Below are 115,343 nucleotides of genomic sequence, written 5' to 3'. Positions count from 1 at the left end.
TATACCATTGGGTCAACGCATTTCGCCGTGGCGATGGGCTTCCGTTGCGGCTGTGATCATCCTGCTTGGTTTTGGTCTCTGGCGTTATGGGAATGTCAATCGACGGGTGGCCGCTGAATCGTATACTCATCTAACGAAGACGGCCCAGGTTTCGCTTCAGGAAACGGTCAATACCAGCGATCATGTTGTCAATATCTTACTATCCGATGGGAGCGCCGTAACCCTGCGACCCAAAAGCCGATTGAGCTACCCGGCTCAGTTCAAGGCCACTACCCGGGTCGTATACCTGGATGGGGAAGCCTTCTTCGACGTAGTGAAAAATCCGGCGAAGCCTTTCCTGATCTATGCCAACCAAACCGTCACGAAAGTATTGGGGACCACTTTTCTGGTGCGTGCTTTTGAAAGCGAAAAGAATGTAATCGTAACCGTACGTACTGGACGGGTCTCGGTGTATACCCAACAGGATTTTGAAAAAGCCCAACAGTCGGGTTTGCGCCGGATTCAGGGCGTCATTTTGACCCCGAATCAGCAAATGATCTACAATCTGGGGGATCATCAACTGATGAAGGCACTGGTCGAGAAACCAGCAGCCATCATGCCCGAAACGGTCAGCCGGGAGCAGGTATTTGAGGACGCTCCTGTTGGCAAAGTCTTCGCGACCATCGAACAAACGTATGGCGTAAAACTTCTTTACAATGACGATGATTTGTCGGCTTGCCTGGTGAACCTCACATTTACCAACGAAAGTCTGCTTGAGCGGCTGGATGTCGTTTGTCAAACCATTGGTGCGTCCTACGAAGTGCTGGATGGCCAGATTGTCATCAACAGTAAAGGTTGTAAGTAATTGCTGTAAATAGTCTGAAATCTTTACCCTATTACGTATTGCCTATGAAGCATTAGTCCATTTTTTACAAAAAAAGCCAGTGATGATTCCGGCATCACTGACTCCAAGTACACCCTTCTTGCGACCCTCATCATGGATGAGGTTGGGGGTTCTTTGCCCATTCCTAATCGTAAATAGCCAAAAAACAAGCAAAAGTATGAAAGAACTTCGACAACCGCTTAGTCTGTTGTGTAGCCTTATGAAATTTACTGTCTATCAGTTACTACTAGCGGCTATTATCGCCGGTCTGGCTACGGCCCGCCCGGTTGAAGCACAGCAAGTTATGGATCAGCGCGTTACCCTGCGGGCCGATAATTTGACCATAAAATCGCTGCTTAACCAACTGGGAAAACAAGCCGACGTCCGGTTTGCCTACCGGTCGGCGCTTGTGCAGTTGAAAAACCATGTATCGTTAAACGCCACGAACCAGCGGCTGGGTGAGATTCTGGACAACCTGCTGCAACCGCTTAATGTAGCGTACTACGTGAAAGGTCGGCAGATCATCCTGAATCAGGAGGCCACTCCGAAGGGGATTGACGTGCTTCCGCCCACCAATGAGGAGGCCGTCAACGACCGCGCCGTATCAGGAAGTGTGTCTGATGAAGCAGGCGCCAGGCTGCCTGGCGTGAGTATTATTGTAAAAGGAACGACGCGTGGCACCACCACCGATGCCAACGGCCAATACAAAATGACCTTGCTCACCGGCGATGCCACCTTGGTATTCAGCTTTGTCGGTTACATGAGTCAGGAAGTTACGGTGGGTGACCGTAGTGAACTGGACGTACGATTAGCGACCGATACCAAAAACCTCAATGAAGTGATCGTGGTAGGTTATGGTACGCAAAAACGGTCGGATCTGACGGGGTCAATTTCGTCCGTAAAGGCGGAAGAAGTAAAGAGCTTGCCGGTACGTAGTATTAACGAAGCCTTGCAGGGGCGGGCTGCCGGGGTTCAGGTAACCCGCAATGATGGTTCGCCGGGGGCCAGTTCGGATATTGTGATCCGGGGCGTCGGCTCCATTGGGGGTATGTCTCCGCTGTACATTGTTGACGGCATCCGGATGTCGTCGGGCAACAACTTCAACCTGCAGGATGTAGAATCCATCGAGATTTTGAAAGATGCCAGTGCTGCCGCTATTTATGGCGCTCAGGCCGCCGGTGGGGTTGTCCTGGTGACAACGAAACGCGGTACTACGATGGACAAGATGAGCATTAATTTCAATGCGTATTACGGCGTTCGGAAACCCCTTAATCAATACAAACTTCTGAATACCGACGACTATTATACCGCGAAAACGGCTTTCGGGGTGGCAACCAACAGTTGGGGTGATCCCGCAAAATTGCCCGATAACGATTGGGTAAAAGATTTGTATGGAAATGGTATAGAACAGAGTTATTCGCTCTCATTATCAGGGACTTCGGCAAAAAGCAATTACTACCTGTCGGCCAACTATCAGAAAGAAGGCGGTACGTTCATCGATAACTATTTTGAACGCTACGGGCTTCGATCCAATGCTGATTTCAAACTGAACAAAAAGATCCGGGTAGGGGAAACCCTTTATGCCTGGATGACCGGCACCAATCCGGTGGTCTCTACTACGTTGCCCTTTCGGTCAGCGCCGGTCGTGCCTATCTACGACCCGACAAATATCTATGGTGGCTGGGCCAAAACAGGCAACTACTTTGGTGGACCCAACCTGGTTGCCCAGGAATATCAGAATCACCAGTTGAATCAGACCTATGCGCTGGAAGGCAACGTATACGCCGATTGGGAAATCATTCCCGGTCTGAATTTCCGGACTACGTTCGGTGCTTCGATCTACAATGTCAAGAACTACAAATTTAACGAAGCCTATGATTACGGCATCGTTGCCAACCGGGTGGCAGCCCTGAGCCGGGATATTAATAACCAGCGTAACCTGACGGCCAACTTCGTGTTAACGTATGCCAAAACCATTGGGCAGCACGAATTTAAAGCCCTGGCTGGTTACGAATCCTATAAATCAGACCTGAGTTCGTTGAGTGCCTCGGCGCAGGGTTTTCCTTACGTTACCTATAACTTAGGTTTAGCCACCAACCCCAGCAGCTACGTAGCGAGCGGGGGGGAACTGCCGCAAACGCGAATTCTTTCCCAGTTCGGGCGGATCAACTATACCTACGCGAGCAAGTATCTGCTGACGGCGACCATCCGCCGGGACGGCTCGGATCGCTTTGGCCCGACGAACAAATTTGGGGTTTTTCCCTCGGCTTCCATTGGCTGGAAACTGAACGAGGAGGCCTTCGTTCGGGATAATGTTACTTTCCTGTCAAACCTCAAACTAAGGGCCAGTTACGGGAAACTGGGTAGTACCAGTAACATTCCTCAGTACACGTATCTGCCTTCCTACGGCGGAACGAACGGGACAAACAGCCAGGGATTAGCCGACGGCAGTCGTGCCAAAGGCTACGCGCTGACGGCTCAGTTAGCCAATCAGAACATCAAATGGGAGTCGGTTCTTCAAACGGATATCGGGCTGGATATCGGGCTGTTGAAAAATGCATTGAATATCACGGTCGACTGGTATAGCCGCCAGACCCAGGGCATGATTTATCAGGTTCCGGTGGCGTTGTCGGCGGGTTTTGGGGCTTCAGCGGTGTATACCAACATTGGTCAAATGAGCAACAAAGGACTTGAACTGGCGGTAGATTATCGGGGTAAAACGGGCGCCTTCACCTACGGCATTACGGCAAACGCGTCCTTCAACCGCAACCTGGTGAAACAGTTGGATGGGGTGAACAACAACCCGATCACCGATGGCGCGGCCGGACAGGACCTCGACGGAAACGCAGCCCGTACCGAAGTCGGCCACCCGTTGAGTCAGTTTTATGGCTATCAGGTGGAGGATATTTTTCAGTCGAATGCCGACGTCACTACGTTAAACGAGCAGGCACAGAAAGCCGCCGGATCAACCAGCGTTTATTACCAGAATGCCGGTACCGCAGCGGGTGATCTGAAATTCAGAGATGTGAATGGAGACGGACGTATTACCATTGCTGACAAAACATTTATTGGCAACCCCTGGCCCAAAATGACCTATGGGTTTACGTTAAATCTGGGTTGGAAAGGACTGGACTTAACGGCGCTGTTTCAGGGTGTTCAGGGAGTAGATGTGTACAACGGCAACAAATACTTCACCCAGTTCATGTATGGAGATTACACCACCACGAGGGATATATTTAATTCTTCCTTCTTTAACGGAAATGGCTTGACGGATCAGCCTCGAGTGGGTTCGACAAGTGCAGCGGGTGTGTTTTCGCGGGACCCGAATGCCAACTACGGCCGTGTTTCCGACTACTTCGTGGAAGATGGTTCATTCCTGAAACTGAGGAATTTGCAGATCGGCTATACCATTCCCAATTCGCTCATGAAGTCCCTGAAAATCTCGGATTTGAAAATCTACGTGCAGGGACAGAACCTACTCACCTTTACCAAATACAAAGGGCTTGATCCGGAGGTGCTGGGACGAAACGGGACGACGGCCCGGGGAATTGACACTATCTATTCCTATCCACGCACAATGCTACTTTCAGCGGGCATCAACCTGAGTTTCTAACCTCCAACGCTATTCCGATCATGAACATATTCTTAAAATTATCGCTATTTGCTTTGTTGGTGAGCTTTGCCTCCTGTAAAGATAGTTTCGTTGATGTCGATAACCCGACGGCTATTTCGACGAGTAGCTATCCCGCTACCGTATCCGATCTCGAACAGCTCCTCACAGGTGTTTACGGAACGCAGCATGCTACGGGCATATTTGGGCGGGCGATTGGCCCCTACAGTACGTATCTGTGGGATCATACGACCGATTTGAGCTGGCAGGGGTCGCCGAACTGGATTCAGATGGGCCAGAATAACGCTCTGCCCAGCGACGCTTTTTTACTCCAGATCTGGCCCGATTTATGGCGAGGTGTGCAACGGTGCAATACGTTACTGGCTGGCGTTGAACGGGTTAGTAAAACAGCCTCGGCTACAGACCTCGTCTCTGTAAACCTGATTAAAGGACAGGCCCTTTACCTACGCGCCTGGTATTATTACTACCTGACTACGTTCTGGGGCGAGACATTTATTGTAGATGGTGCGGGTGGCGATAAAATGGGTGTGCCCATTGTCACAGCCGTGGCCGACAACCTGGCTGCAACCCAGGTGCCCCGCGCGACGGTAAAACAAAACTGGGATTTTATCATTGCTGATCTGAAAGCCGCCGAAACCCTGCTGGGTACCCAAACCTGGACAGCGGCTACCGATAAGCATAAAGTGACGGGCTGGGGTGTGAAAGGCTTCCTGGGCAAAGTCTACGTGTTTACCCAGGATTGGGCGAATGCCAAAACGTACCTGAGCAACGTGATTGCCAGCAGCGGAAAATCGCTGGTTTCGTTCGACGTGTACAAAAACATGTTCAACGGTCAGAACGAGTTCAATTCAGAGTCGGTTGTCGAGCTCAATCTGAACGTCGATTTAACGTACGGTGGCGTCGATTTGTCGATGGGGTCTATGATCGGGACCTTGATTGCCCCATCCTACGTCGGCCCCACGGGCACACCCATCGCGTCGGCCTGGTCGAACGTGTTTCCGCACGCTAAGAACATTGCCCGGTTTGGCTTCAATCAGGGCCATTATTTTCCGCAGGGCACAACATCCGCCAACATTGCCAATGTTGACCAGTCATACATTGCTAAATCCGTGGCGGCCCGGGCAAACAAAACCGTTGACCCCCGGCTGTGGGTGGCCTGTCTACAGCCTTATGTCGACTCAATGGTGGTGGCTGGCGCGAAAAAGCCCATATCGCATTATCTGGACGTAACGGAGATCGATATGGAGGCCTGGAGTTTCCGGAAATATATCAATCTGGCGGGCACGGAACTGGAAGTAAACCGGTCCAACGGGGCTAACATACTCTGGCTGCGAATGGCCGATATTTACCTGCTTTACGCCGAAACCCTGACGCATACCGGCGATAACGCAATGGCACTGGAGTACATCAACAAAGTGCACCGGCGCGCCTATAGCCTTCCCGCTGATACGCCCTCGGCCGTTGATTACAAAAGTTTGACCGACGTGACCAAAGCACCGGATGATGGGCTGAAAAATAACCCGCTCCGCTACGAACGATGGGCAGAATTTTTTGGTGAATTCAACTGGTGGTTCGATGTTTGCCGATGGAAAATCGGCCCTCAGGAAGCCGCTTATTACCAGAAGATCCGGGGCGGTACCATTCAGTTTGATCCAGCAACGGACTATGCCCAGCCCATTCCGATCAACGAGATTACGGCTAACGCCAGCATGAAGCAGAATCCGGGGTATTGATTTGATCTTGTCAACTTCCCGAAAGTCCAACCTTTCGGGAAGTTCTCTTTATCCTAAAAGTAGCTAAGGAATATGTGATACTTTGGTTATTGCCTATGAAGCAGACAGCACCAGATTCTCCGGAAATTACCAACCGCATTCCCCCGAATAGAAAGCGGTTGTGGCTATTTAAGGGAATAGCGGTGCTGTTGCCGTTCCTCGTGCTGGTGCTGGTGGAAGGTTTGCTCAGGCTGTTCGGATACGGCCACGACCTGAGTCTGTTCGTGGAAGACCCTCAGCACAAGGGGTATTGGGTGATGAATCAGCACGCATCGGAGCGGTATTTTACGGAAACCGAAAATGCGACGATCGGTAATTTTGAGCCGTTTTTGAAGCAAAAAGCGGCAGGTACCCTCCGGATTTTTGTGCTCGGTGAGTCAACCACAATTGGCTATCCGTATATGCACAATGGTTCGTTTCATCGATGGTTGCAATACCGGTTGTTGCATGAATTTCCTGACAAAGATACTGAGATCATAAACCTGGCCCTGACAGCCGTTAATACGTATACGGTCTATGGATTTGCTAAAGAATTGGTTGATTATCAGGCCGATGCTGTGTTGATCTACACGGGACACAATGAGTATTATGGTGCCCTGGGCGTAGGGTCCACCAGTTCGTTCGCGCACAATCCGTCGTTGATGCGGCTGGTGATCAGGCTCCGCGAATTCCGCCTGATCCAGTTGATCAATGCTGCTGTATCCGGCATTCGGAAAACCCTCTCCGGCGACAACAATGATTTGCGTGAGAACCTGATGAAACGGATGGCCGCTGACCAGCAGATAGCCTATGAATCGGACGTGTACCAGGCCGGAATTGACCAGTTCAAAACCAACCTGAACGATATTTGCCAGGTACTGAGCCAAAAAAAGATTCCTGTACTGATCAGTAATCTGGTTAGTAACGAAAAGGACCTGAAGCCATTTATCAGTGCTCCGGGGAATGGCGCAACATCGGCTCAGGCCAGGTACGAGTTGGCCAATCGGGCGTATGCAGCGGGTAATTTTGCCGAAGCAAAAAAAGCCTATACACAGGCTAAAGAACTGGATATGTTGCGGTTTCGGGCACCGGAAGCCGTGAATCAACTCATTCAGGACGTAGCGACCAAATACCCTGGCGTTACGTTAGTGGATACGAAACACACGTTTGATGAACATTCGCCACACGGCATTTTAGGTCAGGAAACGCTCCTGGAACACGTCCATCCAAATTTGTACGGCTATGCTTTGCTGTCTGATGCGTTTTATAACGCCTTGAAAAAAAGGCAACTCCTTCCGGCTGGCCGTGAACACGAACTTTCGTTCGCTGAATTACAGCAGCACATGCCGATTACCGCCGTAGACTCGCTGAAAGGGGCTTACGAAGTGATGATCCTGAAGGAAGGCTGGCCGTTCAACGTACCCATGCCAACCGAGGAGAAGAGAACCAAGACCGTAGAAGAAGAATTAGCGGGTGCCCTGGTTGTCAAGCAGATAACGTGGCCAGATGCCATGAATCAGTTAAGAGATCATTACCTGAAACAAAACGACACGCTCAACGCCCTGAAGGTGACCGAAGCGTTTCTGCTGGAATTTCCGAATGATCCGGCTTTTTATACTCAGGCGGCTAAATTATGCCTGAGCCGGAATGACAATGAGGCCGCCGTTACGTACCTGAAGAAAGCATTCCGGCTGGCGAATTCGTTCGAAACGGCTCAGCCGTTGTTCATTACGTTACTCAAGCTGGATCGGCCGGAAGAAGCCATGCCGTATCTGCACTACGCGGCTGCCCACAACCAAACTCAGTTCAGTTTGAACGAGTTGCAAGCGTTTGTCCAGCAGTTGATTGCGGTGAAAGGTCAGTTTGAAAAAGATAGCACAAACGTCAAGCTGAGCAATCAACTGGCGGCTGGTTACCTCAAATTCGCCAATACGACCGCAGCGAATAAATACATCGAAAAATCGTTGCAAATCGACCGGAAAAATCCCGTTGCCTTAGGCCTGAAAGAGCAAATTCGGGCAATTAAGAAGTAATGCGGACCGTTCGCGTTACGTCACGCATTACATTCGTCTTCCAACTCAGTAGGCAAATCCAGCAGTTGACGAGATGCAATAGACACTTCGGTGTATAATCGATTTCCGAATCAACCAGGTCACCACAACTTTGTCGTGTCAATATTAACTATGACAACAGCACAAGCACATACGGCTGGATCGACAAGCGACTGTTTGCTCAGGAAATTAATTTTCAAATAGGGGGAAATCGTAGCGCAGTAGTCATAGCCGTAATGAAGTTCAGTAAACAACATCATGAAGGCTACAATTTTACTTACGCCACAACCGTATCCTCACCAGATCAGCCGATTAAGGATAATCTTAATCCAATCGCTTAGTCTCGTCCTTTCAACCATTCTGTTCGTCACTACGTCCGTTTTTGGGCAAACGTCGGCTACGTCAACCCTTATTTCGGGAAAAATTACCGACCAGAGTTCGGGGCAGGCGGTTCCGTTTGCTTCCGTTGCTGTGAACGGAAAGCCCACCGGTACGCAGGCGGATGTCGATGGTCATTACGAATTACAGCTTCGTCAACCCGCTGATTCACTGCTGGTATCGGCGCTTGGGTATCAGACGGCGAAGGTTGCGGTGACGTCATCAACCGTTGATGTAGCGTTAACGCCAGCTGCGGCCATGCTGAATGAAGTTGTGGTTCACGCGGGTGAAAATCCGGCGTTTCGTATCCTTCGAGAAATACACGCACATCGAAAACAGAATGATTTCCGGCAGTTGAGCGGCTACGAATACGAAGCCTATAGTCAGCTTGCCATCAACATCAACCAGCTATCCGACCGTTTTCGGCAACGGAAGCCCGTGCAGGCCATTTTAAAAGCACTGGAGCAGAAACAAGGCAAAAAAGCCGCTGTATTGCCCGTTTTTATGTCCGAAACGGTTTCACGTATCTATGCCCGACGCAACCCGCAGCATACCAAAGAGCACATTTTAAAGACGAACATCAGCAGTGTCGGTATTACCGATGATAGTTTCGTGGCGCTGTTCACCGGAGCGGGTTTTAATACGTTAAATTTCTATCAGAATCAGGTGAGCCTGTTCAAGAAAGAGTTTATCTCGCCATTGGCCGAGGGCGGACGGATGGCGTATACGTACTTCCTGGCCGATACGTCCCAGGTTGGTGATCACACGTGTTACGGCATTGACTTCGATCCGAAGAACGAGCGCGATCTGGTGTTTCGGGGGCGGATGTGGATTGACAAAGACAGTTACGCGCTGGTACGTATGGACGCCCACGTTGGCGCTGCGGCCAATATCAATTTTATTAACAAGATCGACATTGACCAGACGTACGAACGCGCTGGCGAATCCGGCAGTGCCTGGCTGCCCGAAACAACGCATCTGACGGTTGGGGTAGGTGAGGTCGTCAAAAATACGTTTGGCGCTACGGTCGATTACACGACGTCGGTGCGGGAGCCGCTGGTGAACCAGCCTAAATCGGTTGACTTTTTCAATGTGGACATTGATCTGGCGGAAGATCGGGATCAATCGCCCGCTGATTACTGGCAGAACCAGCGTCAGCAATCACTTCAGGCACAAAACTACGAGCAGACGCGCGCTTTGCTGGATACAGTTCGAAACCTGCCGGTTGTGAAGAGTTACACCAAACTTGCCCAGTTTGTCCTGAATGGTGGGTATCTGCCCGTTATGCGGGGTGTTGATGCCGGTTCCGCCTTCTCCATGTGGGCATATAATCCCATCGAAGGCCACCGGTTGCGCATGGGCTTACAGACGAACAACGCCTTTAGCCGCACCTGGCAGCTGTCGGCCTATGGTGCCTATGGTACGCGCGATCGGGTGTGGAAAACCGGCTGGGAGGTCAACTTCATTCCTACGCGTCGGCCGTTAACGCTGATCTCGTTAAGGCATAGCTACGATCTGGAACAATTGGGAAATCGTACGGAAGATCTGGCCGACAACTCCTTTTTTCGACTAAACAGCCGGTTTGGCCGTTTTCCGCAGGCTTATTATCAACGCGAAACATCGTTGACCGCCCAACGTGACCTAGGGCCGGATTTTACGCAAACGGTAGGGATTCGCAAGCGTTCGATGGACCTGTTGTTTCCGTTCGCGATCAATGAACGTAATGAGCCGCAGCATCCAACCGTTGCGGGTACGACGCTACGGAGCATGGAATACTTTCTGGAAACGCGCTATGCGCCGGGTCGGTTGCCCGCTCGCCGGGTTACGGGTCGCCGGATTCGACGTCGACCTACCGAAACCGCGCCGATTGTTACGTTGCGTTACACCTATGGCACCGCTTCATTTCAAGGCACTACGTTTAGCGGCTACCACAAGGTACAGATGCAGTTGGATCACGCGCTACGTTGGGGCTTGCTGGGCCGTACGCAGTACACGGTGAAAGCGGGTTACATCCCATCGGCCATTCCGTATCCGCTGCTTCAGGTGCATCTGGGAAACCAGACGCCGTTTTACAACCGAAATGCGTTCAACCTGATGAACTACGCTGAATTTGTAAGCGATCGCTACGTATCCCTTTCCGTTGAGCACAAGTTTGAAGGCTTATTTACTAACCGAATCCCCCTGATCCGGCGGTTGGGCTGGCGCAATTTCGTGACCGGTAACGTATTGTTCGGGCATTTGAGCGATGGCAACCGCAACTTAATTGCCACGCACGATACCAACGGAAAGCCGCTGCCAAGGGTCCATTCGTTACAGCAAACGCCTTATGTCGAGATCGGGTACGGTATCGAGAATGTCCTGAAAACAGTACGTATTGAGGCTATGCACCGGCTAACGTACCGGCAGAATCCGAATGTAACGCCCTTTGCGATTAAAATGTCGTTTCAATTGAGCCTGTAAGCGATTTGGCTTACATATGATTAGACGTTAATTTCGTTAACAGCACGAACAATCAGTACTATGAACACAGTCCGATATTTTGCCCTGCTGATTACTTTATTGCTGACGGATCATTTGCCCGCCCAGGCGGTGCGGAAGTCCTTTCCAGAGCCCGCGCCGTCGCCCAATCAACTCTTTTACCTGCAGCGCAGCAAAGACATCAATACCGTTGTCTACGAAGCGAACCTATCGGCTGGGAAGAAACTGAACCCCGATAAACCCGTGCAGGTGTACTGGATTCGCTATGCCGAGCAGGGGCAGCGGGAAGATTTAACCAGTGTTCAATGGCAGATGGCCTACGGCTACACGCACAGACCGCTGGCATCCGACGCTTATGAAATCAGTTTAAATTCATTTAAGCAACGGCCCATGCAGATTATCACCCTTCGGGGCAAACCAATGGCAATGATGACCATCAATGGCCAGCGGGCATATCTGCAAAAAGTGTTCGTGCAACTGGACCCCAAGTCGCGGCTTATGCCACGTGTTCAATACATTGAAATGTTTGGGACTGACACCGACAAGGGTAAGCCGGTTTACGAACGTATCATTCCGTAGAAATCATGTACTCGTTTTTAGAGCTTGGCCCCCGACGGGGCTTTTCTATTTCTGGTAGTTGATTTGATTTTCTGCAAATGGACATATCGTGAATGTTCTCTCGTTAATTTGTACAGAATTATCCCGCTAATTTTTCGATACGCTATTGAGGATTTTACTGACTATTGTTTCAATTCTGATTGGCTGTACCTACCTGCAAGCCCAACAGAATCAGTTGGTTGCTGATCACACGGATATACAAAAGGCTTTTGCGTTGGCAAAGCAGGACTTTGCCAGCTTTGAAAAAGCGCATGGTCATTTCAGTACGACAAAAAATGGTCGCATGCATTACCTGACCTGGGGAAAACCTTCTGACGTTCCGCTTGTCTGGTCACATGGCAGCTTAACCAACGCACTTGAGTTGTTGACGCTAGCGGATAGCCTGGTTAATGCTGGTTACTACGTACTGGCGATTGATTATTATGGCCACGGCCAGACCCCAATTCCGGCGCATGAGGTTTCGCTCTATCATGTAGCCGATGACATCAAATGGATTCTGGATGAGCTGAACATTAAAAAAGCCGTGATTGGCGGCTGGTCGAGAGGGGGGATGATAAGTACCGCTTTTTACGACGCGTATCCAGACCGGGTTTTAGGATTAATCCTGGAAGATGGCGGATCGGTATCTACCAATACGTTCTATCACAAAATGGAGTCGGCTCAACTTACCCGGCGCATTGATGAACTCTTCAAAGACCGATACCCGGACACGACGTATGCGAGTGAGTTTGCCGCTTACCGTGCTATTTATGACACAACGCAACAAGGAAGTCAATTCGACCTGTTAGCCTGGATTCGATCAGTCAACGGTGGAAGGTGGGCAATCAGTCCGGGCGTGCTGGACCTGTTCAATATGAAAACGCCGGACCAATTCCGGGCCAATATTCTTCATCCGACGCAAGTGCCACTTTTCGCAGAATCCATGTCGGTACTGGAGCCGAAAATCATCTTTCGAAACCTGTCGGTGCCAGTCTTAATCCTGGACCCCACCAGCCCGAATGATTTGTTTCCTTTCGAAACGGAGAACGCAGCGCTTCAAAAACAACATCCGCACCTGATCGATCACAAGATCTACCCAAACTGTGGTCATAATATCCATTATGAGCGGCCGAATCAATTCTTAACCGATATAGCTAATTTTCTGGCAACGGTAAAAACGCATAATAGAGTAAGGTAGGGAAACTGAAATACCCGTAGTGCCGACAGTCCCGGTCGGCACTACAGAAAAGCTACAGCCAGCGGCTGATGAAGTGGCTAAACGCATCTTTGTACTGATCGCTGACCGAAATTGTGGCTGAGCCAATTTGTACGGAGTTGCGGGTGATGGCACTAATCCGATCCAGGGCGACGATGAATGACCGATGCACCCGCATGAAGCGTTTGGGCGGGAGTTTTTCTTCGAGCGTTTTCAGGCTGGTCAAGGATAGCAAAGCCCTGTCGGGGTCGCTTTGGCGGTACACTTTCACATAGTCCTTTAAGCCTTCGATGTACAGAATGTCGCTGTAGGCGATACGTACCAACTGGTATTCCACTTTCAAAAACAGGTAATCTTCGGCTACGTCGGAGGGTGGGATGGTCAGCGGAGTTGCCACGGCAGGAGCGGGTTCAACACGTTGCACCAACTCGAAATACTGACGGGCCTTGCTGGCTGCCCGCAAAAACTCCTCGTAGTTGAAAGGCTTCAATAAATAATCCAGCGCATCGACGCGAAAGCCTTCAATGGCAAATTGATCGAACGCTGTTGTGAAAATTATACGCGTGGTCAGTGCTCCCCGATTGCTACGTTCCAGCACCCGCGCTAGCTCCAGCCCCGTCAGGTCGGGCATTTGAATGTCCAGGAAAATAACATCGACCGGCGCTGACAGCAACCCCTGCAACGCTTCGACCGCACTGCTATAGCGGCCAACGAGGGTCAGGAAAGGCGTTTTTTCGATAAACGCACAGACAAGTCCCAGCGCCAAGGGTTCGTCGTCTACCGCGATGCAGGTCAGCGTTGTCATGCCAGATTGAGGGTTAAATGCACATGGTATTCGTCAGCGGGCGTATGCTCGTTGATATCCAGTGAGTACTGCCCCGGATACAGCAGATCGAGCCGTCGGCGGGTGTTGGTCAGTCCGATGCCATTGCCCACTTCGAGTGAGGGGGCTTTTTCGGGAAACAACGTATTGCTGACATCGAGCAAAAGGGTATGCTGCTGTTGCTGGACGGAAATGGTAATCGAGCTTGGATGCACCGAACTGACGCCGTGTTTAAAGGCATTTTCCACGAATGGTAGCAGCAGCATAGGCGCAATGGGCTGATCGTGCAGCGGCTCCGGTTTGTTGAGCGTAACGGTGACTTTATCGGTGAGCCGGAGTTGCATGAGCTGGATATAATCGCTCACGAACGACAGTTCTTTGCTCAGCAACGTAGTGCCCGACTGGGTGTCGTACAGGACGTAGCGCATCATCCGGGAAAGTCGGTGCAGGGCTTCGCGAGCGGTCTCAACGTCGAGTAAAGTGAGCGCGTAGATGTTGTTGAGGGTATTGAAAAAGAAGTGGGGATTAATCTGTGCTTTCAAAAATGAAAGCTCTGAGGTCGTTTTAGCCTGTTCCAGCGCCGTGCGAAAGTTCGCATCGTCCTGCCATTTTTGAAGTAAAGCGATACTGGTACTGATCCCCAGAACCAGCAGAATCGTAAACAGACTTGGTTGAATCCAGCCGTAAAGTTTAGGCTGCCCTTTTCCGTCGGGATGAAAAGCCCGATGCATCTGCCTGGCTAAATCAAACCCTAGTTCAACGCTCCCCAAAACAAGTAGTACAAAACAGATGATGCCCACTAGTGATAGTACGTACCGGCCTGTCTGCTCATGGAGTAGCAACCGGGGAACCAGCCACTGAGAGTTCAGATAAAAAACACCGACCATGAGGCTCAAAAAGATGAGCTGACGTACCCAGAATAAGCGGGGAAACTGGATCTCGGACGTAAGCGACTGATTGAAAAAAAGTAAGTAGCTCATCAGAAACCAGCCCAGTACGTGAATCAGCACGGGAACGTAGCGACGGGATAAAAGAGTGGCAGCCATAATCGTCGGGAAAGCTGCAAGTTTAGGGTAAAAAGTAACGCGCGGTTTAATTAATCGGCACATACACAGAGTTTCCCGATGGTCTGGGCCTTTTAGCCGACGAATGGCTCCATTGCGTACTGGCTGAACTTTGGTACTATTCGGCAACTCATTCGTCGGCTGAAACAGCCCATCTGCCGACGTTTTCTACCCCCCGGTCTATTGCATTTTTTGGATTAATTAAAGAAATGTTGCTTTGTTCACTAATTTCTCAATCTGAATACCGATGAACAAGCATTTTCTACATCTACTACTAACGCTGGGACTTTGGAGCGGTCTGGCCCAAATCCAGACAAGTAACGCTCAATTTGGCCCTCCGGGTGGCGGTCCGGGTGGCCCTCCCGGAATGAACAATCAGGATGGTCAGCGGAAAAAAACGGAGTTTACCGGTGTTGCCGATGATACGCCGAAAGGGAATGGGAAAATAACGGGTCTGCTCGTTGATTCGACATCGGGAAAGCCGGTTGAATTTGCGACCATCGCCCTGATGAACGTGAAAACCAATAAGCCCATCGACGGTACTACGTCGGATGCCAAAGGGAACTTCACGCTGAGCAAACTGGCACCGGGCGATTACCGGCTTCAGTACTCGTTTATTGGCTACAAAAACCTGGACTCAAAGCCGTTCACCATCGAAAAAGGTACAGTGCTGAACATGGGGTCGGTAAAACTTCCCGCCGATGTACGCACGCTGGGGGAAGTGAACGTAGTAGGCCAGGTTGCGCTGATCGAAGAAAAAGTGGACCGGCTCGTTTTCAACGCCGATAAAGACATGACCTCCAAAGGGGGCGACGCGTCGGATGTACTGAAACGCGTGCCGATGCTGTCGGTTGATCTGGACGGAAATGTGAGCCTGCGCGGCAGTCAAAATATTCGGGTGTTGATCAACAACAAACCCTCGACCATTGTTGCGAGTAGTGTTGCCGACGCCCTCAAACAAATTCCCGCCGATATGATCAAAACGGTGGAGGTGATCACCAGTCCGTCGGCCAAGTACGATGCCGAAGGAGCTGCCGGAATTATCAACATCGTTACGAAAAAAATTACACTGCATGGTTTAACCCTGAATGTCGATGCCGGGGCGGGTCTTCGTGCCTCTAACCTGGGGCTGAACGGTTCATTCCGGCAGGGCAAATTGGGGATTAGTCTGGGCGGTTTCGGACGGGCCATGTATAACCGGGCTTCCTCGACGCTGGACCAGACGACGCTGGTGGGTGCCCAATCGCTACGTACCAGTCAACAGGCAACGGCCTTCGATAAGCCAATTTTTGGTCAGTACACGCTCGGATTCGATTATGATCTGGCCAAGAATCAGTCGTTAACGGCCAACATCCGGTACGGCACCCGCAATTTTATTCAGCAACAGACGCAGTTGACCAGTACGTTCGCTATGGACTCGTTGCTGAGCATGACCAACCGCGATGTGAACCGGAAAGACCTGTCGAACTCGGTGGACATGAATCTGGATTACGTCCGCACGTTTAAGCCGCAACAGGAGTGGAGCATTTCCACGCAGTACAGCCGCACCGGTCTGGTCAACAATTTCTATGCGGATATTCTGGGTCAAGCGGGGGAATTAACCGCTCGTCAGCGCAACCTGAACAACAACACGAATCAGGAAATGACGATCCAGACTGATTATCAGACACCGATCAGGAAAAACCAACTGCTGGAATTTGGCGGAAAAGCCATCATGCGGAAGGTTGATAGCCGCTATGAATATCAAATTGGCGGCAGCACGGGCGACCTGATCTACGATCCAACCAACCCGGCGGGAGCGCTGATCTACAACCAGAACATCGGGGCGGGCTACATTTCATACACCTACGTAACGCCCAGCAAGTACACGTTCAAGGTGGGAACGCGCTACGAACACACCGGCATATCGGCCAAAGCCTCCACAACAAACGAAACGAACGAATACGTAAACCTGAACATCCCCAGCTACAGTAATCTGGTGCCGAGCGTTAACGTATCGAAAAGTTTGAAAGGCGGCACCACCCTCAAGGCGGCCTACAACCGACGGATTCAACGGCCGGGTCTGCAACAACTGAACCCGAACGTAAACAAGGCGAACCCGCAGAATATCAGCGTTGGTAATCCGAATCTAAGCCCCGAACTCACCGACAACATGGAGCTGAGTGTTAGTTCGACGATCAAGAAAACGTACCTGAATGCCGCCGTTTTTGGCCGGATAACCAACAACGCCATTTCGCAGATTCGGATACCATCGGATACAATGGCGGGAAGCATAATCACTACGTTTCAAAACATTGGGGTGCAACGTACCGTAGGCGCCAACGTCTTCTTCAATACCAGCATCACGGCGAAATGGAGCATCAATGGTGGCCTGGACGGGTACTATATGTACATGCAGGGAACCACCGCCGGGGCCGACGGCAAGTCGGTGACCATCAACAACTCGGGCATCAGCATTGGCGGTCGACTAATGAGTCAGTTACAGCTCGACAAAGGCTGGAGTGCGCAGGTGTTCAGCTTCTTTCGGGGACCAAATCCGCAATTGCAGGGCACAATGGGTAGTTTCTACATGTACTCGGTGGGCGTCAGAAAAGACGTTGCCAACAAGCGGGGCAGCATCGGGCTGGCCGCTGAGAACTTCGTTGGAAATGGGGTGACCATGCGGACTACGCTGAATTCGCCACTACTGTCGCAGGTGAACGTTAATCACCTGTACAACTCGAACCTGAAAGTGACATTTACCTACCGCATTGGCAAGATGACATTTGAAGAAAATCGTCGCAAAGGCCGCTCGGTAAGCAATGATGATGTGAAAGATGGTGGGGGTGATGGCGGTGGTCAGCAGCCACAGGCGGCACCAGCGGGTGGCGGACGACCTAAGTAGGAGAATAAATGATGGATGGTTAAGAATGGATAATGATAATGGGGAATGGCTGGCAATCACCTTACTATCACTATCCATTTTGTATTAATTATGATTGTATTTGATTATAAGATTCTTACTTTAGTAATCGACAATCATTGTCAGGTCAAACCATTTTCACTCATTTAACTTCCAAACCCATGAAAGCATTCGTTTTATCTGTTGCCGCACTACTCACTCTCTCAACGTCCTACGCCCAAACGTGGGCGCTCGACAAAGCCCACGCTAAAGTGGGCTTCACCGTTACGCACATGATGCTGTCGGAAGTAGATGGACTTTTCAAAACATTCGACGCTAAAGTCACGGCGGCCAAACCCGATCTGTCAGACGCGGTATTTGAATTTTCGGGGGATGTTAACAGCATTGATACCGGCAACGAAAAACGTGACGGCGATCTGAAAGGGGAGAAGTATTTTGATGCTGCCAAGTTCCCGACGCTGAGCTTCAAGAGCAAGTCGTTCCAGAAAGCCGGTGATAAAAAATACAAAGTAACCGGCAACCTGACCATACACGGCGTTACCAAACCCATCACGCTGGATGTGGTAATGAATGGCCCAATAACCAATGAAGGTCCGCGTGGAAAGTCAGAGAAGGTGGGCTTCAATATGAAAGGTACGCTGAAACGCTCGGACTTTGGGATTGGTGCAGGAACGCCCGGAGCGATCATTAGTGATGAAATAGAGGTGAAAGCCAATGGTGAATTTACCAAACAGGCCGACGCGACAGCTGAAAAGAAATAACGTAGCAAAACCCCATTAAAACCCCGGCTTGACAGAACACAAGCCGGGGTTTTTTTGTAGGCTGACTGACCAGAAAATGCGCCTTAACCCTGTTGGACGTAGCCTATTCTCCAGCAATCGATCATAAATCTTAGTGGGCTATCTTTTTAGCCACTAGTCAGTATAATCTACCAAACTTCATACTACTAGGGAAATAACATAAATATATTAGGTAGAAATACTTGCTTTTGGCCCTTCTTGGTTAATCTGAAAAAAAGCGTCCTCATCCCTTTTAGTCGGCTAAAGCCAATTAATGAACTATCGAGTCTGTTCGCATGAATCAAGGTTGAATCAACCCTTATGGCCCCGTTTCTTTCGGGTAACACTAGCTATATTGATCCTGATTCAGGGGTTGATGATCGCTAACGCTCAGGTGCCAACAGCCGACGTATCACTGACTCAGGTACCGGATGATGGTTATCTGCTAAAAGATGGATGGCGATTTCAGGCCGGAGATGTTCCAAACGGGGCTAGTGTGCAACTGGATGATCGCTATTGGAGCCACATCGACCCAACCAAAGACATTCGGGAGTTACCACAACTCCAGCAGGCAGGGATCAGCTGGCTTCGGCTGCACATTCATACTGGACCCGACTTGCCGCCCCTGATGATCAAAATGTTTCAATCCGTTGCGTCAGAGATCTATCTGGATGGGCGGTTATTGTATACGTTTGGTACCATCAGTACCAACCCCGACCGTGTGCAGGCCTACAATCCAAGTTCAGCCTATAGTTTACCCTTGAAAGCCTCCTCTAAACACGTGCTGGCTCTACGGATTGGCTGTCAGTCCGGGTTGATCTATACGGCAAAATACTTGCACTGGGATGCGGGCGCTGTTCAGTTTTGGCTGTTCCCAACAACGGCCTTACCCGCGCTCAAACCCGTTGCTGTACAGGCCACCTATCTGGCTACCTTCAAACTGGGTATCTCGTTTATTCTCTTTATCCTGCATTTGAGTCTTTATCTTGCTCACCGCACCAAACGTACCAATCTCTATGCTGCGGGTATGTATCTGATGCTGACCCTTGCCTTGTTGGCCATGGCGGCAAACGATTTTACGCACATGCTGAGCCTGCGGATTTTGGTGTATTACGGTTCGTACCTGGCTGTCTGGATGCCCGGTATGGCGATTCTTACGTTTTACACGATGTTCAATTTTCGCAAAGGGTGGCTGTGTTGGCTGGCCATCGGCAGTATTGGACTCGTTTTTATTCCGCTACCAGCTGATTTTCTGTGGCTGTTCTGGCCAATAAATTACTACCTGCCTCTGGAACTGATACGACTTTCACTGGTGGCTACCCGACGCGAATTACCCGGTGCCCGAATTGTAACCAGCGGTGCATTTGCTAATCTGGGGCTTATGATGCTATCCTCAGTCCTGTTTGCACTGCATATTTCTGATTATGGGCATGAATGGCTTTTTCACCTGTTTTATCTGGCTGCGTTTCTGTGTTTCCCACTCACGCTGTCACTTCTGCTAGCCCTGGAACACGGTTGGATCAATCAGCAACTCATGGCTCGGCTACAGGAGGTTGAAAATCTCTCAGCCCGAAATCTGGCCCATCAGCAGGAACGGCAACAGCTATTGTCCCGGCAGAACGAACAACTGGAACTTCAGGTAGCTGAACGTACCTATGAACTCCATCAACAGGCCGACCAGCTTCGCGAACTTGATCTGGTTAAATCACGCTTCGTTACCAATATTACCCACGAGTTTCGAACACCCCTGGCGCTCATTATTTCACCGATAGAGAAACTGCTGCAGGAAAGTCGGTTTGACCGGCCGATATTAACAATGGTTCAACGCAATGCCGATCAGTTACTACGGCTCATTAACCAATTGCTGGATTTGTCGAAGCTGGAAGCCAATCAGATGAGTGTCTCGCTGAATCAGGGGAACGTATCGGACTTCATAAGCCAGCTGGTGGCGCTGTTTCAACGGACGGCCAGCCACAAGGGTATAACGCTAACGATTCGTGCTGACAATCTACCGGAACAGGACCATTTATTCGATGCCGATAAGTGGGAAAAGATCCTCATGAATCTACTCTCAAATGCGTTAAAATTCAGCGACATGGGAGATCAGGTAACCCTAACCGTATCGCCAGTTTGGGCAGGCAAGGAAATGGTAGGCGTGCAACTTCAACTGACTGATACCGGGATTGGCATTGCACCAGCTACATTACCTCATATTTTCGACCGGTTCTATCAAGCCGACACATCAGAAACCCGCGTCTATCAAGGCACCGGAATTGGATTGGCGCTTGTGAAAGAATTGACCGACGTAGTGGGAGGAACCATTACGGTGGAGAGCCAACTGGCTGTGGGCACTACGTTCCAGCTGATACTGCCGGTTCGTTCGCTGTCGGCTAACGTCAGTACCCGCGTCCTGATTCCTCCCGGACGTATAACAACAGTCAGCCAGACCGGGGCTCCTTCCATTACGCATTCAGTGATACCACTGCCGTTAGCTGAAAAGCTGAATCCCCGAATTTTGATTGTGGAAGACAATGACGAGCTACAGGAGTTTCTGACGGGTGAGTTAAGTCCTTCTTACCACGTCATGAAGGCCGCCGATGGGCAGGCAGGTTGGGAATGCACCCTGGCTGAACTGCCCGATATAGTCATCACGGACGTAATGATGCCCCGCATGAATGGCTATGAATTAACCCGTCGCATTAAAAACCATCCCGATACAGATCATATCGCGGTGGTGATGCTAACGGCCAAAGCCGCTCTGCCCAGCCGGATCGAAGGCCTCCGGCAAGGAGCTGATGATTACCTGGCCAAGCCTTTCAGCATCGACGAGTTGCAGTTGCGGCTCAGCAATCTGATTACCCGCCAGCAGCGATTAGGTAACCATTACCGGCATCAATTTGCCTTGCCCGGTGGGGTCGGCGCTCCGATGGATTCGCCCGGCGTGGATTCGCCCGGTAGCCCCCCGGCTTCTATCCCCGCCTTAAGCACCGATCCCTTTCTGGTTCGGATTTATGGGTTGCTGGATCAGCATCTGGATGATTCCTCGATTAGTGTGGACTGGCTGGCCGATCAACTGGCCATGAACCGCAAGACGCTTTACCGAAAAGTGCAGAGCGTAATTCAATTAGCACCGGCTGATCTGATCCGCCAGTATCGGCTTCGCAAAGCGGCTGAGTTGTTAAAGGCGGGTCATAACGTAGCAGAGACGGCTGACCTGGTGGGGTTCAATACGCCCTCTCATTTCACTCTTGTTTTCAGAGAGACGTATCATCAAACGCCCACCGAATTTATCAACAATCGCATGAAAAACGCCTGATTGTTGCTTTCTTCTTCTTTCTATGGGCAAAATGCCCCGAATCTGACGACATCTGCCCCGAATCCGACAGGCCATCAGAGGACAGTGAGAGACCTTTGAAGTGGCAAAACTTGCTGACTCCATCTCCCAATTCCTCAATGAATAGACAACTCACGTTCCTTTCAGCGGTCACGCGTACTTGCCTGCTCCTGTTATCGTTCACCTGCTCTCAACTGGCCTTCGGTCAAACACCCGCCCCTGCGTCGGTCGGCTTTCAGTCCCTGCTGACGGCCTATTACGAGGATTATTTGAAGCTGAATCCAACGAGGGCGTCGTACCTAGGCGATTACCGCTACAACGATCAACTCGAAAACACGTTCAGTCAACCCTACCGCGATCAAATGAAGCGTTTATACACGCGGTATCTGGATGGACTGAAAGCTTATGACGAGAAGCAACTCGGTGAGCGGGATCAGCTCAACTACCAGATTCGGCGCTACGACCTTACAACTAATCTGGCAGCCATGGAATTTACAGGCTATCTGACACCAATGAGCCAGATGTTTGGTTTCCATATACTTTTTTCGCTGTTAGGATCAGGCTCCAGTGCTCACCCGTTTAAGTCGGCGAAAGACTACGATGATTTTCTAAAGCGAATTAATGGCTTTGTCGCTCAGACCGATACCGCCATTGCCAACATGCGGACCGGTATGGCGCAGAATTATGTGCAGCCGAAGGTGGTCATCGGGAAGGTATTACCCCAGATAAAAGCGATGCTCGTTGACGATGTCACGAAAAGTCTCTTTTATAAGCCGGTACAAAACATGCCCGCCACCTTCTCGGCCGAGGATAAACAACGCCTGACGACGGCATATACCACCGCTATTACGCAGCAGATTATGCCCGCTTACAGTCGGCTCTATACGTTCCTCCAGAACGAGTATCTGCCCCGGTGCCGCGAAACGGTTGGCATCGAAGCCGATTCTAACGGCAAGGCCCAGTACGCGTACTTAGTTAAATCGTCGACAACCACAGACATGACGCCCGACGAGGTGCATGCCCTGGGGTTGAGCGAGGTAAAACGGATTCGGCAGGCGATAGAAGGCATTAGGCAGCAGGTGGGTTTTGCCGGCGACCTGAAAGCATTCTATGCCTACATCGATACGGACCCTAAATTCTTTCCGTATAAAACGGACGAAGACGTATTAAATGAGTTTCAAACGATCTACCAGACCATGAAGCCCCAGTTATCGAGTCTGTTCAACATGGTTCCGAAAACAGCCTTCGAGATTCGCCCGATCGAGAAGTACCGGGCTGCTTCGTCACCCGCTCATTATTGGCCTGGCACACCCGACGGGTCGCGCCCCGGCGTTTTTTATTTCCCCGTGCTCGATGCGGCCAAATTCAGTTACTGGGGTATGGAAGACCTGTTTCTGCACGAGGCCATTCCGGGGCACCACTACCAAATTTCACTCCAAATCGAAAATTCAGCCCTCCCTGCCTTTCAGAAAATTGGTAATTACGGCGCTTACACGGAAGGCTGGGGTTTATATGCCGAGAGTCTGGGCAAAGCGCTTGGTCTTTACACCGATCCGTTCCAGGCGTTGGGCCGCTACCAGGGCGAAATTCACCGGGCCATCCGGCTGGTGGTCGATACGGGGATTCACCAGAAAGGCTGGACGCGTGAGCAAGCCATTCAGTACAGCTTAGCCAACGAGCCCATCGGAGAGGCTGAGGCTATTCAGGAGGTAGAGCGCTACATTGCCTGGCCGGGACAGGCGGTTTCCTATAAGATTGGTGAGTTGAAAATCATGGCCATTCGCCAGAAGGCGGAGAAAGCCCTGGGCAATCGGTTCGACATCCGGGCCTTCCACGATCAGGTGCTGAAAGACGGGCCGATGCCACTGGCGATTTTTGAGGCTAAGATGGATAGCTGGATTAAGAGTCAGCAGGCAATCGCCAGGAAGAACTAACAAACTAACAAAACGTCCCAAATCAATCCCCATTTTCCAATGAACAAACAACTTACATTTCTTTCGGCAGTGATGCTGATGGCTGGCCTGATGGCCGCTACTCCTCCAGGCAAATCCGGCAAGAGGCTACTCCAGCCGAACGCCCCAAAAATACCCTTCATTGACCGGCAGAACATGAACCTCGCCGTGAAACCCGGCGATGATTTTTATCAGTATGCCAACGGTGAATGGTTAAAGAAAAACCCGGTACCGGCGTCAAAAACCCGGTGGGGCAGTTTCAATATCCTGAACGAGAAAAGCCTCGATGCTATGAAATCGTTGCTCGAAGATGCCGCCAAAAACACCAAAAAAGGACGGTTGTACCAGATGGTGGGTGATTTCTACGCCAGCGGAATGGATAGTACGGGGATTGAGCAAAAAGGCTTCGACCCGATCAAGGCAGACCTTGCCCGTGTGGAGCAGGTAAAAAGCAGAGCCGACCTGATGAACGAAATTGCTTATCAGCGTGCCCAGGGAAGCACAATGTTTTTTTCTCTTTTTGTGGCGCAGGATAGAAGAAACGTAAACAAGAACGTACTTCAGTTTGTGCAGGGTGGCACTACGTTGCCCGATCGTGATTATTACCTCAAAAACGATGCACGCAGCCAGAAAATCCGGGAAGCCTATCGTGATAACCTATCCAAAATGTTTGCCCTGATTGGCGAAGAACCCAGTCGGGCCGCTACCAGCGTCGACGCGATTTTGACCCTGGAAACAGCCCTGGCCAACGCACAAATGACCCGCGTAGAGTCCCGCGACCCAATCAAAACGTACAATAAACTGACTGTGGCTGATTTTACGAAGCAAACTCCCGGTATCAACTGGGCAAATTGGATGCCTAAACTGGGCATTCGCGGACAAGATACCGTGCTGGTTCAAAGTCCGTCGTTCTACCATTCCATGGATAGTTTGCTAACGGCTACTCCGGTTGAAGATCTCAAAACGTATATGCGCTGGAACCTGCTCAAAAACGCGGCTCCGTATTTGAGTAACGCGTTTGTGAACCAAAACTTTGCGTTCAACAAGGTGCTGTCGGGTCAGAAAGAACTAACACCTCGCTGGCAGCGCAGTAGTAATCTGATCAACGGATCGCTGGGCGAATTGTTAGGGCAACTCTATGTCCAGCAGTATTTTAAGCCAGAAGCTAAGCAACGGATTCTGGTGCTGATTGATAATCTAGAAGCATCGTTCAACGAGCATATTAACGCCGTCGACTGGATGAGTGTCGACACAAAAAAACGCGCCCTGACCAAGCTTACTTCATTTAAGCGTAAGATTGGTTACCCCGACAAGTGGAAAAACTACGAGGGCGTGACCATCCGGCGCGACGATTTCTACGGTAACGTGGTAGCTACTAATAAGTGGTGGTACACCGACAATGTTAGCCGACTGGGCAAACCCGTGGATAAAACGGAATGGTTAATGACACCTCAAACGGTAAATGCTTATTATATGCCCGTGAACAACGAAATCGCGTTCCCGGCGGCTATCCTACAGTTTCCCTTCTTTGATGCTGAGGCCGATGATGCTGTTAATTACGCGGCAATTGGCGCCGTGATTGGCCATGAAATGACGCATGGCTTCGATGATCAGGGGCGCCAATACGATGCCGACGGCACCCTGCGTGACTGGTGGACCAAAGATGATGCGACCAATTTCAAGCAACGCGCCGATAAAGTAAAAGAGCAGTACTTTGGCTTCAAGGTGCTTGATTCGCTCAAAGTGAACGGTCAGTTGACGCTGGGTGAAAACCTAGCTGACCTCGGCGGGCTGGCCATTGCCTACGATGCGTTCAAAAAAACCAGTCAGGGTCAGGGCAACGCCGATATTGACGGATTTACACCCGACCAGCGGTTCTTCCTGTCGTGGGCACAGGTTTGGCGGGCTAACACACTGCCCGAATCGCAGGCTCAGAACATACTGACCGATCCGCACGCACCTGAACAATACCGCTGCAATGGACCATTAACCAATATTGATGCCTGGTACAAAGCGTTCAATGTGCAACCGGGTGAGAAAATGTACAAAACCCCTGACCAGCGGTTCAAGGTCTGGTAAGTAAAATTCATAAAATGCCCCAAATCTGACAGGGCAACGATCCGTAGAAGTCAATCTTTGTCCTACCCAAACGGGCAGTCTATCCACACCATTTTATAAACCTTCCGGGGTACAATCAGTAATCAAAACCTCTCTTTTACCCCTTTAACCATGAAAACACCCTTCCTTTTAAGTTTACTAGTTTGGTCTTTACTGCTGGCTTCATTCGGCGGTTTACTGGCCTGTTCATCGGTTTTGCAGGCCACCCGCATCAACAGACCACTCGCTGAATTACCCATCGACATGGTGGCTGATGCACCACCAGACTCTCGTAACGAAAAAATATTGTTTATGAACAACGTCCAGCTACTGTATACTGAAGCAGTTCCTCTTTCACCCATCTCAATAGCACCAGGCTACCAATGGGTTTTTGTCGTAACACAGCGATCTCAAAACAGTCCAAACACCGGATATTGGCAAATTAAGCCTATTAATTAGCGTTGAAGGCTTCTGATACGCAATCCGTTACGTGTCTTCAAACCATTGCTTCAGATTCTTTCATAGACACCTTTCTAACACGATTTTACAAGCGAATGGCTCGAAAAACGAACGCAGGTAATTTCCATAGACAGCCATTGATTCTGCCTCCTGAAGATGTAGCCTCTCCGGGCAAACAGCCTAACTTTATCGTTCGGATTTATTCGCTATTGGATCAGCATTTGCCAGACCCCTCCATCAGTGTCAATTGGCTAGCGAATCAACTGGCCATAAACCGAAAAACGTTATACCGAAAGGTGCAATGCCTTAGCCAACTAACCCCTACCGATTTAATACGTCAGTACCGTCTCCATAAAGCCGTCGAACTATTGCGTATAGGGTATTCCGTAACCAAAACGGCTGGCTCAATTGGATTCAAAACATCGTCTCATTTCGCAGCTGTCTTCAAAGAAGTTTACCGGCAAACACCAACCGATTTCATCGCCAGCCAGAAGAAAAACACCTGATTCCTACTATACCGTCTTCCTATGGACGCAATGTCCCGAATTTGACGATATCTGCCCCCAATCAGATAGTGTCTGCCTGGAAAAGAGCCGAGATTTGAGTCATCAAAAGTGGCTATGTGTATTTTACCCGCCTTTCAATTGTTTCGTATAATTATCCTCTCATCCCCAGATCAAAATGTTTATCAATCGATTACTCAGGCAGACCCGTTTCGTACTGACCCTTGTCGCTACTACGTCCGTTGCGCAGCAACAGCCCCAAGTTGTCCAGAATCCATTTTTGTTACCTTACCTGACGCCCCACCAAACGGTGCCGTACGACAAAATAACTAATGCCGATTACCTGCCCGCTATTCAGGAAGCACTGGCTCAGGGTCGAAAAGAGGTCGACGCTATTGTTGCGAATCCCGACAAGCCCACATTCGAGAATACGGTCGTTGCCCTCGAACGCTCCGGTAGTTTGCTGAGACGAGTTACCCGTGTCATGTTCAGCCTGAATAGCTCCGAAACTACACCTGAACTTCAGAAAATTGTAAAGCAGGCATCGCCAGTGATGAGTGACTATACCAATGATATTACGCTGAATGCAACACTCTACGCTCGGGTTAAATCGGTTTATGAGCAGCGTGCCCGGCTGAAACTGGATCCGGAAAGTAGTATGTTGCTAGAAAAGAGCTACAAACTGTTTGCCCGTAATGGGGCGAATCTGGACGTAGCAGGTAAAGAGCGTCTTCGGGCTATCGACAAGGAAATAGCGCAGTTGTCGCTTCAGTTTGGCGAGAATGTGTTGAACGAAACCAACGAGTATAAGATGACCATAACCGACGAGAAAGACCTGGCCGGTTTACCTGATTACGTCCGCGAAGCAGCAAAATCCACCGCTAAAAAGAATGGGCAAGAGGGCTATGTATTCACTTTGCAGTCACCCAGTTACGTGCCGTTCATGCAAAATGCCGACAGCCGGGCACTCCGTCAGAAGCTATATATAGCCAATAACGGACGAGGTTACCACGGCGACAAAAACGATAACTCGGCAATCATCGGCAAGATGGTCAATCTGCGCTACGAACGGGCCAACCTGCTGGGCTACAAAACCCACGCTGATTTTGTGCTGGAAGAACGAATGGCTGGTTCGCGCGAAAAAGTGCAGAGCTTTCTGGATGAGTTGGTTACGTATGCCCGCCCGGCCGCCGAACGCCAACTACTCGAACTAACGACCTATGCCAAAGCCCACGGATTTACGGACGATAAACTACAAAGCTGGGACTATAGCTACTATTCGGAGAAACTGAAAAAAGAAAAATATGCCCTCGACAATGAATTATTGAAGCCTTATTTCAAGCTTGATAATGTCCTGAATGGTGCCTTCACGGTAGCTACTAAACTCTACGGCATTACATTTAAAGAACGTACCGATATTCCGGTCTATAATCCGGAAGTGAAAACCTTCGACGTATTTGACAAGGACGGTAAATTTCTAGCGGTATTTTACGGTGATTACTTCCCGCGTCCGGGCAAACGTAGTGGTGCCTGGATGACCTATGTCCAAGGACAGAAAATTGAGAAAGGGCAGGACACCCGGCCGCAGGTCATTAACGTCTGTAACTTTACCCGTGCTACGGATACCAAACCATCATTGCTGACATTCGACGAAGTTACTACGTTGTTTCATGAGTTTGGCCACGGGTTGCATGGTATGTTAGCCAATGGTACGTATGAGAGTTTGTCGGGCACGAACGTCCCCTGGGATTTTGTGGAGTTACCCTCGCAGGTAATGGAAAACTGGTGCTATGACCCCGAAGCACTCAAATTATTTGCCAAACACTACCAGACAGGTGAGGTGATTCCGAGTGACCTGATTGAAAAAATTCGCGCCAGTCAGAACTTTATGGCGGGTATGAGTGACCTCCGGCAACTTCGTATGGGGCTGATTGACATGTATTATCACGGCCGGAAGCCAGCCGGTGAGACCATTGGAGCGGTCGAAAATCGGGTTGATTCAGTTACCAACCTGTTTCCCCATGTTGACGGGATTGCCAGCAGTACTGCTTTCGCGCATATTTTCGCCGGTGGCTATTCGGCTGGCTATTACAGCTACAAATGGAGCGAAGTGCTGGATGCCGATGCCTTTGAGTTTTTCAAAGAAAAAGGGGGGCTGGAAAACAAGGCGGCCGCCGATAGTTTCCGCAAGAATATTCTGGAGAAAGGTGGCAGCGAAAAGCCAATGGAACTCTACAAGAAATTCCGGGGCCGCGAACCATCGCCCAAAGCCATGCTGCGACGAAGTGGTCTGATCCTGTAAAGAGGGCAATCGAAATTATCTATCCACACCATACATAACTTCCCTTTAACAAATATGACCACTTCCAAAACATCCTGGGCATCACGAGGATTATTGCTCGTTTTATTAATCGGTGCGGTATGGCTCATAAATAATCTTTCTTTAACTACCCATCCATTCAAACATGACCATTACCAAAAGATCCTGGAAATTCTGGGTATCACGGACATTATTGCTCATTTTACTGATTGGTTCAGTATGGCTCACTAACCTGATCTGGTTTACCCCTTTTAGTATCCGGCAATTCTATGATCGCGAATTTATAAAACTGGCCTTGAGTAGTCCGGAGACCGTTACGTATCTGGGCATTCCGATCCTGTATGATCTGACCAAAGACGAGTGGGATGATGTATCAGACGCCCACCAGTGGAGCGACTTCCAAAGACTTAAGAAAAGCTACGCAACGCTTCAGGATTACGACTTCGGGAGCCAGTCCGATGCGAACAAACTGAATACAAAAATACTCGCCTGGTACCTGAAAAGCGGACTGGATAGAGAAGCGTTCTTCTATCATGATTATCCCCTTAATCAGATGAGTGGAGTCCAGAGCGCTATGCCAACCTTACTTGTTTCCAATCATAAGCTAAAGAGTAAAGGCGACATTACGGCCTATATAGCCCGCTTATCTGGATTCGAAACCAAGTTTAACCAGGTACTGGAAGGCCTCAAAATCAGGGAGCAAAAAGGCATCAGGCCGCCGAAGTTCGTGATCAAACGGGTGCTGGATGAAATGAAAGGCTTTATCAGCGGAGGGGTTACCAAGAATACACTCTACACCAATTTCACCGAAAAAATAGCCAAAATTGACGGCTTGTCTACCGAAGAGAAAGCGTCCTATTCGAAACAGGTGGCCGATAAAATCCAGACGTCGGTATTCGGAGCCTATCAAAAACTGATTGCGTTTAATGAAGGGCTGTATGCCAAAGCGACAACCGATGACGGGGTCTGGAAACTACCCAACGGCGATGCCTATTACCGGTATCAACTGCGAACCAACACAACGACAGACCTACGTCCGGAGGAGGTTCATCAGATTGGTTTGCGGGAAGTAAATCGGATCAAAAAAGAGATGTGGGCCATCCTGACAAGCGAAGGTTATACCGATACGACAAAATCGATCGGGCCTATCATGCAGGGATTGAGCAAAGAAGAACGCTTTCTTTTTCCCGAAACGCCCGAAGGAAAAAATAGGGTTCTGGCCGAATATGCACGCATTATCAACGTAGCGAGTAACGAACTGGACGCAGCTTTTGACATCCGCCCAAAGGCAACAATCTCCGTTGAGCGAACTCCTGCGTTTAAAGAAGCTGGTGAGGCAAGAGGGCGATATAACCTTCCCGCCATGGATGGGTCTAAGGGAGGTGTTTTTGTCGCCAACCTCAGGAAGGTTTCTGAACATCCGAAATATGGTATGAAGACGCTGGCTTATCACGAGGGCATTCCTGGCCATCATTTTCAGTTGGGTATTCAGACGGAGTTAAAAGGGCTGCCCATTTTTCGGACCATTATTCCATTTACGGCCTACACCGAAGGCTGGGCTTTGTATAGCGAACAGCTTGCCTACGAACTGGGCTTTTATAAAAATGACCCATTCGGTAATCTGGGCCGCTTACAGGCCGAAATGTTTCGGGCGGTTCGACTGGTGGTCGATACGGGCATTCACTACAAACGATGGACGCGCGAACAAGCTATCGACTACATGATCGCCAACACGGGCATATCTGATGGTGAGGTGACTACAGAAGTAGAACGGTACATCGTTTGGCCGGGCCAAGCCTGTGCCTACAAGATTGGGATGATGAAGATTTTAGCGTTGCGCGAAAAAGCAAAACAGGAACTCGGCCCCAAATTCGATTTGAAGCAATTTCACCGGGTCGTCTTAGCGAATGGAGCAGTACCAATGTCTATTCTGGAAGAAAACATTAACACCTATATCCAGCAGAAAAAGTGAGTAAGCCTGGCACGTAGCGGAAAGGGAAATTTATGAAATAACAAAAATGAAATACCTTGATAACTAGGATACTATGCCTATATTCGGCCTGGATATCAACGTGTTCTTAAAACAAACCTTTACCTACATGAAAAAGACGTACTCCGTACTGGCGGTTGCCTTTGCCGGACTTGTTTTGCTGGCTACGACGACTCGTTCGCCCAAAAATGAGTATGGATTTGTAACCGGAACACCCGGTATCAAATCAATCAATGCCATGACGTTTGGCCCGGCTGGGGTTCTGTTCATTGGTGATGGAAAAAGTGCAACGGTTTTTGCCGTCGACACCAAAGATGCCGGACTGGTCGAAAAGCCAAATCCGGTGGAAATTAAAAACATCGATCAGAAAATTGCGGCTCTTTTAGGCACCGAAGTGAGTAACATCACCATTCAGGACATGGCCGTTAATCCAGTTTCGAAGAATGTGTATTGTGCCGTGCAGCATAGCGATGGTACGCCGGTTTTACTTAAGATTGAAGGCGATAAAATTACCAATGTATCGCTGAAAGAAATCCCGTTTTCGACCATCGCGTTATCGAACGCGCCTGCCGAAGACGCCAAAGGCCAGCGCGGTGAATCACTACGTATTGCGTCTATTTCGGATATGGGTTTTGCCGATGGAAAAGTGATGGTCAGCGGCTTATCAAATCAGGAATTCGGCTCTACATTCCGCAGCATTCCGTTTCCGTTTACGAACGTTCAGGATCAGGCATCACTTGAAATTTACCACGCGGCCCACGGCAAATACGAAACAATGGCGCCCATCAAGACCTTTACGACAACCGACATAAAAGGTAAGAAATACCTGGTGGCCAGCTATACCTGTACCCCGCTGGTTCTGTTCCCGCTTGATGAGTTGAAGGCCGGAAGCCACGTAAAAGGACGTACCGTTGCCGAAATGGGTAGTGGAAATCAGCCGATTGACATGGTTACGATGAAAAAAGGCGATGAATCATATTTGATGATGGCCAATTCGAGCCGTCCGGTCTTCAAGGTGAAGTACAAAAACATAGAGGCCTATCAGGGTTCGCTGACAACGCCCGTGGTCGAAAACTATGCCACCGCCGGGGTAGATTTTGTATCGCTGCCCGTGACAAACGTGATCCAGCTCGACAAACTGGACGACTCTCGCATGGTGTTATTGCAACGTCGATCAAACGGAAATCTTGATCTGTGGACTTCCAATGATCGTATGTTATAAACATTTCGAAAAAGGCCTGATCAGGTTATACGTTACGTATAGCCTGATTTTTTTTGTTTCCGGGCTGCTGCTATCCTGCCAGTCTGCGGAAGATACTGGCATTACCATCCGATGGGATAACAAGCGGGCTGTTGGTATCGCTATTCCCAAATCGTTCACGCCAGCCATCCCGACTGATTCGCTGGAGCAACTGTTGTCGGTACGGCTGGCCGATCAGAACGTGGCTATTTTAGGCAATTACAAACGGATTGATGACAATATTGTCTTTGAGCCGCTCATTCCATTTACGCGGGGCCTGCGCTACGTTCTGTGGCTGAAAAATAAACGCCTGAGCGAAATTACCATTCCTGGCCTGGCCACGGGCGACAAGCCGGCGTTGCTGGCGATCTACCCGTCCGGCGATTCCCTGCCGGACAACTTGTTGAAAATCTACCTGCATTTTTCGCGACCCATGCGCGAAGGGCAATCGCAGAAATACGTAGCGCTGGTAAAGAACAGGACCGATACGTTGCCCGGTGTGTTTCTCGATCTTCAACCCGAGCTTTGGAACGCAGACCGGACCGTTCTAACCCTTTGGCTCGATCCCGGACGTATCAAGCGCGATCTGCAACCCAACAAACGATTGGGGGTACCTTTACAAGCCGGTAGTCGTTATCAGCTCATTGTTTTGGCGGACTGGCCCGATCAGCAGGGAGCTACATTAGCAAAGACGACAACGAAACCGTTTTCTACGGTTCAACGGGATAGCCTGTCGCCCATGCCCGCACGATGGCAGATACACCAGCCGCAAGCGGGCAGTGTACAACCGCTGGACGTAGCGTTCGGCGAAGCACTCGATTACAGTTTACTGACCGAAACTCTGCACGTCATGAACGAAGCTGGGGAAACCGTTTCAGGAAAATGGCACCTGGCCGATAGAGAAAAACGAGCCTTGTTTATACCCGGCGAAGCCTGGAAAGCTGGTCTGTACAGGTTGCGTATTGAGAGTCGGCTGGAAGATCTGGCGGGAAATAACCTCAGCCGCCCGTTCGACCGAAACCTAACCCGCAAGGACCGCCCGGTAACGGCTCAACCATTTACTGAAGTCCCTTTCAGCATGCGCTAGTAATAAAAGTTTGGCTACAGTAGTGACTTCTTAGAGATGTAGACAACCCCTCGGCCATTCTTGCTATTACAGAAGGCAAAGTCCTTTCCCCGACCATACACGGCATCTGTGCCCGCAAGGTAAAGTCGTTCCTTACTGTCCAGGTATAGACTGCTCAACTGATGAAGTTGGGGAAGATCAATCCGGCGACCATCCGACGTAAGAATACCGGGCGTTTCAAAAGCACCGGTAGTAGCCGTGGGACTGTCCAGAAAGACGCGGTTGATTGTGTAGGAAACGCCGTTGGAAGCCGTAACCGGATTAAAAGGGAAACCCTTATAGCCTAACGAGGGCGCGTATTCAAACACTATATTATGGCCTCGATACACTTGCCAGTTCCGGCCGTCATCAATGCTATAATTGCTCGGATTCAGTAAGGCTTTGTTGTCCAGCATGCCGCTCATGGTGAACAATGTATCTTTATACTGAACGATACCGAACATGCCCAGAGACTGCTGGAGAACCTGCTGCCAATTCTGACCCTGATCGGTGGAACGGAAAATCGCGTATCCGACCGAAATCAAAAGAGTTTTGTCCCGATCACCCAGACGCCTTCAATGGAATGGTCAACGGGCGATTTAAGTGTATACCATGCTGGATATTCGGGGGCTACGGAATCGGATTCGGTCTTTTTACAGGACAAAACCAGCACAAGAAGTGTGCAGCAGATTAACGTTTTCATGACTGTTGAGTGCTTGGTTTACGGATACCAAAAGTCAGTTACACTTGTTTTTTACCCCTCAGTTCGTAATTAGAAGTTAGTGTTAGTTTCAGCCACCGAACCTGAATACGGTGAATTGAAAACCGATTGCGCCCGGCTTGTTTGTTTATAACAAGCCGGGCGCTTTTCTGCATAATATTCAAGAAAACGAAGGTGGTGCTATTATTCACTTCGCAAACTCTTCACCGGATTCATTAACGCGGCTTTGATGCTTTGGAAACAGATCGTTAAGAGCGCGATTCCGTTTATTGAACCGTTCCGTTCATAGTAGTCTTATACCAGTCATTCGACTTCGCCATTCGACCATTTGTGTACTCGCACAGAAGTGTAAAGCGGTTTGATCAATTGTTAAGCCTAACTGTGCCGCCCATTGCATACCACGTCGAGGAATTTGCAGACAGCTTCCTAAGTAATCAGCTTCATGTTCGTGCTGACTATTTTTACTAATCTTACCTGTTGCTGGATCATACCGTCCGTATGGATGTTTGAGCAATATATGGGCTAGCTCATGCATGAGGTCAGACTCTAGCCTAGCTAAACTGTGATCTGGACGATAGATAATCATTGGTGGATTTGCGCCGAAAAGCATCGCAGACCAATTCTGGGCGCCCATCAATTCATTGAGCGCATCCACATCAATTCCTATTTGTTCGGTCGATTGAAGATGGGCCCCCAAAATATTCGCTAAATCGATGGCGGGTAGTGGATCAAAGGCCAATTTCTTTAGTAAGTAACGCTGCTCGGTGGCAATAGACTCGCATCGTTGCCGGAAAGCAAAGCTCAAACTGTTGGTGGACATCAGTTAGACTCTGGCGTATTAGGATTGCCCGTTAAACTTTGATAGGCCGCTTTTATTACGGTAGCCAAGGTTTTAGCTGTTGCAGCGTCTAAATTCTTATTAGAACGTAGCAATAAAGCAACTTCTTCTAAAGGGTTTATTTCTTTACCTGTAGTGTCCTCTTCTTTTCGCAATAACTCATCTGGTGCTACCTGTAACCAGTCACAGATTAATAAAAAAGTAGTAAGGTCGGGTGCCTTACCATTTTCGACCCGTGACAGTGTCGACGGACTTACTTCCCCTATTTCATCGGCGATATCGCGTAAACCTCTCCCTGCCCGTTTTGCACGGAGTAGTGTCGCCAACCTATCAGCATCTAATTGATATGCCATAAGATTTTACTGTTTCACACAAAAAAAACTCATTTCACTCTTGACACAAAGAAAATAATGTGTTTTATTTGTAATACCAATGATTCAATGAAGAAACAAATACTGTCCTATGCCGCAAACTATCTTATTCGATAAGCTTCTACTGGGCTTGTATGAGTTAACCAACAAGCAACGGCAATCACCTTACCCTTACCCAGTTTTATTTCAACAGGTCTGCCAACATCTTGCTTTACAACTATCAACTAGCGCTCCTCGAACACTTCAAGGTTGGCTCAATTTGTTTCATCAACCTATACAGTCATGGTGGCCTGCTAGCTACGCATTACCAAAAGAATTTGCATCCACAGATTCTTTGCTAATACATAATCGACCGTCGGATGAAGCAGTCGCTTACTACTATTCTGTATTAAGCGAAATAGACGCTACTGCTTCACCTATGTACACAACGGTAGCTGTAGAAAATCGCCTATTTAGATCGCTCTATCTTAATTTAAAGGATGCCTATCGAGACGAATCGAATGCCGAACAGCGAGAGCAGATTCAGCAGGAATATGTCCAACTACGCCGTTTTTTGATCGAATCACCAATTACCACGACCAATGCTATTCGTAGGAAATTCTGGTCTGGCAAGTACGTGACGTTCCCCAATGTTTGCGATTTCTATGAGCCATGTAATGACGGGCAAACTCAATGGTCTTGTCATCATTGTGGGCCGTTGCACTGGGAAGGAAATGCCTTGGTGGGTATTAGGCAAAGTATCTGTAATTATCACCCGGTCGAAGCTGAACACATTTGGCAAGAGTCTAGTGAACGGGAGCCTATACTTCGCATACGAACAGGAATCCATGTTCGCACTTGCTTTCCAGGCTTACCTGAGCTTTTTCTTTTCAACCAATTAGGTAAGCGCCAACAAGAGCAGCCTAGTCTGCTGAAGGCAGTTGAACTCTGGCCAGGAGTTGATCAATACGACATACGAATCGAATTTGCGAATGGAATGGCTTGGGCAATTGATGTAAAAGATTACCAGAACCCACAGCGATTACTACCAGAACTTAAGACAATTGACGATCGCAATGGCTTAGACTATCGTTCTGCATTTTATGTAATCCCTAACCGATGGATTGAAAATAATCCACATTACCTGCCTTTGTTGAAAAGCAACACGGATTTGCCAGCCAGCCATAATATTGTCAGCAGTAGCCAACTGCTTGATCGCGTTGATCTTCACTTAAAATCTATTCGTAAACCACGCCGAAAGCCATGAACTTTTTACCATTGTTTGATCCGCCCGCATGCCTCACTGCCCGGATTGACGAACTTGTAAACGACGAGGTTTTGTCCAAAACGGAGGCTTACTCATTATTACGGACTGAATTAACCTTTGCATTGGCCGAGCGACTAGGTTTTGCGGATGAACCTGTAATAATATTCTGGGCGCTCCTTGGAGCGTCGCCTTTATTTGAACACCGACTACAACAGCTCGCCGACGAGGATCGTACCGCTTTAGATAATGTTCGTCAGATTGTTCCCTTTTCAGCTAAATCGGCATGGTTAAATGAATTACGGAGGTATCAGGAATTACCTGACGAATGGCGAGGCTATGAATTCGAAGTTGACCCGCCTGGCCCTACACTTCTTACTCACGCCCGACGTCCAGAGAGCTATCAACACCAAATCCATTTGACCATCTACGAGCAATGTATGGTCTCTCGGCTTGATTATCACCGCCAAACTCCTCCTAATCTGGCTGTGGCTAACCTTTCTTACTATTTCAAAACCCATGTTCAAGCGACCTCGTCCGAAGGAGTCCTTAGGCATCAAATTGTCGAAGCCAATGTAATCTTTCCCGCAGACTTGTTGGATCAACAACCGCCACTACCAACAAGCTGGTTGACTATCCCTGATGAACGAGATTCATTTCGAGTGTCCATTACATCTTTACGAGCCGTAGCACAACGAATTGATCAACGTGAACGATCATTAGCAATACGTTACGGATATTCACCACCTTCTACTTCCTGGTCTGAACGTCTGGATCGATTGACGTTGTAAATAGTTGGGGAAACAACTCTTGAGGAAGCTGAATGGTTGACCCTAGATGGCTTTACGCATATAGCGGGCATGGTTGCTTCGGGTAAATCAACACTAGCTATGCTTTTGGCTGCTTATATGGTTGAGCAAGCATCAAATCAGCGGCTAACATTAGTGGTAGGCGATGTTCAGTCAGCTCTTCGACTAGCGAATCAATTGAATTACTGGTTCCTGGATATACCTGAAACGGACACACCAATAGCAGTGCCGTTACTGGGACGTAGCAACCGCCAAGCTCATTGTAAAGGATTTTACTCATCAGAAGAGTATCAACGTCACAAGGCTCGCCATCAACCACATTGGGCTGAGCGTTGGATTAGCCCGCTTTGCCCATTACAAAGTTGCCTACCTGACAATGTGATCGCTGAACGTTTCAATGGCGGTGTCTTCGTTCCTGGCACAGAACCTTGTCGGCAGTTACACAAAATGGTTAAGCCGAAACCTAAAAAAAGTGGGTCAAATAATAAGCCAGAAGAAGTACCTGAGAAAAAAGCAAGTGCCTGCCCATTTATAGCAACCTGCCCGCAATATCAACTTTATCGCGATATGCCAACGGCCGCTATCTGGATTACTACGCCTGGTGCAATGGGTATCAGCCCGCTACCAGTTCACTGGGATAACCGACGCCTTAGACTAGGCGAGTTGATTCATGAACAATCCGATGTGGTGATCTTTGATGAAGCCGACACCATCATTAAATGGTTTGACGATCAGTACGCTCAAGAAGTGAAGCTTACGGGTGGTGGAAAGGGCCTACTCGATAAAATCACAGTGCCAACAGAGGAATATGCTATCCAATACCGTACCATGGCCCGTGCGTCACGCACACAGCGTTGGAGTGGAGCCGAACGTTCAGGACAACAGCTAGTTACATCAGTATTAACCTTGCTCGACTCGGTCAATGACAAAGCCAATGATGATATTTTAACAAAATGGATTGCTAAGCGACAATTTACGCCACAAACACTTTTCTACCGTTTAGCAAGGCGTATAGCCGGATTAAGAGAAGTGGACGGACCAGACGTTCCGCAGGCTATCCGGCAGGAACACGAACAACGTACATTGGAAGTCATGAGCGTTTTCAGCGTACTTCTGGAAGCGGAAGAATTAACGCGCGTATCAGGTAACCAGGCTGCGGCTGCTTTGTCAATCATTTTACTTCGCATTGATGCGACTGGTAATAACGCTTTGAACCCAGTCATGATGCAAGATTGCCGCTTGTGGATTCTTGAGCATTTTCCGCAAACTTCAACTCAATTGGACAAGTTGCGTGAACAGATACGTAGTGAATCTCAAGAAAATTCATCGAATGTGTTTACGGAGAAGGACGTTGATACGATTGACAGTCTAGCTTATCGACTTCAGTTTGTTCTGACTGTTACGTTGCTTGACAACCGTGCCAGAATTATTTTTTATGAGTGGGACAGTCGTCCCGACAATGCTGCCCTTCAAGGCACATCACCCAATTATCGCACTAACACATCTATGCAGACAATCCTTCCTGTGCCGTTAACCGGACGACAGTTTGGAACATACTATGCACGTGGCGAGGGAAATCAGAGCTTAAGTTTGTTTGCCTATACCAATATTGGCCGGTGTTACGTCCTGAACTTTCATAATCTACTCACGTCTTTGACGGGACGACGCGGTTCTAACGTACTGGCTTTATCAGGTACGTCTTACCTACCCGATTCAACAGCTTTTCATGTTGGTCGTCCTCATTACGTACTTCTCCCTCATCAAGAAGACAGTGATGCTATTGCCGAGAGCCTTTTCGCATTTCTGCCACAGTATGACTCAAATAATAAACCGATTCGCATTTCTGGGACTGGGCAGTCAAAAGTACTGAGTCGACTAGAACAAATGATTGGACAACTGGCTGGTGCGAATGGTCGAGGTCATCTTGGCCAGACACTTGAAAGCCTAAAACAGGCAGGAAAGCTACCTGATAATCAGAAAAATTACACTTGGGATGACCGAGACCGCTTACTTTTATTCGTCAACTCCTATGAACAGGCTAAATGGGTCGCCGATAAATTACGACTTCAATGGCCCGACCAACAGAGTATGATCAAATATCTCGTAGCAGACAACGACGAGCAGACCTCGGAGAATCAAGTTTCGCTAACAAAGGCGGACAAAGTTTTCACCGTTCTGCGAGCCGATATCGAACAATTTGCTCGAACGGGTGGACGGGTACTAGTGGCTCCGCTGAGTGCCATTGGGCGTGGATTCAATATCCTGAATGCGAACGGCAAAGCAGCTTTTGGCGCCGTTTATTTTCTGACACGCCCCTATCCACATCCGCATGACACGCAGGCCATCGCTCAGGAAGTTAACCGACGTACCCTTGATTGGCAACAGAAGACTGATTTTGCGGCCTGGCAAACTGACGGATTGGCCGGGCGCGCCGAAGCCGCACGCCGATTGGCGACACGATACTGGCAATTGGTTGAAAGCCGGCAATACTACAGTATGCTGTTTGATAATGAAGAACTGCTATGTTACCCTCGCAAAGATTTAGCAGCCACTACACTAGGTTATATTATCCAAGCCGTTGGCCGGTTACTACGGGGAGGGGTTCCGTTTCGGGCGTACTTCGTTGATGCGGCCTGGGGGCCTGTCAATGCTAAGACGCCAGGTGTGGCAGATACACCCAAAACCAGCTTACTAACGGCCATGATTCAACTACTGGCAGAATATGTAGCCGGAGATGCTAAAAACGCAGAAGAGATGATTTGCCAACCGCTATACGGTCCGTTGGCTACTGCAATAGTAGATAATATTGTTAATTTTCAATGGGCACCCGATAAACCAACCCCCACACCATGATTAATCCTGACATTACCTTAGCTCGGTATACCGTATCCCCCGAAGTGATTCGAGACTTGCACGTTGAAACACTTTTATTCGCTCCTAGCTATCAACTGGCAATTGCTGCGTTTAGGAAGGCAATTAGCACATCCCAGCGAAAGCAAGCTCCTCCGTTACGTCGTTTAAACAATGCTTTATTAGCCTGTGCACCTACCTTAACGCATGGTTTTGAATGGTTTAATGCGGATAATCATCGGGCTCTTGTAGTCGGTACGAATGGTGTATTGCACCGGCCAGAACTAGATGATCTACACCCGCTTATTAATATCTGGGGACAACACTGGGTTGACACCTTGCCGCAACGGGTGAAGAAAAAAGCTGATGATAGTAAACGATTCCTTGACTCACTAAGAGAGCTACCAAATCAGGATACTTGGCGAACAATTAAGCCAGAGTTGATGATATTGAATCCTGGTCATGAAAATGGTTTGGTTTATCAAGCAGTCCCCGCTTTACTGGCTTCGTTACTTCATGAGAAAACCATTAACATTGGCGACGGACAAGAAATCAAGTGGCGTCGAGTTCAGGGTAATAGTGGTGATCGCACTGGTCTGTTTGTGGTTAGTCAGCCTTTTCAAGCTACATATGTTGATGAAAATAAAAAGACTGGTAAAAGCACTCCCCGTGAAGGCTATTTTGCGTATCGACTTGATTTTATTGTGCAGACACAAGCGGGACGTACTTATGCAGACGGTAATTTGAAACCTTGGGTTTTCTTAAAATTAAGTTGCCAACGATATGCACATGAACGACTGGATAATGGAAATTTTAACCGAAATACATCCATATTAGTTGGAATCGGCACCGGACGTATAACAACTTATCCCTTCGACGGAACACTTGTACGTTTACCGGTAACCCACCATCGTGATACAGGCCATCTTTGTTGGGATGAGTATTTGCCTGAGTTATTGGAGGGAGTAGGTGGTCGTAAACTAGCAGGACCAGAACTCGTTTATAATAATCCTGACCGATTTGGAGTTAAAGGCAACACTACGGACCGTTTTGGTGATGAATATCTCCTTGTACATGCTGAGGGCTATAAGTATCATAATCGACAGCATGGTATTAAGACTGGTTTTCATCTTGATGAGCGGCATGCGATTATACAAGCAGTTATTAAACAGTTAGATGGGTTGCTACAACCAGATGATCAATTGCCTGCCGATATGTCTGCACCTATTGGGTTCTCCGCATCAGCGGCTATGTTGCCGTTTAAGAAGTATAGGAAAGAACTTGAAATTCGGCGGGATAGAAAGTCGCCAGCTAGGAAGGCTGGTGATGGGCCTTTACAGACGTTGCAAGAACGATTATCAGTAAACCTACCTCATTCCCCAATTTCAATATTGGTTGTCTGTCAGGAAAACAGTACCCGTTCTTTATTGCATCAACAACTAAAACGGATGCTACTTATTGATGAGGGTGATACGTACCCTGCATGGCTAAATGTGGTTGACATATATATCACGAACAGCCAACTACTTGCTCTTTATAACAAAGACACTACTGACCCACTCTATAAAGACACAGCTCTTTATTTTCTAAAACAGCAACACGAGAAAAAGGCATTATGGGTCGAATTCCTCAAACCCTATGTACCAACAAACGGAGCAATAAATCTTGCACTTATTGAGATTAATTATCAAATCGGAAAAGGCATTGATCCACGTCAGCAGCCGAAGGGCGCTATTCGCGATGCTTATGCTCAACTAAATATAGCGTCGCAGTGTATCAAAAAAGTGAAGGAATTTAAGAATAATAAGGCAGAAACTGGTGATTTAGTACGTGCTCAATTGAGTCTTTTTGATCTTGTACTGCGTCAGACCGGTACTCTTCTGGGAGCGCCATCCGATATTTATAAGCAAGCTGGCTTACCTGATGAAGCAGCTAATAAACTTGATTTAATCGCATTGTACCGGCGCCAAACCAATGCTAAATCAGACATACCCAAAACGCATCTTGCTATAGCCGTTCGACTTCGGGCGACGGGAGAAGTGGACGTATGTCTACCAAGCCAACCTAATCAATGGATACCTTATGTCGAAGCTGGCCCAACCATTGGGCGGATGCTGGCAGAGAAACGGGCAGAGTGGCATAATGCGCCCGACAAGAATGCCTTGAATCTTACTAACAGTCAATTAGCTGAATTTGCTGCTCAGGTAGTAACTGCTCAACATGAACGTCCAACTGTCGTAATGATAGAAGCTGATGTTTGGCGAAATGGCAGCGGCTCAGATTCTCGTTATCATATTTGGCCGCAGCTTAAAAATGAGGAATTAACATCAAAACGTGATGTTTTGGACTTCTCTCATATATCCAATACGAGCATTAAGGGTAAATATTCGCGGCACGACAGCAAGCTAACTAATTTGCTGGGTGTCATCCGGCTACGCATGGGTAACGAAACCCCGCAATATGTACCAATAGTTGATGATGATTCTCCCGCTCGAAACTTCACTGAGCTAAGTGGATTTCTGGATCAAACTAATTCTGATTTGTGGCATTATTTTTCTGTGGGTAAACTACCAACACCACAAAAGGCACAGAACACTGAAGTTAGTGCAGGATTGTACAAGTTAGAAACTCGTCATGATGATAAAGGTCGAGCTGTTGCCGGGGCAGATATGGCTATTAAACATCCACAGGTGGTTGAATTGGTGCCTTTCTTTGTTCGGCATGATTTTCAGACCAACGAATTATTTTTAGCCTTATGCCGATCTGTGCACTACCTACGCTCGTCTCCCAACTGGGCAATGGGGAACACAGTGCTACCATTTCCATTACATCTGGCGCAATGCTTGTTAGACGACCAGCTATGTATATTGGGTATCATTGATTGAACCAACGAAAGCAGGCAATTCAATTTACATATTCACCAGCGCTGCTTTACTACGTTATACTCTGGAAGCTATTTCGATGCTAATACGTTCTAACAAGCGATTACACTCTACTAAGATAAACATACCAACAGGGTAGAAAAATAATTGTAGTTTTGGCTATGGATGGGCAACATACCTTACAATCAATTTTTGTTAGTGGCTTCCGGACAATCAAGAGCGTAGATCTGCCAATTCAAAATCTTAATATCCTGATTGGACAGAACGGCGCGGGTAAGTCAAATTTTATTGAACTGTTTCGATTTCTTCATGAAATAATCGACCAGCGTTTACAAGTTTATACAGCTGTGAAAGGCGGTGCTGACAAACTCCTGCATTACGGAAGTCGGGAGACACACGTGATTAGCATTGAATTATTTGTTGGTGATAACATGTACCGTATAGAACTGCTTCCAGCAGAAGGAGATCGGCTCATTATTGAAAACGAGGAGATAGTAGCGTCTGTGCAGAACCCTGCTATTGGCTATGAGGGAGATACAATTGCTACTGGATCTACAGAATCGCAGCTATCAAAAAATGATTTATGGTTTAGCCGATTGATCCGGGAAGTATTGGCTGACTGGCGTGTCTATCACTTTCATGATACAAGTACTGAAGCTCCCGTTAAGAAATTGAGCGATATAACTGACACCTCTTTTTTACGCGCTGACGCTGGTAATCTGGCCGCTTTTCTGTGGTACATGCAGCAAAAGTCGCCAAAGCATTACGAGCGTATTATTAGTACAATACAATTGATGTTGCCTTTTTTCAAGGATTTCGTATTCCGTCCCAATCCTTATAATGAGCAAAAGATTCTCTTAGAATGGCAGGATAATCAATCAGATATGCGCTTCAATGCGGGTGATTTGTCCGATGGGTCGCTGCGCTTTATTTGCCTGGCAACATTACTTTTACAGCCTAAGCTCCCCAACTTGATTCTTCTAGATGAACCCGAGCTGGGGCTGCATCCCACAGCACTGGCTTTATTGGCCGGTTTGCTAAAAAAAGCTGCGTCGCGCGCACAGGTTATCGTGTCAACCCAGAGCGTTAATCTGGTCAATGCGTTCACACCCGATGATATTATTGTTGTTGATCGTGAAGATGGTCATTCCACATTTCGACGGTTAAAGTCCGAAGTACTCGCTACCTGGCTCACCGAGTATAGCTTGGGCGATTTGTGGGAGAAAAATGTAATCGGTGGTACTCCATGATTCGACTAAATGTTACGGCCGAAGGGCATGCTGAAGAGCAATTCGTTAACCAGATTCTGCGTCCACATCTACTTCCATTAGGCATCTATGCCGATGTGCGCCGACTACGTACCAGTAAAGGACATCGAGGAGGTTATACCAGTTTTGGAAAGGCAGAGTTCGACATAAGACAGTGGCTTAGCGAAGATCCTACTGCCTGGCACACGACATTAATTGATCTGTATGGCTTGGATAACCAGTTCCCGGCTTTCGATGAAACTCGATTACTACGTCCATACGACCGTGTTGCCCAACTCGAACAGGCACTTGAAGAACGTATTAACCACTATCGATTCATTCCGTATTTACAACTTCATGAGTTTGAAGCGTTACTTTTTGCTGATCCAGCGCACACCGAGAGCTGGCTTCAACTCGATCATCCTGAATTGCCTACAGGTAGCTTAGCTGCGATAAGACAGACATACCAGACACCTGAAGAGATTAATGATAGTCCACATACGGCCCCGTCGAAGCGTATTTTATCACTTTGTTCAGGATACAACAAAATCGCAGATGGAATCTTAATATTGAAAGATGTAACGCTGGCTGTGCTCCGAAACGAATGTCCACACTTTGATGAATGGATAACGAGGCTGGAAGACTTAGCGAAACTATAAGTATTAGTGTTCACTCCTTATTCACTTCGCAAACTCTTCACCGGATTCATTAACGCGGCTTTGATGCTTTGGAAACTGATCGTTAAGAGCGCAATACCGATGGCCAGTAGGCCCGCCAAGGCAAAAACCCACCAATCCATATTGATTCTGTAAGCATAGCCCTGTAACCATTGGCTCATGGCGTACCAGGCAATGGGCGACGAAATAACGATGGCGACCAGCACCAGTTTAAGGAAGTCCTGAGAAAGTAAAGCAACAACGCTGGTGACGGAATCCCCCAGTACTTTGCGCATCCCGATTTCCTTGGTACGTTGCTCCTCCATAAAAGCCGCCAGCCCGAATAGCCCCAGACAAGAAATGAAGATGGCCAGAAATGCGAAGTAATTGGCCAGCGCCCCGACGAGGGTTTCGCTGCGGTACATTTGCTGAAAAGCTTCGTCGGCGAATCGGTATCTGAACGGAAATTTTGGATTTAATTGCCGAGCCAGCGTTTCCTGACTCGCCAGGGCCTGTTTCGTCTGGCCCGGCTGAATGCGGACAATACTAATTGGCCTGTCGCCTAATTTGGCAATGAACGGTTCAATAGCTGTGTGCATCGAACGTTGGTGATAGTTAGCAATAACGCCTTACCAATTGATTCTTAGTAGCCAATGAGCCAGGTAGTGGTTTCATGGATGAGTAAATTTTAAAAACCTCCTTAAAGCGCTTTCGGAGTCCATGAGATTTCGATCAGATCACCAATTTTTAGTTGGCCCCAGGCCGGATTCGTTGAGCGCAATTCCGTCGTTTCCGTTTCGATAACCCACTGGTGATGCGTTTCTTCAAAGTCAATACGTCGAATACGCTCCCTTGGGAACGTAGCAGAACTACCGACTTCGGTCCTATAATCAGCTTGAATCTGACCCTGCACCAGCCGGATAACGCGATCGGCCAACGCCTGAACGTCGATGTCGTGGTGGCTGACCAATAAGGTCGTTGTGCCCCAGGTGCGGTGCAAATCCAGGAGTACCTGACGTAGCGTTTGAGCCGCTGCCGGGTCCAGCGCGGCAAATGGTTCGTCCAACAATAAGAGTTGCGGACGCCGAACTAAGGCACGCGCCAGGGCCACCCGCTGCCGCTGACCTCCCGAAAGAACCGTTGGTTTTTTGTTGATAAACGAATTAAGGCCCGTTGCATCAATAAGTTCGTCGGCGAGTTGACGTTGCCCCGAAGGCGCGGCATATTGAATATTTTCGCGAACGCTCATGTTCGGGAATAAAGCCGTATCCTGGAATACGTATCCGATCGAACGTTGTTGAGGTGACAGATTAATTCGTTGGCTGGTATCGAACCAACTGGTTCCGTTACTGTCAATACGTCCTGTAGGGGGCGTTTCCAATCCCGCCAGTACACGTAGTAAAGTCGTCTTGCCTGAACCCGATGGACCAACCACGGCGGTTAGGCTACCGGGCGCCAACGCTACCTGTAGCTGGAGCGCACCGGTTCCTTCAGCAAACAAACGAGGCATGGTAATGTCTATGTGAATCATACCGTCACCCGTTTGTTGATGCCATAAACCAGCAATAATATAGCGAACGAAAGTCCCAGAAGCAGCGCTGCGTAGGTGTGGGCTGTTTCAAAATGCAGGAGTTCGACTTCATCATAAATAGCGATGGAGGCAACTCGCGTCTGGCCCGGCAGATTACCGCCAATCATCATAACCAGGCCGAACTCGCCAATCGTATGGGCAAACGACAAGACGATTCCCGTTAGTAGGGCTGGTTTGCAATTTGGCAGTAGTACGCGCCACAGCGTTCGTGTAGGCGATTGACCTAGCGTGTAGGAAGCTTCTCGCCAGGAAGCGGGCAAATTTTCCAGTCCTGCCTGAATGGGATGTATCATGAACGGCAGACTATACAGCAGTGATGCCACTACCAAGCCCTCGAACGAAAAGACCAGTTGCACATTCACCGTACGTAACAACCAGCCCCCTAAACCACCCGTCGGGCTGAAAGCCAGAAGCAGGTAAAACCCAACGACCGAAGGCGGCAATACCAGCGGGAGGCTAATAATGGCCTCGACTACGGGCTTGAGCCGGAATCGACTGAGCGCCAGCCAACCAGCCAGTGGCAAGCCAATGATTAATAGGAGCAGGGTAGTAATGCTGGCTAAGCGCAGGGTTAACCAAATGGGTTCCCAGTCGATGGGCATGGGCTGAAAAGTATAAATCAGGACTTGGTGGTACGATAGCCAAACTGCTGCAAAATACGGCGAGCCGCCGGACTACCCAAAAACGCGGTAAACTGTTCGGCCGCTTTCAACTGGCTGGTACGTTTGAGAATCACGACACCCTGCGCAATTGGCGAATAGCCTTTGGCGGGTAAATCGATCCAGTGGCCTTTTCCTTTCAGACTGGGATCAATCACGACCGACTTGGCGGTAAAACCAACCTCCGCTGAGCCCGTTAATACGTACTGATTCACCTGCGCAATGCTTTCGCCGTACACGATTTTCGGCTGGACTTTCTCCAGTAACTTCGTGTATTTCAATAACGAAACAGCCGCTTCGCCATACGGAGCAGTGGCCGGATTGGCAATAGCGACATGGCGAATGTTCCCGTTAAGTAAGCCTTTTAAATCAGTTGACAAAGGAAACTCGCCCAGCGTCCACAAAACCAGCGACCCATAGGCGTACACAACCGGTGCGGCCGTCGTCAGTCCCTGCTCATGCAACGTTGTGGGGTAGGCCATATCAGCCGACAAAAAAACATCGTAGGGCGCTCCCTGCTGAATTTGCGTAGTGAGCTTGCCGGACGAGTTGACAATGGATTCGACAGTGATGCCGGTTTTTTTCTGGAAAGCGTTCCTGAGTTCTTCCATCACGAATTGAGCGTTGGCCGCTACAGCAATACGTAGTGCTTGCGCTTTTAAACCGATGGGTAAAAACAGGCCTAAAAGAAGGAGGAGTTTTTTCATAAAGAAGCACTTAACGGAGACCGACCCTGTCACTATCCGCTTTTTGCTGACAGATCGACCATGTAGCGGTTTTTATACTAACAGCAGAACACGGCCTAGTCGCTATATTTTGACAAATATAGCGACTAGGCTGTATAGTTTGCGCATATGAGTCGGGGAGTTTAGGCCGTATCAGTAGTTGACAGGGTTGATTTACTTTTTAACCCGTAATCCCTTCTCGTTCAGTACGTCTTCTTTTCACCTAACTATATGGACCTTTTTCAGATTAAAAAAGCCCCAACGGTTTACGACGCTGTCATCGTCGGGTCGGGGGCGGGGGGCGGTATGGCTGCCTACATGCTGACCAAAGCTGGCGCTAAAGTACTATTGCTGGAAGCCGGTGGCTATTTCGATCCCGCCGACCCCAAATACATTACACAGCTCAAATGGCCGTACGAATCCCCCCGTCGCGGTGCCAGTACAACCCGGCCGGGTGGTGATTTTGATGCGGCATGGGGTGGCTGGGACATTGAAGGCGAACCCTATTCGTCGAAACCGGGCGCTGAGTTTCACTGGTTTCGATCCAGAATGCTGGGCGGACGTACTAACCACTGGGGCCGGATTTCGATGCGCTTTGGCCCCGACGATTTCAGGCGTGGTTCTATCTCAGGAGTTGGCGATGACTGGCCGATTGGCTATGACGATCTCAAGCCATTTTATGATCGGGTTGATAAATTGATTGGTGTATTCGGTTCGGTTGAAAACTTCCCAAACGAACCGGATGGCATTTTTTTACCCCCGCCAAAGCCTCGATTGCACGAATTGATGCTCAAAAAAGCGGCCAAAGGAATAGGTGTTCCTGTCATTCCGTCGCGGCTGTCTATTCTGACCCAGCCGATCAACAAGGAGCGCGGACAATGTTTTTACTGCCATCAATGCAATCGGGGTTGTCAGGCGTACGCAGACTTCTCCTCCTCTTCGGTATTGTGCATCCCGGCGCTTAAAACCGGCAACCTGACGCTACAAAACAACGCGATGGTGCGCGAAGTGCTGACCGACCAGAAAACGGGGCTGGCTACCGGCGTTTCCTACGTCGATACCATTACCATGCAGGAAGTGTCGGTACAAGCCAAAACGGTCATTCTCGGCGCCAGCACCTGCGAATCCGCTCGACTGCTATTAAACTCCAAATCAGCGCGTTTTCCGAATGGACTGGCAAACTCCAGCGGTGTCGTGGGTAAGTATTTGAATGATTCAACGGGGGCGTCGCGGTCGGGGTTTGTGCCTGCACTGATGGACCGCAAACGCTACAACGAAGATGGTGTGGGCGGCATGCACGTATTTACCCCCTGGTGGCTCGATAACAAAAAACTGGATTTTCCACGCGGCTATCATATCGAATACGGTGGCGGTATGGGGATGCCGGGCTACGGTTTCGGAGGAGGCATCGAAGCCCTGAACGGTAAAATACCCGGTCGGGATGGCAAGATGAAACCCGCTGGCGGCTACGGCGCAGGCCTGAAAGACGACGTTCGCCGATTCTACGGGGCATATATCGGGATGTCGGGTAGGGGAGAGCCGGTACCATTAGAAAGCAACTACTGCGAAATTGACCCGAATTCGGTTGATAAATACGGGATTCCGACACTACGCTTCCACTATAAGTGGGCTGACGCCGAAATTAAACAGGCCAAGCACATGCAGGATACGTTTGAGGAGATCATTCATGCGATGGGTGGCATTCCGATGGGCAATAAACCCGGGCCCGAACAGAACTATGGGTTAGCCCCTCCAGGACGTATCATTCACGAAGTGGGTGCGGTTCGTATGGGCAACGACCCAAATAAATCGGCCCTGAACAAATTTCAGCAGGCCCACGACGTAAAAAACCTATTTGTGGTCGATGCCGCGCCCTTCGTTTCGCAGGGAGACAAAAACGTTACATGGACCATCCTTGCATCCTCTATGCGCACATCTGAGTACATCATTGACCAGGTCAAAGCAAAAAGTATATAAAGTTTATGGGTTTCCCTTTACAACAGTCCGTCGTTAAAGTAACCATGCGCCAGCCTACCGTAAACCGAAGACCATAAACCGTAAACCTAAAACTTATGAAACGAAGAGATACCCTTAAAGCCCTATCGTTCAGTTCATTCGGATTAGCCGTTGGGCCAGTTGAGGAAGCCGTTCCAGAACCAAAGCCCAAAGTCGTCCCGCCCAAACTCTTGGCCGGACGCCAGAAATTTGAGGCTGAGCGCGACACCAAATTGCATGGCGAGAAATTCTTTACACCCGCTGAGTTGCAAACGGTCACGATCCTGAGCGATATCATTATTCCGGCTGATGCCAAATCGGGCAGTGCGTCGCAGGCGGGCGTACCGGCCTTCATTGACTTTATGATGGTCGATCAACCAGCCAATCAGACCCCTATGCGCGGAGGACTTCGCTGGCTCAATACCAAGTGTGTCAATCGTTACGGTGCCCCCTTTGCAAAATGTACGAAAGCACAGCAGATCGACATGGTTGAGCAGATCGCTTATCCCGGGAAAGCTACTCCCGATATGACGCAGGGCGTAGCGTTTTTTACCCGGATGCGCAATTTCGTTTTAGGTGGATTTTACACCAGCAAAATGGGAATTGACGATCTGGGCTACGTGGGTAATGTCCCGAACAACTGGGAAGGTGTACCCGCCGATGTGTTGAAACAGTATAACTTAAGTTACGACGAGGAGAAAAAATAGCGCTCAATTTCTAACCGGATAAGAAGACAAATAGCCTAAAAGGCGCCGATTAACAATAATTTAATCGGCGCCTTTTAGGCTATTTGTATCTTGATGAACCTCCCGTTAATTCGGCCAAACACAGTGTATTTGTAAGGTAAAGAGAATAGGCTGGTGATGAAAGGGAGGTAAAGAAACATTTTCAGGGAATAATTCGTTATTCGATTCCCCCTAAGGAAAATCCCGGTTGGCATGGCTGGCAACTCATTTTTGATTAGGATGGACGTTTTATTCGAATAAGTGAGTACGTTAGCACCCACAGCCTTTTTAATTACATACATGGACGAAACAAAAGAAAATGTTCATCGCTCTGAAACGCAGAGCACCGAACGGATTGCCCACGATTTACCAAAGCGTGATGAATTACTGCTGACACCCGACGAACAACGTATTAAAGAAGCTTTTCAGGATCATGACTGGAATGAAATAAAAACGGCCGATTCGTGGGTCATTTTTAAGGTCATGGCTGAGTTTGTTGAAGGCTTTGATAAATTAGCTAAAATAGGTCCCTGTGTCTCGATTTTTGGATCGGCCCGCACCAAGCCCGACAATCCATACTATAAAATGACCGAAGAGATTGCCGCCAAATTAGTACGGCATGGCTACGGCGTCATTACGGGTGGTGGCCCGGGTATTATGGAAGCCGGGAACAAGGGGGCTTTTGAACAGGGTGGTAAATCGGTGGGATTAAATATTCAATTACCATTCGAACAGCATAGCAATATTTACATTGACCCCGACAAGAATATCAACTTCGACTTCTTTTTCGTCCGAAAAGTGATGTTCGTTAAATATGCCCAGGGTTTTGTGGTGATGCCCGGCGGTATGGGAACGCTCGATGAACTATTCGAAGCGATGACCCTGATTCAGACGCGCAAAATTGCCCGATTTCCCATTGTGCTCGTCGGCAGATCCTACTGGAGCGGCCTGATTGACTGGATTACAAACGTAATGTTGGGCCAGGAACATAATATCAATGCCGAAGATATGAAACTCATCAGTATTGTTGATACGCCAACGGAAGCGGTCAAAGTCATCGATGAGTTTTATAACAAGTACCTCTTGAAACCGAATTTTTAAACGTAACGCCACTAAAAATCCGCTGATTAGAAATAAGCTGTTTTCTAATCAGCGGATTTTTAGTGGCGTGTATTACCTAACAGAATCAAAACGTAACGGGAACCTCAACGAGGGCTTTATCCCAGGCAATCATCATAACTGAATCCTTTACATTATAGTTAGCTTTTTTGAACTGAATGCTAAGATTTTCAACGGATTCTTCTGCTTTTTTGACAGGCACTGTTACGCGTAAAACATCCAGTTTCTCATTGTAGCTATACGCGCCCCATTGATCTAAATCGGTGTTGAAAATGAGTGTCCATTCGTTTTCATTCGGAATGGCATAAAAAGAATATACGCCTGCTTTGATCTTCTTCCCCTGGACGGTGGCATCGGTAAAAAATTTAACTTCCGTGGCTTCGTTAGCCCCTACCCGCCACACTTTACCATAGGGAATCAGCTTCCCGAATGTCTCTCGATCTTTCTTGGCCGGACGGCTATACGTTACCCGGGCAAAGACCTTATCGCCAACTTTAGCGGGGGCGAACTTTCGGTCGTGAGCAAAATCATCAGGATAATAAGCCATGTCCATTGGACTCTTGTCAATATCCCTTAATTTTTGAGCATTAGTAGCCAGTGTGAAGCAAACAAGTAATGTAGTGAGTAGTGCAGAAATTTTCATAGCAAGATTTTATGTCGAATTTGAATCCGGCACAAGGTACTTACAAATTATGACTGATCGATGGCGAATAGCCTATTCAGAGGCCAGCCGCGTCATTTCGTTGTCTGCAAAATTAAAACGGCGTTTCCTGACTGGGGTCTGCATTGCCGAAGTTCGACATATTGTTAGCCTTGCTCTTGAAAACGCTACCCGCCGATGGGGGCGCATCAAAATTGCTTAGACCATTCACATCGGGAGCAAAACCCTGTGTCGCTACGGGTTCGAAATAGGAATCCAAATCGCAGAATTTCGTGAACTTATTGATAAATCGAAGCTGAATGGTATCGAGCGAGCCACTCCGGTTTTTAGCAATGATCACCTCACCAATACCAGCCGTTGAGTTGCCATTTTCGTCGGCTGTAATGTTATAATACTCCGGCCGGTACAGAAAACATACCATGTCAGCATCCTGCTCAATAGATCCCGATTCACGAAGGTCGGAAAGTTGCGGTTTCTTGTCGCCACCCCGTGTTTCAACGGCCCGGCTCAACTGCGAAAGCGCAATAACCGGTACGTTCAATTCCTTGGCCAGATTCTTCAGGGCACGCGAAATAGACGCAATTTCCTGTTCACGGTTGCCCGCTTTACCCCCCGATGTATCACCGGACATCAACTGGAGATAGTCAATAACGACCATCTGAATGTCATGCTGGGCTTTCAGACGGCGGCATTTAGCCCGCAATTCCAGGATGGAAAGGGCGGGGGTGTCATCAATGAAAATTGGTGCTTCGGTCAGCCGTTGAATTTTGTGGTGCAACTGCGTCCATTCGTGCGGAGCCAGTGTACCTTTCCTGATTTTCTCGGAATCAATTTCGGCTTCCGCCGAGATAAGCCGGTTGACCAGCTGCACCGACGACATTTCGAGCGAGAAAATCGCCACCGGTTTCCCATGGTCGACGGCCGCGTTACGTAGCGCACTCACGACAAACGCCGTTTTCCCCATTGCTGGCCTGGCCGCCAGAATAATTAATTCGGTAGGCTGCCATCCCGACGTAACACGGTCGAGGTTAGTGAATCCGGATGGTACACCTGTTAAGCCCTCCTGATTTTTCTTAGTTTCGAGTTCGTTGAGGGCCATCCTGACGATGGTACTCATGTCGGCGTAGTTCTTCTTGATATTCGATTCCGAAATCTTGAAGAGCGACTGTTCCGTCCGGTCCAGGAGTTCGAAAACGTCGGTGGTATCCTCGTAGGCGTCGCGCAGAATCGTGGACGACATCGCGATCAACGCCCGCTTGAGTGCCTGCTCCGACACAATCCGGGAGTGATACTCGATGTTGGCCGCCGAGTTGACACGAAACGTAAGTTCCGCCACAAAACCACCTCCACCTACCAGTTCGATCTCACCCGTTTTGCGGAGCTGGTTCGTTACCGTCAGGAGATCAATGGGGTCGGAGTTGCCGAATAACGTCAGAATGGCGTTGTAAATCCGCTGATGTGCTTCTTTATAAAACGTCTCTGGCTTCAGGATATCGACAACGGAAGAAAGGGCGTCTTTTTCGATCATTAACGCACCCAGCACGGCTTCTTCGAGGTCAAGCGCCTGAGGAGGCAATTTACCAAGGCCGGTATCGAGCCAATGATTTCCGGCTTGCTGACGACCTCCGGCAAAGCCAGACGGTTTACGAAGGTGTTGGTTGGGGCGTGCGTTATTCTCCATGTCTTAGTGCAAGTTTACGCATTCTCCCCGGCATAAGGCAAATTCGGGCTGGTCGACGTATAGCCATGTTACCGACCCCATCGTCCGTAACATTCTGGTAATGTTGACGCTATCACGCCGAAAAAAAAATCGATTTTTTAAGCAACGGTAGAGGGAGCAGATTGCGTACATGGTATAGAGCCTTACCAGATCACTGTAGGTCAGCAAGATAAGTATATATCACTAAAAAATACCTGTTTTTGGTCAAATATTACCAAGCGATAAGAATATGGGAAAAACGAATAAATTTTCAGTGAATGACGTTGTAGAAGCAAAGAAATCGCTTACTTTTCGGAATCACACTTTAACTTTATTTAGCGTTTGGTCGAAAAAGTCATTACCCTAGACAATGTATCGCTCATCGATTTTCTGGGCGTAGAGAACCACAACATCAAGGAAGTGGCAGCTGCGTTTCCCATGAGCAAAATCATCTCGCGTGGCAACGAGATACGTATTAAAGGTACAACGCCTGAAATTAGCCGTATCAGCGATATTCTGGACTCGCTGCTGGAACATTACCAGAAATATGGTAAGGTCACCCACGAAAATGTTCAGAATTACATTAGTCACAGCGGTCAGCCGGTGAATGGCAACGGAGCAACGCCACCCGTACTACCCGACGATGATGAAGTACTGGTTTATGGTACGCGGGGCGTGGTGGTGCGGGCCAAAACCGATAATCAGAAACGATTGGTCGAAGCGGCCGAAAAATATGATCTGGTATTTGCTGTTGGCCCGGCTGGAACGGGCAAAACCTATACCGCCGTTGCTATTGCCGTTCGGGCCCTGAAAAACAAAGAAGTCAAAAAAATCATTATTACGCGTCCGGCCGTTGAAGCGGGTGAAAATCTGGGGTTTTTGCCGGGTGATCTGAAGGAAAAAATTGATCCGTATCTGCGTCCTATTTACGATGCACTCGATGATATGATTCCGGCAGAAAAACTTAAGTTCTACCAGGAGAATCGAATCATTGAGATTGCTCCGTTGGCCTATATGCGTGGTCGGACACTGAACAATGCGTTTATTCTGCTCGACGAGGCACAAAACACGACGTCGATGCAAATGAAAATGTTCCTGACGCGGATGGGCCCAACGTCAAAGGCAATTATTACGGGTGATAAATCGCAGATTGACCTGCCAAATAAACAAAAATCTGGCCTGGTTGAGTCTGTTGAGATTTTGAAAAACATCAAGGGTATCGCGTTTGTTGAACTCGATGGCCGCGATGTGGTTCGTCATCGGCTTGTTCGTGAAATTATTACCGCATATGATAAAGCAGGTCAATAACCTGATGCAGCGTAAACGAACCGACTGGCGTTGGCTGGTCGGTTCGTTTGTTTTTTTAGTAAGTTCAACGGCCTGGGCACAAACCTCGGGGATAGTAGAACAGGCGCTTGATCGCTGCGGAGTCGGTGAGCACGAACGTATCCTGCAACAGCGCAACCCTAACCGGCTCAGGCAACTGAACGAATTGAATCAACGCGTTCAGCAGCTACAGACCGAAACCTCATCGCTGCGGCAAGCGGCCGACGGCACTACGTACCGAATTCCGGTGGTTGTACATGTCGTGCATAGTAACGCTACGAATACGGTTGGTGGAGCGGGAAATGTCAATATTTCTGACGCCCAGATCATCTCGCAAATTCAGGTGCTGAATGAAGATTATCGACGTAAACCGGGCACCAATGGGTACAATACCAGTGCCATTGGGGCGGATGCCAATATTGAGTTTTATCTGGCGACAACCGATCCGGATGGTCAGCCCAGTACGGGGATTACCCGCCATTATTATCCACAGAAAACATCGTTTGACGTTTTCAACGACGACGTACTGCTATCTCAAATTGCCTATTGGCCCAGTGATCGGTATTTGAACATCTGGGTGACCCGAGTGAGCACCTACCTTGGCTACACGCAGTTTCCAACCATGGCCGATACGTTGAAAGGCTTACCACTGGCTGCGGATTCAAATGAGTTTACTGATGGTTCTATTATTGACTATCGGTATTTTGGGAAACAAACAGGCACCGTAACGAGTGCTACGTATGCGCTGGGGCGAACAGCTACGCATGAAATCGGGCATTGGTTAGGCCTTTTCCACCCAAATGGTGATGTAGACTGTGGCGATGACCACGTAACGGATACACCTCCTACCGATGACCTCAATCAGACGACCCGGTGCAATGATCTATTCTCAAATTGTTCAGGTCAGCGTACCCGTGAGCTGATTGAAAATTACCTGATGTATTCGCCCGATGCCTGCATGAATATGTTCACGGTTGGCCAGGTAGCCCGCATGCGGGCGGTGTTGCAGGTGAGTCCCCGCCGGGCAAAAATGATCAAATTAGCCTCGGCGGCCCTGGGTGAAACCGAAACCCTTACGATCAACGTCTACCCAAATCCGACGACCTATGCCGCATCCATCGACGTACAGTTAAAAGGCTCTCAATCGTTTAGCGTCGATTTGTTTGATGCGACCGGGCGTCAGTTACGTAGCTCTTCGTTCACTAATTCCCCAAGTACCAGCGTTCCCGTATCGGTTACTGGTTTGACCGCGGGCATTTACATTGTTCGCGTGAAAACTGCTGGCGAAGTAGTCAGTAAACGTTTGCTGGTACAATAAATTAGTTGTATGTTCGGTTAAATTCGCCAGGGCTGGTCAATAATCCGATCAGTTAAAACTCCACCGACTATTGGTGGGGTTGGCTTTAAAACATACTGTATGATTAGTGTTTTACCTATTTCCAATCCTATCGATCTCGAATCTGCTTTTGCCATTCGCCGGGAGGTGTTTGTAGACGAACAACATGTTTCTGCCGAAGAAGAATATGATGAATTTGAGGATATAAGCACGCATTTTCTGGCACGGGCCGATGGAACACCATGTGGCACTGCACGCTGGAGACGCACATCTAACGGTGTTAAGTTAGAGCGCTTCGCGGTTTTAAAAACCTTTCGGGGAATGGGCGTTGGCAAGGCCTTAGTTAAAGCTGTACTTGATGATGTATTTAGCCAGCAGCCAGAACCCATTGAACGTATCTACCTGCACGCTCAGGTGAGCGCTATACCTCTGTATGCTAGTTTTGGCTTCGTATCCATCGGCCCCATGTTTGAAGAGGCTGGTATCCAGCATTACAAAATGGTATTGCCTGGGTCGGCCTACGCTAAAGGATGAAGGGCCATCCATTTGTTCGCTACGCGGCTGGTTTAGTCGCCGGTATATTCCTTTACGTTCAATTCCCAGACTTAGTAAGTGTGCCGCTGACGGCATTGTTCATCGGTATTTGCCTCATTAGTTGGGGATTCATACGTAGTGTTGGTCAACCGGTTAAACCGATTCAACTAACGTCCGGAATTGGTGGGTTATTGATTTTGCTGGCATTCGGCTGGGCAATAACGTATCAACACACGGCTCGTAATCGACCCAACCATATTGGTCGTCCAGGAGATATGTTACAGGCCTACGAGGGTGTCGTATCGGCTCAACCGGAAGAACGCGCCAAAACGTATCGTGTCGAGTTAGAAATTCGCCGGGGAAAACGGAAGAATCACCAAAAAGAAGAGCATTGGCAAGCGCTCACTGGTCGGGTGATTGTGTATTTGGATAAGGCGGGCGTGCCAATGCCCCGGTATGGCGAAGTCTGGCTTGTATCTGGTCCACCCCGTCCCATTGACCCACCGCTGAACCCCGGTGAGTTTAACTACAAACGGTACCTTGGCTACCGAAATATCGAACATCAACAGTATTTGCGACCATTTCAGCGTCAGATTCTGGCTGTCGATCCACCCAATCGAATTACTAACCTGGCTGCGGTTGTTAATCGCTGGGCGGATAGCGTTTTTACGTATCAGGTTGGTAGCCGTGCTGAATATGGCCTGGTGAATGCCATGATTCTGGGCGTTCGTGATGACTTAGATACGGAGTTATATCGAGCGTACTCGGCCGCTGGTGCCGTGCATATCCTGTCGGTATCTGGCTTGCACGTCGGTATTTTGTTCACGGTTTTAACCTTACTGCTCAGCTTTCTCATCAGGCGGCCTCATGGTAAGCTCCTGATGGCGGGTATACAGTTGCTGATTTTATGGTTCTACGCGCTTGTAACGGGTTTTTCACCGCCGGTGCTACGTTCTGCGGCTATGTTTACGATGCTGATAATAGCCAATGCATCGGGACGGCAGCAGCAATTGGCTAATACGTTGGGCGCATCGGCTTTTTTCATATTGTGCTTCGATCCGTACGCCCTTTTTTCGGCAGGTTTTCAATTGTCGTATCTGGCGGTAGCCGGCATTGGAGCGTGGCAGTCGTCACTTTACCAGTCTGTTACATTTCGTAATAAATGGGTAAATCGACTGTGGGAACTGACGGCCGTAGCACTGGTAGCTCAACTTATAACGTTTCCGCTTGGGGTATTCTATTTCCACCAGTTTCCAACGTATTTCCTGCTGGCCAATCCGATTGTTATTGTAATGTCGGAGTTGTTATTGCCCTTGGCAATGGCCGCGCTGGCATTTAGTTGGGTTCCATATATCAACGATTTACTCGGGTGGCTGCTGCAAAAAACGGCCTGGCTGCTGAACTATGCTGTAACCCAAACGAGTCAGTTGCCCGGTGCTGCCTGGGATGGCCTGTGGCTTTCGTCGACGGCAATGGTGTTGATCTATGTCGTCATTCTGTGTGGCGTTGCGCTGTTGTTAACTCGCTATCGGGTATACCTCTGGGCTACCTGCCTGGCTGCACTGACGCTGGCAGGACTGACACTATGGGATGATTATGCACAGGCGCACCAACGTCGACTTGCCGTACATTTTCTTCCTCACCGAACGGCTGTCAGTTTAACGGATGGGCATCGAAGTACACTCCTGACCGACCTTGACAGTACAGATACGCGTTCGTACGATTTCTACCTCAAAAATACATTTGGGCAATGGGGCGTCTCAACCCTGACTCGGGAGAGTGCTGGATCGACCGATTCGTTAAAAAGTATCCCGGCTTATCACCAAACGCGCGACTATGCCCTATGGGTTTGGCAGGGCAAAACCTTATTGTTGGTTAACAAACTGACCGGACGTAGTCACTGGAAACTTCCTGCCGTAGTAGACTACCTCATCATTCGCAGAAACGCCCTCAACTCATGGAATCAGCTGGATGGACGCGTAGTGGCCCGACACATCATCTTTGACGATTCGAACAAGACACCCCTGACCGACAAGCTATTAATTGAGGCTAAACAACTCGGTATTGCCTGCTATTCCGTTCGGCAGATGGGCGCCTATGTGGCTGAACTGGAGTGATTTTGGTTAGCTTTATGCACTAAAATACTACGTCAATAACACTCAGACGGACTCATTGAACAGCGCGAAAGAGAAAATGCAGGAGTATGTTGCCAATGGCGTGTTGCTGGGTTGGCTTATCAATCCTAAACAGGAAGACGTATTGATTTACCGTGCCGACGGAACCATCAGCAAACATACCAATTTCGATCAGCTGATTTCAGGCGAGGACATACTCCCCAGATTTGAATTTAATCTTCGATTATTGATGCGTTAAAAATAGCACATTTCCCAAAAATTAGCGCGTATACAAAGCACCCTTGGCAATGGTTGATTCGTATTCGTAGTTGATGGTTTCCAGAAACTTACCGGTTACCCAGCCAATATCCGCATTTCGGACGAACACAAATCGTTTGGGGCCAGCCGCCGTTGAATACGCCTTCATGATTGCTTCCAGCCACAAAGCGCCTGCAATTAGCTGTTTCTCGTTTAGTTGTGCCTGTATCGTCGCTATATCCTGTTGTGCCTGATTACGTATGGATGGGTCTGCTATAGCGTTCAGATTAACTTTGGTAAGTTCTTTGTAATCGGTTAAGGCCAGCCGTTTGAAACGCTCAATGTCGTCCAGCGTGATGGGAACAGCCGTAACGCCAGCCTGTTCTGGATGCAGATAGGCGATAAGTGCCCAGGCAATATCTCCACCCACACCTACCGTTTTGCGTTGTTGCAAACCTCGACTACCAGCGTTCAATTGAGGGGCAATTTGCGTATCCGAAAGGGTTTTTATAACCCGTTGCGCTTCTTTTCTGTAGGCATCCATGCCTAGTGAGCCCTTACTATCAATTTGATTGACGAGTGAGATAGTACCGAATGGAATATTTATCGGGTGAAATGTTTTGTCGTGCATGTTTACACCCTGGTCGAAATAGCCGCCTACAGTGCTGTTGCTGCCAAGGTCTAACGCCGACGTAGTTGGCCAAACTTTTCGGGGTATAGCCCCTACAGTGAACAATTCGGCTTCACGAGGAGCGGTCAGGCTGGTATCGATTTTAAGGTTGCTGTTGGGCAACACACGGGATAGCTGATCGTACAGTTTTTTTCGGCGTTCCGGGGTTCGTGCCAGTTCTTCCCGAACCTCGTTACTCAATACAATGAAAACGCGCTCGTTAGGAATGTTATAGCGTTGAATGGAATCCAGGCAAATTCGCAGAGCATCCTGACCGCCCCGATACGATCCCGAAGCATCAGCAAACAACGTAACGGCAGGATTGGCAATATCGACGGTGGACTTGATGTCTTTCTCGTAGAAATCGGTTTCGTACTTCGTTTTAAGGATAGCCAGTTTGATGGTTGATGAACCAATCTGGATACCCGCGTATAAATTTTTGCTGGAAAGATTTCGGACGATTTCATTGACGCCCCAGGCACTGGCTACGTATTTTAGCTTCAGGTATTGGGTACGAGCCCGTTCGAGATACTGAAGCGCCGTCGTGCTATCTTTCAAATCTTTATACGAAAGACCCAGCAGTTCATTGGTAATCGCTTCCCAATAGAGATTAGTCGATTTGACGGCGGGTAAGGCCCGCTTGAGCAAGTTTATCGACTCATCCGACTTATCTACCTCCCGAAGTGTATTGGCAAGTTTGATGTAACGAATCGCCTGAGACAGGCTTTGTGCGTCCTGAGCGACGCCAGTAGTTATTCCAACAGTAAGAAAGAAGAGGGCTAGACATAAGCGTTTCATAAGCAAGGCGTATTGGTTGGTAAGTGCTGTTGTTTTCGTGTTGCTGGCAACTAATGCCAGATGTACGTAGTAAATCGAAAATTAGACTTACTCACCCCATGAAAATTAGCGTACGTCCAAACAATACGTTGCTTTGGCCCGGAAAAGACTACAGAGTTGATCTAATTTGACCCGACCTTATTACTGCTTAATGAATCTTTCTTCGGCATATTTAGCGAGTCTTTTTTCGGCGCTGGTGGCCGGAAACCACCGACTGCCTTTTGCATCTCATCTTTCTTCGATTGATACGTTCTCCATTGTTCGGGTGTCAGAATGGTTTTGAGCCTGTCCTCCTTTTCTTCGTTGAGCATCAGCATCATATCCTGAATCTGCTTACGCGTATCGGGTCCTGGTTTTCCGCTGGGTCCGACGATGTCTTTGATGGCGTCCTGCTGCTGACTGGCGTACTCATTATTGAGGTTTTTAACGGCTTTCGCCTGATCTTTATCCAGATCCAGGTTTTCTTTCAGCCATTTAGTTTCCTTATTGGCTATATCGCCCGCAATGTTCGGGATCGAAGGACGGGATGGAGTGGTGTTCGGAATACCACCTCCCATTCTATTGCCTCCCATTCCCCCCATGCGACCGCCGTATCCGCCCCCATAGCCCCCGCCATATCCGCCATACTGACCGAAACTCTGAACGCTTATGGAAAGACCTGCAATCAGGCTTAGGTAATACAACCACACATTTGTTTTTTTCATGATGGCTTCAACCAATTAGTTTAGAGCTTGTTTCGTGCAACTGAGTATAAATAGCAGGACAAAAATAAGGGAAGTTATTGGGCTTTCAGATGCGTAGAAGCCTTAAACTTTTTCCCTAAACCTACCGTTCTCTTTGTGTATGGAAATGCTAGAAAAAATCCGCAAGGCGTACACCGAGTACGTATTAGAAAACGGGAAACAACCCACCTCAGTCTTTCAGTTTGCCAAAAAACTGAAAATCGCCGAAGCTGACTTTTATACTCAGTACACATCCTTCGACGCAATTGAAGCCGATATCTGGCTCACGTTTTTTACCGATGCCAAAACCACGGTAGACGCCGACGAAACATACCAGGGATATTCCGTACGGGAGAAATTACTGGCGTTTTATTATACCTGGATTGAATTGCTCAAATCTCAACGCAGCTTTGTCGTCTACAGCTATGGACGCATGGGGCATGGGGCGCGGGGCATGGGGCGCATGAAACCACAAACGCCTGTTTTAACTTTATTCAAGGAAGCGTTTTTCGATTACGCCCGTGACTTGCTGGCCGAAGGCCGGGAAAGCAAGGAAGTTGAACCACGTCCGTTTGTGACGGACCGCTACCCGAATGCGCTTTGGTCACAGACACTTTACCTGCTTGATTTCTGGGTACGTGACGTAAGTAAGAACTTCGAAAAAACCGACTCAGCCATTGAAAAATCAGTCAATACCGCGTTTGATCTCATTGGCCGATCGCCTTTAGATACGTTGTTCGACTTCGCCAAATTTATGTATCAAAATAAATAGCAGAGAGCACGGGGTGCGGAGCAGGGGAGTTGTTCCCACGCTCCCTGCTCCCTGCCCCATGCTTCTTCCTATGAAAATCCAGACATCCGTTCCAACGAGTAAAGTTGCGCGTGCCAGCCAGTTCATGAAGGCTGGGGTTAAGGTTGGTGGTAATTACATTAAGCATTACAGTAAAAAACTGATGGACCCCAGCTTGTCGAAAGACGAACTGCACAAAGACAATGCGGCTGATATTTATGATGCGTTGAGCGAACTCAAAGGCTCGGCCCTGAAAATGGCGCAGATGCTGAGTATGGACCGGGGTCTTTTGCCCGTCGCTTACTCCGATAAGTTTACGATGGCGCAGTATTCAGCTCCACCGTTATCGGGGCCGCTGGTGGTTAAAACGTTTAAAACATACTTCGGTAAATCGCCATCGCAACTGTTCGATAAGTTTGACATCGATGCCGTTAATGCTGCCAGCATTGGGCAGGTGCACGTAGCCTGGAAAGATGGTAAAAAACTGGCCGTCAAGGTGCAGTATCCTGGTGTGGCCGATGCCGTTACGTCGGATTTGAGGATTGCTAAACCATTGGCCGTACGGCTGCTCAACCTTAACGAACGGGATATTGACCGGTACATGGGCGAAGTGGAATCGAAGTTGCTGGAAGAGACCGACTACGATCTCGAACTCAAGCGGTCGATTGAAATATCGGAAGCCTGCGCCCATATTCCGGGGTTGGTATTCCCAAAATATTACTCTGAACTGTCATCCAAACGCATCCTGACAATGGATTGGCTCGACGGGCTACATCTGAAGGAATTCATGCGAATGAATCCGTCGCAGGCCGTTCGCGATCAGATCGGACAGGCGTTGTGGGATTTCTATGACTTCCAGATTCATACGCTACGTCAGGTACACGCCGATCCTCATCCAGGTAATTTCCTGATGCGGGCCAACGGCACAATGGGTGTGATTGATTTCGGTTGTGTGAAAGTCATTCCTGATTTTTATTACGATAATTACTTTCGGCTCGTCAACCCCGATACGCTCGAAGATGCTGAGTTGACGGAAGAAATTTTCAATAATCTGGAATTCCTGACACCTGATGATTCGCTAAAAGATCGACAGTTTTTCTCCGATCTTTTCAAGGAAATGACCTTGATGCTGGCTGAACCGTTTGCCGTTGACGAATTCGATTTTGGCGACGATCGGTACTTCAAAAAGGTCTATGCGTTTGCCGAAGGACTAGCCAACGTACAGGAATTGAAGAACTCGAAGGTAGCGCGGGGCTCGCAGGATGGTTTGTACGTCAATCGTACGTACTACGGTCTCTATGCCATGTTGAATGAGCTGAAAGCTAAGATTGTAACGACCAAGCCCGAATGGTTGAGGTCGAAAAAACTGGTTGCTTAAGCAAACCTGATACGTATAAGAAAAGGCCCAGATCAGTCTGTCCAACTGTGTCTGGGCCTTTTCTTATACGTAGTACTTCATCTATATTCCAGCTTCACATTCTATTAACTCCGATAGCCGCTTTGCTGCTTCACCATCCAGCCGGGATATTGCAGGGGCAGCGGACTTACTTCGTCGATTTTCTTCAGATCGTCCTCGGACAACGAAAAGGCCGTGGATTTGATATTGTCGTTCAACTGCTCTACAGACTTGGCGCCTATGATCGTGCTGGTGACACCGGGTTGCTGCCGTACCCAGGCCAGGGCTACCTGTGCCACGGAAGCCTCATACGACTTGCCAATTTCCGTCATGACATCTACCAGGTCGTAGGCTTTTTCTTTGTTGATGGGCGGAAAATCGAAGCTATCTCTGCGTGAACCCGCACTGGATTGTTCCCGGGTGAATTTGCCGGTCAGGAAGCCGCCCGCCAATGGGCTCCAGGGAAATATGGCCAGATTGTGGTCGGCTGCCATCGGCACCAGTTCGTGCTCAATATCCCGACTAACCGCCGAATAATAATATTGCAAGCCGATGAACTTATGCCAGCCGCTGTAGTGCGCAATCGCCTGAGCTTTCGCCACCATCCAGGCGGGCCAGTTACAGATAGCGACGTAACGCACTTTGCCCGTGTCGACGATGTCGTTCAGGGTATGAACAATTTCTTCCAGCGACGTTTTAGGGTCAACCCCGTGCACATACAAAATATCGATATAGTCCAGTTGCAGGCGTTTCAAACTCGCATCGACCGAGTTAAAAACGTGATAGCGGGATAGGCCCAGGCTGTTGGGGTAGTCGTCCATGCGGCCCAGTACTTTGGTAGCAATCACGACCTGATCCCTCGGTATGTTCAGGTCTTTCAGGGATTGCCCCAATAACTGTTCAGACTGGCCACGGGAATACACATTTGCCGTGTCGAAAAAATTGATACCGGCCTCTGTAGCCGCTTTTATGAGCTCATTTACCTCCTGCTGTTGCAGCTTTCCTATTTGCTCCCATATACCGGCGTTTTGACCACCGAAAGTCATCGCACCAAAACACAGCTCCGACACCATCAGGCCTGTGTTTCCAACATACTTATACGTCATGATTCGTTTTATTTTAGCGTGTAACAGTCAGCAGTTCTGACAAAAAATCCGGTTGCAAAGTTCTGCTGCCGCCAATTCACCTCACTTAAGAAAGCGGTTGGGGTGGTGGTGTTCCGGCGGGTCTTGAGTTCTCCTTGGGTAAGGGGACAAACTCCAGATTGTCGTTGGGAGGCAATGCGATACGGCCTGCCAGCCAGTCCGCTTTGGCCTGCTCGATACGTTCCCGTCGGGACGAAACGAAGTTCCACCAGATATATCGCTCACCCAGCGCTTCCCCGCCAAGCAGCATGAGTGTCGTGGTTTCGATAGCTGTCATGACAGGGTCAATACCGGGCGTGAAGACGAGCAACTGACCGGCTCCATAGCGATTTCCATTTACTTCCACTGTTCCTTTCGCTACATAGGTGCCCCGTTCCGGATAACCCAGGGGCAGGCCGAATCGGGTGCCCGGTTGTAAGACGACATGGGCATAAAACAACGGAGAATGTGTTTTAACATCATTACGTAATCCAAAGGCATTACCGGCAATGAGTCGCATCCAAATGCCCTTGTCCGTAAAAATGGGAAGTTTATCAGGCTGGTAGTTGTCGAACGAGGGCGCATCTTCTTCGTCGGCTTCGGGCAGAGCTACCCAGGTCTGAATCATTTCCAGTGTGCCGCCTGCCAACATGGCTGGATCTTCAAACCGTTCAGAATGGGCAATACCGCTACCAGCCGTCATCCAGTTTACTTCACCGGGTCGGATAATCTGCTGTACGCCCAGGGTATCCCGGTGCGTGACTTGTCCATCGAATAAATAACTCACGGTCGAAAGACCAATGTGCGGATGGGGCAGTACGTCCATACTCGAAATCTGATTGGGCACGAGCGACACCGGACCACCATGATCCATAAAAATAAACGGCCCGAGCATTCGTCGGAGCCGGTAGGGCAGAATACGCCGGACATTAAATCCATTGCCTAATGAAGCGGGTCGGGCATCAATGACTATATCTAGCATGAAGGGATGTGTTTTATTGAAATTTTTTCGACAGGATTGTTTGTCAGTAATGTAATCCTGTCGAAAAATTAGCTTTCTGCCGATGCATAAATTCGCTCCACGATTGCCTGTAAAGTTGCTCCCTGTTTAGCGGTGCAAACGGTCGACGGTTTTCCCTGGCAGGCATCTAGGAAAGCTTTTGTATTTTTTAACTGCATATCAACTTCTTCCAGATAAGGAAACTGAATATCAGCCAGTTCGCCCGCTATTTCGGTGTACATCGTGAACGGAAATAGCTTGACGCCCCCTTTACTCCCGAAGATTTCCAGGTTACGATCTTTGTCAGTTTGTGTGTTCAGCGCAAACGACGCCGATAGCATAATAGACACTTTGCTGGGAAACGAAAGGTAGGCCATCGCAGCGTCCTCCACTTCAAAAGTTTTCGGATTCCAGTTACCCATCAAGCCTTTACCGCCGGTTTTTCCGATAAAATCATACGTATTACCCAGCACCTGATCGGGTGTGGGGTAGCCAAGTGCACACAAGGCAAGGTCGAGTACGTGAACGCCCAGATCCATGAGCGCACCACCGCCCTGCATGTCCTTATTGGTAAAATTCCCCCAACCCGGAATCCCCCGCCGACGCAGGAAATGAGCTTTTATATGATAGATATTGCCCAGCAGTCCATCTGCTTTGCAGCGCATCAGTAATTCCCATTCAGCCGACTGCCGCAACTGGAAATTATACGCTAAAATCAACCCTTTCTGAGCCGCCAGATCAGCCATTTCATGGGCATCCTGAGCGGTCAAAGCGGGCGGTTTTTCGCAGAATACATGGCAGTTATGTTCCAGTGCTTCAATTGTTTGCGGATAATGCAGGTGATTGGGCGTGCAGATCACCACCAGATCGAGCGCACATTGCTGATACATCTCACCCGTGTAAGAAAAAGCGTTGGGAATGCCATGTTTATCGGCCAGCGCCTGGGCTTTTGTCAGGTCGCGGCTACACACGGCAACAACCTCGACCTGATCACCTAGTTCTTTGAGCGCGGGAATGTGGTTGTTATCGGCAATGTTCCCTCCGCCGATGATGGCTGCTTTGAGTATAGACATACCGTAAAGAAAGCGAAAAGTTAGTAACCTTTCATGCAGGCGAGATCTTATTTGGGGTGCATGGGTTTACTGGCAAAACATTCGGTCAATTGGCGCACCAACGCTTATCTTTACCAAATGTTACGTACTGCTGATTCGCCTGCTAAACCCCGCTTCGACGATATTTTTATGGAACTGGCTGTTAATCTGGCCAGACGGTCGCACTGCATTAAGGCGCAGGTCGGTGCTGTACTTACCCGAGACACCCGGATTATTTCCATTGGTTACAACGGTCCACCCGCCGGAACGCATAACTGCGATGTGGAATTTCCGGGTGTGGGCTGTCCGCGCGACTCAAAAGGTTCGTGTTCACTGGCTCTCCACGCCGAGCAAAACGCCATTCTCTACGCAGCAAAAAACGGCTCTGAAATAGAAGGATCAACCATCTACGTAACACTATCGCCCTGCATTGCCTGCGCCCGAATTATTTACAGTATGAAAATCGCCAGAGTGATTTTTCTACATTCCTATGCTGAATATAAGGGTATTGGCTCCGACGAAGGCGTTGATTTTCTGCGTCGATTTGGCGTGTCAGTAGAACGATACGTAGCGGGAGAGGGTGTTACCTTACTGGCTGAACCGCCCATTCCAGCCAAAAAGCCATGAACATTCTGGCGCATGGTTATCTCTCCGGTCGAAATACAGACTTACTCATCGGTAACTTTATCGGCGATTTCATTAAAGGCGATCCCGCTAATCCGCGTCATAATCTGACGCCCGGCGAAGTAGCGGGCGTTCGGCTTCACCGCGCCATCGATACGTTTACGGATGCTCACCCCGATGTAGCGGCCGTGCGTGATCTGTTGCATCCGCGCTGTCATAAATACGCAGGCCCAGCCGTGGACATATTTTTTGATCACTTTCTGGCTGTCAACTTTCAGGAGATTACGGGCGAACCGCTAATTGAATTCGTTTCGTACTTCTATCAGACGTTGCAGGCTAACGTTTCCCGATTGCCAATTGGTGCCACCCGAATGGTTGACTACATGATCCGGCAGGATTGGCTTACGAATTACCAGTTTATGGATGGGATTGACCGTTCCCTGAAGGGCGTTTCCCGCCGAACCGTGTATCCATCAGGTTTAGATACGGCTATTGAGGATTTGGAACTGTATTACGATGAGATCAGTAAACACTTTTCGTATTTTTGGCCAGCTTTAGTCGAACATTGTCATCAGACACGTATTGATTTGTTAACGCTGCTATAACTTTTTTCTCCTGTGCCCCAAGCGCCTACCCCAAATGAGTCTCTGCTTCCCGAGCAGGAAGAAAAACTACGTGAATTAACTACCCAGAGCTGGAATCTTGAACTGGTTATCTCGGGGGCTGCTTTATTTGCTGTCCTGCAATTGCCCGATTTACTCGATGCTGCATTTGATTACTTCCGCTATAATCTGTTGACCCAAACAGCGGGTATGCAAGGGCTATTTCCTTCGATGGCCTATAGCATGATGAAGGCAATCTGCTACGTCCTGTTCATCGCCTTCCTGACGAATTTCGTTATGCGTGGTTTTTGGGTTGGCCTGGTTGGTTTATTAGCTGTTTATCCGACGGGCATTCACTACGACCGGATACCGTTTTCCACCAAATATGCCCAGGACCGGATGGCGGCAAAATTAGGGTCACTGGATGCCTATATTATGCGGCTGGATCGACGATGCAATACGGTTTTCGCGGTAGCCTTTCTATTTGTTCTCATCTTAATTATCGTTGCCTTTTCCTACCTGTTGACCGTACTGGTTTACTCGTTTCTGCGACCGCTTATTCCTGCCCAATACTGGCAGGGTGTTAAACTAGTCGCTTATGTGCTGATGGTCATCTACCTACTGGCCAGTATTGTGCTGAGTTTGCCCAGTGTCAAAGCGCATCCGAGGGGTGTCAGCCTGCACTATCGATTTACCGAACTGAGTAAGCTATTTTTTTTGGGGCTCTACAGACCCTTTGCCTTTATTCTCAATACGTTCTACAGCCATCTGTCGTATCGGAAAATCCTCAGAACGATAGCCCTGATGACGGGCGTTTTCATGGTGTTGATTGTCGTCGAATTTTTCGCTGATTTTGCTCGCATAGATCGACGGGCAGGAAGCGTAAACCGACGCCATCTCTATTCGGCCAGGGTAGATAGCCTGTATATTAATTCAAGTGCTTATGATAATCAACGGGCTGATGGCCAATACATTGAGGTGGCATCCATTCAGGAGGATGTGATTCGTGATCCGTACATTCGGTTATTTATAGCGTATCCCAAAGCCCTGGATACACTTCTGACCAGGCTGGCCCCAGAGCCTGTGTGGAATGATTCACTGCCCATAGCCGAAAAACGCCGGCTGATTGCGATGTGGAGAAGTCGGCAGATCAACCGCTTGATATACATTCGAATAAATGATTCGTTGTATCGTAAACCGGACCTGTTGTTCACGATGCGCGATGCTCCTCAGCAACGCGGTTGGCAAACGATTTTATTACCGACTAATCTTAGAACGGGCAAGAACATGCTTCGGATTGGTATCCAGTCCGACGCTACTGCCAGGGGAGAGGAAATCGTTACTATTCCTTTCTGGTACATACCCGAGAAATAAAAAGATAAGCGTATCCGACTTAAGGATTAAAATTGCTTCTTGCCTATAAATAAGCAGCATCGCTCCGTGATGTAGAAAAAAAATCAAGTTATGAACCAGAAAAAAACAATCTCCTCATTCGTTATTGCAGTTATAGTATTCTGCGCCGTTTTCGCCCAGATAAGCTGGAAAAAAGCCGAACCCTGGAGTCCCGAGCAACTGCTCGAACCGGCCGATTTGGCTGCTACGATTTCCAGCGCAGACACGAAAAAGCCGCTCATCATCAGCATCGGGCCAGCCGCTACAATTAAGACATCGGTGGGCGTCGGGCCAGTTAATGAGGCTGAAAACATAGCGAAACTGGAAAAACTGCTGAGCAAAGAGCCGAAAGACCGGGCGATTGTGATTTACTGTGGATGCTGCCCGTTCAGTAAATGCCCCAATGTGCGCCCCGCATTCACCAAGCTCAACGAAATGGGCTTCACCAATCACAAACTGCTGAATATCCCCAAAAATCTGAAAACCGATTGGCTCGATAAAGGCTACCCGGCTATTGACTGACGTATGGAACGCAGACGGTTGGCCGCGGCCAACCGTCTGCGTTCTATTTTATTACTCGTTAAGTACCGGATTCTCTATGTTGGATTCTTCGGATCGTTTACGCCAGAACCAGTAAAAAGGCAGGCCCGTAGCAATCAGACCCAAACCAGTTATGGCCTCGCGCGGTTGATTGATGAGCGTCATACAGACCAGTAACGCACAGCATGCACAGAAAAAAGCAGGTACAATTGGATAGCCAAAAGTCCGATAAGGACGTAGCAAATCGGGTTGTTTATAACGTAGCAGAATAACGCCAAGGGCCGTAGCTCCGTAGAAAATAAAGGATGCAAAGACCAGCATGTCCGTGAGCTGGTCGAAACTTCCCGACCACACTAAAACGACTGACCAAACGCTTTGCAGCAAAATAGCGACCGATGGCGTTTTGTACCGTGGATGAATAATGGCGGCCGCTTTGAAGAACAGCCCGTCGCGAGCCATCGCGTAGAATACCCGGGCAGGCATCAGGATAGATGCATTGGTTGAATTGGAGGTCGTTACCAGAATCAATACCGAAATAAACGTAGCGCCAACCCAGCCAGCCGCCTGTCGGACTACTTCGACACCCGCAATTTTACCCGGCACGCTGGCCAGATCAGCCAGGGTACTGATCGGGAGGACATATACATAGACGACATTCAGCAACACATAAATGCCCACAACGATACTGGTTCCGACCCCAAGCGCAATGGGCAGATTACGCTGTGGATTTTTGACTTCCTCGCCAATATAGCCAATCTGATTCCAGCCTTCATACCCCCAAAACGCGCCAAGGGAAGCGGCAACCAGCGAACCCACTAGCGTGTGGGACGTAGCACCAGGTCTCGGAATTGCCTGAGTCAAATTCGTAAAGCTACCCGTTTCAGCCCGAAAACCGATAACGGCAATGACGGCTACGGCCGCGAATGTCAGGTAGATAAGCGCCCGGCTGAATCCCTCAGCAAACGTAACACCCCGATAATTGAGCAGACTTAACACCGTGATTAATAGCGTAGCCACGCATTTCACGGCAAACTCTACGGAATCATCTTGTAAACTTGTCAAAGAGATTAGCGATTGACCGAAAATGTGCGCGAGGGCGGCAATCGTAGCCGTTCGCATGACGGTGAAGGCGCCCCAGCCATACAGAAACGCAAACAATCGTCCGTAGACTTTTTTAAAATAGACGTACTCCCCGCCCGATTGGGGAAACATACCCGCCATCTCGGCATAGGTAAGTGCTCCGGCGAGACTAATCAGTCCGGCTACGATCCAGCAGGCTAGCACCAACAATGGGGAACCTAATTCAGCCGCCATTGGCGCTACTTTTTTGAAAACACCCGATCCCACAATACCGCTAACGACTAATAAAATAGCGGGACGTAATTCAATTGTGCGGGCGAGTTTATCCATATACTTTATTTGGCTGTTAAGGTTGAGTAGAAATCTATTCTTTCGTACGGCTGCAATAATACAAAATAATTACTTGCTATGGTGCCGGTCGCTAAGGTAACTAAGTAACGCGGGCATGAGGGCAGTCATACCTTTGTAAGCAAGCATAGCCGGGGGCGTTGTACTGAAAACCTGCGCCATACGTCTAGTGCGTTCAGGGTCGGCGGCTTCTTGCGCGAGCAGATTCTGATACGTATGAATACCGAACAAAATTGCTCCTGATTGGGGGAGACGGGTGATTGTCTGGCGTTCGATTCGGACGAAAAGCTCCTGCCCGATCGTCTCGGGAGTTAAATAGGGGAGACGATCAGCGAGACGTTGCTTAAGCGCGGGTGTGTGTCGGCTCGTCATGTCTAACTGATCACTCACTTTCACGCTCCAGTTCGTCCGCCAGAAAGATCGACCAGAGGGCAGGCGTTCCATGAATTTCCGGGCAGCCTGCATCATCGGCTCCACAATCGGAACAATCGGTGCGTGGATTTGCCAGAAGGGCAATCCTATTTTTTCATCCAGTGACCAGTCATTAGCGAAACAAAGCTGACCGGCCACCAACGTAGCGTCATCGCCTGAGAGGAGTACCAAATCTTCCTGCACCTGTCGGCCTACCCAATCGAGCGGGGCCTGCGGAAGTGAAGCCCCATCACCGAACGTAAATGTTATTTCTTCATGAAGCAGGTGATTGTGCCAGTGCCAGTTATCGCCTTCTACACGGAGCGAAAATTGCGCTGGCTGGAAACGGGAAAGATTGTGTAAAACAAGATTCACTACGTCCCATTGCGCAGATTCGTAGCTTGGTAAGGCCTGAAAATAGTAAGAAGGAAGCTCGGTCAGGAGCTGTCGTTTCAGGTCAATCTCAGGCAAATAGTGCTCATCAACTTCCACAAGTCGGTCGCTTTCTGACAGTGGAGCTGTGCCCATTTTGTCATTAAACTGCTGGCCGAAAGGGAAGTAGGGAAGCATTTTCGATGTATGATGTATGGAATGGCAGGAGCCGACGCTGGTTGTCAGGGCTTTATCATAGACGAACCAATCCCAGACCCGCGCCATCGGTGGGGCGCATGAAACCATCTTCGATAATGAAACCGCCCGCAACAATATCTTCGGCCAGGTCGAGACTACCATCGAGATCAATGTAGCGTGTGTTGGCACTGGCGAAGGCCGCATGCAACCCGGCGGCTATGCTCACCCGACTTTCGTCATTGCAACCCCAAAATAGTGAAATACCGGCAGGTTTGGCAATATTAGCGATCTCAAGAGCGGCCTTGATGCCTCCGCATTTCATCAGTTTGATGTTGTAAATACCAAACGGCTGCGGCTGTTGAGCAAGTTTCAAAGCGGCTTTCGGACCTTTCAGCGATTCATCGGCGGCCAGCAACTGCCGAATGTCCGCTGATAAACCCAGCAATTCCTGCTCCTGACCAACGGGCAATGGTTGCTCGATCAGTTCAACGTGGGCAGAGATTGTTTCTGCGTAAAAACGGTTCAAATCAGAAAGCGAATAGCCTTGATTGGCATCGACACGTATCGTCAGCTTATTTTGGTAGCTTTCCCGAAGTTTCAGAATGCGCTCGATGTCTTCCGCTACGTCCAGCCCCGTTTTAACTTTTAGTACGTGAAATCCCTGCTTAATATAGGCATCTGCTTCGATCAGTGTATCGGCTACGTTCATGATGCCGATAGTAATGGATGTTGGCAGCGATCGAATTTTCTGCCCGTAAAATTGCACAATTGGTACGCCCAAATATTGCCCGAAGGCATCATGCAGGGCAATGTCGAGTGCCGCCAACGTACCGGGCGCGTTGGGAAACTGTTGATTAGCCTCGTTAATAAGTTGCTGGAACAGTCGAATATCTTTCCCGACTAAGCCATCAACCCATTCACCTGTAAGGTTTTGCAACGTCTGCGCCGGGGATTCCCCCACCACTTCGAGGGAGGGGTTAGCCGCGCCAAGACCCACCATGCCATTGTCGAGTTCGATCGCCAGAAAGACATTCTCGACCGACGACGTTGTCTGGTAGGCAATGGTGTAGGGTTTCGTCAGAGCCAGATCCTGAATGAACGCCCGAATGGATTTAATGCGCATGAGTTTTGGAAAGTAGTGCCTGAAGAACCGGCAGAATTGGGTCTACACCCTCTTGTAACGGCAATAATACCGGAATGCCTAGTTGTTCGGCGTATTGTTTTTGATACGTAAAGGCTTCTTCGGTGCTGCAATCTTCGGTGTTGATTGCCAGCGCAATAACCTCCGAGTTATAGACTCGAATCAAGGCAATTTCTGATTCAACGGATGGAATCTTCCCCCAGGCGGGGTCGTGGTCGTAATACGTCCGTTTGGGTGCGTGAACCAGGACGACGTGACGCGCATTCCCCGACACCAAAAACTCCGATCCGCAGGGGCCGCTGGGATTTCGCAGGGCTGCCTGTCCTTCAATCAGCAACACATCCGCTCCTGTTTCGCGCCAGCACGACACCAGCGCATGTTCCAGCTCACCCGAGACGAAATCATTTAGCGTTGAGTCAAACACAAAACCATATTGAACGCCCTGTAGCCAACCCGTTTGTCCGGTATAAATCATTTGTGCATTCAGGCCATTACGTCCGCAGGCTTCCCGGATTAAGCGGGCGGTGGTTCGTTTGCCAAGGGCGCAATCGGTGCCCATCACCGCAATAATGGGGGCCGTTATTTGCTTTACCTCGCCCGTCCAGAAATGCAGTTCGGTTCTGGCTTTGGGTCGACGCACATCGATGAGCTTTCCGCCGAATTGCTCAGATAAAGCGACCAGTTCCGGTTTGTCATTCAGGAATTCGTGCAGTCCATTGACGATCGAAAGCCCGTGTTCGAGACATCGTTTAATGTCGGTCAGCATCGTTGGCGGCAACACGCCCCCGTTTGTGGCGATGGCGACAATGGCATAATCAACGTCATTAAGCCGGGTCAACGCTTCCTCGACGGAGGCAAAAACCGGAATGTCCCGAACGTGCCCATCCAATATATAGCCAGCGTCTTGTCCATCTGTCGGTACGTCAATGGCTCCGACAACCGTATAGCGCTCCGTACCGCGAATCAGACCGTGTGCAGTTTTGGCATTCGGCGTACTTAACAAGCCATCAGTAAGCAGAATAGCTCGATTATTCATTTGTTAATTGTTCTAAAAATTTCGATAAATCTATAGATTCGTTCTTATAATTGCTTAATTGATTGAATAAAATAGCGTTATAAATTAAATAGTGGAATAATATTCTATATACCTATTAATTTGCCATTTTGAAAAGAATATTATTCCAAGTTGATTATGCTCGATGACGTTGACCTTCGTTTACTCGCCCTGTTGCAACAGAATGCCAAACTCACGATTAAGGAGTTGGCTGAGCAGCTCAGCATGACCACCACGCCCATTTTTGAGCGTATCAAACGAATGGAGCGCGACGGGGTCATCGAGCGTTACGTAGCGCTGATCAATGCTGAGAAAGTAGGACGGCCGTTGGTGGTGTTTTGCAACGTATCGATGCCGGATTATACGCCCGAAAACATTGCTGAATTTGAAGAAACCATACGCCAGATGCCCGATGTACTGGACGCGTATCATCTGGCCGGAACCATTGATTATCAATTGAAAGTAGTGGCGTGTGATATTAAACAATACGCTCAGTTTCTGCAACAACTGGCTAAACTTCCGATGATACGTGTTCACAGCAGCGCCATTGCGCTCTATGCCGTTAAGCAGTCAACCGTTGTGCCAACAACTCTCAAATCATGAAGTCAAACCTACTTCGCTACGTTCTTCTTGCCTTCGTAATCGGGCAGCTTACGGCTCAGGCACAATCTGTTACGTCCCTGCTGGCCACTCGCCTGAAAACGCTGGATTCTACCTTGACCGTACTTCACGACCGCGCTATGTTTAATGGCGTCGTGTTAGTGGCCGAGCAAGGTAACGTGACCTATGCGAAGGCATTAGGTACCGCCAACATCGCCACCAACGAACCGCTAAACACCAGTTCCGCATTTAATCTGGCGTCGGTGTCGAAGCAGTTTATGGCTATGATGATCATGCAGTTGCAGGAGCGCGGCAAGCTGCGGTACGATGAGCCCGTGCACACGTATCTGCCCGATTTTCCGTACGAAAAAATCACTGTTCGGCATTTGCTGAATCACACATCGGGTTTGCCCGAATACTTCGATCTGGCGCAGAAATACCTTGGCCCACTCGATACGCTCACCAATGAGGGGATGCTTCAGTTGCTGCATCAATACAAACCGGCGCTTGTTTTCCAGCCCGGCGACCGCTGGGAATATTGCAACACGGGTTACGTACTGCTTGGGTCGATCATCACGAAAGTAGGCGGGATGCCCATCGAAACGTTTTTTGACCAGCATATTGTCCGGCCGCTCAAGCTGAAAAATACCTACATCTATTACCACAAAAGCCGGACAACGCCCCGAAATCGGGTATTTGGTTTTCAGCGGCAGAATGGCAAAAACGTACCAAATGACCTGATTCGAATAGATGGGGTCATTGGTGATGGGAACGTTTATGCATCCGCCGAAGACCTGCTGGTCTGGGATCAGGCGCTGTATACGGAGAAACTGATTAAGGCCAGTACGTTACGCGAAGCCTTCACGCCCGTAAAACTCAACTCGGGTGCTACGTATCCCTACGGGTTTGGCTGGATGATTGAGGAAGGTGGTAACGTGATTAAACACACAGGTGGCTGGGTTGGCTTTCGCACGCTAATTATCCGGTACATCGACAAAAAACAAACGGTGATTGTGCTGACCAGCGGAACAAGTGCAGCAGGTCGGGTGACGGAGGAAATTCTGGCGGGTAAGGCTCCTGTGTTGGCTCAAACAAAGCTGATCACGAACATTCGGCTCATCGACGGCACGGGTTTGGCGGCTAAAAAAGCGGCTGTCCGACTCCAGAACGATAGAATCTGGGAAGTAGGGGAGCTAACAGCCTTCCCGAATGAGCCAGTCACTAACGGCAGCGGGATGGTGCTGGCACCAGGATTCATCGATAGCCATAGCCATCATGATTGGGGCCTCAAACCAGATGCGCTTCCGGTAATCAGTCAGGGCGTTACGACGATTGTGGTGGGGCAGGATGGGGGAGGCACGCCAATGGATTCGTTGCAAGCCCGATTGAAACGGCAACCCGTGGCGGTGAACGTAGCGAGTTACACCGGCCATGCCATGGTACGACAGAAAGTTATGGGTGCTAATGGACTCTACCGGACCGCCAAACCTGACGAAGTTGCCCGCATGAAAACCATGCTACGCACTGAGTTACATAACGGTTCGCTGGGACTTTCGACGGGGCTGGAATATGAATCGGCCTTTTTCTCGAACCGCGACGAAGTCATACAACTGGCGCAAGTCGCGGCCGATTCGAATGGCCGGTATATCAGTCATATACGTAGCGAAGACATGATGATCGACGATGCTATCGACGAGATTATCCAGATTGGCCGAATCACGAAAATGCCCGTTCAGATTTCGCACATCAAAATCGCGCTTCGTGATCAATGGGGACAATCGAGTCGTATTCTGGCGCAACTGGAACAGGCTCGCTCCGAGGGGATTAACATCACCGCCGATTGTTACCCGTATGACTACTGGATGTCGACACTACGGGTGCTTTTCCCGAAGCGCGATTATACGAATGCGGCCAGCGCAGAGTTTGCAGTCAACCAACTCTTCGACCCTATGCAATCGGTGTTGGTACGATTTGCGGCCAATCCGTCGTATGCCGGTAAAACCATTGACGACATTGCCCAGTTGCGCCACGAAAAATCAGCTCAAACACTCATGGGCCTGGTCGCCGAAGCGTCGGCCTTCTCCCGGAAAAACCCGGATGCAGACGGAATTGAAGGCATTATGGGTAAGTCGATGGATGAACCGGATGTAAAGAATTTTCTGATCTGGCCGCATACCGTCATCTGCTCCGATGGTGCGTATACGGGTCATCCGCGGGGTTACGGCGCGTTTACGCGTGTGCTGGGCCGCTACGTTCGTGACCAGAAACTGATGCCACTCGAAACGGCCATCTACAAGATGACGGGCCTTTCGGCCGAACATCTTGGCTTGAAAAACCGGGGTATCATTGCGCCCGGTTACTACGCTGATCTGGTATTACTCAACCCCGACACGGTGCAGGACAACGCCCGAATTGGCGATAGCAGCGCGCTGTCAACGGGTATTGAAGCCGTTTGGGTCGCTGGAAAGCTTGTGTACAAAGAGCAGAAAGCGACGGGTGAGCAGCCGGGTGTATTGATTCGGCGAGAATGATTTTAATACGTTCTGTTCTTCGTTCACGCTTGGCTTTCCGACCGGACTGGCGTACCAGGGTAGACTAATTCTAGGAACGCCGACCCGTGTCTAAAAATATAAACAAGGCCAGAGGCATTTAGAAAATAGCCCACCCTGGTAGGCCAGCCCGGTCGGAAAACCGAGTATAAACAGAATGAATACGGCAAAGGTCAGCAGGCTTGCAAGCCAAAAAGTAGCCGAATCGAGCGGAGTTGTATCCAAAATGAAGTGGTTGGATTAATCAGGCATTTTTGCATAAAAATGGTGACTATACTACGTATTCACGACGCGAAAGTATGGAAATTGGTGTGTTGAAAGGCCATTTTTTTGCGGTTCACATGATTTCAATCCTGACTATCTTAGCAACTTATTCATTCCTACTATGGCCCAGACTAACGCAACGATACTGATTCCGGATATCAGCGGATTTACAGCGTTCATGACAACGACGGAACTCGACCATAGCTCACACGCCATCAATTTACTCATAGATGAGATATTGACTGCCGTGGGTGATGAGTATGACGTATCAGAAATTGAAGGAGATGCTGTTTTGCTGATAAAAAAAGGACCAGCGCCTGCCAAAAAAGAAATACTGAACATCTGCCTTAAAATATTTAACGCCTTTCATTTTAGACGGATGTGGATTCAGCGCTATACTGTTTGTCCCTGCAAAGCCTGCCAATCTATCAGTAATCTAACCTTGAAGTTTGTCGTGCATCATGGACCGCTGGCGGAAATAAAAGTGGGCCATTTTACAAAACAATCGGGACTGGAAATGATTGTTGCCCATCGGTTGCTGAAAAACGACATTGAAAATCATGAGTATTTACTGATAACAGAAAAACTTCTGCAACAGGAGGCTGATGCATCGGAAACGGAGGACATGGAATGGACAATTTCATCGTCAGAATATGATTCGATTGGTAAAGTGGATTATCGATTCACCATGCTGAACGGACTACGGAAACTAGTTCCTGAACCACCGGCCCCATCGGTTTTTTACCGTACGGATACTACGCCTTATCATGAAGTTAAAATAGCGGCAAGCGTTCGTGATGTTTACATGACGTTTGTCATGAATATGGCCAACCGCGCTGAGTGGGTTCCCGGTTTGCAAAAAGTAGAACAGGACATTCCTGAAGTGTTTATTGGCAGCGTTCATCGTTTCACTTTCGACGACTACGAGGCCATCATATCACCACGACGAATGACCATAACCGAGGATGGCTTTATTTATGCTGAAAGTTGCCAGATTACAGCGATGAATCTCTCACTAATTTATGAATATGTATTTAAAGAAATTAATGAAAAGACCAGCTGTTTTCGCTATCGTTTTATGAATGCCAGCGAATCTACGTTAACGAATGATGTAAATGCTACGTTACTTGAGCGACTGGGACAAATGGCTGAAGGATTTAGGAAATATTGTGAGGGAATAGTTGAATTTGATCTTTAAAATTTATACGATTTTTTAATGTAAAACAGATCTATTGTTTAGCGCGAAATAATCGCCAGGTTGATAATAATTAGTATAGTTATTTATTTTACAAACTATAGCTAATATATGTAAATACACTTCTTTGAATTATAGTAAAAATTCACTATTATTAAAATTCAATATATGGATCAGTTTTTTTACATTAAATCATTTTCTGTCATACTGATGGAGCCCACCCGCCCGGCTCCATCAGTATGACAGAAAGGCCTTTTTAAAATAACATATGCTATGTACATTTTTGGGCTAAGTTGAAAATATTGCAAAACATCTGCCTCGAAAAGCTCATTTCCCAACCACACTTAATTCCAGATGTGAGGGCGATGTAGCAGATCGGAAAATGGTATGCGTGGCTTTTTGATAATCGGTTTCTTTGGCCTCAAAAATATTCGGTATAAACGTCTGGGGATTGCGGTCGATAATGGGAAACCAGGTGCTTTGGATTTGCACCATCATCTTGTGGCCTTTCTGGAAAACGTGATTGATCGTGTGTAGATCAATCGAATACGTTTCCGTCTTATTCGGCTGAATGGCTTCCGGTTTTTCGAAACTGTTCCGGAATCGACCCCGAAAAACGTCATTCGCAATCATAAACTGGTAGCCGCCCATGGCTGGGTCCTTCGGGTAATGAGCCGGATAGACATCAATCAACTTCACGACCCAGTCGGCGTCGCTGCCGGTGGTGGCGGCAAACAATTTGGCCAATACCTCGCCCGTCACCGTTACGTCCTCTTGTAGTACGTCGGTTTCCCAGGAAAGTACATCCGGGCGGTTATGCACAAACCGCTGATCCTCAGTCAACCAGGTGCGCCAGCGGGAACCGGGTCCGTAAGTAGCTTCAATAGGGCGCGTACGATAGGGAACGGGTTGGGCCGGGTCCGATACGTAGGCATCGGCGCCAGATGCGACGTTGGGTGCGTCGAAGGACAGTTTTCCGTTCGCCTGAAAATAAAGATTACGTTTGGTCGCTTCTTTCGGAGGCCAGGTTTCGTAGCGTTTCCAGGTGTTTGAGCCTGTCTGGAACGTAACGGCTTCGGCAAAATTTCCCGCGCCCTTCCCCTTCAAATAATAGGCAAACCACGGCGCCTGAATCTCTTTTCGAAACGTAACGGATGTTGCCGTATCGAACTTGATATTTCCTAAGGATCGGCCATCACTCCGGCCCCAGCCACCGTGGTTCCAGGGGCCAGCTACCAGAAAGTTTTTATGCGATTTATCCTGCTTTTCCCAAAGCTGATACGCTTTCAGTGGGCCGTAAAAATCTTCCTGATCCCACCAGCCCGCTACGTTCATAATGGGAATTTTCGGGCTGTCGATGCGGGAGATCAGCGATTGCTTCTGCCAGAATTTATCATAATTGGGGTGTTTAGCAAAGTCGTTCCAGGTAGGCAACTTCTCCTTGAAGTACAGCTTGTTAACGTTCGACAACGGCCCTAGTTTCAGGTACCAATCATACGTATCATAACTGGGAAACGGAAATAGCGAATCCGTTTTGGTCGCTTCTTCCATGAACGCATATTCAAACCCATAGCTCAGCCTAAACGCGCCATTGTGGTGAAAATCATCGCCCAGAAACATATCCGATGGCGTCGCCTGTTCCGAAACGGCTACCAAGGCCGGGTGCGGATCAATGGCCGCAATCGCCGTTGTCCAGCCCGCGTACGAGATTCCATACATGCCTACTTTTTTATTGTTGTTGGTAATATTCGCCAGCAGCCAATCGATGGTATCATACGTATCGGTGCTTTCGTCAATGGCTTTCGGGTCTTCTTTGTTGCGGCTGAACCGTTGCATCTCAAACGTGCCTTCTGATTTATACCGCCCCCTAATATCCTGATAGACAAAGATGTAACCGTCGTCGGCCATGTCTTTTACGTACGGTATACGATCCGGACTATCGGTCTCACTGACGCCGTACGGGGTACGGGTCAGCAAAAAAGGTAGTGGCTCTTTACTGGCTTTAGGTGTGTAGATTACTGTATTCAAGCTAACCCCGTCGCGCATACGTATCAATACTTCCCTGCGTTCGTAGGAGCCGGGTGTTTGGGCGATCGATGGCAACGCCAAAAGCAGAAATAGTCCAGGTAGCCAGCGGGAAATGATTTTCATGGAGTGAAGCGTCTGTGAGTGAGGGAATAAAGATAGAAAATAGAGCCACTTTTCGACAGGATTTAGAGGATAAACAGGATTTATTTATCATCTCTGATCGTGTTTTATCCTGTAAATCCTGTCGAAAAACACTTCATGGCTTACTTTTGTAGTCCGAATACCGTAAACCAATACCCGATTTTGATTCCTGCCGTCGACGCCCTGTTGAAAGACATCCGTAATAAGCGGATTGCCCCCGTTTATCTGATTCACGGCGACGAGCCGTTTTACCTAGATCGTATTGCCGACGAACTCGAAAAAGTGGCTGTACCGGTTGCTGAGCGGGGATTTAATCAATTTGTCCTGTTTGGCAAAGACACCGATGCCGGAGCTGTTTTGAACTACGCCCGACGCTATCCCTTCATGGCTGAACGTCAGTTGGTACTTGTCAAAGAAGCTCAGCAGATGAACGGCATCAATGACAAATCGACTCAGACCCTGTTTGAGGATTATGCGCTGAACCCGTTGACTAGTACTATTCTGATGCTCTGCTACGTCAAAGAAGAGGGAAAACCAGCGCTCGATGAGCGAAAAGCCTGGGTAAAAGCCTTTGGCGCAAAAGGCAAGCTGCTGGGTGTCAAGAAGCTGTACGACAATAAAATTCCGGATTGGGTAGGGGAATACTGCCGCGAACAGGGCGCAAAGGTCAGTCCCAAAGCCTGCCAGCTTCTGGCCGACCACATCGGCAATGACCTCAAACGACTGGCGAGCGAGATCGACAAAATTCTGATCAATCTCCACGTTGGCGAAGAGATTTCGGCGGCTACAGTTGAGCGGTTAGTTGGGATCAGTAAAGAATACAACGTATTTGAACTACAAAAAGCCCTCGCCCAGCGAGACGTCGTGAAGGCCAATCAAATCATTGACTATTTCGGGCGAAACCCAAAGGATAATCCACTAGTGGTGATTCTGGCGCAGTTATTTGGCTATTTTAGTAAGGTGCTGCTTGTTCAGGCATCCAAGGATCAGACTGACAAAGGGCTAGCTCCTTTGTTGGGCGTCAATCCGTTTTTTGTGAAAGATTACCTCTCGGCCGCCCGCACGTTTCCGCTGCCCAAGGTAGCTGCTATTATTCAGGCCATCCGTCGGGCCGACGCACGGAGTAAAGGAATCGACTCACCTACCATGACCGAAAGTGATATCCTTCGTGAGCTGGTTTTTGACATACTGCATTGACGATTTTATCTGTAACAGACTAATATACAACTCATTCTACGCCCTGTCAGTAGTTAATCAAGAATATAATAAACAATTTGGCACTAGATAGGGTACAACTAGAACCTACTAACAGGAAGGTAGCGTAATTGTCTATTATCATTAACACGGATGAATACTGATAAAGCCTGGATAGCACTTCTGGATGAGGATGAAGATGATTTTCTTTTCTGGCAACATGGCTTTCGAAGCTGGGCGGGGGCCGTGGAGCTAAAATGGTTTAAGTCCGCCGAATCCTTTCTATCGGAGACCGCAACAGGTCCCAAGCCTATTGCAGTGGTACTGGATGGAGTTGTACCTTCGGGTGAAGAAGAAGCGTGGTTAAGCACGTTTTTGGCTAATGACTGCTGCCAGAATACGCCCATTTATATGCTCACCGGGCAGTTTAATGAAGACGACCAGCAAATATACCTGGCACTTGGCGCGACAGGTTATCTGATTAAACCAACTAGCGGAGAGGAGCTGCAACGTATCGTTGTTAAGGTAAGTGGTTCCCAATCTACGGCTTCCGTGGGCCTTGAGTAGCAATCACTCAATGTCATTATTTGGTCGCTTAGGCAGAATTAAGAATATTTGTGGTCGTTTTTAAATCAACACCATGAAGTATCCTCTTTTTCTGTTCGTCGGTTTTATCCTCTTCTCGTTCAAGCTTAAAGCGCAACCTTTACCCCCTGGAGCGACTGGTATAGAATTGACCACTACGTTATCCGACTCTACATTATTTGAATCGGTTCAAGCCTACCTGGAGAACGAAGGATTTTCGATCGAAAAAGCCGATGAAGAGACAGCTACTGTTGTTACCGAATACAAAAATGTTTATGGAGAAACGGAGATACGAATAATGGCACGTATTGAAAATAGCGTGGTTATGTTTACGGCTCAAGGTACCTTCGAAGCAAAGGGACAGCAGTTCGTAGATGAACCCCTGGCTAATGAGGGGCCTGAGGATGAATCCATAAAAGGCGGTTTTATTTCCTTCAATGGAATCATTAACCGATACGCGCAAACGCTTGAGCAGGCTACATTAGAATATACGCTACCCTAAAACTGTCGATTTGTAACGAGGTGGGGCTCCGTTTTAATCCAACTTACTATGTCATACTAAGACGTATGAAAACAGAGGTATTGCTACTGTATGTATTATTCGTAGCCTTTTCCTGCGGTGAACCCAGCAACGAACAAGTTCAGGAACGGATTGATCAGTCGATTTTAAGTTACTTTAACGATTTTGATGATTGGTTTACTTTAAAAAATAAGCCAAGGTATGAAATCAAAACCACTGATTTTAAACGAATTAATGCCACTGGATTGCCCTCGCCCGAATTAAAAGGCAACTTAGCTGAAAACGCGGCTCTTTATTATACAACGACAATTGTAACGAAAACCGTTGATAGCTTAGTTATCCAGGATACCGTTCACTGCATTCTGGATAAAAGTTTTAACGTAATTACTTCAACGGGTTTGGCAGCCAATAAACCGTATCCCTGATCGTACTGAAGTCTATAATAGGGAGGCCTTGTACGATTTCAATCCTATCGACGATAGCCAACGAGGTTCTTATATTTTCAAATGTCGGGCGTATCTGACCGCTCAAATCACCTGTTGCCATCAGATCGCCTTTTTAATACAAAAGGCGCTCCCCACAGATGTAAACCTGTTTTCCAGGCAAGTCTGGCTCTATTTATAAAGATAACCCGATCGTGAAATTTCGTTTGATTGCGCCTGGCTGGTGGCGTTGAGAAGAAGAACACTGAACTGAGCAGGAGATGTAGGAAGACTTAAGAAAACAAGGGATAGTTTTACGTTTAGACGATGGCCAACAGTAGGAGAAAGTATCGATTTACATTAAATCCGGCCCTCCCTGAAAAGAAATAACGCTTAACCAATTGACCAGCAATTAGTTAAGCGTTATTCTGGTAGCGGGGAGCAGGATCGAACTGCCGACCTTAGGGTTATGAATCCTACGCTCTAACCATCTGAGCTACCCCGCCGTATTGATGCCACAAAAGTAAGGAAAAATTGACTTAAGACAAAAAACATCGTTGACTTTCGCAAAAAAAATCGTTTACCTTTGCTAATATCGCCATTTATAAAGTAGCTCGAATTATGGAGAAAATAAAATTTATTACTGAATACGAACTCCGGGCATCTCCAAAAATGCTTTTTCCGTATATCAGCACGGCGTCGGGTCTATCGCAATGGTTTGCCAGTAAGGTAAATACAATGCCTGAACAACGGTTCGATTTTCAGTGGGACAATGAAAGCCATATTGCCCGACAAGTATCCATGCGACAGAATAAAGGCGTTCGTTTTGAATTCTTAGATACGGCTGAGCCAGGTACCGACAATAACTACGTTGATTTCCGGGTTGATCAGAGTGAACTGACACAATCGACGTTTTTGCGGGTTACAGACTATTCCTCCACAACGGATCAGGAAGAACTCAAAGATCTGTGGGATGGCTTAATGGATAAACTAAAGGAAATCGTAGGAAGTTAAAGTTTGTTAATGGGTAATGGAAAATGAACCGCAGGGCGGCCCCGAATGTATAATGTGATTGACGTCTTATTGTAATAGACATTATCCATTTTTCATGCTGCATTATCCATTTTAATGAAGAAGATAGATAAGTTAGTGCTCGGCTCGTTTTGGGGGCCGTTTTTTTTAACCCTGGGGGTCGTCATCTTTATATTTCTGATGCGACTGCTGATGTTCTATATTGACGAGTTTGTCTCGAAAGACCTCGATCTGGCTACCTTCGGCCGACTACTCTTCTACTTTGCGCTCTTAACTATTCCGACTGCCTTGCCACTGGCGGTGTTGCTCTCCTCGCTGATGACATTTGGGAATCTCGGTGAGTTCTTTGAGCTGACCGCCCTGAAAAGTGCCGGCATTTCGCTTACCCGAGCCATGCAGCCACTGCTTGTTGTGGCAGTTGGCATTAGCGCTTTCTCATTCTGGTTTAATAATTCAGTCGCGCCCTGGGCTAACCTGAAAGGGTATAGCTTACTCTATGATATCAAAACAGCCAAAGCTACGCTAAACCTGAAAGAAGGTATTTTTTATAATGATTTGCCGGGGTATAGTATTAAGGTTGATCATAAAGTTAAAGCTGCGAAAGGTAGTACAACCGGCGATTTATTGAAGGGGCTGATCATTTACAAACAACCAACGAATGGTCTTGAGTCGGGCAATCGCGAGATTATCCTGGCCGATTCGGGGCGCATGTATACGGATAAGGACCGTACATACCTCGTTTTTCAGCTATTCAACGGCAACGACTATCAGGAATATTCAGACAACACCATTAGCTATACCAGCAGTGGGGGGGCGGCTCAGGGTGCCCAGTTTATGCGAAATGGTTTTAAAGATTATCGGCTCGTCATCAGTCTTGAATCGTTTGGTATTAAACGTACCGACGAGAATCAGTTCGAGTACCACGAGTACATGAAGAACCTTAAGGAGCTCTCTACCCTGACAGATTCTTTACGTAAAGATTATAACCGGATAAGCCTAAGCGTAGCCGGTACATCGCGTCAATACTATAATTACCAGTTTAAAGCGGATGCCGTGCTCCGGCAAAAAACAGTGAAAGATGGAAAATGGGTGGACTCGCTCTTGAAAAAACGCGCCGTGCCCCGTCCCGATTTAATGCAGATGGCGTTGAGTCAGGCGCAAAATATTTTGTCATACTCAACGTCGAACGTAACGTATCTAACTGAAAAAGAAAAGAATGTCTGGAAATATCAGTTAGAAAGTCATCACAAATTCACACAGGCCATCTCGGTCTTTGTTATGTTCCTGATTGGCGCATCCATGGGAGCAATTATTAAAAAAGGGGGATTTGGACTACCCGTGCTCGTTTCTATTGCGTTTTTCATTGCCTTATACGTACTAACCCTAGTCGGCGATAAGTATGCGAAAGAAGGCTTGCTGTGGGTGCCGCTTGGTGCCTGGATGGCTAATCTGGTCCTGTTTCCCGTTGGTCTGTTTTTGATGCAGCGCGCCCGGCATGATTCGCGCTTATTTGATAAGGATGTATATACGATTGCCTGGGAACGATGGAAACGTAGATGGGCTGCCCGTAAAAGTCGTCGGTCAATAGTTGTCAGTTAACAGAGGTTTATAGTCCTCAGTAGAAAAACTAAAGCCTATTGACTGATGACTATCGACTATTTTTACTACCTTTGCACCCGAATTCATTTTTTTTACTTAAATAAGCTGTCTGAAGATGTATCTAACGACCGAAAAAAAACAGGAGATATTCTCCACCTCGGGTCATGCCAAAAGCGCAACGGACACGGGATCGGCCGAATCCCAGATCGCGCTGTTCACCTACCGGATCAGTCATTTAACTGAGCACCTGAAAGTCCACAAGCACGATTACGGCACCCAACTGGGTCTTTTAAAATTAGTTGGTAAACGTCGGCGTCTGCTGAATTACCTCCTGAAAAAAGACATCATGCGGTACCGGGCCATTCTGGCCGCGCTGGGACTACGAAAGTAATTGGGTCAGCCCATAAAAAAAGGGAATCTGCTACACAGTAGATTCCCTGATTTTTGTTGTTTCAACAGGAATGCAGTGCCAATAATTGAATGAAGCGTAAAAAGTAAGTCAGGCTACCCGGTATGCCGGGCCGCCGGAGCGGTTTAAAGCTGTAAGAGGACGTATCAAAATCTGTTTTATGTTTGAAATAACCACGCAATCCGTTGCGCTGCCCGACGGGCGGGAAATTACCATCGAAACCGGAAAACTGGCCCGTCAGGCCGACGGAGCGGTGGTTGTACGGTTGGGCGACACAATGCTGTTAGCCACCGTCGTATCGAGTAAAGACGCGAAAGAAGGCGTTGATTTTCTCCCCTTATCCGTTGATTATCAAGAAAAATTTGCCTCCGCCGGGCGTATTCCTGGAAGCTTTCAACGGCGTGAAGGCCGATTAGGTGACCATGAAATTCTCATTAGCCGTTTGGTTGACCGCGCGCTGCGGCCCATATTCCCCGATAATTATCACGCTGATACGCAGGTAATGATTACGCTGATTTCGGCTGATCCCGAAGTTCAGCCGGATGCACTGGCAGCTTTGGCGGCATCGTCAGCCTTGGCTGTGTCGGATATTCCGTTCAACGGTCCTATCTCTGAAGTACGTGTCGCGAAAATTGATGGGCAATACAAGATTAACCCAAAAACGACCGAGCTGGCACGGGCAACCATTGACCTGATTGTTGCCGCTACTGAAAAGGATATTTGTATGGTAGAAGGCGAAATGAACGAATGTTCTGAAGCCGAAGTCGTAGAAGCGTTGAAAATCGCTCACGAAGCTATCAAAGTACAGTGCCAGGCACAAAAAGAGTTGACCAGTAAAGTCGGTAAGACAGAAAAACGTCAATACAACCACGAAACGCACGACGAAGAACTTCGGGCAGCTGTTCGGGTGGCTACGTATGATAAAATTTATGCAGCGGTAAGCCAGCAAAATCCGAGCAAAAAAGGACGTTCCGCAGCGGCTAAAGCCATTCGCGATGAATACATAGCTTCCTTTCCTGAAGGGTCCGACGTAAATGTTGGCTTAATTAAAACCTATTTCCACGATCTGGAATGGGAGGCATCGCGTCGGTTGGTACTCGATGAACGGGTTCGTCTGGATGGCCGGAAACTGGATCAAATTCGCCAAATTTCAGCCGAAGCGGGGTATCTGCCGGGTCCACACGGATCTGCCTTATTTACGCGTGGCGAAACCCAGTCACTGACGACGGTAACGCTGGGTACCAAAACGGACGAGCAAATTGTCGATCAGACAATGTATCAGGGCTACAGTAAGTTCCTGCTGCATTATAATTTTCCCGGTTTTTCAACGGGTGAAGTGAAACCCAATCGGGGCGCTGGCCGTCGCGAAATCGGTCACGGAAACCTGGCCCACCGTTCCTTAAAAAAGGTGTTGCCGGCTGGTGACGAAAACCCGTACACGATCCGGATTGTGTCCGATATTTTAGAATCAAACGGCTCATCGTCAATGGCAACCGTTTGTGCTGGTACCATCGCGTTGATGGATGCCGGGATCAAAATCAAGGCACCCGTAGCGGGTATTGCCATGGGACTGATTTCCGATGGAGACAAATATGCGGTGCTGTCGGATATTCTAGGCGATGAAGATCACCTGGGTGATATGGACTTCAAGGTAACCGGTACCGAAAAAGGTATTGTTGCCTGCCAGATGGACTTAAAAGTTGACGGGTTATCGTACGAAGTACTTGCTCAGGCGCTGGAACAGGCCCGTGTTGGTCGGTTGCACATTCTTGGCGAAATGATGAAGGGTATTTCTGAAGTTCGTTCCGATCTGAAACCACACGCTCCCCGTGCCATGGTTATCAAGATCGATACCAACCAGATTGGCTCCGTTATTGGACCCGGCGGTAAAGTCGTTCAGGACATCCAGAAGGACTCCGGCGCCGTCGTTAATATTGATGAACACGACAATGCGGGTTGGGTCAGCATTTTTGCGACCAGCAAAGAGAGTATGGACAAAGCCGTATCGCGCGTGAAAGGCATCGTTGCCGTTCCCGAAGTGGGCGAGACGTATATTGGTAAAGTGAAGACGATTCAGCCCTTCGGCGCGTTCGTCGAGTTTATGCCTGGCAAGGACGGACTTTTGCACATTTCCGAGATTAAGTGGGAGCGTCTGGAAACCATGGATGGCGTCTTACAGGTAGGAGAGGAAGTGACCGTAAAGTTGATTGACGTGGATAAAAAGACCGGAAAGTACCGTTTATCGCGTAAAGTTTTGCTGCCGAAGCCAGAGAACAAAAATGCGTAAGTAATTGTTACTTTTTTGTGTAATGCAGCGTCAAAGGTTCGCGTTATGCATGACTCCACCGGGGACAACGTATCATGAGACAGCTAAAAATTTCAAAACAGATTACCAACCGCGAGAGCCAGTCGTTAGACAAGTACTTGCAGGAGATTGGTAAAGTAGACCTGCTTACGCCCGATGAGGAAGTAACGCTGGCCCAGAAAATTCGGGAAGGTGACCAACTGTCGCTGGAGCGGTTAACGAAAGCAAACCTACGCTTTGTGGTGTCGGTTGCCAAACAATATCAGAATCAGGGACTTTCGTTAGGCGATTTGATCAACGAAGGGAATTTGGGCTTAATTAAAGCGGCTCAACGGTTCGACGAAACGCGCGGATTTAAATTTATTTCCTATGCTGTTTGGTGGATTCGCCAGTCGATTCTACAGGCGTTGGCTGAACAATCACGGATTGTTCGCCTGCCGTTAAATCGGGTAGGTTCGCTTAATAAGATATCGAAGACTTTTTCAGACCTCGAGCAGAAATTTGAGCGTGAGCCGTCGCCAGAAGAGTTGGCGGCCGTGTTGGAAATTTCGGCCGCTGAGGTTGTTGACACCCTGAAGATCTCAGGTCGTCATGTATCGATGGACGCGCCGTTTGTGCAGGGTGAAGAAAACAGTCTGCTCGACGTGCTCGAAAATGATGGTGAAGACAAGCCTGATTCAGGCCTGATAAACGATTCGCTACGGAAGGAAGTGCAACGTGCGCTTTCGACCTTAACGCAGCGGGAAGCTGATGTAATTACCCTCTATTTCGGGCTCAATGGCGAACACGCCATGACGCTCGAAGAGATTGGGGAGAAGTTCAACCTGACCCGTGAACGCGTTCGGCAGATAAAAGAAAAAGCCATTCGTCGGCTGCGCCACACCTCACGGTCGAAGGCGTTGAAGACGTATCTGGGGTAAGATTCCTATTTGTAATGTATGTGCAAGACGGCTCCTGCGAAAGTTGGGGCCGTTTTTGTTTTTTATAAAAGAACAAACGTTGGGGTAACTCAACGTTTTTCGATAGAATATGGTAACGTTCCCGGCAACGATTGCGTAAAAAAAGGTATAGACCTTCTTGAATAAGTACTGATTTAGCCGTCACTTTAGGGTACTATTAGCCAGTTGATACGTCATGGGTAACTGATTGTATCATAAGTCGCCTTCTGTCACCTTCTCGAAAAACAATGAAAATAACTGCTGGAATAACCCTGTGCGTTACGTCGATTGCCTTACGGGTGGCGTCTGCCTGGCCTGATGCCCCAGGCTTTAATTCGGCTGGATTAGTTAGTAGTAGCGATCTGCCAAAAGTACAAATGCCTGCTTTTCGGAAAGATACCCTGACGATCAGTACGTTCGGTGCTGTAGCGGATGGGTTGACGATGAATACGTCAGCGATCAATAAAGCGGTTGAGCAATGCAACCGCGCTGGTGGGGGTGTCGTACTGATTCCGTCCGGCCTATGGCTGACTGGTCCGATTGCGCTCAAGAATAACGTGAATCTACACCTGGCAACTGGAGCCCTGGTACAATTCACCAACAAGCGAACGGAGTACCCATTGGTGCATACCACCTGGGAAGGCGAAGAAGCCGTTCGGAATCAAGCACCTATTTCCGGCACAGATCTCGAAAATATAGCCATCACAGGGAATGGTATTCTGGATGGTGCGGGCGATGCGTGGCGAATGGTCAAAAAAAGTAAACTAACCGCTGATCAGTGGAAAAAACTGGTGGCTTCGGGGGGCGTAGTAAACGATAAACAGGATGCCTGGTATCCGTCTGAGCAGTCACTTAAAGGCGCAATGACTACGATTAAAGCGGGCCAGACACCGGCTTATTACGAAGAAATTAAAGATTTTTTGCGGCCCAATATGTTGAGTTTTACGCGCTGCAAACGAATTCTCCTGGAAGGTATTACGTTCCAGAACTCACCTGCGTGGTGTTTACATCCACTGCTATGCGAAAACATCACGTTGCGTAATGTTACAGCTAAAAATCCCTGGTATGCCCAAAATGGGGATGGACTTGACTTAGAATCGTGTAAGAATGGATTGGTTGAAGGGTGTACGTTCGATGTGGGCGACGATGGTATCTGTATCAAATCAGGGCGCGATGAGCAAGGCCGCAAGCGCGGTGTTCCGACGGAGAACATAGTGGTGCGTAACTGCCGTGTTTATCATGCACACGGTGGGTTTGTAATTGGCAGTGAAATGTCGGGTGGTGTACGAAACCTTTACGTATCGAACTGCGTGTTTATGGGAACCGATGTGGGGCTGCGTTTCAAAACGACCCGTGGGAGAGGTGGCGTAGTGGAGAATATTTTCGTGGACGGCGTAGACATGACCGATATTGCAGGCGAGGCCATTCTGTTCGACATGTATTATGCCGCCAAAGATCCCGTTCCGCAACAGGGCGAGAGCAATGAACTGCCGGTCATTCCAGCGCAACCGTTATCGGAATCGACTCCTCAATTCAAATCGTTTCAGATTCGGAACGTACGTTGCAAAGGGGCTGAAACGGCCATACTGATACGTGGGTTACCCGAGATGGCGGTTAAGGATATCTTGATCGAAAATGCTGTTTTACAGAGTCGAAAAGGATTTGTATGTATCGAAGCGGACAATATCCGGCTGAAAAACGTGGCGTTAATTAGTCCGGCTAAAACGCTGATGCACATCCAGAATAGCCATAATCTGACACTTGATAATATTCGCTATACTGACAGTACCGACCTGCTCATGCACATTGCCGGCGACCGCTCCAAAGACATTAAGCTGTTGAATACCAACATGTCGCATGCGAAGAAAACGGTAGAAACAACCACAGAGGTTACCGCTAACGTACTGACAATGAAGTGATATGTAGTAAATATATCCGCTAACGCTTACAAACTACTTTGTTCTCGCAGGGGATGGGGAGCGGGTGTACGTTCTGACGAAGCCCGAACAATCATCCGGGTTGGAATAGTTATCCGACCTGGTTGTGTGCCCGTTTGCTTGCCCTCAATTTGATTGATCAATTGTTCCGCAGCCATCTGGCCAATTTCCAGCGCAGGCTGTTCCACGGTACTCATGGGAGGGGCCAGCAGATCCGCGACCGGGGTATTCGTAAAGCCAATAAGCGAAACCGTTTCAGGAATCGAAATAGCTCGCTTTTTCAAGGCAGCCAAACAGCCGATGGCCAGCCGATCACTGGCGGTAAAAAACGCGTCGGGCGACTGGTCGAGTAAGGCATCAACGAACGGCTCTACATCATTCTGGCCAAATTCTGTGTACTGAATCAGCTTTTCATCGTACGGAATACCATACTTTTCGAGCGCTGCCCGATAGCCCGCTAGGCGTTCCTGCGTGATAGAAATATAAGGGGGTATGGTCAGGTGAGCGATCCGTCTGCGGCCCGTTTGAATGAGGTGTTCAGTCGCGGCAAAAGCGCCCCCAAAATTGTCAGCGGTTACAAAGGTGGTATCCAGGTCTTTCGAAACCCGGTCGAATAAAACAATCGGCAATTTTCTGTCCTGTAGTTCCCGCAAATGCGTTACATCCGACGTACTGCTGGACAGCGAAATAAGCAGGCCATCGACTTTGCGGGCTACGGCTTGCTGCACCGTCGCTATTTCCCGCTCATACGACTCGTGACTTTGAAAAATAATAACGTAATACCCACGGCTATAGGCAATGGCTTCGATCCCATTGATGGCCTGTGAAAAGTAATTGTTGGCAATCTGGGGGACAATCACGCCGATGACCCGACTCCGGTTTTCCTTTAAACTAAGCGCAATCGAGTTAGGGCGATAATTGAATCGCTCGGCATATTCGGTTACCAGACGTTTGGTTTCGGGATTTATTTCATAACTATCCCGCAAAGCCCGCGAAACAGTCGAGGTCGAGAGATTTAAGGCACGGGCAATATCTTTTATGGTAATGGTATCCAAGGTATCAAATGTTGGTAAAGTACAAAAAGTCTACTCCATCACTACGTATCGGTTATAAGGGTTTAGCGACGGCTACCTGCTCGTTTTATGCGTCAATAGACCATAAATTTAAAACTGGCAACGTTCCCGATAACGTTTGCGTGAATAAATATCTTTATTAATTTCTATATAAAAAACATCCTACTTAATCTTATCTGATCATTAGCTGAATTGACCTAGTTGCCAATCAATGCGGTATCTATAAAAAAGACAAATTTAACGTAGATCTATAACGTTCCGACGTAGCAGAATCCAAGAAAATCAGCCGGTCGTAGCCGTAACGCTCACATACTTTATGAACCCTTTATCGTTTCAGACGCTGCCTTTGATCCAGCCAAGTATCCCTATAAATCTGCCATCCGCCCAGCTACAGGACTTACCCGAAAAGGTATTGCAGTTCGGAACGGGGGTTCTGCTGCGTGGCTTACCCGATTACCTGATCGATAAAGCAAACCGACAAGGTATCTTCAATGGGCGGATTGTTGTCGTTAAATCCACCGATGGGGGCGATTTAACGGCGTTTGCCCGGCAGGATAATCTGTACACACTCTGTATCCGTGGGGTGGAGAATCGCCAGCTTATCGAGGAAAACGTAATTTGTTCAGCGATTAGCCGCGTGTTATCTGCCAGGCAGGAGTGGGATGAGGTGCTACGGGTAGCCGCCAGCCCGGATTTACAGCTTGTCATTTCCAACACGACCGAAGTAGGTATCCAACTCATACCGGAGGATATTCGGCTGACGCCCCCTGAATCATTCCCTGGCAAGTTGCTCGCGGTGTTATACGCTCGGTATCAGGCATTCAGTGGCGATCCGGCCAAAGGGTTGGTCATTGTACCTACTGAACTTATTCCGGAAAACGGTACGAAACTGGCGGTCATTTTACTGGACCTGGCGCACCGGAATGACCTGGAACCTGCGTTTATCGATTGGCTCGAAAAAGCGAATACCTGCTGCAATTCATTGGTTGATCGCATCGTACCGGGTCGTCCCGATACCGTTACGTATCAGGCGCTGACCGAACAGCTTGGTTATGAGGATGAATTGCTTACCGTTTCGGAAGTCTATACGTTATGGGCCATAGAAGGAAATAAGCACGTACAACAGGTGCTGTCATTTCATCAGGCTGATGAGCGCGTCATTATCCGGCCAAACATTGACCAGTTTCGCGAACTAAAATTGCGCCTACTCAATGGTACGCATACCCTGAGTTGCGGCCTGGCGTTTTTGAGTGGATTTGATACGGTCCGGGAGGCCATGGACGATGAGGTATTGTCGGCGTTTGTAAGCAGTGTCATGTTGGGTGAACTCATTCCGGGTATCCCGTATGCGGTGGATGATAAAATAGCGCAACGATTTGGTTTTCAGGTGCTGGATCGCTTTCGGAACCCGTACATCGAGCATCGCTGGCTGGCTATCACGATGCAATATTCGGCTAAAATGCAAATGCGGAATATCCCGACCCTGCTTCACTATTATGAAAAATTAGACTCTGTAACTCCGCGTTATGTATCCATCGGTTTTGCGGCCTATCTGTTGTTTATGCGGGCTGTACGGCAGGAAAATGGAACCTGGCTAGGCGTGCGCGACGGGGAAGCCTATCCGATTCACGATACACAGGCAGCTTACTTCGCGGATTTATGGGCACGTCTGACTCCCAGAGAACTAGCTACTACTGTGCTCCAGAATACGGCACTTTGGGGGCACGATTTAACCCAGTTGCCGGGCTTTGCTGATTCGGTGGGTACCTATCTCGCCGACATGATCGAAAACGGCGTATTAACCACCATTTCGGCTCAATTTGGTCATATCGACATCATAACCAAATGAAAAACAACGTACTAAAGATACATCCGAACGACAACGTACTGGTCGCGCTGACCGACCTTGAACCGGGTGACCGGGTGCAAAATGGGGGTGCTTCCCTGATCGTTACGGAAGCCATTCCGGCCAAGCATAAGCTGGCTGTTCAGGCATTCTCCCCCGGCGATTCGATCACGATGTATGGCGTCCTGGTCGGGAAAGCCAAACATACCATTCCGATGGGCGGGCGACTGACGACGTTTAACGTACAACATGCGACGAACAGCTATGACCTGAACACACCTTCGTATCAGTGGACTCCGCCAGCCGTTGACCAGTGGCAGAGTCAGACGTTTATGGGCTATTATCGCTCCGATGGACGCGTGGGGACGGCCAATTACTGGCTAGTTATTCCGCTCGTCTTCTGCGAAAATCGCAACATACAGGTGCTGGAAGAAGCGTTGGTAAACGACCTCGGTTACGGTCGACGGCATACGTACCAGCGACAGACGCAGGAGCTGATGGCGTTGGTCCAGGCGGGGCATACCGTTGAAGAGGTTCTACAGGCCGACCTGCAAACGGCAGAACAGTCATTAGGGGGGCAACTGCCGCTCTTTCCAAATGTCGATGGGGTGAAATTTCTAGCGCACGATGGCGGTTGTGGTGGCACCCGTCAGGATGCGCAGGCCTTGTGCGGATTGCTGGCGGGTTATATTACCCACCCGAACGTAGCAGGGGCGACGGTGCTGAGCCTGGGCTGCCAGAACGCGCAGGTGGGGATGTTGCAGGAGGAGATTCAGAAACGGAATCCACAGTTCGATAAACCCCTGTTTGTGCTTGAACAACAAAGCATTGGCACCGAAGAATCACTGATTGGCCAGGCGCTCCGGCAAACGTTTGCGGGATTGATGCAGGCAAATGCCTGTGTTCGGAAACCCGCGCCACTCAGTAAATTGACAATTGGGCTGGAATGTGGTGGTTCGGATGGGTTTTCGGGGATTTCGGCCAATCCTGTCGTTGGACACGCATCCGATCTGGTTGTTGCCCTGGGTGGGACAGTCATTCTGGCTGAATTTCCCGAACTCTGCGGGGTTGAGCAGGAACTCTGCGACCGCGCCGTCAATGCTGAAACGGCTAACCGGTTTAAGGAGTTGATGAACACTTACGCGCTGCGGGCCAAAGAAGCCGGATCTGGATTCGATATGAATCCATCGCCGGGCAACATTCGGGATGGGCTAATCACCGATGCCATGAAATCGGCAGGTGCTTCCAAAAAAGGCGGTTCGTCGCCGGTGGTGGCCGTTCTCGATTACCCCGAACTGGTAACTAAACCAGGTTTGAATCTGCTGTGTACGCCCGGCAATGATGTCGAATCTACGACGGCTGAGGTGGCTTCTGGTGCAACGATCGTTTTATTCACAACGGGCCTTGGCACGCCAACGGGCAACCCAATTGCGCCCGTACTCAAAATTTCCAGCAATACGGCCTTAGCCAATCGAATGCCTGATATTATTGATGTCAACACGGGTACGGTTATCGATGGTGACGAAACGATCGAACAGGCTGGCGAACGATTGCTGGAACAGATTATCCGCGTCGCCAGTGGTGAACTGGACGTAGCGGCCGTTCGCCACGGACAAGATGATTTCATCCCCTGGAAACGGGGTGTTTCTTTATAATGTGTGAAAGAGCGGTCCGCCGTCGCGGTGAAGGTGCGAAAGAGCGAATAGCTGATTCCACCTTTCATTCTTTCACTCATTCACCCTTTCGCTCTTTAATTCCATGAAAAAGCCCTTTCTGAACGACGATTTTTTGTTGCAAACCCCCACGGCCCAGCAACTCTACCATGAGTTCGCCAAGCCGATGCCTATTATCGACTATCACTGCCACCTGCCGCCCGATCAGATGGCTGAGAATAAGCAATTCGAGAACCTGACACAAATCTGGTTGTATGGTGACCATTATAAGTGGCGGGCCATGCGCTCGAATGGGATAGACGAAAGCTTTTGTACGGGTAATCAGACGGATTTTGCCAAATTTCAGAAATGGGCCGAAACCGTGCCGTATACCGTCCGAAACCCGCTTTATCACTGGACACACCTGGAATTAAAGCGGTATTTCGGGATAACAGAAACGCTGAACGGTCAAAATGCCCGCCGAATCTATGATGCCTGTACCGAACAATTGCAGTCGCCAGAGTATTCGGTGCGGAATCTACTACGTCGTATGAACGTGGAAACCGTTTGCACGACTGACGATCCGGTGGATTCGCTGGAACATCACCAGACGCTGGCCAATACGGGCTTTGACATTGGTGTGTTGCCTACGTTCCGGCCCGACAAAGCGATGGCGGTGGAAGACGCGGCTACGTTCAATCAATACGTTGCGCGGCTGGAAGCTGCCAGCCAACTATCGGTTACTACGTTGGCTGATTTTCTGGATGCCCTTCGCCAGCGACATGATTATTTTGCCGCTATGGGATGCAAACTCTCGGATCACGGCCTGGAACAGATTTACGCAGCGGACTACACCGAAGCCGAAATCCAGGCGATTTTTGATAAAATTCGATCGGGCGCGTCGCTGAACGGAGAGGAGGTACTACAGTTTAAATCGGCGATGCTGGTCTATTTAGCCGAGATGGACTGGGAAAAAGGCTGGACACAGCAGTTTCACTTAGGAGCCCTACGGAATAACAATTCCCGCATGTTGCGGCAACTTGGTCCCGACACAGGCTGGGACAGCATCGGCGATTTTTCGCAGGCACGTGCGCTGGCCAAATTCCTTGACCGGCTGGACAGTCAGGACAAACTGGCCAAGACCATTTTGTATAACCTGAACCCCGCCGACAACGATCTCATGGCCACCATGATCGGTAATTTTAACGACGGATCGGTGGCCGGTAAAGTACAATTTGGCTCAGGCTGGTGGTTTTTGGATCAAAAAGAGGGTATGGAACGCCAGTTAAATGCTCTTTCCAATATGGGTCTGTTGAGCCGGTTTGTCGGGATGCTTACGGATTCGCGTAGTTTTCTGTCGTATCCACGTCATGAATATTTCCGCCGGATTCTGTGCAACCTGTTCGGCAATGACATTGAAAACGGCGAACTACCCGACGACATCGACTGGATGGGCCAGATTGTACAGAATATTTGTTATGGCAATGCTAAAACGTATTTTGGTTTCAGCAGTAAGCCGATGGCGTTACGTATTTGATGGAATTGTTGATGGTATAATACATGGCAAAAGTCTGTTGCTTCGGTGAATTATTATTGCGGTTTTCGCCGGTGGCCAACGGTGAATGGATTCGGCAGGCAGCCATGCCGGTTTTTGTGGGCGGTGCCGAACTGAACGTAGCGACGGCACTGGCAAACTGGCATGTACCCGTGAAATACAGTACGGTTCTGCCCGAAAATTCATTAGCCGACGACATTGTTACCTACATTGGTAATAAGGGAATTGATCCATCGGGCATTGTTCGGTTCGGGCAGCGGGTTGGGAGTTATTACCTGTCGCAGGGAACGGATCTCAAAAACGCAAGTGTTATTTATGACCGGGCTCATTCGTCATTTTCTGAACTGGCGGTTGGTAAAGTTGACTGGGATGTAATTTTACAGGATACCAGTTGGCTGCACGTCAGCGCGATTAGTCCGGCCCTGAGTGCCTCCGTGGCCGGAGCTTGTCAGGAGTTAATGGCCGCAGCTTCGGCAAAGGGCATTACCGTGTCGATCGACCTGAATCACCGGGCGCGGCTCTGGCAATACGGCATGGCACCCACCGACATTATGCCTGGGTTGATCGAGTACTGCGACGTAGTGATGGGAAATATCTGGTCGGCGAATGCGTTGCTGGGTATTCCGGTCGATGAACACATTCATGCCAAAGGACAACCGGCTGATTATGTGGAACATGCCCGGGCTACGTCGGCGGCTATTCAGGAGCGGTTTCCGCGCTGTAAAGTAGTGGCCAATACATTCCGGTTTGATCAGCCACCAGCAGGCTTGCGTTACTTCACTACGTTGTATGTCGAGGGGCAGCCCTATGTTTCGTCCGAATGGCTAACCGATTCGGTCGTTGACCGGGTGGGTAGTGGCGATTGTTTTATGGCGGGTCTGATTTATGGACTTTATCATCAGCATGCCCCTCAGGACGTAGTAGATTTTGCCGCTGCCGCTGCTTTCGGTAAGTTGCAGGAACTTGGCGATGCAACGGACCAGACGGTGGCCGATATTGCCAAACGCCTGGACACTATAAACTCAATAACCTAACACTATGTCCGTTTTTTCAACAGATAAGATTTTTGACCTGGTTGTTCATAACCCAATCGTTCCCGTCTTCTACCACGCCGATGCCGACCACGCGCAGGCGATTGTGAAGGCCTGTTATGAGGGTGGCCTGCGGGTATTTGAATTTACCAATCGGGGCGACAAGGCGCTATCGGTTTTTACTACGTTAATAAGCTATGTGCGGGAAAATTGCCCTGACATGGCGCTGGGCATCGGTACGATTTTGACACCGGAGGATGCCGTCCGCTTTATTGATGCGGGCGCTGATTTCGTTGTGCAGCCCGTCATCACGGCGGCTGTAGGCGATGTTTGCCGGGAGCGGGGTGTCCCCTGGATGCCAGCGGGTTCAACCCTGAATGAAATCTATCAGGCCACGTTGCTGGGCGCTAACCTGGTGAAAGTGTTTCCGGGAAACGTAGTTGGACCGGATTTTATTAAAGCTATTAAAGGCCCAATGCCCTGGCTGAAACTCATGGTGACCGGGGGCGTTGAGCCAACCAGCGAGAGCCTGAATGCCTGGTTTAAAGCCGGTGTCACGGCGGTAGGTATCGGTTCTCAACTGTTTGCTGGTAATAGCGGGGACCCGGCGGCCTTACGCGATAGGATCGCATCACTGGTTCAGATTGTTACACCTTTTGTTCCACAACCCGCATGAACAAACCCCTGGGAAGTTACCGCTGGACCATTGTAGCGCTGTTGTTCTTTGCCACGACCATTAACTACCTCGATCGCCAGGTTGTTGGGTTGCTGAAACCGACGCTGGAAAAGGAATTTAATTGGTCGGAGCTGGATTTTAGTCGTATTGTGCAGGTTTTCTCGGCGGCCTATGCCATTGGACTGCTGATTTTCGGGCGCGTTATTGACCGGATCGGTACCAAGATGGGATATACCATCTCTATTATTTTCTGGAGCCTGGCAGCAATGGGGCATGCCCTGGCAACCAGTACGTTTGGCTTTATTATAGCCCGGATCGGGTTGGGATTAGGGGAGGCCGGAAACTTCCCCGCAGCCATCAAAACCGTAGCTGAATGGTTCCCTAAAAAAGAACGGGCGTTGGCAACGGGTATTTTTAACTCAGGCGCCAATATTGGCGCCGTGGTAGCCCCCATACTGGTGCCCTGGATTCTGGGGGTTTATGGCTGGGAAATGGCCTTCATCATAACCGGAGCCGTTGGCTTTATCTGGCTGATATTCTGGCATTTTACGTATCAGATACCCGCCAGGCAGGCTAAACTCTCGAAGGAAGAGTTCGACTACATACACAGCGACAATGAAACCACACCGGACGAAGTAGCCGATCATGGCAAACCGGTATCCTGGGCTAAATTGCTGAGCGTTCGACAGACCTGGGCGTTTGTCTTCGGTAAGATGCTCACCGATCCGATCTGGTGGTTTTTCCTGTTCTGGCTGCAGGATTATTTTGCGACTACATTCCACCTCGATACCAAAAAGCCCAACCTGTATCTGGCGGTACTCTACACCCTGGTCAGCATCGGTAGTATTGGAGGAGGTTACCTGTCATCGGCACTGATCAGCCGGGGATGGACAGTCTGGCGGGCGCGCAAAACCTCAATGTTCATTTTTGCTTTGTTGGTCCTGCCGGTTATTGCCGTTCGCTTCGGACCAGGGATCTGGGGGGCCGTTGCGCTGATCGGCCTGGCTGGTGCGGCTCACCAGGCGTGGAGTGCCAATATTTTCACGACTGCTTCTGATATGTTTCCCAAGCGGGCTGTTAGCTCAATCGTGGGAATTGGTAGTATGGCGGGTTCGGTAGGAGGTATTATATTCCCAGAGATCGTCGGTCGTATTCTGGACAGCTATAAACAGGCGGGTGATGCGCAGGGGGGCTATAGTATTATCTTTCTCATGTGCGGATCGGCCTACATGCTGGCCTGGGTGGTCATGCACTTGCTGACGCCGACCATGCAACCGGTCAGGCTCGAAACGCCTGAATCTGAACCAGTAATTTAGATTTATGGGATTCAGTGGGCTGGCGCGTCAATACCGCTCGCATCAGCCCACCGAACACTGAATACCGTAAACCAAAACAACCTATCATAAAACAATAAATCCTGTCTATAAACCTATAAACTCTGTAAACTATCTATTCAAATAAATTTCTCCTTATATGCTTATGGACGTCCAACACGTAGTCATCACCGCTTCGCATCCACTAGCCCTACCCGTCGGGGTAACGCTGGACCGGTACATCATGCACCGGCAAACGGCATTCCCGTACGCCACTGGCGAACTATCGCAATTACTGCGCGACATTGCACTCGCTGGAAAAATTATTCATCGGGAGGTGAACCGGGCTGGTTTAATTGACCTAACAGGTGGCATGGGCGTTCAGAATGTACAGGGAGAAAGCCAGCAAAAACTGGATATGATTGCGAATATTCGCTTCAAACGGGCGCTGACAAATGGGGGCGAAGCCTGCGCTATTATTTCAGAAGAAGAGGAGGATATAATTTATACCGGTAATAATAACGGCAAATACGTAGTGGCAATGGACCCGCTGGATGGGTCATCCAATATTGACGTGAACGTATCAATCGGTACAATTTTTTCCATTTATCGACGCATTACGCCCATTGGTAGCGAACCAACCATGGCTGATTTTCTACAGGGCGGGCGTCGTCAGGTGGCAGCCGGGTATATTCTCTACGGCTCATCGACCATTATGGTCTACACGACGGGCCATAGCGCCAATGGGTTTACGTATGATGCATCCCTGGGCGAGTATATCCTATCACATCCTGATATTCACAGTCCCGCTAATGGCCAGATTTACTCCTGCAATGATGGGAACATTGATGGGTACGAAGACGGCGTTCGGGATTATCTAACATCTTGCCGCCGTAATCAATACACGGCACGGTACATCGGATCGCTGGTCGCTGATTTTCACCGGAATCTGTTGAAAGGAGGAATTTATCTGTACCCACCTACGAAGAAGAATAAAGAAGGCAAACTTCGATTGCTGTACGAAGCCTTTCCGCTCGCATTTCTGGCCGAGATGGCGGGCTGTTTAGCTACGTCGGGGCATCAGGCCGTTCTGGATATCAAGCCAACCAGCCTACACCAGCGAACCCCTTTATACATTGGCTCCCCAGTAATGGTAGATAACCTGGTTAGTTTGCTCAAATAGCTTTACTACTATTATAAAGTTTTAGTAGAGGTGATGTATGAAATCAAGAAATAAGTCAATAGTTATCACCCAATAATAAGGTGACAATTATTGACTTATTTCTGTTTTAGTTGTATAACTACGAATTATGTTACGTGATTATTTTATAAATTAGCAAACGCATAGAAGACTTAAGACGCTAAAAAGTGCAATTTTCTACTTCAGATTTACTTTTCTTCCGGTAGTTGCTGCTCGATAAATACCTTCCAATACCTTCATATCTTTTCGTCCTTCTTCGCCAGAGATGTGAGTGGGTAACGGCTTGTTGGCCAACAAATAGTTGGCAATGTCATCGACCATTGCAGCCTGCTGATTGATGGTCGGAAAATTGAGTACGCCTTGCGTGGTTTTTCCTTTGAAGGGTCCATAACTGAGGGCTGGACTAAGTTCAAAGTAGCCTTCGTCAGCCGAAGCGAAGAACCGATCAATATTGCAATCTGACATGCTTGATGAGGTACATATAGCTCCGCTGGGAAAGTTTAATTGCCAAGTGATGTTCTCCTCCACTTCTTTGAATAGATCAGGCATGGTGACTGGACCAAACTGAGCCGTAACGGATATAGGCTCCTCGCCTAATACATAGCGGCTACTTTGCACACAGTAAACGCCGAGGTTCATGAGGGGTCCTCCCCCCGCTATCGCTTTTTTCAAATGCCAATCATCAGGGCTTATGCCCGCCAACCGATAGCCAAGTGAAGCATCAATTAGTCGTACTTGGCCAAACACTTTTTCTTGACCAAGTCTTTTGATTTCTAGATGATAAGGTTCGTAATGTAACCGATAGCCAACGGCTAATTGCACCCCCGCACTTTTACAGGCATCAATCATTTCCTGGCAGTCCTTCTCTGTAAAGGCCATTGGTTTTTCAACAATCACGTGTTTGCCTGCTTGAGCCGCCCGGATGGTATATTCTTTATGCAGACCGTTGGGTAAGGTGATATAGACCAAATCAATATCAGGGTTGTTTCTAATCTGGTCAAAATTCTGATAAGAGTAAATATTCTTATCTGGAATAGCATAGTCCTTCTTCCATTGACTTGCTTTATCGGGCGTGCCTGTTACCACACCCGCCAAATGACAATAATGCGATGTGCTTAGTCCTTGTTTAAGGACGTTAGCATAGCGGCCTAGCCCACAAAGAGCAACGTTTAATTTTTTTCCAGCCTGGTTCGGAGAGACCATCTCAAGCTGTGAAGCAAAAGAGGGTAATGTAGCCGCTACGCCAAGCCCTAATCCAATCCTTTCGACAAAACCACGCCTAGTAACTTTATTCATTATTAATTCGCTATTGTATAAGTGGCATTATGTAGAAAAAAGTTACTTATTAAACACTTAAACAGGGACAATATACCCAACACGTCCAACGTAAAGCCTACCACATTGGACAGTCATGAAACCGATTATTGTAGATTTCGACTCGTCTGATGTATTAGACTTATTTAGTTATAGACCGAAAGACTTTGGCTTTCCACTTAACCTTAACATCGGAACCACAGAGGGTAAGGGAGCCGATAATTTTCAGCTTATGGTGGCGACCCCGAAGTATCTTAAAAAGATGCATCCTGGTCAATCAGCGGTTTTACTACGTCATGTTCTTCTTGTCTTTCACTATGACTTTACCGAGATTTTAGACGTACTAACCCGGTATATTCAGCCTGTTGAAAAGGATTCGTGAGAGACGATAGCCGCCAGGATAGGTCGGATCGCCTTATGGGAGTTTGACGATTATCAACCCTATCAATTGCCTACAGGTTAATCGTTATTTATTATTCCGAATGGTAAGTGGTAATAAGAAAATCAGGACTTTAATTCCATAATTGATTCGCAGCTGTCAGGATAATTGGTTGCTTATTGGTAACGACAATCGTTTGTTCATGCTGCACGGCAAAACTGTCTCTGGCGACTAATGTCCAACCATCCCCCTTCTCCTGGGCATAGGTGGCTTTGGTGGATATAAACGTCTCGATGGCCACCACCGAGTTCGTTCGGAAACGCGTTTTGTTAGACCGATCGTAGTAGCAAAGGATCTCATGCGGTTCTTCGTGTAAGCTCCGGCCTATTCCGTGCCCAGCCAGATTCTTTATGACTCGATAGCCGCTTCGTCTGGCTTCCGTTTCAATTAAGCGACCAATCTCAGCGATTTGTACGCCCCCACGGATATGGCTAATGGCTTTGGCCAGGATTCGCTTTGAGGCTTCTACCAGGCCACTATGCTGATGAATATCCTGCCCCAGCACGAAAGACCCACCATTGTCTGACCAGTAGCCATTCAGTTCCGCCGATACATCAATGTTGATTAAATCCCCTTCCTGAAGAAACCGTCTCGCCGAAGGAATGCCGTGACAGACTTCCTCATTTAAACTGATACAGGTCCAACCCGGAAAGTTATAGGTGAGCTTGGGGGCCGAACGGGCACCGTGCTCTTCCAGCAGTTGTCGCCCATATTGATCCAACTCCAGCGTCGACATCCCTGGCCGGGCATATTGTTGCATGCGCTTAAGGGTTGAGCCAACAATCTGGCTAATCTGCTGCATACCTGTCAAGTCCTCCTCAGATTTCAATGACATAACTTCGTAGTTTTGTTGTAAAAGTAAGTTAAACGTTGGGGTAACCCACAAAAAAGACAGCCCCGAAGAGCTGTCTTTTTTATTTAATGTCGAAACGATTAGTTTGTGAATATCCAGGCGGTTGAGCCGATCATTTTACTGATAGCCGGTACGTTGGCCTGTGCTTCTGCCCGGTCGGATGAGCCTACCGCGGCCACTTTATACCGTAGTCCTTTCCGACCCTGTACCATGATAAAGGCATCTTTATAGCCCGCTTTATGTAAGTACTTGATAAGGGGAATAGCATTCTTTTGGCTGGCGAATACACCGGCAATCACCGTATAATAGGCGCCCACATGAGTCTTGGCAACTGTACTTGCCGGAAGCATTTTAACGGCCTCTACCGACGTAGCGACAATCGCTTCTGCCTTCGGTTCAATAGGAGCGGGTGTCGGTGCGAGGGCTACTGGTTCAACAGCCGGGGAAGCTACGGGCTTCGTTTTTGCAACAGGCGCGGGGGCTGGCGTAGGCGTAACTTTATGTACTGCAACCAGTTTGGGTGTTTCTTTTACAACCGCTGGCTTCGATGCAAAAGAGGTAGGTAAGCGAAACAGGTTTGCCGGGTCTAAACTACTCTGTAGGGGTTGTCCCGGTTTGATAACGGAGAAATAACTAGCTACTCCTAACGAACTAATTAACAGCGCGATGGCTGCTACACGCCAGTAAGAACGGCCCGCTTGTAAAGGCGTTAACGTAGTATCTTCATCATGAACCAACACAGGACCAAGGGCCGTAACAGGCACCGCTTCGATCGCTGGTTCGAGTTGGGGCAGGCGGTTGACCAGCTGAACGGATAACGCACTCATTCCATAGGCTTCACCGAAAAAGTTGTGCCGCAGACTGGGGTCAAATTGTAGCCGACCTTCGTCATTCCGGCTGAACGTACCAATACCATCAAGCTCAAACCGACCAACAAGTTCTACATCTTGCAGTAAGCCATTGACAAACAGATGAATATGACGCTGGGCCCCTTCGCGAGTGACCGGCTCATGCAACATAATGTAGTTGGCCAGAATACCGTCGTCAAAACGAAGGGCTTCATTAAACGCCACGCGCTTGCGGGGCGGTAAGTATAAGCCACTGGCTTCAGTAAAGGCTGCTGGTTGATAGTGAGTCAGGAAAGCCCCGAACTCCGGTACGACCACACAGTCGTACTGATAGAGCAGCTTTTTTAGATAATCATTTACGGAAGCCATAAGCGCGTGCCGGTGGAGAGATTAGAACGAATAACTGATTCCTCCGAGAAAGTTAAGGCCTTGCGACTGATAATACAAATACCGCTGGTAATTCTGACCGAAGATATTATTTAATGACACAAAGGCGGAAACCTGCTTCCCCAGGAAATAGTCAATTTTCACGTTGGCGTCGTAGATGGGTTTTAGGGTATACGTTACGTTCGACGCGAAGTTTTTGTTTTTGATGCCCTGATAAAAGTACAAATCTGCGGTGATGAACAATTTTTTGTTCAAGATGTACGAATTGCTCCAAGTTGAAGTGAAGTCGGGCCGTCCCCAGGGGGCTTCCAGCCGGTCGAGACCATAACTGAAATAGTCAATTTTTAGCGTCGAACGAAACTTGTCTTTCTGGGCATAGGCCAACTGACCGGAGATGGTCAGTACGTTCGAAATCCCACCGTCGTACAGAACCGAGAACTTCGTCGTATCTGTCATGCTGTTGTTGAATACCGAGAAGTTCCGGTAGCGGGCGTAGGAAACTTTGCCTTCGTAGGAGAACCCACCGCCTACATTTCCCTTCGAACCCGCGTAAATATCAAACGACTTGACCGTGTTCGCTAGAACGACTTGCGGACCAAGCCACTTGTTTTCAGCGAGTAAGGACCGGAGGGTGTTCCGGTTGATATCCCCGTCAACCCCCGCGAAAACGTGAATATTAGCTAGTGGGGCGACGTCGATATCCACGACCGGGAACGCTCGGGTGTCATTTATACCCTGCCGCTGATCGGTTTGGTTGACCGCATTAATACCCGCTGTTATGGTGAAGAGAGACGAAGTATATTTAAAAGTTGGCTTCACCCGGAACAGGTTCCGATTATCGACAATTGACCCATCCGTGCGTTGCGTTACGTAGGCATCGGCCGCCACGAGCGCAAAAACATTGTCAGTGATGCCAAGCGAAGCATTGAAATTCGTGCCCCAGTCGGTTTCCGAGGCATTATAAAGGTCCTTCAGAGACGTAATCCCCGTTTTGAGTGAATAGTCAATGGCGTTATCCGAATTGGTATTCTCAATCCCAACTTTAAAATTAACCGTACTCAAGCGTTGCTTGATCAAGTCAGGATTGAAGGTAGGCTGGCTGGCGTATTCGCGGCTGTAGCCGTAAAAATTATACGCATTTCGGTCGTAGCCCAGGTCCGCCTGAAGTTTAAAGGCTTCGGCCAGGTATTTACCCGTTACCCGAACCCGCGTATCACTCTGACCCGAATTTTTGCCATCTACCGGTCCAATGCCCGATGATAGATGCCGAAGGGAGCCCTCCAGGGCCAGATTGGGCATGGTATTAACGCCCACGAATCCTTCCCCCAGAAACGAACTGTAATTGCCGGCACCCAGCTTTACGTAATTACTGTAAGCGGGCGAATCGTCGGGCTGGGTCGTAGCGGGCGACAGCACATTGGGCGTGATTTTCGGGTCGCCAACGGTGAGTTTACGGTCTTCAAATTCGTAGGTTAGTTTCCGCTGCTCGGCCGACGGTTTGAGCGACTGGATTTTATTGAACAGCCGGTTCGCGGGCGGCACCACGATTTTGCGGCTTTTTTCAACCGTAATTTCCTGATTGTCTACTTCGCCTTCTTTAACGGGCCGTGTTGGCTTCGGCTCCTGCTGCGCGAACAGCGAGGCCGATACCGAAAGGAGGGTGAGGGTAAGTAAGGGGCGTACTATCATAGTGGATGTACGATGAAGGAATGATGACCGGGTCGCCGGAGCGATGATGAATGATGAATGATACCAGGCAGGGCCAGTTCACGCATTATTCATCATTCATCATTCATCATTCATCATTAATTTTTAGCTTCCAGCGTGGCCAGTTTTTGTTTGGCTTCGGCTTTGATGGTTTCGTCGGATGTGTTTTCGATGATTGAATTCAGGACGGCTTTGGCCTGGGCCGTCTCGTCCTGCGCTACGTTGTTGTCGGCTACCAGGATAAACGCTTTGCCCTTCCAGTACTCAAACTCGGCAAATTGTTCATTGAATTTCAGCAACGTAGTAACCGACTCTTTGTACTTTTTCTGCCGGAAGAGAATGTCTCCCAGGTAATACTGTGCTTCTGCTCCATTGATGTCCTTAGCCAGGGCAATCGTTTTTTCGAACTCTGTCTGCGCGGTTTTGTAATCACCTTTACCAAACGCGATCTTACCCAGCATCAACTGGGCCCGGTTCTGGGCACCCGGCACGACACTACCGCCCGCTACGAGGTCGCGGGCAATCACCGCGGCTGAATCGGGTTTGGGATAGACGAAATACGTATCCATCATCCCCAACTGAGCCGCTACCTGCTCGGCTTTACTGCTCGACTTGCTTAGGATAATCTGGTAGTTACGGATGGCACGGGGATAGTTTTTCTGCTTCGATTCCAGATCAGCCGCCCGTGTAGCCGCCCGGACCAGATAATCTGATTTATTGTCGGTAACAATCATATTGTAGTAGCGAAGTGCGTTGGCAACGTCGCTGGTCTGACGATACGATTCCGCTACGTAGTAACGGGCTTCATTGGTATTCGGGCTGGCCGGATACTCCTGCATGAACGCCTGCAATGATTGGATGGCCTGCGGATATTTGCCACTGGAATAAATATCCTTCGCGTTCTCGAACTGTACCCGCTCCACATCGGTGCTGGCCGGGTTGCTCTTCTTGTACTGGCCGAGCACCTTCGAAAACTCTTCCGGTCGACCCGCATCATTCAACGTATTCTGGATGCCCAGCAAGGCACTCTGTGCCTGTTCAGAATTGCCGTAATTATCCAGAATGCGTTTGTAGTCTGCTACGGCGGGGTCGTACTGCTGGATATTGCCATACGCAATGGCCCGTTTGAGCAGCGCGGCCGGAATGATCGGGCTGTTGGGTTTATCCTGAATAAGCTTGGTGAATCCCTGGATTGCGGCCTGATACGAACCCTTTTCAAAATCAACGTTGGCCGTCTGGAAGAGGGCTTCTTCCACAAAACGGGACGTAGGGTACTGCTTCTGCACCTGATCGAACTGCGCCTTCGCTTCGGCATCACGCCCTACGTAGCTCAGAATAACCGCTTTCTGGTAGGCGGCATAATCTTTGTCGGGGGCGTTCTGCGCAATCGCCAGATCATAGGAGCGCATGGCGTTTTCGTACTGCTTCGTGGCGAAATAGGAATCCGCTAACCGAATCGTTGCATCCTGCACCTGGGCTCTGTCTTCGGCCGTCGCGCCTTTGCTCACGAAATCGCGGAAGTACGGCAGCGCGCGGGAGTAATCCTTTTTATTGAAGTATGCATAGCCAAGCGCATACAAACTCTTTGTGCTATAATTTCCAGTACTGGATTTTGAGATACTGGCGTAGAGCGGAATGGCCGTATCATACTGTTTTCCCGCTGAATAAGCTTCGGCTTTCCAGAACTGGGCAGCCTGTTGCAGATCGGTATCAACGGGAAATTTCAAGGACTTGTCGAGGTTGGCGACGGCCTGCGGATAACGTTCGGCATTGAAATCGCTCACGCCCTGGTTGTAGGTCAGTCGCTGATACGTAGCATTTATTTTTGGTGTCCTCTTTTTTAACCCTTCGATGTACGCAATGGCCGCCGGGTAATTGTTCGAGGCAAAATAGGCCTCGCCGACTAGTTCATTGGCTTCATTCTCAAATTTGCTGTTCGGGTATTGTTTCAGAAATCCCGTCAGTTCCTTCACGGCATCGGCTCCGTTGTTCTGATCCAACTGTAGTTTGGCGTGATTAAATCGGGCTTCTTCCTGAATCTCGGGATTGAACGACAACCGCCCCGCCTGATCGAATGCATTTAAAGCGTAACTTGGATTCTGCGTCTGTAAGTAGCTAACCCCCAGTGTATAAGCTGCATACTGAGCTGTCGTATCCTTACCACCTGCCAATGTCTTCAATTGGGTAATCGCATCATTATAAGCCCCCGTTCTGAAAAGCGACTGACCGTAACGGAATTTAACGGAACCCGGCGTTTTTGCACCAGCCGCCGTGATGTATTGCTTGTAATACGGAATCGCTTTGGCGAATTGATTCTGCTGGTAGTAGACTTCAGCGGTATACAGAGCCACTTCACTCAGGGTCGAACCCTGATTTCGCTTCAGCAGCGGTTCGGTATAAGCTAACAAATCGTCAAAGCGACGCTGGCGGTAATAGGCCTGGGCAATCCAGTTGGGCACCTGATTCTGATACGTCGGATTGTTTTCAATACGTCGGAAATCGGCAACGGCTTCATTGAAGTTCCGGTTGCGGAAATTGATAACGCCCGCGTAGTAGGAGGCTGCCGGCGCATCGGTCGAGTTGGGATCAACTTTTACTTCGTTCAATAAAGGAAGCGCCTTCTTTAAATCCTGGGTATTATAGTAGGAGAGCGCCAGTTGGTATTTAAACGTTGTCTGTTGTGCACTGCTGCCTCCCTGGGCAACCGCTTTTTCCAGGAAATCGATTGCCTTGGTATAATCCTGCCGATTATAATAGTACGTACCTAAGTCGCCGTACAGCTGGCTCGCTTTCGGGTGCTGGCTATGATTCTTGACGAAGCGATCGACGAGCAACTCCGCGCCGGGCTCATCGACATACAAACTGGTGAGGGCAACGTAGTACTCGGCTTCTACCGCGTTCTGGTCGCCTGTATTGAGCAGTGTCTGCGAACCATCGCCCCGCCTTGGTTCGAGGTATTGACGAAATTCGTAGCGGGCAGCGGCATAATTGGCTTTCTCGAACAGTTCGAGCCCGTTTCGAAAATGGTAATCGGGCTCAGCATAACTCTGGGTACGCTGGGCAAAAACCGACAGCGTAGTAAGTAGCCCAAGGGTCAGGGAGAGAAATAGCCGACTACCTAAGAAATAGACTGGCTGGCGTTGACCCAACTGGGTGGTTGAATAGGGCATAAACGAAATCAACGGTTGTGAATGCTTGGAATGCGTCGTAGTTTCGCCGACGAATTGGCGAATTACACGTCAAATCTGGACAAAAAACGAAGGTATTCCTGTTTCCGTATGAAAAAAAACGCCCGGCTCCTGTATTTACTTACTGTCTGGACATTTTTTATTCCATTTTTTTCAATTGCCAGTTCCCGATTGGCCGATGATGAAACCCCGGCGGCCGCGTCGCCCAGCGTTACGTACGTCCTGTCGATGCCCGAACCACAGACGCACTACTTTGAGGTAGAGATGCAGCTAAAGAATATGGCAACGGCCACGAACGCGAAAAAAAATGGGTACATAGATATCAAAATGCCTGTCTGGACGCCGGGTTCCTACCTGATTCGGGAGTATGCCAGGAACGTCCAGGGATTTACGGCAACGACGGGCGGGAAACCGCTGAAGAGTGAGAAGATCAGCAAAAATACCTGGCGCATAACGACGCCCGCATCAACGGACGATAACCTGACGATTCGCTACCGGGTGTATGCCAACGAACTTACTGTACGTACCAGTTTTGTCGATGCCGATCATGGCTACGTGACGCCCGCGAGTATGTTTATGTATCATGACGCGCTGAGAAATATACCTCTGCGCGTTGTCGTCCAGCCTTATAAAACCTGGAAAAACGTGGCTACGGCGCTGGAACCCGTTGCCGGACAGACGTTTACCTATGAAGCGACCGATTTTGACCTGCTGGTGGATTCGCCCATTGAGATTGGCAATCATCATACGTTCACGTTTACGGCCTCGAACGTACCGCACTCGGTGGCCATGTTTGGTGAAGTGGATTACGATGAAAAGCGATTAGCCGCTGATTATAAGCGCGTTTGCGAAGCCGCTGCGACGGTTATTGGCGAACACCCCTGCAAACACTATACTTTTATTGTACATCACATTCCGTCGGGCGGTGGCGGCCTGGAGCACCTGAACTCCACGACGCTGGAAACGTCCCGGAATGCCTACGCTACCGAAGCGAACTATAAAGGATTTCTGACACTGGTGGCCCACGAATATTTTCACCTCTGGAATGTAAAACGGATTCGACCTGTAGCGCTGGGACCGTTTAATTATGAGGCCGAAAATTACACCCATATGCTCTGGTTGTCGGAAGGAGGCACCTCGTTTTACGAAGACTACATTCTGCGTCGGGCCGGGTTCCATACGCCGGAGACCTACCTCAATATTGTGGGGATCGACATCACGAACATTGAGAACCAACCCGGCAGTCGTGTCCAGTCAGCGGCTGAATCGAGCTGGGATGCGTGGATAAAAGAATACCGGCCCAACGAAAATTCAGCCAACACCACCATTTCCTATTACAGCAAAGGCAGCGTCCTCGGAACGTTGCTGAATCTGGCCATTCTGGCGGGAAGCAACGGCGAACGTAGTCTGGACGATCTGATGCGGTTCCTGTATGCTGAATACTACAAAAAACAGAAGCGTGGGTTTGCGGATGAGGAGTTCCGGCAGGCGGCCGAGCAAATCGCGGGTCGCTCGCTCGACGATTTTTTCACCATCGGCGTCAATTCAGCGGAGCCAATTAATTACAACACGTATTTCGAACCGGTGGGTCTGCGGCTCGTCAACGTAGCGGGTAAGACGCAAGATGGTTTTCTGGGGGCGGCTACGACGGTGTCAAACGGGAAAGCGACCATCGCGAGTGTCCGGCGTGGATCGGGCGCCTATACCGGTGGTCTGAACGTGGGCGATGAAATAATCTCCGTCGATAGCGTTCGGGTTGGCGACGATCTGCTGCGGCTCATCGGCGGCCGACGGGCTGGGGAAACGATCAAGGTGCTCGTTAACCGGGGTGGTTTCCTGCGGGAAATTCCCGTCACGCTGACCCAAAACCCATTGGCCAGCTACCGGCTGGAACCGCTGCCGAACGTATCGCCCGCCCAGAAGGCACTGTATAACAAATGGTTGTTCATCAAATAGACGCTACTAGGTTGGCAATGTAACCAGTGGCTTGTCGATAAGTGCATTCATCATACACGTACGTATCTAATGTCAGTTGTTGGCCCGGAAGCTTACCCAGCGCTTTGGCAACTTCCCGAAAACTACTGTTATTTTCGGGAAGTTCAGGGGACGCCTATTTACGCGCCAATTGCAGTTCAGCGTTCTTTTGGGCGACGTTATTCCTGATTTTGGGCACGGTTTTCAGGTAATCATAGATAGCGCCTACCTCCCGGTCCGATAACGACAGCTTAGGCTCCATCGGGTAGTTTAAAATACTGCCATCAGGCCGAACCCCCATTCTGACGGCCCGGATAAACTGTTCTTTCGTGTAAGTTTTGGCAATGCCCGTCTCCTGGTCGAAGGTCAGGTTAGCGGTGATCACTTTTTTGCCACCATCGCCAACCATCTCAATGCCACCCCCATAATAACCTTTGGAGGTACTTGGATGTACTTTGTCCTGATCAATCAAATCACCCGAGTGGCAGGAGTAACAATCACCGATCGCATCGGCCGTGTATTTACCAAGGGCTATTGTATCGTTGCTGTCGGGAGACGCCACAAGCGTTTGTGGGTAGGGTAGTGGTTTCATCAGCGTATGTGTCAGTACTTTCGAAATCAGGCTTAGTTCCGAGGCTTGCGGCTCCTGCTTTGATGCCTGCACCGGGAATCGGTCCGACCGCAGCCAGGCCACGACCGAACGGATATCTTCATCCGCCATATTCGGGTACTGGGGCATGACAGGGGCGTATGATCCATCGCGCCGAACGCCCGTGCGGAGAAAATAGATCAGTTCACCATCGGTCCAGTTTCCGATCCCTTTCTCTGTATCCTGGGTAATGTTTTTGGAATAAAGCTTGCCAAACAGGTCCGGCACTTCAGCCAGGTACTTGCCCGTTACCCGATTATCTTTATCGGCGTGGCAACTCATGCATTGAATCTGAGCGATCGCTTCGCCCCTGGCTATTCGACTGGCGGTGACATCAACCTTCAGGTTTGAAATAGTTGGGGGATCGTAGGTTGGTACGCCCGAAATGGCTACGTAAATACAGAAACCGGCCAGCAGTGCGAGGATGCTTCCCAGCACAATGCCGATAATTTTAACTATTTTTTTCATGGTCTCTCACGAATTGAAAAGAGGAAATTTGTTGATTACGGGTGGGGCAAAATTGTGGACGTAGCCAAAACTTTCCAGGTAGACTTTCTCTGAAACGGAAAAAGCACCTGTTGAAATGATACATTAGGCGCTTTGATTGGAGAATCGAGGCTTCTCCAAAATCAATCT

Annotated in this window: 89 protein-coding genes and 1 tRNA gene (1 of these 90 cut by a window edge); 60 read left to right on the top strand and 30 right to left on the bottom strand. The window is 48.9% G+C overall.

The window, feature by feature from the left end:
• The 7 genes from BM202_RS01345 to BM202_RS01315 all read left to right on the top strand — a co-directional run.
• Positions 1–844, top strand: the 3' portion of a protein-coding gene (locus BM202_RS01345; RefSeq protein WP_093822668.1) for a FecR family protein. 278 nt of this gene lie to the left of the window's left edge; only the last 844 of its 1,122 coding nucleotides appear in the window; its start codon lies off the left edge, out of view; the stop codon is at positions 842–844.
• Positions 845–1,040: 196 nt separating this feature from the next.
• Positions 1,041–4,475: a TonB-dependent receptor gene (locus tag BM202_RS01340; protein WP_093822667.1), complete on the top strand. Its 3,435-nt coding sequence runs from the start codon at positions 1,041–1,043 to the stop codon at positions 4,473–4,475.
• Between the two features lie 20 nt (positions 4,476–4,495).
• Positions 4,496–6,226: a RagB/SusD family nutrient uptake outer membrane protein gene (locus BM202_RS01335; RefSeq protein ID WP_093822666.1), complete on the top strand. Its 1,731-nt coding sequence runs from the start codon at positions 4,496–4,498 to the stop codon at positions 6,224–6,226.
• A 95-nt stretch (positions 6,227–6,321) separates the two neighbouring features.
• Entirely contained in the window at positions 6,322–8,277 is a 1,956-nt protein-coding gene (locus BM202_RS01330; RefSeq protein WP_093822665.1) for a GDSL-type esterase/lipase family protein, read from the top strand.
• A 276-nt stretch (positions 8,278–8,553) separates the two neighbouring features.
• Positions 8,554–11,133 (top strand): DUF5686 and carboxypeptidase-like regulatory domain-containing protein, encoded by a 2,580-nt coding sequence (locus tag BM202_RS01325; RefSeq protein ID WP_093822664.1) that lies wholly within the window; start codon positions 8,554–8,556, stop codon positions 11,131–11,133.
• Between the two features lie 60 nt (positions 11,134–11,193).
• Positions 11,194–11,730 (top strand): DUF4833 domain-containing protein, encoded by a 537-nt coding sequence (locus tag BM202_RS01320; RefSeq protein WP_093822663.1) that lies wholly within the window; start codon positions 11,194–11,196, stop codon positions 11,728–11,730.
• A 145-nt stretch (positions 11,731–11,875) separates the two neighbouring features.
• Entirely contained in the window at positions 11,876–12,946 is a 1,071-nt protein-coding gene (locus tag BM202_RS01315; RefSeq protein ID WP_093822662.1) for an alpha/beta fold hydrolase, read from the top strand.
• A 52-nt stretch (positions 12,947–12,998) separates the two neighbouring features.
• Here the strand turns inward: BM202_RS01315 and BM202_RS01310 are convergent, their stop codons facing one another.
• Together BM202_RS01310 and BM202_RS01305 are read right to left on the bottom strand one after the other, a co-directional pair.
• Complete coding sequence (locus BM202_RS01310; protein ID WP_093822661.1) at positions 12,999–13,769, bottom strand: LytR/AlgR family response regulator transcription factor; 771 nt, start codon at positions 13,767–13,769, stop codon at positions 12,999–13,001.
• Entirely contained in the window at positions 13,766–14,833 is a 1,068-nt protein-coding gene (locus tag BM202_RS01305) for a sensor histidine kinase (protein ID WP_093822660.1), read from the bottom strand. Before BM202_RS01305 ends, BM202_RS01310 begins: the two co-directional genes overlap by 4 nt.
• 265 nt (positions 14,834–15,098) lie before the next feature.
• Here BM202_RS01305 and BM202_RS01300 point away from each other — a divergent pair, with 265 nt between their 5' ends.
• From BM202_RS01300 to BM202_RS01250, 11 genes are all read left to right on the top strand, one after another.
• Positions 15,099–17,735, top strand: a complete 2,637-nt coding sequence (locus tag BM202_RS01300; protein WP_093822659.1) for a TonB-dependent receptor — start codon at positions 15,099–15,101, stop codon at positions 17,733–17,735.
• A gap of 179 nt (positions 17,736–17,914) precedes the next feature.
• Positions 17,915–18,514: a YceI family protein gene (locus tag BM202_RS01295; RefSeq protein WP_093822658.1), complete on the top strand. Its 600-nt coding sequence runs from the start codon at positions 17,915–17,917 to the stop codon at positions 18,512–18,514.
• Positions 18,515–18,806: 292 nt separating this feature from the next.
• Entirely contained in the window at positions 18,807–21,848 is a 3,042-nt protein-coding gene (locus tag BM202_RS01290; RefSeq protein WP_093822657.1) for a hybrid sensor histidine kinase/response regulator transcription factor, read from the top strand.
• 137 nt (positions 21,849–21,985) lie between these two features.
• Positions 21,986–23,800: a DUF885 domain-containing protein gene (locus BM202_RS01285; RefSeq protein ID WP_245776477.1), complete on the top strand. Its 1,815-nt coding sequence runs from the start codon at positions 21,986–21,988 to the stop codon at positions 23,798–23,800.
• Positions 23,801–23,839: 39 nt separating this feature from the next.
• On the top strand, positions 23,840–25,897 hold the full coding sequence (locus BM202_RS01280) for a M13 family metallopeptidase (RefSeq protein WP_093822656.1): 2,058 nt from the start codon (positions 23,840–23,842) through the stop codon (positions 25,895–25,897).
• A gap of 150 nt (positions 25,898–26,047) precedes the next feature.
• Positions 26,048–26,374, top strand: coding sequence for a hypothetical protein (locus BM202_RS36545; protein WP_143100614.1), 327 nt, complete (start codon positions 26,048–26,050; stop codon positions 26,372–26,374).
• A 95-nt stretch (positions 26,375–26,469) separates the two neighbouring features.
• Positions 26,470–26,880, top strand: coding sequence for a helix-turn-helix domain-containing protein (locus tag BM202_RS01270; protein WP_093822654.1), 411 nt, complete (start codon positions 26,470–26,472; stop codon positions 26,878–26,880).
• Positions 26,881–27,055: 175 nt separating this feature from the next.
• Positions 27,056–29,179 carry a M3 family metallopeptidase gene (locus tag BM202_RS01265; RefSeq protein ID WP_093822653.1) on the top strand — a complete coding sequence of 708 codons (2,124 nt, stop codon included), beginning with the start codon at positions 27,056–27,058 and terminating at the stop codon, positions 29,177–29,179.
• A gap of 163 nt (positions 29,180–29,342) precedes the next feature.
• Positions 29,343–31,169 (top strand): DUF885 domain-containing protein, encoded by a 1,827-nt coding sequence (locus BM202_RS01260; RefSeq protein ID WP_093822652.1) that lies wholly within the window; start codon positions 29,343–29,345, stop codon positions 31,167–31,169.
• A gap of 127 nt (positions 31,170–31,296) precedes the next feature.
• On the top strand, positions 31,297–32,409 hold the full coding sequence (locus BM202_RS01255; protein ID WP_093823567.1) for a hypothetical protein: 1,113 nt from the start codon (positions 31,297–31,299) through the stop codon (positions 32,407–32,409).
• Positions 32,393–33,514, top strand: a complete 1,122-nt coding sequence (locus tag BM202_RS01250; RefSeq protein ID WP_245776476.1) for an Ig-like domain-containing domain — start codon at positions 32,393–32,395, stop codon at positions 33,512–33,514. The genes BM202_RS01255 and BM202_RS01250 overlap by 17 nt, the downstream gene beginning before the upstream one ends.
• A gap of 14 nt (positions 33,515–33,528) precedes the next feature.
• Here BM202_RS01250 and BM202_RS01245 read toward each other — a convergent pair whose 3' ends face one another.
• The 4 genes from BM202_RS01245 to BM202_RS01235 form a co-directional block, all read right to left on the bottom strand.
• Complete coding sequence (locus BM202_RS01245) at positions 33,529–34,077, bottom strand: beta propeller repeat protein (protein WP_245776475.1); 549 nt, start codon at positions 34,075–34,077, stop codon at positions 33,529–33,531.
• Positions 34,074–34,235 carry a hypothetical protein gene (locus tag BM202_RS38040; protein WP_245776474.1) on the bottom strand — a complete coding sequence of 54 codons (162 nt, stop codon included), beginning with the start codon at positions 34,233–34,235 and terminating at the stop codon, positions 34,074–34,076. The genes BM202_RS01245 and BM202_RS38040 overlap by 4 nt, the downstream gene beginning before the upstream one ends.
• A gap of 301 nt (positions 34,236–34,536) precedes the next feature.
• Complete coding sequence (locus tag BM202_RS01240) at positions 34,537–35,073, bottom strand: ImmA/IrrE family metallo-endopeptidase (protein ID WP_093822651.1); 537 nt, start codon at positions 35,071–35,073, stop codon at positions 34,537–34,539.
• On the bottom strand, positions 35,073–35,444 hold the full coding sequence (locus BM202_RS01235; protein ID WP_093822650.1) for a helix-turn-helix domain-containing protein: 372 nt from the start codon (positions 35,442–35,444) through the stop codon (positions 35,073–35,075). Before BM202_RS01235 ends, BM202_RS01240 begins: the two co-directional genes overlap by 1 nt.
• A gap of 109 nt (positions 35,445–35,553) precedes the next feature.
• On the opposite strand from BM202_RS01235, the gene BM202_RS01230 reads away from it, so the two are divergent.
• The 6 genes from BM202_RS01230 to BM202_RS01205 all read left to right on the top strand — a co-directional run bounded on the left by BM202_RS01230 (position 35,554) and on the right by BM202_RS01205 (position 45,152).
• Positions 35,554–36,708, top strand: a complete 1,155-nt coding sequence (locus tag BM202_RS01230) for a restriction endonuclease-related protein (protein ID WP_093822649.1) — start codon at positions 35,554–35,556, stop codon at positions 36,706–36,708.
• Positions 36,705–37,496 (top strand): pPIWI_RE_Z domain-containing protein, encoded by a 792-nt coding sequence (locus tag BM202_RS01225; RefSeq protein ID WP_093822648.1) that lies wholly within the window; start codon positions 36,705–36,707, stop codon positions 37,494–37,496. Before BM202_RS01230 ends, BM202_RS01225 begins: the two co-directional genes overlap by 4 nt.
• Before the next feature lie 99 nt (positions 37,497–37,595).
• Positions 37,596–40,367, top strand: a complete 2,772-nt coding sequence (locus BM202_RS01220) for a hypothetical protein (RefSeq protein WP_143100613.1) — start codon at positions 37,596–37,598, stop codon at positions 40,365–40,367.
• Entirely contained in the window at positions 40,364–43,249 is a 2,886-nt protein-coding gene (locus tag BM202_RS01215) for an RNaseH domain-containing protein (protein WP_093822646.1), read from the top strand. Before BM202_RS01220 ends, BM202_RS01215 begins: the two co-directional genes overlap by 4 nt.
• Positions 43,250–43,407: 158 nt before the next feature.
• Positions 43,408–44,496 carry an AAA family ATPase gene (locus BM202_RS01210; protein ID WP_093822645.1) on the top strand — a complete coding sequence of 363 codons (1,089 nt, stop codon included), beginning with the start codon at positions 43,408–43,410 and terminating at the stop codon, positions 44,494–44,496.
• Positions 44,493–45,152: a DUF4276 family protein gene (locus tag BM202_RS01205; RefSeq protein WP_093822644.1), complete on the top strand. Its 660-nt coding sequence runs from the start codon at positions 44,493–44,495 to the stop codon at positions 45,150–45,152. The genes BM202_RS01210 and BM202_RS01205 overlap by 4 nt, the downstream gene beginning before the upstream one ends.
• A 17-nt stretch (positions 45,153–45,169) precedes the next feature.
• Here the strand turns inward: BM202_RS01205 and BM202_RS01200 are convergent, their stop codons facing one another.
• The 4 genes from BM202_RS01200 to modA all read right to left on the bottom strand — a co-directional run bounded on the left by BM202_RS01200 (position 45,170) and on the right by modA (position 48,106).
• Entirely contained in the window at positions 45,170–45,748 is a 579-nt protein-coding gene (locus BM202_RS01200) for an ABC transporter permease (RefSeq protein WP_093822643.1), read from the bottom strand.
• A 101-nt stretch (positions 45,749–45,849) separates the two neighbouring features.
• Positions 45,850–46,680, bottom strand: a complete 831-nt coding sequence (locus BM202_RS01195; RefSeq protein WP_093822642.1) for an ATP-binding cassette domain-containing protein — start codon at positions 46,678–46,680, stop codon at positions 45,850–45,852.
• Positions 46,677–47,342 (bottom strand): molybdate ABC transporter permease subunit, encoded by a 666-nt coding sequence (gene modB, locus BM202_RS01190; RefSeq protein ID WP_093822641.1) that lies wholly within the window; start codon positions 47,340–47,342, stop codon positions 46,677–46,679. Before modB ends, BM202_RS01195 begins: the two co-directional genes overlap by 4 nt.
• A 17-nt stretch (positions 47,343–47,359) precedes the next feature.
• Positions 47,360–48,106, bottom strand: coding sequence for a molybdate ABC transporter substrate-binding protein (gene modA, locus BM202_RS01185; protein WP_093822640.1), 747 nt, complete (start codon positions 48,104–48,106; stop codon positions 47,360–47,362).
• A 249-nt stretch (positions 48,107–48,355) separates the two neighbouring features.
• Between modA and BM202_RS01180 the strand changes: the two genes are divergently transcribed.
• The 3 genes from BM202_RS01180 to BM202_RS01165 all read left to right on the top strand — a co-directional run bounded on the left by BM202_RS01180 (position 48,356) and on the right by BM202_RS01165 (position 51,945).
• Positions 48,356–50,101, top strand: a complete 1,746-nt coding sequence (locus BM202_RS01180; RefSeq protein WP_093822639.1) for a GMC oxidoreductase — start codon at positions 48,356–48,358, stop codon at positions 50,099–50,101.
• Positions 50,102–50,196: 95 nt separating this feature from the next.
• Entirely contained in the window at positions 50,197–50,826 is a 630-nt protein-coding gene (locus tag BM202_RS01175) for a gluconate 2-dehydrogenase subunit 3 family protein (RefSeq protein WP_093822638.1), read from the top strand.
• A gap of 318 nt (positions 50,827–51,144) precedes the next feature.
• Positions 51,145–51,945, top strand: coding sequence for an LOG family protein (locus BM202_RS01165; protein WP_093822636.1), 801 nt, complete (start codon positions 51,145–51,147; stop codon positions 51,943–51,945).
• 85 nt (positions 51,946–52,030) lie between these two features.
• On the opposite strand, the gene BM202_RS01160 is transcribed toward BM202_RS01165, so the two are convergent.
• Both BM202_RS01160 and dnaB read right to left on the bottom strand, forming a co-directional pair.
• Positions 52,031–52,606 carry a DUF2911 domain-containing protein gene (locus BM202_RS01160; protein WP_093822635.1) on the bottom strand — a complete coding sequence of 192 codons (576 nt, stop codon included), beginning with the start codon at positions 52,604–52,606 and terminating at the stop codon, positions 52,031–52,033.
• Between the two features lie 112 nt (positions 52,607–52,718).
• A complete protein-coding gene (dnaB, locus tag BM202_RS01155; protein ID WP_093822634.1) occupies positions 52,719–54,305 on the bottom strand; it encodes a replicative DNA helicase in 1,587 nt (528 codons plus the stop codon).
• Between the two features lie 360 nt (positions 54,306–54,665).
• On the opposite strand from dnaB, the gene BM202_RS01150 reads away from it, so the two are divergent.
• The 5 genes from BM202_RS01150 (at position 54,666) to BM202_RS01130 (ending at position 59,892) form a co-directional block, all read left to right on the top strand.
• Entirely contained in the window at positions 54,666–55,631 is a 966-nt protein-coding gene (locus tag BM202_RS01150; RefSeq protein ID WP_093822633.1) for a PhoH family protein, read from the top strand.
• Entirely contained in the window at positions 55,612–56,967 is a 1,356-nt protein-coding gene (locus tag BM202_RS01145; RefSeq protein WP_093822632.1) for a M43 family zinc metalloprotease, read from the top strand. Before BM202_RS01150 ends, BM202_RS01145 begins: the two co-directional genes overlap by 20 nt.
• A 99-nt stretch (positions 56,968–57,066) precedes the next feature.
• Entirely contained in the window at positions 57,067–57,519 is a 453-nt protein-coding gene (locus BM202_RS01140; protein ID WP_093822631.1) for a GNAT family N-acetyltransferase, read from the top strand.
• A complete protein-coding gene (locus BM202_RS01135; protein ID WP_093822630.1) occupies positions 57,516–59,636 on the top strand; it encodes a ComEC/Rec2 family competence protein in 2,121 nt (706 codons plus the stop codon). Before BM202_RS01140 ends, BM202_RS01135 begins: the two co-directional genes overlap by 4 nt.
• A gap of 55 nt (positions 59,637–59,691) precedes the next feature.
• The gene (locus BM202_RS01130) at positions 59,692–59,892 is read left to right on the top strand and encodes a Uma2 family endonuclease (RefSeq protein ID WP_245776473.1); all 201 of its coding nucleotides are present in this window, start codon (positions 59,692–59,694) and stop codon (positions 59,890–59,892) included.
• Between the two features lie 21 nt (positions 59,893–59,913).
• Here the strand turns inward: BM202_RS01130 and BM202_RS01125 are convergent, their stop codons facing one another.
• Together BM202_RS01125 and BM202_RS01120 are read right to left on the bottom strand one after the other, a co-directional pair.
• The gene (locus tag BM202_RS01125) at positions 59,914–61,359 is read right to left on the bottom strand and encodes a tetratricopeptide repeat protein (protein ID WP_093822628.1); all 1,446 of its coding nucleotides are present in this window, start codon (positions 61,357–61,359) and stop codon (positions 59,914–59,916) included.
• Positions 61,360–61,520: 161 nt separating this feature from the next.
• Positions 61,521–62,102 carry a hypothetical protein gene (locus tag BM202_RS01120; protein WP_093823563.1) on the bottom strand — a complete coding sequence of 194 codons (582 nt, stop codon included), beginning with the start codon at positions 62,100–62,102 and terminating at the stop codon, positions 61,521–61,523.
• A 139-nt stretch (positions 62,103–62,241) separates the two neighbouring features.
• On the opposite strand from BM202_RS01120, the gene BM202_RS01115 reads away from it, so the two are divergent.
• Positions 62,242–62,892: a TetR family transcriptional regulator C-terminal domain-containing protein gene (locus BM202_RS01115; protein ID WP_093822627.1), complete on the top strand. Its 651-nt coding sequence runs from the start codon at positions 62,242–62,244 to the stop codon at positions 62,890–62,892.
• Positions 62,893–62,962: 70 nt separating this feature from the next.
• Positions 62,963–64,288, top strand: a complete 1,326-nt coding sequence (locus BM202_RS01110; protein ID WP_093822626.1) for an ABC1 kinase family protein — start codon at positions 62,963–62,965, stop codon at positions 64,286–64,288.
• 104 nt (positions 64,289–64,392) lie between these two features.
• Here the strand turns inward: BM202_RS01110 and BM202_RS01105 are convergent, their stop codons facing one another.
• From BM202_RS01105 to BM202_RS01095, 3 genes are all read right to left on the bottom strand, one after another.
• Positions 64,393–65,412, bottom strand: coding sequence for an aldo/keto reductase (locus BM202_RS01105; protein ID WP_093822625.1), 1,020 nt, complete (start codon positions 65,410–65,412; stop codon positions 64,393–64,395).
• An 85-nt stretch (positions 65,413–65,497) separates the two neighbouring features.
• Positions 65,498–66,412 carry a pirin family protein gene (locus BM202_RS01100; protein WP_093822624.1) on the bottom strand — a complete coding sequence of 305 codons (915 nt, stop codon included), beginning with the start codon at positions 66,410–66,412 and terminating at the stop codon, positions 65,498–65,500.
• Between the two features lie 68 nt (positions 66,413–66,480).
• Complete coding sequence (locus BM202_RS01095; RefSeq protein WP_093822623.1) at positions 66,481–67,503, bottom strand: Gfo/Idh/MocA family protein; 1,023 nt, start codon at positions 67,501–67,503, stop codon at positions 66,481–66,483.
• 117 nt (positions 67,504–67,620) lie between these two features.
• Between BM202_RS01095 and BM202_RS01090 the strand changes: the two genes are divergently transcribed.
• From BM202_RS01090 to BM202_RS01075, 4 genes are all read left to right on the top strand, one after another.
• The gene (locus BM202_RS01090) at positions 67,621–68,148 is read left to right on the top strand and encodes a deoxycytidylate deaminase (protein ID WP_093823562.1); all 528 of its coding nucleotides are present in this window, start codon (positions 67,621–67,623) and stop codon (positions 68,146–68,148) included.
• Positions 68,145–68,750 carry an acyl carrier protein phosphodiesterase gene (locus BM202_RS01085; protein WP_093822622.1) on the top strand — a complete coding sequence of 202 codons (606 nt, stop codon included), beginning with the start codon at positions 68,145–68,147 and terminating at the stop codon, positions 68,748–68,750. The genes BM202_RS01090 and BM202_RS01085 overlap by 4 nt, the downstream gene beginning before the upstream one ends.
• 12 nt (positions 68,751–68,762) lie before the next feature.
• A complete protein-coding gene (locus BM202_RS01080) occupies positions 68,763–70,121 on the top strand; it encodes a hypothetical protein (protein WP_245776472.1) in 1,359 nt (452 codons plus the stop codon).
• A gap of 90 nt (positions 70,122–70,211) precedes the next feature.
• A complete protein-coding gene (locus BM202_RS01075; protein ID WP_093822621.1) occupies positions 70,212–70,661 on the top strand; it encodes a hypothetical protein in 450 nt (149 codons plus the stop codon).
• Between the two features lie 51 nt (positions 70,662–70,712).
• Here BM202_RS01075 and BM202_RS01070 read toward each other — a convergent pair whose 3' ends face one another.
• The 4 genes from BM202_RS01070 to BM202_RS01055 all read right to left on the bottom strand — a co-directional run bounded on the left by BM202_RS01070 (position 70,713) and on the right by BM202_RS01055 (position 75,265).
• Positions 70,713–72,089 carry an APC family permease gene (locus BM202_RS01070; protein ID WP_093822620.1) on the bottom strand — a complete coding sequence of 459 codons (1,377 nt, stop codon included), beginning with the start codon at positions 72,087–72,089 and terminating at the stop codon, positions 70,713–70,715.
• Between the two features lie 69 nt (positions 72,090–72,158).
• Positions 72,159–73,196, bottom strand: a complete 1,038-nt coding sequence (locus BM202_RS01065; protein WP_245776471.1) for a heme-dependent oxidative N-demethylase family protein — start codon at positions 73,194–73,196, stop codon at positions 72,159–72,161.
• On the bottom strand, positions 73,144–74,211 hold the full coding sequence (locus BM202_RS01060) for a mandelate racemase/muconate lactonizing enzyme family protein (RefSeq protein WP_093822619.1): 1,068 nt from the start codon (positions 74,209–74,211) through the stop codon (positions 73,144–73,146). Before BM202_RS01060 ends, BM202_RS01065 begins: the two co-directional genes overlap by 53 nt.
• Positions 74,201–75,265 (bottom strand): N-acetyltransferase DgcN family protein, encoded by a 1,065-nt coding sequence (locus tag BM202_RS01055; RefSeq protein ID WP_093822618.1) that lies wholly within the window; start codon positions 75,263–75,265, stop codon positions 74,201–74,203. Before BM202_RS01055 ends, BM202_RS01060 begins: the two co-directional genes overlap by 11 nt.
• 156 nt (positions 75,266–75,421) lie before the next feature.
• On the opposite strand from BM202_RS01055, the gene BM202_RS01050 reads away from it, so the two are divergent.
• From BM202_RS01050 to BM202_RS01040, 3 genes are all read left to right on the top strand, one after another.
• The gene (locus BM202_RS01050) at positions 75,422–75,886 is read left to right on the top strand and encodes an Lrp/AsnC family transcriptional regulator (protein ID WP_093822617.1); all 465 of its coding nucleotides are present in this window, start codon (positions 75,422–75,424) and stop codon (positions 75,884–75,886) included.
• Positions 75,883–78,414 carry a serine hydrolase gene (locus BM202_RS01045; protein ID WP_093822616.1) on the top strand — a complete coding sequence of 844 codons (2,532 nt, stop codon included), beginning with the start codon at positions 75,883–75,885 and terminating at the stop codon, positions 78,412–78,414. The genes BM202_RS01050 and BM202_RS01045 overlap by 4 nt, the downstream gene beginning before the upstream one ends.
• A 460-nt stretch (positions 78,415–78,874) precedes the next feature.
• Entirely contained in the window at positions 78,875–79,894 is a 1,020-nt protein-coding gene (locus tag BM202_RS01040) for a DUF2652 domain-containing protein (protein WP_177236479.1), read from the top strand.
• 324 nt (positions 79,895–80,218) lie between these two features.
• On the opposite strand, the gene BM202_RS01035 is transcribed toward BM202_RS01040, so the two are convergent.
• Complete coding sequence (locus tag BM202_RS01035) at positions 80,219–82,042, bottom strand: CocE/NonD family hydrolase (protein WP_093822614.1); 1,824 nt, start codon at positions 82,040–82,042, stop codon at positions 80,219–80,221.
• 180 nt (positions 82,043–82,222) lie between these two features.
• On the opposite strand from BM202_RS01035, the gene holA reads away from it, so the two are divergent.
• The 4 genes from holA (at position 82,223) to BM202_RS01015 (ending at position 84,784) form a co-directional block, all read left to right on the top strand.
• The gene (gene holA, locus BM202_RS01030; RefSeq protein WP_093823555.1) at positions 82,223–83,257 is read left to right on the top strand and encodes a DNA polymerase III subunit delta; all 1,035 of its coding nucleotides are present in this window, start codon (positions 82,223–82,225) and stop codon (positions 83,255–83,257) included.
• A gap of 150 nt (positions 83,258–83,407) precedes the next feature.
• Positions 83,408–83,821 carry a response regulator gene (locus BM202_RS01025; RefSeq protein WP_093822613.1) on the top strand — a complete coding sequence of 138 codons (414 nt, stop codon included), beginning with the start codon at positions 83,408–83,410 and terminating at the stop codon, positions 83,819–83,821.
• Positions 83,822–83,894: 73 nt separating this feature from the next.
• Entirely contained in the window at positions 83,895–84,341 is a 447-nt protein-coding gene (locus tag BM202_RS01020) for a hypothetical protein (protein ID WP_093822612.1), read from the top strand.
• Between the two features lie 65 nt (positions 84,342–84,406).
• A complete protein-coding gene (locus BM202_RS01015) occupies positions 84,407–84,784 on the top strand; it encodes a hypothetical protein (RefSeq protein WP_093822611.1) in 378 nt (125 codons plus the stop codon).
• Positions 84,785–85,210: 426 nt separating this feature from the next.
• Here the strand turns inward: BM202_RS01015 and BM202_RS01010 are convergent.
• Positions 85,211–85,287: transfer RNA gene (locus tag BM202_RS01010), tRNA-Met, on the bottom strand.
• 115 nt (positions 85,288–85,402) lie between these two features.
• On the opposite strand from BM202_RS01010, the gene BM202_RS01005 reads away from it, so the two are divergent.
• From BM202_RS01005 to BM202_RS00980, 6 genes are all read left to right on the top strand, one after another.
• On the top strand, positions 85,403–85,795 hold the full coding sequence (locus BM202_RS01005) for an START-like domain-containing protein (protein WP_093822610.1): 393 nt from the start codon (positions 85,403–85,405) through the stop codon (positions 85,793–85,795).
• A 114-nt stretch (positions 85,796–85,909) separates the two neighbouring features.
• Entirely contained in the window at positions 85,910–87,412 is a 1,503-nt protein-coding gene (locus tag BM202_RS01000) for an LptF/LptG family permease (protein WP_093822609.1), read from the top strand.
• Between the two features lie 115 nt (positions 87,413–87,527).
• Positions 87,528–87,803 carry a 30S ribosomal protein S15 gene (rpsO, locus tag BM202_RS00995; RefSeq protein WP_093822608.1) on the top strand — a complete coding sequence of 92 codons (276 nt, stop codon included), beginning with the start codon at positions 87,528–87,530 and terminating at the stop codon, positions 87,801–87,803.
• A 178-nt stretch (positions 87,804–87,981) separates the two neighbouring features.
• On the top strand, positions 87,982–90,108 hold the full coding sequence (locus BM202_RS00990) for a polyribonucleotide nucleotidyltransferase (RefSeq protein WP_093822607.1): 2,127 nt from the start codon (positions 87,982–87,984) through the stop codon (positions 90,106–90,108).
• Positions 90,109–90,182: 74 nt separating this feature from the next.
• A complete protein-coding gene (locus BM202_RS00985; RefSeq protein WP_009282104.1) occupies positions 90,183–91,046 on the top strand; it encodes a sigma-70 family RNA polymerase sigma factor in 864 nt (287 codons plus the stop codon).
• Between the two features lie 266 nt (positions 91,047–91,312).
• Positions 91,313–92,983, top strand: coding sequence for a glycoside hydrolase family 28 protein (locus tag BM202_RS00980; RefSeq protein WP_093822606.1), 1,671 nt, complete (start codon positions 91,313–91,315; stop codon positions 92,981–92,983).
• Positions 92,984–93,009: 26 nt separating this feature from the next.
• Here BM202_RS00980 and BM202_RS00975 read toward each other — a convergent pair whose 3' ends face one another.
• Positions 93,010–94,056: a LacI family DNA-binding transcriptional regulator gene (locus tag BM202_RS00975; protein WP_093822605.1), complete on the bottom strand. Its 1,047-nt coding sequence runs from the start codon at positions 94,054–94,056 to the stop codon at positions 93,010–93,012.
• 334 nt (positions 94,057–94,390) lie between these two features.
• Here BM202_RS00975 and BM202_RS00970 point away from each other — a divergent pair, with 334 nt between their 5' ends.
• From BM202_RS00970 to fbp, 7 genes are all read left to right on the top strand, one after another.
• Entirely contained in the window at positions 94,391–95,923 is a 1,533-nt protein-coding gene (locus BM202_RS00970; protein WP_093822604.1) for a tagaturonate reductase, read from the top strand.
• Positions 95,920–97,575, top strand: coding sequence for a UxaA family hydrolase (locus tag BM202_RS00965; protein WP_093822603.1), 1,656 nt, complete (start codon positions 95,920–95,922; stop codon positions 97,573–97,575). Before BM202_RS00970 ends, BM202_RS00965 begins: the two co-directional genes overlap by 4 nt.
• 103 nt (positions 97,576–97,678) lie before the next feature.
• The gene (gene uxaC / locus BM202_RS00960; protein ID WP_093822602.1) at positions 97,679–99,109 is read left to right on the top strand and encodes a glucuronate isomerase; all 1,431 of its coding nucleotides are present in this window, start codon (positions 97,679–97,681) and stop codon (positions 99,107–99,109) included.
• 23 nt (positions 99,110–99,132) lie between these two features.
• Positions 99,133–100,161 carry a sugar kinase gene (locus BM202_RS00955; protein ID WP_093822601.1) on the top strand — a complete coding sequence of 343 codons (1,029 nt, stop codon included), beginning with the start codon at positions 99,133–99,135 and terminating at the stop codon, positions 100,159–100,161.
• Between the two features lie 4 nt (positions 100,162–100,165).
• Entirely contained in the window at positions 100,166–100,834 is a 669-nt protein-coding gene (locus tag BM202_RS00950) for a beta/alpha barrel domain-containing protein (protein WP_093822600.1), read from the top strand.
• Positions 100,831–102,150 (top strand): MFS transporter, encoded by a 1,320-nt coding sequence (locus BM202_RS00945; protein WP_093822599.1) that lies wholly within the window; start codon positions 100,831–100,833, stop codon positions 102,148–102,150. The genes BM202_RS00950 and BM202_RS00945 overlap by 4 nt, the downstream gene beginning before the upstream one ends.
• Before the next feature lie 163 nt (positions 102,151–102,313).
• The gene (fbp, locus tag BM202_RS00940; RefSeq protein ID WP_093822598.1) at positions 102,314–103,330 is read left to right on the top strand and encodes a class 1 fructose-bisphosphatase; all 1,017 of its coding nucleotides are present in this window, start codon (positions 102,314–102,316) and stop codon (positions 103,328–103,330) included.
• 195 nt (positions 103,331–103,525) lie between these two features.
• On the opposite strand, the gene BM202_RS00935 is transcribed toward fbp, so the two are convergent.
• Positions 103,526–104,644, bottom strand: a complete 1,119-nt coding sequence (locus BM202_RS00935) for a Gfo/Idh/MocA family protein (protein WP_093822597.1) — start codon at positions 104,642–104,644, stop codon at positions 103,526–103,528.
• A 115-nt stretch (positions 104,645–104,759) separates the two neighbouring features.
• On the opposite strand from BM202_RS00935, the gene BM202_RS00930 reads away from it, so the two are divergent.
• The gene (locus BM202_RS00930; RefSeq protein ID WP_093822596.1) at positions 104,760–105,044 is read left to right on the top strand and encodes an Imm8 family immunity protein; all 285 of its coding nucleotides are present in this window, start codon (positions 104,760–104,762) and stop codon (positions 105,042–105,044) included.
• Between the two features lie 130 nt (positions 105,045–105,174).
• Here BM202_RS00930 and map read toward each other — a convergent pair whose 3' ends face one another.
• From map to BM202_RS00910, 4 genes are all read right to left on the bottom strand, one after another.
• Positions 105,175–105,936, bottom strand: a complete 762-nt coding sequence (gene map / locus BM202_RS00925; RefSeq protein ID WP_093822595.1) for a type I methionyl aminopeptidase — start codon at positions 105,934–105,936, stop codon at positions 105,175–105,177.
• A gap of 98 nt (positions 105,937–106,034) precedes the next feature.
• On the bottom strand, positions 106,035–107,171 hold the full coding sequence (locus BM202_RS00920) for an HU domain-containing protein (RefSeq protein WP_093822594.1): 1,137 nt from the start codon (positions 107,169–107,171) through the stop codon (positions 106,035–106,037).
• Between the two features lie 21 nt (positions 107,172–107,192).
• Positions 107,193–108,878, bottom strand: a complete 1,686-nt coding sequence (locus BM202_RS00915; protein ID WP_093822593.1) for a hypothetical protein — start codon at positions 108,876–108,878, stop codon at positions 107,193–107,195.
• Between the two features lie 116 nt (positions 108,879–108,994).
• A complete protein-coding gene (locus BM202_RS00910) occupies positions 108,995–112,066 on the bottom strand; it encodes a tetratricopeptide repeat protein (RefSeq protein ID WP_093822592.1) in 3,072 nt (1,023 codons plus the stop codon).
• Positions 112,067–112,174: 108 nt separating this feature from the next.
• Here BM202_RS00910 and BM202_RS00905 point away from each other — a divergent pair, with 108 nt between their 5' ends.
• Positions 112,175–114,040 (top strand): M61 family metallopeptidase, encoded by a 1,866-nt coding sequence (locus tag BM202_RS00905; RefSeq protein WP_093823552.1) that lies wholly within the window; start codon positions 112,175–112,177, stop codon positions 114,038–114,040.
• Positions 114,041–114,194: 154 nt separating this feature from the next.
• Here the strand turns inward: BM202_RS00905 and BM202_RS00900 are convergent, their stop codons facing one another.
• Entirely contained in the window at positions 114,195–115,175 is a 981-nt protein-coding gene (locus BM202_RS00900) for a c-type cytochrome (RefSeq protein ID WP_093822591.1), read from the bottom strand.
• Between the last annotated feature and the right edge of the window lie 168 nt (positions 115,176–115,343).

Source organism: Spirosoma endophyticum (assembly GCF_900112365.1).
Taxonomy (GTDB): domain Bacteria; phylum Bacteroidota; class Bacteroidia; order Cytophagales; family Spirosomataceae; genus Spirosoma; species Spirosoma endophyticum.
Note: the sequence above shows the minus strand (reverse complement) of the source record. Positions and strands in the feature narration are given on the sequence as shown.

What these genes read in the sequence shown, in the direction of transcription:
- BM202_RS01340 (WP_093822667.1), top strand. Translation starts at nt 1,041, where the DNA reads ATGAAAGAACTTCGACAACCGCTTAGTCTGTTGTGTAGCCTTATGAAA.
- BM202_RS01335 (WP_093822666.1), top strand. Translation starts at nt 4,496, where the DNA reads ATGAACATATTCTTAAAATTATCGCTATTTGCTTTGTTGGTGAGCTTT.
- BM202_RS01330 (WP_093822665.1), top strand. Translation starts at nt 6,322, where the DNA reads ATGAAGCAGACAGCACCAGATTCTCCGGAAATTACCAACCGCATTCCC.
- BM202_RS01325 (WP_093822664.1), top strand. Translation starts at nt 8,554, where the DNA reads ATGAAGGCTACAATTTTACTTACGCCACAACCGTATCCTCACCAGATC.
- BM202_RS01320 (WP_093822663.1), top strand. Translation starts at nt 11,194, where the DNA reads ATGAACACAGTCCGATATTTTGCCCTGCTGATTACTTTATTGCTGACG.
- BM202_RS01310 (WP_093822661.1), bottom strand. Translation starts at nt 13,769, where the DNA reads ATGACAACGCTGACCTGCATCGCGGTAGACGACGAACCCTTGGCGCTG.
- BM202_RS01305 (WP_093822660.1), bottom strand. Translation starts at nt 14,833, where the DNA reads ATGGCTGCCACTCTTTTATCCCGTCGCTACGTTCCCGTGCTGATTCAC.
- BM202_RS01300 (WP_093822659.1), top strand. Translation starts at nt 15,099, where the DNA reads ATGAACAAGCATTTTCTACATCTACTACTAACGCTGGGACTTTGGAGC.
- BM202_RS01295 (WP_093822658.1), top strand. Translation starts at nt 17,915, where the DNA reads ATGAAAGCATTCGTTTTATCTGTTGCCGCACTACTCACTCTCTCAACG.
- BM202_RS01290 (WP_093822657.1), top strand. Translation starts at nt 18,807, where the DNA reads ATGAACTATCGAGTCTGTTCGCATGAATCAAGGTTGAATCAACCCTTA.
- BM202_RS01285 (WP_245776477.1), top strand. Translation starts at nt 21,986, where the DNA reads ATGAATAGACAACTCACGTTCCTTTCAGCGGTCACGCGTACTTGCCTG.
- BM202_RS01280 (WP_093822656.1), top strand. Translation starts at nt 23,840, where the DNA reads ATGAACAAACAACTTACATTTCTTTCGGCAGTGATGCTGATGGCTGGC.
- BM202_RS36545 (WP_143100614.1), top strand. Translation starts at nt 26,048, where the DNA reads ATGAAAACACCCTTCCTTTTAAGTTTACTAGTTTGGTCTTTACTGCTG.
- BM202_RS01270 (WP_093822654.1), top strand. Translation starts at nt 26,470, where the DNA reads ATGGCTCGAAAAACGAACGCAGGTAATTTCCATAGACAGCCATTGATT.
- BM202_RS01265 (WP_093822653.1), top strand. Translation starts at nt 27,056, where the DNA reads ATGTTTATCAATCGATTACTCAGGCAGACCCGTTTCGTACTGACCCTT.
- BM202_RS01260 (WP_093822652.1), top strand. Translation starts at nt 29,343, where the DNA reads ATGACCATTACCAAAAGATCCTGGAAATTCTGGGTATCACGGACATTA.
- BM202_RS01255 (WP_093823567.1), top strand. Translation starts at nt 31,297, where the DNA reads ATGAAAAAGACGTACTCCGTACTGGCGGTTGCCTTTGCCGGACTTGTT.
- BM202_RS01250 (WP_245776476.1), top strand. Translation starts at nt 32,393, where the DNA reads ATGATCGTATGTTATAAACATTTCGAAAAAGGCCTGATCAGGTTATAC.
- BM202_RS38040 (WP_245776474.1), bottom strand. Translation starts at nt 34,235, where the DNA reads ATGAAAACGTTAATCTGCTGCACACTTCTTGTGCTGGTTTTGTCCTGT.
- BM202_RS01240 (WP_093822651.1), bottom strand. Translation starts at nt 35,073, where the DNA reads ATGTCCACCAACAGTTTGAGCTTTGCTTTCCGGCAACGATGCGAGTCT.
- BM202_RS01235 (WP_093822650.1), bottom strand. Translation starts at nt 35,444, where the DNA reads ATGGCATATCAATTAGATGCTGATAGGTTGGCGACACTACTCCGTGCA.
- BM202_RS01230 (WP_093822649.1), top strand. Translation starts at nt 35,554, where the DNA reads ATGCCGCAAACTATCTTATTCGATAAGCTTCTACTGGGCTTGTATGAG.
- BM202_RS01225 (WP_093822648.1), top strand. Translation starts at nt 36,705, where the DNA reads ATGAACTTTTTACCATTGTTTGATCCGCCCGCATGCCTCACTGCCCGG.
- BM202_RS01220 (WP_143100613.1), top strand. Translation starts at nt 37,596, where the DNA reads ATGCTTTTGGCTGCTTATATGGTTGAGCAAGCATCAAATCAGCGGCTA.
- BM202_RS01215 (WP_093822646.1), top strand. Translation starts at nt 40,364, where the DNA reads ATGATTAATCCTGACATTACCTTAGCTCGGTATACCGTATCCCCCGAA.
- BM202_RS01210 (WP_093822645.1), top strand. Translation starts at nt 43,408, where the DNA reads ATGGATGGGCAACATACCTTACAATCAATTTTTGTTAGTGGCTTCCGG.
- BM202_RS01205 (WP_093822644.1), top strand. Translation starts at nt 44,493, where the DNA reads ATGATTCGACTAAATGTTACGGCCGAAGGGCATGCTGAAGAGCAATTC.
- BM202_RS01200 (WP_093822643.1), bottom strand. Translation starts at nt 45,748, where the DNA reads ATGCACACAGCTATTGAACCGTTCATTGCCAAATTAGGCGACAGGCCA.
- BM202_RS01195 (WP_093822642.1), bottom strand. Translation starts at nt 46,680, where the DNA reads ATGATTCACATAGACATTACCATGCCTCGTTTGTTTGCTGAAGGAACC.
- modB (WP_093822641.1), bottom strand. Translation starts at nt 47,342, where the DNA reads ATGCCCATCGACTGGGAACCCATTTGGTTAACCCTGCGCTTAGCCAGC.
- modA (WP_093822640.1), bottom strand. Translation starts at nt 48,106, where the DNA reads ATGAAAAAACTCCTCCTTCTTTTAGGCCTGTTTTTACCCATCGGTTTA.
- BM202_RS01180 (WP_093822639.1), top strand. Translation starts at nt 48,356, where the DNA reads ATGGACCTTTTTCAGATTAAAAAAGCCCCAACGGTTTACGACGCTGTC.
- BM202_RS01175 (WP_093822638.1), top strand. Translation starts at nt 50,197, where the DNA reads ATGAAACGAAGAGATACCCTTAAAGCCCTATCGTTCAGTTCATTCGGA.
- BM202_RS01165 (WP_093822636.1), top strand. Translation starts at nt 51,145, where the DNA reads ATGGACGAAACAAAAGAAAATGTTCATCGCTCTGAAACGCAGAGCACC.
- BM202_RS01160 (WP_093822635.1), bottom strand. Translation starts at nt 52,606, where the DNA reads ATGAAAATTTCTGCACTACTCACTACATTACTTGTTTGCTTCACACTG.
- dnaB (WP_093822634.1), bottom strand. Translation starts at nt 54,305, where the DNA reads ATGGAGAATAACGCACGCCCCAACCAACACCTTCGTAAACCGTCTGGC.
- BM202_RS01145 (WP_093822632.1), top strand. Translation starts at nt 55,612, where the DNA reads ATGATAAAGCAGGTCAATAACCTGATGCAGCGTAAACGAACCGACTGG.
- BM202_RS01140 (WP_093822631.1), top strand. Translation starts at nt 57,067, where the DNA reads ATGATTAGTGTTTTACCTATTTCCAATCCTATCGATCTCGAATCTGCT.
- BM202_RS01135 (WP_093822630.1), top strand. Translation starts at nt 57,516, where the DNA reads ATGAAGGGCCATCCATTTGTTCGCTACGCGGCTGGTTTAGTCGCCGGT.
- BM202_RS01125 (WP_093822628.1), bottom strand. Translation starts at nt 61,359, where the DNA reads ATGAAACGCTTATGTCTAGCCCTCTTCTTTCTTACTGTTGGAATAACT.
- BM202_RS01120 (WP_093823563.1), bottom strand. Translation starts at nt 62,102, where the DNA reads ATGAAAAAAACAAATGTGTGGTTGTATTACCTAAGCCTGATTGCAGGT.
- BM202_RS01115 (WP_093822627.1), top strand. Translation starts at nt 62,242, where the DNA reads ATGGAAATGCTAGAAAAAATCCGCAAGGCGTACACCGAGTACGTATTA.
- BM202_RS01110 (WP_093822626.1), top strand. Translation starts at nt 62,963, where the DNA reads ATGAAAATCCAGACATCCGTTCCAACGAGTAAAGTTGCGCGTGCCAGC.
- BM202_RS01105 (WP_093822625.1), bottom strand. Translation starts at nt 65,412, where the DNA reads ATGACGTATAAGTATGTTGGAAACACAGGCCTGATGGTGTCGGAGCTG.
- BM202_RS01100 (WP_093822624.1), bottom strand. Translation starts at nt 66,412, where the DNA reads ATGCTAGATATAGTCATTGATGCCCGACCCGCTTCATTAGGCAATGGA.
- BM202_RS01095 (WP_093822623.1), bottom strand. Translation starts at nt 67,503, where the DNA reads ATGTCTATACTCAAAGCAGCCATCATCGGCGGAGGGAACATTGCCGAT.
- BM202_RS01090 (WP_093823562.1), top strand. Translation starts at nt 67,621, where the DNA reads ATGTTACGTACTGCTGATTCGCCTGCTAAACCCCGCTTCGACGATATT.
- BM202_RS01085 (WP_093822622.1), top strand. Translation starts at nt 68,145, where the DNA reads ATGAACATTCTGGCGCATGGTTATCTCTCCGGTCGAAATACAGACTTA.
- BM202_RS01075 (WP_093822621.1), top strand. Translation starts at nt 70,212, where the DNA reads ATGAACCAGAAAAAAACAATCTCCTCATTCGTTATTGCAGTTATAGTA.
- BM202_RS01070 (WP_093822620.1), bottom strand. Translation starts at nt 72,089, where the DNA reads ATGGATAAACTCGCCCGCACAATTGAATTACGTCCCGCTATTTTATTA.
- BM202_RS01065 (WP_245776471.1), bottom strand. Translation starts at nt 73,196, where the DNA reads ATGGTTTCATGCGCCCCACCGATGGCGCGGGTCTGGGATTGGTTCGTC.
- BM202_RS01060 (WP_093822619.1), bottom strand. Translation starts at nt 74,211, where the DNA reads ATGCGCATTAAATCCATTCGGGCGTTCATTCAGGATCTGGCTCTGACG.
- BM202_RS01055 (WP_093822618.1), bottom strand. Translation starts at nt 75,265, where the DNA reads ATGAATAATCGAGCTATTCTGCTTACTGATGGCTTGTTAAGTACGCCG.
- BM202_RS01050 (WP_093822617.1), top strand. Translation starts at nt 75,422, where the DNA reads ATGCTCGATGACGTTGACCTTCGTTTACTCGCCCTGTTGCAACAGAAT.
- BM202_RS01045 (WP_093822616.1), top strand. Translation starts at nt 75,883, where the DNA reads ATGAAGTCAAACCTACTTCGCTACGTTCTTCTTGCCTTCGTAATCGGG.
- BM202_RS01040 (WP_177236479.1), top strand. Translation starts at nt 78,875, where the DNA reads ATGACAACGACGGAACTCGACCATAGCTCACACGCCATCAATTTACTC.
- BM202_RS01035 (WP_093822614.1), bottom strand. Translation starts at nt 82,042, where the DNA reads ATGAAAATCATTTCCCGCTGGCTACCTGGACTATTTCTGCTTTTGGCG.
- BM202_RS01025 (WP_093822613.1), top strand. Translation starts at nt 83,408, where the DNA reads ATGAATACTGATAAAGCCTGGATAGCACTTCTGGATGAGGATGAAGAT.
- BM202_RS01020 (WP_093822612.1), top strand. Translation starts at nt 83,895, where the DNA reads ATGAAGTATCCTCTTTTTCTGTTCGTCGGTTTTATCCTCTTCTCGTTC.
- BM202_RS01015 (WP_093822611.1), top strand. Translation starts at nt 84,407, where the DNA reads ATGAAAACAGAGGTATTGCTACTGTATGTATTATTCGTAGCCTTTTCC.
- BM202_RS01005 (WP_093822610.1), top strand. Translation starts at nt 85,403, where the DNA reads ATGGAGAAAATAAAATTTATTACTGAATACGAACTCCGGGCATCTCCA.
- BM202_RS01000 (WP_093822609.1), top strand. Translation starts at nt 85,910, where the DNA reads ATGAAGAAGATAGATAAGTTAGTGCTCGGCTCGTTTTGGGGGCCGTTT.
- rpsO (WP_093822608.1), top strand. Translation starts at nt 87,528, where the DNA reads ATGTATCTAACGACCGAAAAAAAACAGGAGATATTCTCCACCTCGGGT.
- BM202_RS00990 (WP_093822607.1), top strand. Translation starts at nt 87,982, where the DNA reads ATGTTTGAAATAACCACGCAATCCGTTGCGCTGCCCGACGGGCGGGAA.
- BM202_RS00985 (WP_009282104.1), top strand. Translation starts at nt 90,183, where the DNA reads ATGAGACAGCTAAAAATTTCAAAACAGATTACCAACCGCGAGAGCCAG.
- BM202_RS00980 (WP_093822606.1), top strand. Translation starts at nt 91,313, where the DNA reads ATGAAAATAACTGCTGGAATAACCCTGTGCGTTACGTCGATTGCCTTA.
- BM202_RS00970 (WP_093822604.1), top strand. Translation starts at nt 94,391, where the DNA reads ATGAACCCTTTATCGTTTCAGACGCTGCCTTTGATCCAGCCAAGTATC.
- BM202_RS00965 (WP_093822603.1), top strand. Translation starts at nt 95,920, where the DNA reads ATGAAAAACAACGTACTAAAGATACATCCGAACGACAACGTACTGGTC.
- uxaC (WP_093822602.1), top strand. Translation starts at nt 97,679, where the DNA reads ATGAAAAAGCCCTTTCTGAACGACGATTTTTTGTTGCAAACCCCCACG.
- BM202_RS00955 (WP_093822601.1), top strand. Translation starts at nt 99,133, where the DNA reads ATGGCAAAAGTCTGTTGCTTCGGTGAATTATTATTGCGGTTTTCGCCG.
- BM202_RS00950 (WP_093822600.1), top strand. Translation starts at nt 100,166, where the DNA reads ATGTCCGTTTTTTCAACAGATAAGATTTTTGACCTGGTTGTTCATAAC.
- BM202_RS00945 (WP_093822599.1), top strand. Translation starts at nt 100,831, where the DNA reads ATGAACAAACCCCTGGGAAGTTACCGCTGGACCATTGTAGCGCTGTTG.
- fbp (WP_093822598.1), top strand. Translation starts at nt 102,314, where the DNA reads ATGGACGTCCAACACGTAGTCATCACCGCTTCGCATCCACTAGCCCTA.
- BM202_RS00935 (WP_093822597.1), bottom strand. Translation starts at nt 104,644, where the DNA reads ATGAATAAAGTTACTAGGCGTGGTTTTGTCGAAAGGATTGGATTAGGG.
- BM202_RS00930 (WP_093822596.1), top strand. Translation starts at nt 104,760, where the DNA reads ATGAAACCGATTATTGTAGATTTCGACTCGTCTGATGTATTAGACTTA.
- map (WP_093822595.1), bottom strand. Translation starts at nt 105,936, where the DNA reads ATGTCATTGAAATCTGAGGAGGACTTGACAGGTATGCAGCAGATTAGC.
- BM202_RS00920 (WP_093822594.1), bottom strand. Translation starts at nt 107,171, where the DNA reads ATGGCTTCCGTAAATGATTATCTAAAAAAGCTGCTCTATCAGTACGAC.
- BM202_RS00915 (WP_093822593.1), bottom strand. Translation starts at nt 108,878, where the DNA reads ATGATAGTACGCCCCTTACTTACCCTCACCCTCCTTTCGGTATCGGCC.
- BM202_RS00910 (WP_093822592.1), bottom strand. Translation starts at nt 112,066, where the DNA reads ATGCCCTATTCAACCACCCAGTTGGGTCAACGCCAGCCAGTCTATTTC.
- BM202_RS00905 (WP_093823552.1), top strand. Translation starts at nt 112,175, where the DNA reads ATGAAAAAAAACGCCCGGCTCCTGTATTTACTTACTGTCTGGACATTT.
- BM202_RS00900 (WP_093822591.1), bottom strand. Translation starts at nt 115,175, where the DNA reads ATGAAAAAAATAGTTAAAATTATCGGCATTGTGCTGGGAAGCATCCTC.